The sequence below is a fragment of the Streptomyces sp. NPDC002817 genome, from assembly GCF_053592055.1.
The window spans coordinates 1-111,081 of sequence record NZ_JBSFUY010000021.1; the positions used below are offsets into that span (position 1 = coordinate 1).

106 protein-coding genes and 2 pseudogenes (1 of these 108 only partly in view) are annotated in these 111,081 nt (G+C 70.5%); 42 read left to right on the plus strand and 66 right to left on the minus strand.

The features are described from left to right. From ACWD3I_RS31565 to ACWD3I_RS31605, 9 genes and pseudogenes are all read left to right on the plus strand, one after another. A pseudogene (locus ACWD3I_RS31565) lies at positions 1 to 282 on the plus strand (sugar ABC transporter ATP-binding protein); the annotation flags it as partial. Next, complete coding sequence (locus ACWD3I_RS31570) at positions 279 to 1,136, plus strand: sugar phosphate isomerase/epimerase family protein (RefSeq protein ID WP_365414121.1); 858 nt, start codon at positions 279 to 281, stop codon at positions 1,134 to 1,136. The pseudogene ACWD3I_RS31565 and the gene ACWD3I_RS31570, both read left to right, overlap by 4 nt. A gap of 59 nt (positions 1,137 to 1,195) precedes the next feature. Further along, positions 1,196 to 2,176 (plus strand): 5-dehydro-2-deoxygluconokinase, encoded by a 981-nt coding sequence (gene iolC / locus ACWD3I_RS31575; protein ID WP_365414123.1) that lies wholly within the window; start codon positions 1,196 to 1,198, stop codon positions 2,174 to 2,176. Positions 2,177 to 2,180: 4 nt separating this feature from the next. After that, complete coding sequence (locus ACWD3I_RS31580; protein WP_365414125.1) at positions 2,181 to 3,053, plus strand: Cgl0159 family (beta/alpha)8-fold protein; 873 nt, start codon at positions 2,181 to 2,183, stop codon at positions 3,051 to 3,053. Continuing rightward, positions 3,050 to 3,922: a 5-deoxy-glucuronate isomerase gene (iolB, locus tag ACWD3I_RS31585; RefSeq protein ID WP_451084226.1), complete on the plus strand. Its 873-nt coding sequence runs from the start codon at positions 3,050 to 3,052 to the stop codon at positions 3,920 to 3,922. Before ACWD3I_RS31580 ends, iolB begins: the two co-directional genes overlap by 4 nt. Continuing rightward, the gene (gene iolD, locus ACWD3I_RS31590; protein WP_365413839.1) at positions 3,919 to 5,802 is read left to right on the plus strand and encodes a 3D-(3,5/4)-trihydroxycyclohexane-1,2-dione acylhydrolase (decyclizing); all 1,884 of its coding nucleotides are present in this window, start codon (positions 3,919 to 3,921) and stop codon (positions 5,800 to 5,802) included. The genes iolB and iolD overlap by 4 nt, the downstream gene beginning before the upstream one ends. Positions 5,803 to 5,816: 14 nt before the next feature. After that, positions 5,817 to 7,307, plus strand: coding sequence for a CoA-acylating methylmalonate-semialdehyde dehydrogenase (locus ACWD3I_RS31595; protein WP_365413837.1), 1,491 nt, complete (start codon positions 5,817 to 5,819; stop codon positions 7,305 to 7,307). A 23-nt stretch (positions 7,308 to 7,330) separates the two neighbouring features. Continuing rightward, positions 7,331 to 8,527, plus strand: a complete 1,197-nt coding sequence (locus ACWD3I_RS31600; protein ID WP_365413835.1) for a Gfo/Idh/MocA family protein — start codon at positions 7,331 to 7,333, stop codon at positions 8,525 to 8,527. A 28-nt stretch (positions 8,528 to 8,555) separates the two neighbouring features. Further along, positions 8,556 to 9,554, plus strand: coding sequence for a sugar phosphate isomerase/epimerase family protein (locus ACWD3I_RS31605; protein ID WP_365413833.1), 999 nt, complete (start codon positions 8,556 to 8,558; stop codon positions 9,552 to 9,554). A gap of 49 nt (positions 9,555 to 9,603) precedes the next feature. Here ACWD3I_RS31605 and ACWD3I_RS31610 read toward each other — a convergent pair whose 3' ends face one another. Next, complete coding sequence (locus ACWD3I_RS31610) at positions 9,604 to 10,194, minus strand: TetR/AcrR family transcriptional regulator (RefSeq protein WP_365413919.1); 591 nt, start codon at positions 10,192 to 10,194, stop codon at positions 9,604 to 9,606. 137 nt (positions 10,195 to 10,331) lie between these two features. On the opposite strand from ACWD3I_RS31610, the gene ACWD3I_RS31615 reads away from it, so the two are divergent. Together ACWD3I_RS31615 and ACWD3I_RS31620 are read left to right on the plus strand one after the other, a co-directional pair. Beyond that, positions 10,332 to 11,267: an NAD(P)-dependent oxidoreductase gene (locus ACWD3I_RS31615; RefSeq protein WP_365413917.1), complete on the plus strand. Its 936-nt coding sequence runs from the start codon at positions 10,332 to 10,334 to the stop codon at positions 11,265 to 11,267. 29 nt (positions 11,268 to 11,296) lie between these two features. Further along, complete coding sequence (locus ACWD3I_RS31620; RefSeq protein ID WP_365413915.1) at positions 11,297 to 11,551, plus strand: EF-hand domain-containing protein; 255 nt, start codon at positions 11,297 to 11,299, stop codon at positions 11,549 to 11,551. A 7-nt stretch (positions 11,552 to 11,558) separates the two neighbouring features. Here ACWD3I_RS31620 and ACWD3I_RS31625 read toward each other — a convergent pair whose 3' ends face one another. From ACWD3I_RS31625 to ACWD3I_RS31640, 4 genes are all read right to left on the minus strand, one after another. Further along, positions 11,559 to 12,236 carry a response regulator transcription factor gene (locus tag ACWD3I_RS31625; protein WP_365413913.1) on the minus strand — a complete coding sequence of 226 codons (678 nt, stop codon included), beginning with the start codon at positions 12,234 to 12,236 and terminating at the stop codon, positions 11,559 to 11,561. Next, positions 12,233 to 13,471: a sensor histidine kinase gene (locus ACWD3I_RS31630; protein ID WP_365413911.1), complete on the minus strand. Its 1,239-nt coding sequence runs from the start codon at positions 13,469 to 13,471 to the stop codon at positions 12,233 to 12,235. Before ACWD3I_RS31630 ends, ACWD3I_RS31625 begins: the two co-directional genes overlap by 4 nt. A gap of 94 nt (positions 13,472 to 13,565) precedes the next feature. Continuing rightward, positions 13,566 to 15,773, minus strand: a complete 2,208-nt coding sequence (locus ACWD3I_RS31635) for an MMPL family transporter (RefSeq protein ID WP_451084227.1) — start codon at positions 15,771 to 15,773, stop codon at positions 13,566 to 13,568. A gap of 198 nt (positions 15,774 to 15,971) precedes the next feature. Next, a complete protein-coding gene (locus ACWD3I_RS31640; protein ID WP_365413573.1) occupies positions 15,972 to 16,394 on the minus strand; it encodes a (R)-mandelonitrile lyase in 423 nt (140 codons plus the stop codon). A gap of 134 nt (positions 16,395 to 16,528) precedes the next feature. On the opposite strand from ACWD3I_RS31640, the gene ACWD3I_RS31645 reads away from it, so the two are divergent. After that, complete coding sequence (locus ACWD3I_RS31645) at positions 16,529 to 17,410, plus strand: helix-turn-helix domain-containing protein (protein WP_451084239.1); 882 nt, start codon at positions 16,529 to 16,531, stop codon at positions 17,408 to 17,410. Between the two features lie 72 nt (positions 17,411 to 17,482). On the opposite strand, the gene ACWD3I_RS31650 is transcribed toward ACWD3I_RS31645, so the two are convergent. After that, positions 17,483 to 18,073, minus strand: coding sequence for a TetR/AcrR family transcriptional regulator (locus ACWD3I_RS31650; RefSeq protein ID WP_365413577.1), 591 nt, complete (start codon positions 18,071 to 18,073; stop codon positions 17,483 to 17,485). A gap of 170 nt (positions 18,074 to 18,243) precedes the next feature. Here ACWD3I_RS31650 and ACWD3I_RS31655 point away from each other — a divergent pair, with 170 nt between their 5' ends. The 3 genes from ACWD3I_RS31655 (at position 18,244) to ACWD3I_RS31665 (ending at position 20,503) form a co-directional block, all read left to right on the plus strand. Beyond that, positions 18,244 to 18,789, plus strand: a complete 546-nt coding sequence (locus tag ACWD3I_RS31655; RefSeq protein ID WP_365413579.1) for a hypothetical protein — start codon at positions 18,244 to 18,246, stop codon at positions 18,787 to 18,789. 141 nt (positions 18,790 to 18,930) lie between these two features. Continuing rightward, the gene (locus tag ACWD3I_RS31660; protein ID WP_365413581.1) at positions 18,931 to 19,464 is read left to right on the plus strand and encodes a 2,4'-dihydroxyacetophenone dioxygenase family protein; all 534 of its coding nucleotides are present in this window, start codon (positions 18,931 to 18,933) and stop codon (positions 19,462 to 19,464) included. Between the two features lie 34 nt (positions 19,465 to 19,498). Continuing rightward, a complete protein-coding gene (locus ACWD3I_RS31665; protein WP_365413583.1) occupies positions 19,499 to 20,503 on the plus strand; it encodes a helix-turn-helix domain-containing protein in 1,005 nt (334 codons plus the stop codon). Here the strand turns inward: ACWD3I_RS31665 and ACWD3I_RS31670 are convergent. Both ACWD3I_RS31670 and ACWD3I_RS31675 read right to left on the minus strand, forming a co-directional pair. After that, positions 20,468 to 21,024, minus strand: a pseudogene (locus ACWD3I_RS31670) (alpha-L-rhamnosidase-related protein); the annotation flags it as partial. The gene ACWD3I_RS31665 and the pseudogene ACWD3I_RS31670 overlap by 36 nt on opposite strands. Beyond that, positions 20,952 to 21,203 carry an alpha-L-rhamnosidase N-terminal domain-containing protein gene (locus ACWD3I_RS31675; protein WP_365413589.1) on the minus strand — a complete coding sequence of 84 codons (252 nt, stop codon included), beginning with the start codon at positions 21,201 to 21,203 and terminating at the stop codon, positions 20,952 to 20,954. The gene ACWD3I_RS31675 and the pseudogene ACWD3I_RS31670, both read right to left, overlap by 73 nt. Before the next feature lie 204 nt (positions 21,204 to 21,407). Between ACWD3I_RS31675 and ACWD3I_RS31680 the strand changes: the two genes are divergently transcribed. Next, positions 21,408 to 22,865 (plus strand): MFS transporter, encoded by a 1,458-nt coding sequence (locus tag ACWD3I_RS31680; RefSeq protein ID WP_365413585.1) that lies wholly within the window; start codon positions 21,408 to 21,410, stop codon positions 22,863 to 22,865. A 69-nt stretch (positions 22,866 to 22,934) separates the two neighbouring features. Here ACWD3I_RS31680 and ACWD3I_RS31685 read toward each other — a convergent pair whose 3' ends face one another. From ACWD3I_RS31685 to ACWD3I_RS31710, 6 genes are all read right to left on the minus strand, one after another. Beyond that, positions 22,935 to 23,876, minus strand: coding sequence for an SDR family NAD(P)-dependent oxidoreductase (locus ACWD3I_RS31685; RefSeq protein ID WP_451084228.1), 942 nt, complete (start codon positions 23,874 to 23,876; stop codon positions 22,935 to 22,937). A 97-nt stretch (positions 23,877 to 23,973) separates the two neighbouring features. Beyond that, positions 23,974 to 25,212, minus strand: a complete 1,239-nt coding sequence (locus ACWD3I_RS31690) for a cytochrome P450 (RefSeq protein WP_365414175.1) — start codon at positions 25,210 to 25,212, stop codon at positions 23,974 to 23,976. A 48-nt stretch (positions 25,213 to 25,260) separates the two neighbouring features. After that, positions 25,261 to 25,455 carry a ferredoxin gene (locus ACWD3I_RS31695; RefSeq protein WP_365414177.1) on the minus strand — a complete coding sequence of 65 codons (195 nt, stop codon included), beginning with the start codon at positions 25,453 to 25,455 and terminating at the stop codon, positions 25,261 to 25,263. 18 nt (positions 25,456 to 25,473) lie between these two features. Then, complete coding sequence (locus ACWD3I_RS31700) at positions 25,474 to 26,676, minus strand: NAD(P)/FAD-dependent oxidoreductase (protein WP_451084229.1); 1,203 nt, start codon at positions 26,674 to 26,676, stop codon at positions 25,474 to 25,476. A gap of 63 nt (positions 26,677 to 26,739) precedes the next feature. Next, complete coding sequence (locus ACWD3I_RS31705; RefSeq protein WP_365413873.1) at positions 26,740 to 27,480, minus strand: SDR family NAD(P)-dependent oxidoreductase; 741 nt, start codon at positions 27,478 to 27,480, stop codon at positions 26,740 to 26,742. A 43-nt stretch (positions 27,481 to 27,523) separates the two neighbouring features. Beyond that, positions 27,524 to 27,916, minus strand: coding sequence for a carboxymuconolactone decarboxylase family protein (locus ACWD3I_RS31710; protein WP_365413875.1), 393 nt, complete (start codon positions 27,914 to 27,916; stop codon positions 27,524 to 27,526). A 179-nt stretch (positions 27,917 to 28,095) separates the two neighbouring features. On the opposite strand from ACWD3I_RS31710, the gene ACWD3I_RS31715 reads away from it, so the two are divergent. Beyond that, on the plus strand, positions 28,096 to 29,733 hold the full coding sequence (locus ACWD3I_RS31715; RefSeq protein ID WP_365413877.1) for a flavin-containing monooxygenase: 1,638 nt from the start codon (positions 28,096 to 28,098) through the stop codon (positions 29,731 to 29,733). A 92-nt stretch (positions 29,734 to 29,825) separates the two neighbouring features. On the opposite strand, the gene ACWD3I_RS31720 is transcribed toward ACWD3I_RS31715, so the two are convergent. Both ACWD3I_RS31720 and ACWD3I_RS31725 read right to left on the minus strand, forming a co-directional pair. After that, on the minus strand, positions 29,826 to 30,221 hold the full coding sequence (locus ACWD3I_RS31720) for a nuclear transport factor 2 family protein (protein WP_365413879.1): 396 nt from the start codon (positions 30,219 to 30,221) through the stop codon (positions 29,826 to 29,828). Between the two features lie 23 nt (positions 30,222 to 30,244). Further along, the gene (locus ACWD3I_RS31725) at positions 30,245 to 30,643 is read right to left on the minus strand and encodes a nuclear transport factor 2 family protein (protein ID WP_365413881.1); all 399 of its coding nucleotides are present in this window, start codon (positions 30,641 to 30,643) and stop codon (positions 30,245 to 30,247) included. Positions 30,644 to 30,817: 174 nt separating this feature from the next. On the opposite strand from ACWD3I_RS31725, the gene ACWD3I_RS31730 reads away from it, so the two are divergent. Further along, positions 30,818 to 31,864, plus strand: coding sequence for a cyclase family protein (locus ACWD3I_RS31730; RefSeq protein ID WP_365413883.1), 1,047 nt, complete (start codon positions 30,818 to 30,820; stop codon positions 31,862 to 31,864). A gap of 150 nt (positions 31,865 to 32,014) precedes the next feature. On the opposite strand, the gene ACWD3I_RS31735 is transcribed toward ACWD3I_RS31730, so the two are convergent. After that, positions 32,015 to 34,015, minus strand: coding sequence for an alpha-ketoacid dehydrogenase subunit alpha/beta (locus ACWD3I_RS31735; protein ID WP_451084230.1), 2,001 nt, complete (start codon positions 34,013 to 34,015; stop codon positions 32,015 to 32,017). Between the two features lie 109 nt (positions 34,016 to 34,124). On the opposite strand from ACWD3I_RS31735, the gene ACWD3I_RS31740 reads away from it, so the two are divergent. After that, entirely contained in the window at positions 34,125 to 34,832 is a 708-nt protein-coding gene (locus ACWD3I_RS31740) for a TetR family transcriptional regulator (RefSeq protein ID WP_451084231.1), read from the plus strand. 40 nt (positions 34,833 to 34,872) lie between these two features. On the opposite strand, the gene ACWD3I_RS31745 is transcribed toward ACWD3I_RS31740, so the two are convergent. From ACWD3I_RS31745 to ACWD3I_RS31755, 3 genes are all read right to left on the minus strand, one after another. After that, positions 34,873 to 36,027 (minus strand): acyl-CoA dehydrogenase family protein, encoded by a 1,155-nt coding sequence (locus ACWD3I_RS31745; RefSeq protein WP_046259806.1) that lies wholly within the window; start codon positions 36,025 to 36,027, stop codon positions 34,873 to 34,875. Between the two features lies 1 nt (position 36,028). After that, complete coding sequence (locus ACWD3I_RS31750) at positions 36,029 to 37,087, minus strand: alcohol dehydrogenase catalytic domain-containing protein (RefSeq protein ID WP_365413292.1); 1,059 nt, start codon at positions 37,085 to 37,087, stop codon at positions 36,029 to 36,031. 105 nt (positions 37,088 to 37,192) lie between these two features. Next, complete coding sequence (locus ACWD3I_RS31755; protein ID WP_365413294.1) at positions 37,193 to 37,981, minus strand: enoyl-CoA hydratase/isomerase family protein; 789 nt, start codon at positions 37,979 to 37,981, stop codon at positions 37,193 to 37,195. A gap of 171 nt (positions 37,982 to 38,152) precedes the next feature. On the opposite strand from ACWD3I_RS31755, the gene ACWD3I_RS31760 reads away from it, so the two are divergent. Together ACWD3I_RS31760 and ACWD3I_RS31765 are read left to right on the plus strand one after the other, a co-directional pair. Continuing rightward, positions 38,153 to 39,682 carry an acyl-CoA synthetase gene (locus tag ACWD3I_RS31760; RefSeq protein ID WP_365413296.1) on the plus strand — a complete coding sequence of 510 codons (1,530 nt, stop codon included), beginning with the start codon at positions 38,153 to 38,155 and terminating at the stop codon, positions 39,680 to 39,682. A gap of 3 nt (positions 39,683 to 39,685) precedes the next feature. Next, the gene (locus ACWD3I_RS31765) at positions 39,686 to 40,456 is read left to right on the plus strand and encodes an SDR family NAD(P)-dependent oxidoreductase (protein WP_365413298.1); all 771 of its coding nucleotides are present in this window, start codon (positions 39,686 to 39,688) and stop codon (positions 40,454 to 40,456) included. A gap of 64 nt (positions 40,457 to 40,520) precedes the next feature. On the opposite strand, the gene ACWD3I_RS31770 is transcribed toward ACWD3I_RS31765, so the two are convergent. From ACWD3I_RS31770 to ACWD3I_RS31785, 4 genes are all read right to left on the minus strand, one after another. Beyond that, positions 40,521 to 41,330 carry an IclR family transcriptional regulator gene (locus ACWD3I_RS31770; RefSeq protein WP_365413300.1) on the minus strand — a complete coding sequence of 270 codons (810 nt, stop codon included), beginning with the start codon at positions 41,328 to 41,330 and terminating at the stop codon, positions 40,521 to 40,523. A 191-nt stretch (positions 41,331 to 41,521) separates the two neighbouring features. Next, on the minus strand, positions 41,522 to 42,532 hold the full coding sequence (gene dmpG, locus ACWD3I_RS31775; RefSeq protein ID WP_365413302.1) for a 4-hydroxy-2-oxovalerate aldolase: 1,011 nt from the start codon (positions 42,530 to 42,532) through the stop codon (positions 41,522 to 41,524). Next, a complete protein-coding gene (locus ACWD3I_RS31780; RefSeq protein WP_365413304.1) occupies positions 42,529 to 43,494 on the minus strand; it encodes an acetaldehyde dehydrogenase (acetylating) in 966 nt (321 codons plus the stop codon). Before ACWD3I_RS31780 ends, dmpG begins: the two co-directional genes overlap by 4 nt. Continuing rightward, positions 43,491 to 44,324 (minus strand): 2-keto-4-pentenoate hydratase, encoded by an 834-nt coding sequence (locus ACWD3I_RS31785; RefSeq protein ID WP_365413306.1) that lies wholly within the window; start codon positions 44,322 to 44,324, stop codon positions 43,491 to 43,493. The genes ACWD3I_RS31780 and ACWD3I_RS31785 overlap by 4 nt, the downstream gene beginning before the upstream one ends. A 224-nt stretch (positions 44,325 to 44,548) precedes the next feature. On the opposite strand from ACWD3I_RS31785, the gene ACWD3I_RS31790 reads away from it, so the two are divergent. Then, complete coding sequence (locus ACWD3I_RS31790; RefSeq protein ID WP_451084232.1) at positions 44,549 to 46,147, plus strand: FAD-binding protein; 1,599 nt, start codon at positions 44,549 to 44,551, stop codon at positions 46,145 to 46,147. Positions 46,148 to 46,199: 52 nt separating this feature from the next. Here ACWD3I_RS31790 and ACWD3I_RS31795 read toward each other — a convergent pair whose 3' ends face one another. Next, positions 46,200 to 46,781, minus strand: a complete 582-nt coding sequence (locus ACWD3I_RS31795) for a TetR/AcrR family transcriptional regulator (protein ID WP_365410349.1) — start codon at positions 46,779 to 46,781, stop codon at positions 46,200 to 46,202. A gap of 8 nt (positions 46,782 to 46,789) precedes the next feature. Then, positions 46,790 to 47,650: an alpha/beta fold hydrolase gene (locus ACWD3I_RS31800; protein ID WP_365410347.1), complete on the minus strand. Its 861-nt coding sequence runs from the start codon at positions 47,648 to 47,650 to the stop codon at positions 46,790 to 46,792. A 162-nt stretch (positions 47,651 to 47,812) separates the two neighbouring features. Here ACWD3I_RS31800 and ACWD3I_RS31805 point away from each other — a divergent pair, with 162 nt between their 5' ends. Then, entirely contained in the window at positions 47,813 to 48,685 is an 873-nt protein-coding gene (locus ACWD3I_RS31805) for a VOC family protein (protein WP_365410344.1), read from the plus strand. Positions 48,686 to 48,859: 174 nt separating this feature from the next. Here ACWD3I_RS31805 and ACWD3I_RS31810 read toward each other — a convergent pair whose 3' ends face one another. From ACWD3I_RS31810 to ACWD3I_RS31825, 4 genes are read right to left on the minus strand one after another with little or no spacing between them, the layout of a single operon-like run. Continuing rightward, positions 48,860 to 49,048, minus strand: coding sequence for a ferredoxin (locus ACWD3I_RS31810; protein ID WP_365410341.1), 189 nt, complete (start codon positions 49,046 to 49,048; stop codon positions 48,860 to 48,862). Between the two features lie 15 nt (positions 49,049 to 49,063). Beyond that, complete coding sequence (locus tag ACWD3I_RS31815) at positions 49,064 to 49,876, minus strand: mycofactocin-coupled SDR family oxidoreductase (protein WP_365410338.1); 813 nt, start codon at positions 49,874 to 49,876, stop codon at positions 49,064 to 49,066. 7 nt (positions 49,877 to 49,883) lie between these two features. Then, the gene (locus ACWD3I_RS31820) at positions 49,884 to 50,105 is read right to left on the minus strand and encodes a hypothetical protein (protein ID WP_365410335.1); all 222 of its coding nucleotides are present in this window, start codon (positions 50,103 to 50,105) and stop codon (positions 49,884 to 49,886) included. After that, positions 50,102 to 51,247, minus strand: coding sequence for an amidohydrolase family protein (locus tag ACWD3I_RS31825; protein WP_365410332.1), 1,146 nt, complete (start codon positions 51,245 to 51,247; stop codon positions 50,102 to 50,104). The genes ACWD3I_RS31820 and ACWD3I_RS31825 overlap by 4 nt, the downstream gene beginning before the upstream one ends. A gap of 132 nt (positions 51,248 to 51,379) precedes the next feature. Here ACWD3I_RS31825 and ACWD3I_RS31830 point away from each other — a divergent pair, with 132 nt between their 5' ends. After that, positions 51,380 to 52,243, plus strand: coding sequence for a mycofactocin-coupled SDR family oxidoreductase (locus ACWD3I_RS31830; RefSeq protein ID WP_365410329.1), 864 nt, complete (start codon positions 51,380 to 51,382; stop codon positions 52,241 to 52,243). Between the two features lie 7 nt (positions 52,244 to 52,250). On the opposite strand, the gene ACWD3I_RS31835 is transcribed toward ACWD3I_RS31830, so the two are convergent. The 5 genes from ACWD3I_RS31835 to ACWD3I_RS31855 all read right to left on the minus strand — a co-directional run bounded on the left by ACWD3I_RS31835 (position 52,251) and on the right by ACWD3I_RS31855 (position 57,969). Further along, on the minus strand, positions 52,251 to 53,234 hold the full coding sequence (locus ACWD3I_RS31835; protein WP_365410326.1) for an NADPH:quinone oxidoreductase family protein: 984 nt from the start codon (positions 53,232 to 53,234) through the stop codon (positions 52,251 to 52,253). Then, positions 53,231 to 54,454, minus strand: a complete 1,224-nt coding sequence (locus tag ACWD3I_RS31840; RefSeq protein WP_365410323.1) for an acyl-CoA dehydrogenase family protein — start codon at positions 54,452 to 54,454, stop codon at positions 53,231 to 53,233. Before ACWD3I_RS31840 ends, ACWD3I_RS31835 begins: the two co-directional genes overlap by 4 nt. Further along, positions 54,451 to 55,218, minus strand: a complete 768-nt coding sequence (locus ACWD3I_RS31845) for an SDR family NAD(P)-dependent oxidoreductase (RefSeq protein ID WP_365410320.1) — start codon at positions 55,216 to 55,218, stop codon at positions 54,451 to 54,453. The genes ACWD3I_RS31840 and ACWD3I_RS31845 overlap by 4 nt, the downstream gene beginning before the upstream one ends. Positions 55,219 to 55,228: 10 nt before the next feature. Next, a complete protein-coding gene (locus ACWD3I_RS31850) occupies positions 55,229 to 56,377 on the minus strand; it encodes an acyl-CoA dehydrogenase family protein (protein ID WP_365410317.1) in 1,149 nt (382 codons plus the stop codon). A gap of 116 nt (positions 56,378 to 56,493) precedes the next feature. Next, the gene (locus ACWD3I_RS31855; RefSeq protein ID WP_365410314.1) at positions 56,494 to 57,969 is read right to left on the minus strand and encodes a FadR/GntR family transcriptional regulator; all 1,476 of its coding nucleotides are present in this window, start codon (positions 57,967 to 57,969) and stop codon (positions 56,494 to 56,496) included. Between the two features lie 138 nt (positions 57,970 to 58,107). Here ACWD3I_RS31855 and ACWD3I_RS31860 point away from each other — a divergent pair, with 138 nt between their 5' ends. The 3 genes from ACWD3I_RS31860 to ACWD3I_RS31870 all read left to right on the plus strand — a co-directional run bounded on the left by ACWD3I_RS31860 (position 58,108) and on the right by ACWD3I_RS31870 (position 61,717). Then, positions 58,108 to 59,295, plus strand: a complete 1,188-nt coding sequence (locus ACWD3I_RS31860) for an acyl-CoA dehydrogenase family protein (protein ID WP_365410311.1) — start codon at positions 58,108 to 58,110, stop codon at positions 59,293 to 59,295. A gap of 105 nt (positions 59,296 to 59,400) precedes the next feature. After that, positions 59,401 to 60,642, plus strand: coding sequence for a cytochrome P450 (locus ACWD3I_RS31865; RefSeq protein WP_365410308.1), 1,242 nt, complete (start codon positions 59,401 to 59,403; stop codon positions 60,640 to 60,642). Positions 60,643 to 60,670: 28 nt separating this feature from the next. Further along, on the plus strand, positions 60,671 to 61,717 hold the full coding sequence (locus ACWD3I_RS31870) for a zinc-dependent alcohol dehydrogenase (RefSeq protein ID WP_365410306.1): 1,047 nt from the start codon (positions 60,671 to 60,673) through the stop codon (positions 61,715 to 61,717). A 10-nt stretch (positions 61,718 to 61,727) separates the two neighbouring features. On the opposite strand, the gene ACWD3I_RS31875 is transcribed toward ACWD3I_RS31870, so the two are convergent. Genes ACWD3I_RS31875 through ACWD3I_RS31920 form a run of 10 tightly spaced genes read right to left on the minus strand, consistent with a single transcriptional unit; the run spans position 61,728 to position 73,316 of the window. Then, positions 61,728 to 63,371, minus strand: a complete 1,644-nt coding sequence (locus ACWD3I_RS31875; RefSeq protein WP_365410303.1) for a thiolase C-terminal domain-containing protein — start codon at positions 63,369 to 63,371, stop codon at positions 61,728 to 61,730. Further along, complete coding sequence (locus ACWD3I_RS31880) at positions 63,368 to 64,513, minus strand: thiolase family protein (RefSeq protein ID WP_365410301.1); 1,146 nt, start codon at positions 64,511 to 64,513, stop codon at positions 63,368 to 63,370. The genes ACWD3I_RS31875 and ACWD3I_RS31880 overlap by 4 nt, the downstream gene beginning before the upstream one ends. A gap of 31 nt (positions 64,514 to 64,544) precedes the next feature. After that, positions 64,545 to 65,696: a CaiB/BaiF CoA transferase family protein gene (locus ACWD3I_RS31885; protein WP_365410355.1), complete on the minus strand. Its 1,152-nt coding sequence runs from the start codon at positions 65,694 to 65,696 to the stop codon at positions 64,545 to 64,547. Beyond that, positions 65,693 to 66,457: a crotonase/enoyl-CoA hydratase family protein gene (locus tag ACWD3I_RS31890; protein WP_365410298.1), complete on the minus strand. Its 765-nt coding sequence runs from the start codon at positions 66,455 to 66,457 to the stop codon at positions 65,693 to 65,695. Before ACWD3I_RS31890 ends, ACWD3I_RS31885 begins: the two co-directional genes overlap by 4 nt. Positions 66,458 to 66,474: 17 nt before the next feature. Next, positions 66,475 to 67,725, minus strand: coding sequence for a MaoC family dehydratase (locus ACWD3I_RS31895; RefSeq protein ID WP_365410295.1), 1,251 nt, complete (start codon positions 67,723 to 67,725; stop codon positions 66,475 to 66,477). After that, positions 67,722 to 69,233, minus strand: a complete 1,512-nt coding sequence (locus ACWD3I_RS31900; protein ID WP_365410292.1) for a class I adenylate-forming enzyme family protein — start codon at positions 69,231 to 69,233, stop codon at positions 67,722 to 67,724. The genes ACWD3I_RS31895 and ACWD3I_RS31900 overlap by 4 nt, the downstream gene beginning before the upstream one ends. A gap of 4 nt (positions 69,234 to 69,237) precedes the next feature. Next, positions 69,238 to 70,389, minus strand: a complete 1,152-nt coding sequence (locus ACWD3I_RS31905; protein ID WP_365410290.1) for an acyl-CoA dehydrogenase family protein — start codon at positions 70,387 to 70,389, stop codon at positions 69,238 to 69,240. Next, positions 70,386 to 70,853, minus strand: a complete 468-nt coding sequence (locus ACWD3I_RS31910) for a VOC family protein (protein ID WP_365410288.1) — start codon at positions 70,851 to 70,853, stop codon at positions 70,386 to 70,388. The genes ACWD3I_RS31905 and ACWD3I_RS31910 overlap by 4 nt, the downstream gene beginning before the upstream one ends. A gap of 6 nt (positions 70,854 to 70,859) precedes the next feature. Then, positions 70,860 to 72,059: a cytochrome P450 gene (locus ACWD3I_RS31915; protein ID WP_365410285.1), complete on the minus strand. Its 1,200-nt coding sequence runs from the start codon at positions 72,057 to 72,059 to the stop codon at positions 70,860 to 70,862. A 24-nt stretch (positions 72,060 to 72,083) separates the two neighbouring features. Further along, positions 72,084 to 73,316 (minus strand): CaiB/BaiF CoA transferase family protein, encoded by a 1,233-nt coding sequence (locus ACWD3I_RS31920; protein WP_451084233.1) that lies wholly within the window; start codon positions 73,314 to 73,316, stop codon positions 72,084 to 72,086. A 104-nt stretch (positions 73,317 to 73,420) separates the two neighbouring features. Here ACWD3I_RS31920 and ACWD3I_RS31925 point away from each other — a divergent pair, with 104 nt between their 5' ends. Together ACWD3I_RS31925 and ACWD3I_RS31930 are read left to right on the plus strand one after the other, a co-directional pair. Next, positions 73,421 to 74,740 (plus strand): acyl-CoA dehydrogenase family protein, encoded by a 1,320-nt coding sequence (locus tag ACWD3I_RS31925; protein WP_365407382.1) that lies wholly within the window; start codon positions 73,421 to 73,423, stop codon positions 74,738 to 74,740. A gap of 14 nt (positions 74,741 to 74,754) precedes the next feature. Next, positions 74,755 to 75,528, plus strand: a complete 774-nt coding sequence (locus tag ACWD3I_RS31930) for an SDR family NAD(P)-dependent oxidoreductase (protein ID WP_365407485.1) — start codon at positions 74,755 to 74,757, stop codon at positions 75,526 to 75,528. A 69-nt stretch (positions 75,529 to 75,597) separates the two neighbouring features. Here ACWD3I_RS31930 and ACWD3I_RS31935 read toward each other — a convergent pair whose 3' ends face one another. From ACWD3I_RS31935 to ACWD3I_RS31945, 3 genes are read right to left on the minus strand one after another with little or no spacing between them, the layout of a single operon-like run. Further along, a complete protein-coding gene (locus ACWD3I_RS31935) occupies positions 75,598 to 76,629 on the minus strand; it encodes a phosphotransferase family protein (RefSeq protein ID WP_365407385.1) in 1,032 nt (343 codons plus the stop codon). 4 nt (positions 76,630 to 76,633) lie between these two features. After that, entirely contained in the window at positions 76,634 to 78,145 is a 1,512-nt protein-coding gene (locus ACWD3I_RS31940; protein ID WP_365407388.1) for a class I adenylate-forming enzyme family protein, read from the minus strand. A 15-nt stretch (positions 78,146 to 78,160) separates the two neighbouring features. After that, complete coding sequence (locus tag ACWD3I_RS31945; protein WP_365407391.1) at positions 78,161 to 78,466, minus strand: hypothetical protein; 306 nt, start codon at positions 78,464 to 78,466, stop codon at positions 78,161 to 78,163. A 114-nt stretch (positions 78,467 to 78,580) separates the two neighbouring features. On the opposite strand from ACWD3I_RS31945, the gene ACWD3I_RS31950 reads away from it, so the two are divergent. Both ACWD3I_RS31950 and ACWD3I_RS31955 read left to right on the plus strand, forming a co-directional pair. Next, entirely contained in the window at positions 78,581 to 79,354 is a 774-nt protein-coding gene (locus ACWD3I_RS31950; RefSeq protein ID WP_365407393.1) for an enoyl-CoA hydratase/isomerase family protein, read from the plus strand. A gap of 75 nt (positions 79,355 to 79,429) precedes the next feature. After that, complete coding sequence (locus ACWD3I_RS31955; RefSeq protein ID WP_365407396.1) at positions 79,430 to 80,446, plus strand: LLM class flavin-dependent oxidoreductase; 1,017 nt, start codon at positions 79,430 to 79,432, stop codon at positions 80,444 to 80,446. Positions 80,447 to 80,505: 59 nt separating this feature from the next. Here the strand turns inward: ACWD3I_RS31955 and ACWD3I_RS31960 are convergent, their stop codons facing one another. Further along, a complete protein-coding gene (locus ACWD3I_RS31960; protein ID WP_365407399.1) occupies positions 80,506 to 81,765 on the minus strand; it encodes an amidohydrolase family protein in 1,260 nt (419 codons plus the stop codon). A gap of 253 nt (positions 81,766 to 82,018) precedes the next feature. Between ACWD3I_RS31960 and ACWD3I_RS31965 the strand changes: the two genes are divergently transcribed. Further along, the gene (locus tag ACWD3I_RS31965; RefSeq protein WP_365407402.1) at positions 82,019 to 83,497 is read left to right on the plus strand and encodes an aldehyde dehydrogenase family protein; all 1,479 of its coding nucleotides are present in this window, start codon (positions 82,019 to 82,021) and stop codon (positions 83,495 to 83,497) included. Between the two features lie 19 nt (positions 83,498 to 83,516). Here ACWD3I_RS31965 and ACWD3I_RS31970 read toward each other — a convergent pair whose 3' ends face one another. Further along, positions 83,517 to 84,770, minus strand: coding sequence for an ABC transporter substrate-binding protein (locus tag ACWD3I_RS31970; RefSeq protein ID WP_365407405.1), 1,254 nt, complete (start codon positions 84,768 to 84,770; stop codon positions 83,517 to 83,519). Positions 84,771 to 84,970: 200 nt separating this feature from the next. Here ACWD3I_RS31970 and ACWD3I_RS31975 point away from each other — a divergent pair, with 200 nt between their 5' ends. The 3 genes from ACWD3I_RS31975 to ACWD3I_RS31985 are packed head-to-tail and all read left to right on the plus strand — an operon-like array spanning position 84,971 to position 88,436. After that, a complete protein-coding gene (locus tag ACWD3I_RS31975; RefSeq protein ID WP_365407408.1) occupies positions 84,971 to 86,905 on the plus strand; it encodes an ABC transporter permease in 1,935 nt (644 codons plus the stop codon). Then, positions 86,902 to 87,714 (plus strand): ABC transporter ATP-binding protein, encoded by an 813-nt coding sequence (locus ACWD3I_RS31980; protein ID WP_365407411.1) that lies wholly within the window; start codon positions 86,902 to 86,904, stop codon positions 87,712 to 87,714. The genes ACWD3I_RS31975 and ACWD3I_RS31980 overlap by 4 nt, the downstream gene beginning before the upstream one ends. Next, positions 87,711 to 88,436, plus strand: coding sequence for an ABC transporter ATP-binding protein (locus tag ACWD3I_RS31985; protein ID WP_365407414.1), 726 nt, complete (start codon positions 87,711 to 87,713; stop codon positions 88,434 to 88,436). Before ACWD3I_RS31980 ends, ACWD3I_RS31985 begins: the two co-directional genes overlap by 4 nt. A 2-nt stretch (positions 88,437 to 88,438) precedes the next feature. Here ACWD3I_RS31985 and ACWD3I_RS31990 read toward each other — a convergent pair whose 3' ends face one another. Beyond that, positions 88,439 to 89,188, minus strand: a complete 750-nt coding sequence (locus tag ACWD3I_RS31990) for an enoyl-CoA hydratase-related protein (protein ID WP_365407417.1) — start codon at positions 89,186 to 89,188, stop codon at positions 88,439 to 88,441. A gap of 6 nt (positions 89,189 to 89,194) precedes the next feature. Continuing rightward, a complete protein-coding gene (locus ACWD3I_RS31995; RefSeq protein ID WP_365407420.1) occupies positions 89,195 to 90,367 on the minus strand; it encodes a thiolase family protein in 1,173 nt (390 codons plus the stop codon). Positions 90,368 to 90,465: 98 nt separating this feature from the next. Between ACWD3I_RS31995 and ACWD3I_RS32000 the strand changes: the two genes are divergently transcribed. The 3 genes from ACWD3I_RS32000 to ACWD3I_RS32010 are packed head-to-tail and all read left to right on the plus strand — an operon-like array spanning position 90,466 to position 93,176. Then, the gene (locus ACWD3I_RS32000) at positions 90,466 to 91,620 is read left to right on the plus strand and encodes an acyl-CoA dehydrogenase family protein (RefSeq protein ID WP_365407424.1); all 1,155 of its coding nucleotides are present in this window, start codon (positions 90,466 to 90,468) and stop codon (positions 91,618 to 91,620) included. Positions 91,621 to 91,643: 23 nt separating this feature from the next. Further along, positions 91,644 to 92,408: an SDR family NAD(P)-dependent oxidoreductase gene (locus ACWD3I_RS32005; RefSeq protein ID WP_365407427.1), complete on the plus strand. Its 765-nt coding sequence runs from the start codon at positions 91,644 to 91,646 to the stop codon at positions 92,406 to 92,408. A gap of 21 nt (positions 92,409 to 92,429) precedes the next feature. Beyond that, positions 92,430 to 93,176, plus strand: coding sequence for an SDR family NAD(P)-dependent oxidoreductase (locus tag ACWD3I_RS32010; RefSeq protein ID WP_365407430.1), 747 nt, complete (start codon positions 92,430 to 92,432; stop codon positions 93,174 to 93,176). A gap of 67 nt (positions 93,177 to 93,243) precedes the next feature. On the opposite strand, the gene ACWD3I_RS32015 is transcribed toward ACWD3I_RS32010, so the two are convergent. From ACWD3I_RS32015 to mftA, 9 genes are all read right to left on the minus strand, one after another. Continuing rightward, positions 93,244 to 93,984, minus strand: a complete 741-nt coding sequence (locus ACWD3I_RS32015; protein ID WP_365407433.1) for a hypothetical protein — start codon at positions 93,982 to 93,984, stop codon at positions 93,244 to 93,246. A 30-nt stretch (positions 93,985 to 94,014) separates the two neighbouring features. Continuing rightward, complete coding sequence (locus ACWD3I_RS32020) at positions 94,015 to 94,539, minus strand: flavin reductase family protein (protein WP_365407436.1); 525 nt, start codon at positions 94,537 to 94,539, stop codon at positions 94,015 to 94,017. Then, on the minus strand, positions 94,536 to 95,717 hold the full coding sequence (locus ACWD3I_RS32025; protein ID WP_365407438.1) for an acyl-CoA dehydrogenase family protein: 1,182 nt from the start codon (positions 95,715 to 95,717) through the stop codon (positions 94,536 to 94,538). The genes ACWD3I_RS32020 and ACWD3I_RS32025 overlap by 4 nt, the downstream gene beginning before the upstream one ends. Positions 95,718 to 95,844: 127 nt before the next feature. Beyond that, entirely contained in the window at positions 95,845 to 97,227 is a 1,383-nt protein-coding gene (gene mftF / locus ACWD3I_RS32030) for a mycofactocin biosynthesis glycosyltransferase MftF (protein WP_365407441.1), read from the minus strand. Then, complete coding sequence (mftE, locus tag ACWD3I_RS32035; protein ID WP_365407444.1) at positions 97,224 to 97,943, minus strand: mycofactocin biosynthesis peptidyl-dipeptidase MftE; 720 nt, start codon at positions 97,941 to 97,943, stop codon at positions 97,224 to 97,226. Before mftE ends, mftF begins: the two co-directional genes overlap by 4 nt. Positions 97,944 to 97,945: 2 nt before the next feature. Then, positions 97,946 to 99,145 (minus strand): pre-mycofactocin synthase MftD, encoded by a 1,200-nt coding sequence (gene mftD / locus ACWD3I_RS32040; protein WP_365407447.1) that lies wholly within the window; start codon positions 99,143 to 99,145, stop codon positions 97,946 to 97,948. Further along, a complete protein-coding gene (gene mftC / locus ACWD3I_RS32045; RefSeq protein WP_365407450.1) occupies positions 99,138 to 100,340 on the minus strand; it encodes a mycofactocin radical SAM maturase in 1,203 nt (400 codons plus the stop codon). Before mftC ends, mftD begins: the two co-directional genes overlap by 8 nt. Beyond that, complete coding sequence (gene mftB, locus ACWD3I_RS32050) at positions 100,337 to 100,612, minus strand: mycofactocin biosynthesis chaperone MftB (RefSeq protein WP_365407453.1); 276 nt, start codon at positions 100,610 to 100,612, stop codon at positions 100,337 to 100,339. The genes mftC and mftB overlap by 4 nt, the downstream gene beginning before the upstream one ends. 10 nt (positions 100,613 to 100,622) lie before the next feature. Then, positions 100,623 to 100,763 (minus strand): mycofactocin precursor MftA, encoded by a 141-nt coding sequence (mftA, locus tag ACWD3I_RS32055; protein WP_365407456.1) that lies wholly within the window; start codon positions 100,761 to 100,763, stop codon positions 100,623 to 100,625. 172 nt (positions 100,764 to 100,935) lie between these two features. Between mftA and ACWD3I_RS32060 the strand changes: the two genes are divergently transcribed. Beyond that, positions 100,936 to 101,976 (plus strand): LLM class F420-dependent oxidoreductase, encoded by a 1,041-nt coding sequence (locus ACWD3I_RS32060; RefSeq protein WP_365407459.1) that lies wholly within the window; start codon positions 100,936 to 100,938, stop codon positions 101,974 to 101,976. A gap of 35 nt (positions 101,977 to 102,011) precedes the next feature. Here the strand turns inward: ACWD3I_RS32060 and ACWD3I_RS32065 are convergent, their stop codons facing one another. Then, positions 102,012 to 102,833: an SDR family oxidoreductase gene (locus ACWD3I_RS32065; protein ID WP_365407462.1), complete on the minus strand. Its 822-nt coding sequence runs from the start codon at positions 102,831 to 102,833 to the stop codon at positions 102,012 to 102,014. A gap of 282 nt (positions 102,834 to 103,115) precedes the next feature. Between ACWD3I_RS32065 and ACWD3I_RS32070 the strand changes: the two genes are divergently transcribed. Next, the gene (locus ACWD3I_RS32070) at positions 103,116 to 103,820 is read left to right on the plus strand and encodes a TetR/AcrR family transcriptional regulator (protein ID WP_365407465.1); all 705 of its coding nucleotides are present in this window, start codon (positions 103,116 to 103,118) and stop codon (positions 103,818 to 103,820) included. Positions 103,821 to 104,401: 581 nt separating this feature from the next. Here ACWD3I_RS32070 and ACWD3I_RS32075 read toward each other — a convergent pair. Further along, on the minus strand, positions 104,402 to 105,316 hold the full coding sequence (locus ACWD3I_RS32075; RefSeq protein ID WP_365407467.1) for a LysR family transcriptional regulator: 915 nt from the start codon (positions 105,314 to 105,316) through the stop codon (positions 104,402 to 104,404). A 156-nt stretch (positions 105,317 to 105,472) separates the two neighbouring features. Between ACWD3I_RS32075 and ACWD3I_RS32080 the strand changes: the two genes are divergently transcribed. Continuing rightward, positions 105,473 to 107,758 (plus strand): FdhF/YdeP family oxidoreductase, encoded by a 2,286-nt coding sequence (locus tag ACWD3I_RS32080; RefSeq protein ID WP_365407488.1) that lies wholly within the window; start codon positions 105,473 to 105,475, stop codon positions 107,756 to 107,758. A gap of 55 nt (positions 107,759 to 107,813) precedes the next feature. Here ACWD3I_RS32080 and ACWD3I_RS32085 read toward each other — a convergent pair whose 3' ends face one another. The 3 genes from ACWD3I_RS32085 to ACWD3I_RS32095 form a co-directional block, all read right to left on the minus strand. Then, positions 107,814 to 108,473 carry a YceI family protein gene (locus tag ACWD3I_RS32085; RefSeq protein ID WP_365407470.1) on the minus strand — a complete coding sequence of 220 codons (660 nt, stop codon included), beginning with the start codon at positions 108,471 to 108,473 and terminating at the stop codon, positions 107,814 to 107,816. A 91-nt stretch (positions 108,474 to 108,564) separates the two neighbouring features. Next, complete coding sequence (locus ACWD3I_RS32090; RefSeq protein WP_365407473.1) at positions 108,565 to 110,163, minus strand: sodium/solute symporter; 1,599 nt, start codon at positions 110,161 to 110,163, stop codon at positions 108,565 to 108,567. After that, positions 110,157 to 110,501 (minus strand): DUF485 domain-containing protein, encoded by a 345-nt coding sequence (locus tag ACWD3I_RS32095; protein WP_365407476.1) that lies wholly within the window; start codon positions 110,499 to 110,501, stop codon positions 110,157 to 110,159. Before ACWD3I_RS32095 ends, ACWD3I_RS32090 begins: the two co-directional genes overlap by 7 nt. A 522-nt stretch (positions 110,502 to 111,023) precedes the next feature. Between ACWD3I_RS32095 and ACWD3I_RS32100 the strand changes: the two genes are divergently transcribed. Further along, positions 111,024 to 111,081: the beginning of a carbonic anhydrase gene (locus ACWD3I_RS32100; protein ID WP_365407479.1), read on the plus strand. 668 nt of this gene lie beyond the right edge of the window; only the first 58 of its 726 coding nucleotides appear in the window; the start codon lies at positions 111,024 to 111,026; the stop codon falls past the right edge of the window.

The window sequence follows — 111,081 nt, forward strand, 5'->3', positions numbered from 1 at the left end:
GCCGCCGCCCGCGACCGCGGCCTCGGCGTCATCTTCATCACCCACAACCCCCACCACGCCTACATGGTCGGCGACCACTTCAGCGTCCTACGCCTCGGCACCCTCGAACTCTCCGCCGAGCGCGCCCGCATCACGCTCGAGGAACTCACCAACCACATGGCCGGCGGCTCCGAACTCGCCGCCCTCAAGCACGAGTTGTCCCAGGTCCGCGGCGTCGACACCGAGGAGCTCCCGGAAGCGGAAGACCTCACCGCCATCACCCCGGAAGGCACCCCGTCGTGAAGATCGCCCTCGACCCCTACATGATCCGCAACACCCCGCTGCTCGAACTGCCCTCCGTGGTAGCCGAGTTGGGATACGAGTGGATCGAGCTGTCCCCTCGCGAGGACTTCATCCCCTTCTTCCGCCACCCCCGCGTGGACGACGGGACGGTCCGCAAGTTCCGTAAGGCGCTGGACTCCGCGGGCGTCGGCATCTCCTCCATGCTGCCACTCTTCCGCTGGTCAGGACCGGACGAGGACGCCCGCCAGGCCGCCGTACGGTACTGGAAGCGCTCCATTCAGATCGCCGCCGACCTCGGCGTGGACAGCATGATCTCGGAGTTCAACGGCCGCCCCGAGGACTCCGACCGCAGCGAGGCGCAGTTCTGGAAGTCCCTGGACGAGCTGTTGCCGGCCTTCGAGCGCGAGGGCATCAAGCTCACCCTGGAGCCGCACCCGGACGATTTCATCGAGAACGGCTACGACGCGATCAACCTGATCCGGGGCATCAACCACCCCAACGTCACCTTCCTCTACTGCGCCCCGCACACCTTCCACATCGGCAACGACGCCCCCGGCATCATCGAGTACGCGGGCGACCTGCTCACCCACGTCCACCTGGCCGACGCCTTCGACCACACCGCCTCCTCGGGCAACCGCTACATCCTCAACCCGCCCGGCACCCCGGCCCGTATCCACCAGCACATGGACATCGGCCAGGGCGAGGTCGACTTCGACGAGCTCTTCCGCGAGCTGCGCGCCAACGGCTTCGACGGCACGCTGACCGCCTGCGTCTTCGCGTGGGAGGAACGGGCCAAGGAGTCCTCGGTGTTCATGCGCGAAAAGATCGCGGAGTACTTGGGCGCCTCGCAGTAGCCGCTCTTTCATGCCCAATTTCTAAAGCGCTTTAAAGCAGAGAAGGGATACCCAGCGTGATGCCGTTCGAAGTCCTGACCATGGGCCGCATCGGAGTGGATGTGTATCCGCTCCAGATCGGTGTGGGACTGGCGGAGGTCACCTCGTTCGGCAAGTACCTGGGTGGCAGCCCGACGAACGTGGCCGTGGCCGCCGCGCGGTACGGCCGGACCTCCGCTGTCATCACCAAGACCGGCCGCGACCCGTTCGGGGACTTCGTGCGCTCCGCTCTGGACGGGTACGGGGTGGACAGCCGGTTCGTGGGGACGTCGGGGATCGCGCCGACGCCGGTGACGTTCTGCGAGATCTTCCCGCCGGATGACTTCCCGCTGTACTTCTACCGGCTGCCGAAGGCTCCCGACCTGGACATCTCGGCGGGTGAGGTGGATCTGGCGGCGGTGCGGGACGCGCGGGTGTTCTGGATGACCGGGACGGGTCTGAGTGAGGAGCCGAGCCGTTCGGCCACGTTGGCGGCGCTGGCGCATCGGGCGAAGGCGGGGGTGACGGTCTTCGACCTGGACTGGCGGCCGATGTTCTGGGCCGATCCGTCGGCGGCCCGTCCGTACTACGCCGAGGCGCTGCGGCACACCACGGTCGCGGTCGGCAACCTCGACGAGTGCGAGGTGGCCACCGGCGAGCGTGAGCCGTACGCGGCCGCGAAGGCGCTGCTGGCGGCCGGGGTCGAGCTGGCCGTGGTGAAGCAGGGCCCCAGGGGTGTCCTGGCGATGGACCGGGACGGTTCGGTGGTCGAGGTTCCGCCGGTGCCGGTGGATGTCGTCAATGGGCTGGGCGCCGGGGACGCGTTCGGCGGGGCGCTGTGCCACGGGCTGCTGTCCGGCTGGGACACCGCTCGCACGGTGTCCTTCGCCAATGCCGCCGGCGCGATCGTCGCGGGCCGGCTGTCCTGCTCCGACGCGATGCCCACCGAGGCCGAAGTCGACTCCAAGCTCCACGAGGCATCCCTCGGCTCAGCCGATGTCTCCACCGAACGAAAGGCGTGACGCCGTGCTGTCCGACAACATCAGCCGGATCGTGGAGGCCCGGGTCAACGATCCCGGCGCCATCGCGGCAGCCGCAGCGCGCCGTGTGAAGGCCACCTCGCTGTTCGGCGAGCACGGCAGGACGATGATCATCGCGGCCGACCATCCCGCGCGGGGCGCCAACGGGGTCGGCGGTGACCCGACCGCCATGGCCGACCGTTTCGAGCTGCTGGACCGACTGTGCGTCGCACTGGAACGGCCGGGCGTGACAGGCGTGTTGGCCACCGCCGACATCCTGGAGGACCTGCTGCTGCTCGGCGTCCTCGACGGCAAGAGCGTCTTCGGGTCCATGAACCGGGCGGGGCTTGCGGGTTCGGTCTTCGAGATCGACGACCGGTTCACCGGGTACGACGCCGAGACCATCGCCGCGATGGGCTTCGACGGCGGCAAGATGCTCACCCGCATAGCCCTCGGCGACCCCGCCACCCCGGCCGCACTCACCGAGACCACGCGTGCGGTCAATGAGCTCAATGACCGGCAACTGATCGCCATGGTCGAGCCGTTCCTGTCCGTATGGACGGACGGGAAGATCCGCAACGACCTGTCCACGGACGCCGTCGTCAAGTCGGTCACCATCGCGTCCGGGCTCGGCCGCCGTACCGCCTACACATGGCTGAAGCTGCCGGTCGTCCCGGACATGGAACGGGTGCTGGCCTCCTCGACACTGCCGGCCCTGTTGCTGGGCGGCGAGGTCACCGATCCGGAAGCGGCCTTCGCGTCCTGGGGCAAGGCGCTCAAGCAGCCCACCGCGCAGGGCCTGGTCGTCGGCCGCTCCCTGCTCTACCCGTCCAACGGCGATGTGGCCGGTGCGGTCGACAAGGCGGTGAGCCTGCTGTGACCTCGTCGAGCAAATACCACCTGCCGAAGGGGACTTCGGCCGACAGCCCCTACGACCTCCTGGTCACGCCCGAGTCGGCGGGCTGGGGATACTCCGGCCTCAGGATCCTGACCCTGAAGCCGGGTGAGGCGCACGCCCTGTCCACCGGGGATTCCGAGTTCCTGGTCCTGCCGATGACGGGCTCGTGCACCGTCACCACGGACGGCAGGGCCTTCGAACTCGCCGGCCGGACAGGCGTGTTCGCCTCGGTCACCGACTTCGCGTATCTCCCCCGCGAGTCGGAGGCCCTGGTCAGCAGCGCGACCGGAGGTCGATTCGCGCTGCCGTCCGCCCGTACCGAGCGGAGAGGCCTCCTCGCTCGGTACGGGCGGGCCGAGGACGTGCCGGTGGAGTTGCGCGGGGCGGGTGCGTGTTCGCGGCAGGTCAACAACTACTGCCTACCGGGGACGTTCGAGGCGGAGCAGTTGCTGGTGTGTGAGGTGCTGACGCCGGGTGGCAACTGGTCGTCGTATCCGCCGCACAAGCACGACGAGGCACGGCCCGGCGTCGAGTCCCAGCTGGAGGAGATCTACTACTTCGAGGTCTGCGGCGAGAACGGCTTCGGCTACCAGCGGGTCTACGGCACCCCCGAGCGGCCCATCGACGTGCTCGCCGAGGTGCGCTCCGGCGACACCGTTCTCATCCCGCACGGCTGGCACGGGCCCTCCATCGCCGCGCCCGGCTACGACCTCTACTACCTCAACGTCATGGCCGGCCCGGGACAGGACCGCGCCTGGCTGATCTGCGACGACCCCAACCACGGCTGGGTGCGCTCCACCTGGGACTCCCAGGACGTCGACGACCGGCTGCCCTTCGGAGAGAACCGATGAACACCGTACGACTCACCACCGCACAGGCCCTGGTGCGCTTCCTGGCCCAGCAGTACAGCGAGCGCGATGGCCAGGAACAGCGCCTCATCCCCGGAATGTGGGGCATCTTCGGGCACGGCAACGTCGCCGGGATCGGACAGGCCCTGCTCCAGGCCGCCGTAACCCAAGAGGCCGATCTGCCCTACTACCTGGCCCGCAACGAGCAGGGCATGGTCCACGCCTCAGTCGCCTACGCCAAGATGCGGGACCGGCTGGCCACCCTCGCCTGCACCGCCTCCACCGGGCCCGGCTCGACCAACATGATCACCGGGGCGGCCCTGGCGACCACCAACCGGCTGCCGGTGCTACTCCTGCCCTCCGACATGTTCGCCACCCGCGCCGCCGACCCCGTCCTCCAGCAACTGGAGGACACCCGGGGAGGCGACGTCACCGTCAACGACACCTTCCGCGCCGTCTCCAAGTACTTCGACCGCATCCAGCGACCCGAACAGCTCATCCCCGCCGCACTCGCAGCGATGCGGGTACTGACCGACCCGGTGGAGACCGGCGCCGTCACCCTCGCCCTGCCCCAAGACGTGCAGGCAGAAGCCCACGACTGGCCGGACTCCTTCTTCCGACGGCGGGTCTGGCACATAGGCCGGCCCGTACCCGAGGCGGCTGCCGTGGAGCGGGCCGCTCGACTGCTGCGCGCCGCCCGCAAGCCGCTGATCGTGGCGGGCGGCGGGGCGGTCTACTCCGGCGCGGAGACCGCCCTGCGGGCCTTCGCCGAGGCCACCGGCATCCCGGTCGCCGACACCCACGCGGGCAAGGGTGCGGTGCCGTGGGACCACCCGTACGCGGTCGGCGGCATCGGCTCCACCGGGGCCTACGCTGCGAACGAGCTGGCTCGCGAGGCCGACGTCGTGCTCGGTATCGGCACCCGCTACTCCGACTTCACCACCGCCAGCCACACCGTCTTCGCCAACCCGGACGTCACCTTCGTCAACCTCAACGTCGCCCGCCTCGACGCCGTCAAGCACTCCGCAGAACCACTGGTCGCGGATGCGAGGCTGGGGATCGAGGCGCTGGCAGGAGCCCTCGCGGACTGGGAGGTCGGCCAGGAGTACCGGGACCGCACGCGGCAACTGATCGCACGCACCCGGGAGATCGAGGAGGAGTGCTTCGCCCCCGAGCGCAGTACCGGTGAGCTCCCCGCCCAGACCCAGATCCTCGGTGCGCTCAACGACGTCCTCGACGACCGGGCCGTGGTCATCAACGCCGCCGGCTCCATGCCCGGCGACCTGCAACAGCTGTGGCGGGCAAGGGATCCCAAGGCCTACCACGTCGAGTACGCCTACTCCTGCATGGGCTACGAAGTCGCCGCCGGCGTCGGCGCCAAAATGGCCGATCCGTCGCGCGAGGTCGTCGTCCTCGTCGGTGACGGCTCCTACCTCATGATGGCCCAGGAGATCGTCACCATGATCTCCGAAGGCCTCAAGGTCATCATCGTCCTGGTCCAGAACCACGGCTTCGCCTCCATCGGCGCCCTGTCCGAATCACTCGGCTCCCAGCGCTTCGGCACCAAATACCGCTACCGCGACGAGGATTCCGGTCAGCTCGACGGCGGCATTCTCCCGATCGACCTGGCGGCCAACGCATCGAGTCTCGGCGCGGACGTCCTGCACGCCACCTCGGTCGACGAGTTCCGCTCGGCGATGGAGAAGGCCAAGGCCTCCCGCCACACCACCGTCGTCCACGTCGAGACCGACCTCTACGGCCCCAACCCGCCCGGCCACGGCTGGTGGGACGTACCGGTCAGCCAGACCTCCGCCCTCGACACCACCCGCGCGGCATTCGAGACGTACGCCGCCCACAAGCGCGCCCAGCGGCACTACCTCTGAGAAGGAACCCTCACGTGACTACCATCCCCCACTGGATCAACGGCTCACCGGCCCTCAGCGCGGACACCGCCCCGGTCTTCAACCCCGCCACCGGCGCCGAACAAGCCCGGGTCGTCCTCGGCTCGTCCGCCGACGTGGACACCGCCGTCGCCGCGGCCGCCACGGCTTTCGAGACCTGGTCGGAGTCCTCGCTCAGCCAGCGCACCCAGGTCATGTTCGCCTTCCGCCAGCTCCTCGTGGAGCACGAGGAGGAGCTGGGCCGGATCATCTCGGCCGAGCACGGCAAGACCGTCGACGACGCCCGCGGTGAGATCACCCGGGGACGGGAGGTCGTGGAGTTCGCCTGCGGCCTCGGCGACGTGCTGAAGGGCTCCTTCTCCGACCAGGTCTCCCGCGGCATCGACGTCCACAACTTCCGCCAGCCCCTCGGCGTCGTCGCCGGCATCACGCCCTTCAACTTCCCTGCCATGGTGCCCCTTTGGATGCACCCCATCGCCATCGCCACCGGCAACACCTTCATCCTCAAGCCGAGTGAGCGGGATCCGTCGGCGGCGAACTTCGTGGCCGATCTCTACAAGAAGGCGGGTCTGCCGGACGGCGTCTTCAACGTCATCCACGGCGGCAAGGACGCGGTGGACGCGATCCTCACCCACCCCGGCATCGAGGCGGTGTCCTTCGTCGGGTCGACGCCCATCGCCAAGTACGTGCATGAGCAGGCCACCTCACACGGCAAACGCGTCCAGGCCCTCGGCGGCGCCAAGAACCACGCCGTCGTCCTCCCCGACGCCGACCTCGAATTCGCCGCCAACCACATCACCGCCGGCGCCTACGGCTCCGCCGGCGAACGCTGCATGGCCGTCTCGGTGGCCGTGGCGGTGGGTGAAGCGGCCGACGGGCTGGTCGAGGTGCTGGAGCGCAAGGCCCGCGAGGTCAAGGTCGGCCCCGGCGACGCACCGGGCGTGGAGATGGGCCCGCTGGTCACCAAGGCCGCCCAGGAACGCGTCGAGAACGCCGTCGGCACCGCCGCCGCCCAGGGCGCCACCATCGTCGTCGACGGCCGCGGTCTGAAGGTCGACGGGCACGAGGAGGGCTTCTTCACCGGGCCGTCCCTGCTCGACCACGTGACGGCGGAGATGGACGCTTACAAGGAGGAGCTGTTCGGCCCGGTCCTGGCGATCGTCCGCGCCGACTCCCTCGACGAGGCCATCTCGTTGATCAACGCCAACCCGTACGGCAACGGCACCGCCCTCTTCACCGCCTCCGGCGAAGCCGCCCGCCGATTCCAGCGCAACATCCACGTCGGCATGATCGGCATCAACGTCCCGGTCCCCGTCCCGATGTCGTACTACTCGTTCGGCGGCTGGAAGGACTCCCTCATCGGTGACTCCCCCATCCACGGCCCCGAGGGCATCCGCTTCTACACCCGCCCCAAGGTCGTGACCACGCGCTGGCCGCAGCAGGCGCAGCACGTCACCGCCGGCTTCGACTTCCCCACCTCCAGCTGATCTCTCCCCCTTAAGGACACGTCATGACCTCGTCCAGCAAGCCGATCTCCGTCGCCGTCATCGGCGCGGGTATGGCCGGTCGCAGTCACGCCGCCGGTTATCGCAATGTCAACACGGTCTTCGGGGCCGGGCTGCCGCCGGTGCGGCTGGCAGCGATAGCCGATGCCAATGGCGCGCTCGGTGAGGACGCCGCCCGGCGTTATGGCTTCGAGAAGGCGCTGCCGAGTTGGGAGGCGGTCGCCGAGGACCCGTCGATCGACGCCGTCAGCATCGTCGTGGGAAATGCTCTGCACCGTCCGATCGCGGAGGCGCTGGTCGCCGCCGGCAAGCATGTGCTGTGCGAGAAGCCGCTGGCCGGGTCACTCGAAGACGCCCGTGCGATGGCCGAGTTGGAGCGTTCCGCCGAGGTGGTGACCGCGGTCGGGTACACCTTCCGGCGTTCGCCCGGCATCGCCGCCATTCGCGGGCATGTGCAGCGGGGCGAGCTGGGCGACCTGACGCTCTTCAGCGGTCGCTACTGGTGTGACTACGCGACCGACCCCAACGGGCCGTTGAGCTGGCGGTTCAAGGGCGGTGCCGGTTCGGGTGCGCTCGGGGACGTCGGCTCGCACGTCATCGATGCCGCGGAGTATGTCGCCGGGCCCATCGTGTCGGTGTCCGGTGCCGCGCTGTCGACGCAGATCGCCAAGCGGCCGCTGCCGCTGGGCGCGGTCGTCGGGCACAACGCGGCTCCCGTGTCGGACGAGTTCGGCGAGGTCGAGAACGAGGACACCGCGACCTTCACGGCCCGTTTCGAGTCGGGGCTCGTCGGCACGTTCTCGGTGACGCGCACCGGGTTCGGGCTGCCCAACGGGCTGTTCTTCGACGTGCTGGGCGTCGGCGGCCGGGCCGCGTTCGACCAGCACCGGCCCGCCGAGTACCTCTTCGACGACGCGCAGCCCGAGGCGCGTACGCGCGGCGCCCGGCAGGTCATCGCCGGTCCGCAGATGCCGTACTTCGCGGGCGGTGTCCCGATGGAAGCGCCGGGTGTGGGCGCCAGCAACGGCGACAACTTCACCTACCAGGCGCGGGCCTTCCTCGACCAGGTGGCGGGCGTCGCCGAGCCGCTGCCGGCCTGCGCCACCTTCGCCGACGCGCTGCGGACGATGGAGATCATCCGGGCCGTCGTCGAGTCCTCCGAGAACGGTGGCGCCGCCGTCACGGTTCCGCCCGTCGCCTGACCCCCACTCATACAGAAGGACTACTCGTATGGCTCTCAAGCTCGGTGCCTACACCGCCTGTCTGCACGACCGCCCGCTGGCCGAGGCCCTCGACATCCTCAAGGAGAACGGGCTGACCTCGGTGGAGGTCAACACCGGCGGCTTCATCCCCTCCCCGCACTGCCCGGTGGATCTGCTGCTGTCCTCGGCCGCCGCGCGCGAGGAGTACCTGGCGGCCTTCGCCGACCGCGGAATGGAGCTGACCGGCCTCAACTGCAACGGCAACCCGCTGAACCCGCTTCCGGGGGTCGGCCCCAAGCACGCCGACGACCTGCGCCGGACCATCCGTCTCGCGGGCCTGCTCGGTATCAGGCACGTCGTCACCATGTCGGGTACGCCGGGCTCCGACCCGGACGCCAAGTACCCCTCCTGGGTCGTGAACCCGTGGGACGGCGTCTACATGGACGTCCTGGACTACCAGTGGGGCGTGGCCGTCGAGTTCTGGAAGGAGATCGACGCGCTGGCCCGGGAGAACGACGTCCGGGTCGCCATCGAGATGCACCCGCACAACCTCGTCTTCTCCCCGGTCACGCTGAAGCGGCTGGTCGACGCGGGAAGTCTGACGAACGTCGGCGCCGAGATGGACCCGTCCCACCTGATGTGGCAGGGCATGGACGTCATCGCCTCCGTCAAGTGGCTGGGCCCGTTGGTGTTCCACGCGGCCGCGAAGGACGCGACGCTCTGCCCGGGCGCCGACATCCGCGGTGTCCTGGACACGTCGTTCACGCGCGTGCCGGCCGACGCCGACGGCAAGGTGCCGACCGGTTACGGCTTCTGGTGCAACGCCTGGCCCGAGAACCCGGCGTGGAAGTTCGTCGCCGTCGGCCTCGGGAACGACGTCCCCTTCTGGACGGAGTTCCTGCGGGCCCTCGCCGAGATCGACCCGGACATGGCGGTGAACATCGAGCACGAGGACGCCGCCTACTCGCAGACCGAGGGGCTGGCCCTGGCGGCGAAGAACCTGCACAGCGCCGCGTCGGCCCTCTGACGACCCGTAGGAACGCATGGGCCCCGCGGGGCCCATGCGTGACCGCTCTTCAGCCGCCCTTCGTCACCGCCGCGTCGAGGAGGGGGCCCAGTTCCCGGGCCACGGTCGTCAGGGCGCGGACGTCCCGTTCGGCCCGGGCGATGAGGAGGGCCCCTTCCAGGCTGCTGATCATGAGCGTGGCGAGGGGCGCGGTCCGTTGCCCGGGTACGCCCATGTCGGCCAGCGCCTGCGCCACCGGTCCGGTCCAGGTGGCGAACGCGGCGGACGCGGCCTCCCGCGTGGACTCGGTGGACTCAGCACAGTCGATCGTGGCGGCGGCCACGGGACAGCCGCCCGCGAAGCCGTCGGCCTCGTACTCGTCGGTCCACTGCCGCACCATCTCGGCGAACAGCGCGCTGGGCGTGGGCTCGTCCAGGACGGCGAGGAAACGGGCGACGCGTCTGCCCGCGTACCGGCCCGCCCAGCCGACCGCCTCGTTGACCAGTTGTTCCTTGCCGCCCGGGAAGTAGTGCTGGAGCGAGCCGCGCGGCGCGCCGGCGTGGGCGGCGACCTCGCGCATACCGGTGGCGGCGACCCCGTCGCGCCGGATGAGCTGGGCCGCGCTGAAGACCATCCGCTCGCGCGGTCCTCGTTCGGACATCGTCGTCGGTCTCCCCTTCGTCGTGCGCTTCGACGCCCACTCTATGACCGCTGTCATAACGACAGCTACTATGACCGCTGTCATAGCAGGATCCAGGGCGGCTCGGCTTCGGTGTGGGCCGGGAAAGGCGGCGCGTCGTGTTTGTCGGTTTCGTCGGCCTCGGGCTCATGGGGCAGCCCATGGCACTCAACCTCGTCCGCGCCGGGACTCCGCTCGTCGTCTGGAACCGCACGCCCGGGCGTTGCGCACCCCTGCGCGCCGCTGGAGCCGAGGTCGCCGAGAGCGCGGCCGAGGTCTTCGACCGGGCGGAGACCGTGATCCTCATGCTGGCCGACGAGGCCGCCATCGACGCGGTCCTGGGACGCGGCACCCCGGACTTCGCCGCGCGGGTCGCCGGGCACACCGTGGTCCACATGGGCACCACCTCGGCCGAGTACTCGAGCGGCCTGGAGGACGACGTCCGGGCCGCGGGCGGCCGCTATGTCGAGGCGCCGGTGTCCGGTTCCCGTGCCCCGGCCGAGCAGGGCGAGCTGGTCGGGATGCTGGCCGGTGACGACGCCGCCGTGGCGGCCGTACGTCCCCTGCTGGGGCCCGTGTGCCGGGAGACGTTCGCGTGCGGTGCGGTACCGGGCGCGCTGCTGATGAAGTTCTCGGTGAACCTGTTCCTGATCACCCTGGTCACCGGCCTGACCGAGGCGTTTCACTTCGCCGACCGGCACGGACTCGACCAGCGTCTGCTCCGGGACGTCCTGGACGCGGGCCCGATGGCCAGCGCCGTCTCCCGCGTGAAGGCACCCAAGCTGCTGGCCCGCGACTTCGCCGCCCAGGCGGCCGCCGCGGACGTGCTGAAGAACAACCTGCTGATCGCGGAGGCGGCCCGCAAGGCCGACATCGCCTCCCCGCTCCTCGACGTCTGCCACACCCTATTCGGCGAGACGGTCGACCAGGGCCATGGCAGTGAGGACATGGTGGCCGTCCTGCACGCGCTCGAGACCCGCACCGCCCAGGGTGTCCCGTGGAACCGGAGAGCCGGGCAGAAGCGTTGTGATGAGGGAGTGGAGGGCGGGCCCTGACTCTCCGCCGGAGCGAATGAGGACGACCCATGAGTGACAAGGCCCGGATCCTGTTCGAAGCCCTCGACCTCGACCAGAACGGGACCCTGACCCGGCAGGAGGTCATCATCGCCCTGCGGTCGAAAGGTCCGACGCTCGCCGCGTCCGGGGCCCTGCCCCTCTGGGCCGTGGGGGGCGCCGACGCCTCCTCCGCGCTGTTCGACGCCGCCGACCAGAACGGCGACGCCGTGCTGACGCTGGAGGAGTTCGCGGCCGTCGTGGACCGTCGTTTCGGCTGGCGCTGACCCCGTCCTACGAAGCCGTGTGCGGCTTCACCAGGCCGCTCTGGTAGGCGATGACGACGAGTTGCGCGCGGTCGCGGGCGTTCAGTTTGGTCATGGCCCGCTGGATGTGGCTGCGTACGGTCAGCGGGCTCAGGACGAGCCGTTCGGCGATCTCGGCATTGGATCTTCCGTAGGCGGCCAGGGCCGTGACCTCGCGTTCGCGGTCGGTCAGGGCTTTGACGGCGTCGGGGAGGGCGAGGAAGCCGTCGGTGTCGGGGGTGGCCAGGAAGCGGGTGACGAGGGCCCGGGTCGCGGCGGGCGACAGAAGGGCGTCACCGGCCGCCACGGTACGGATGCTCGACAACAGCTCCTCGGGGCGCACCCCCTTGCCCAGGAATCCGCTCGCGCCGGCACGCAGGGCCTTGGCCACGTTCTCGTCGTTCTCGAACGTGGTGAGAATGAGGATGTGGGTGTCCGACAGCTCGGGCCGGGAGCAGATGGCGGCGGTGGCCGCCACCCCGTCGAGGTTCGGCATGCGGATGTCCATGACGACCACGTCGGGCCGGTGCTCGGCGGTGAGGTCGACGGCTTCCTGACCGTCGGCGGCCTCCGCGACCACGGTCAGGTCCTCGTCCGAGTCGATGAGGATGCGGAAGGTGGCCCGGAGCAGGGCCTGGTCGTCGGCGAGCAGGACTCGGATGGTCATGTGGCGGGGCTCTCGTCATGGCTGTGCGGCAGCGGGGCGTCGTGGGGGTCCGGCGGCAAGGCACCGTGGTGGTGGAGCGGCAGGGTGCAGGCGACCTCGAAGCCGCCGTGCGGACGCCGGCCGGCGTGGAAGGTGCCGCCCGCGGCCGCCGCACGCTCGCGCATACCGAGCATGCCGAAGCCGCCCCCGGCGGTGGCGGGGGCCACGGGGCGGTCCGGGGTGGTGTCGTTGGTGACGGTCAGGGTCAAGTAGTGCGGGGTGTAGGCGAGTCGGACCTGAGCGGTGCGGGTGGCGGCGTGCTTGGTGACGTTGGTGAGCGCTTCCTGGACGATCCGGTAGGCCGTCAGGTCGAGTACGGGCGGCAGCGGTCGCCGCTGTCCCTCGACGGTGACCGCCACCTCCAGGCCGACCATCGAGCAGGCATCGACCAGGTCGGGCAGTCGGTCCAGTCCCGGCGCGGGAGTCAGGTCGGAGGTGTCGCTCTCCTGGCGCAACATCCCTACGGCGGCCTTGAGTTCGCGCAGCGCGGCCGCGGTGGTCTCCGGCAGCTTCGCGACGATGTCGAGGGCCTGCTCCGGGTGCGTGCGCGTGAGGTGCGCCGCGGTGCCGGCCTGGGCGTCGGCCAGGGTCAGGTGGTGGGCGACCACGTCGTGCAACTCCCGTGCGATGCGCATGCGTTCCTGGATCACGCGGTGCCGTGCCTCCTCCTCGCGCTCGCGGACGGCATGCTCGGCGCGGGCCACCGCGTACTGACGGCGCACCCGGACATAGGCGCCGAAGGCCGCCGACAGCAGGACCATGGCCACCGGGTTGACGGTCCCGAGGATCGGTGAGTCACGGAACGACGGAACGAGCAGACCGGTGACGACCAGGCCCGCGGCAGCCGCGAGCGCGCTGTTCCAGCTGGTGCGGCGCGGTGTCCGCACGCTGGTGGAGTACTGCGCGACCAAAAGCGGGACCATCACTCCGGCGGTCAGGAGGTAGCCCACGGCACCCTGGGCCATGGTGCACAGCGTCGTCGCGGCGAGCACCACCAGAGGGCGCTCACGGCGCCAGGACAGTGCGGCGCAGGCCACGGCGGCGAACGCGATGCCGGTCCACAGGTGCGGTGTCCCGGACATCACCGCCCGGGTGACGAGGACAGCGGCGACGGTGAGGGCGAACAGCAGGACCAGTGTGGTGGCCTCGACGGCTTTGGGACGGGTCGCCGCCCGCCGCTGCCAGCTGTTGCTCATCGCGCTCCGAGAAAGGTTCGAGGACAGTCATGCTCACACACCACGGACCGCGATGCCGTCTCGCACAGGGGCGCCGCGGTCCGTCGTACGAGATTCAGATCCGGGCCGGTTCCTGCGGCACCGGCTCGCTGACCTCCTGCGTCTCAGGCGCGCCGAGTCCGGCGCCCTCCACGTCGACGTGGGGCAGCAGTCGGTCGAGCCGGCCCGGCAGCCACCACGCCTTGTCACCGAGCAGGGCGAGCACCGCGGGCACGATCGCCATGCGGACGACGAAGGCGTCGAACAGCACCGCGACGGCGAGCCCGAAGCCCATGGTCTTGATCATGGACTCCTGGGCGCCGATGAAACCGGAGAACACCGCGATCATGATGACCGCCGCGGCGGCGACCACCCGGGCACTGTGCCGGAAGCCCGTCACGATCGCCTGGGCGGGCCGGTCCCCGTGAACGTACGCCTCCCGCATCCGCGAGACGAGGAAGACCTCGTAGTCCATCGCCAGGCCGAACACGATGCCCACCAGGAAGATCGGCATCAGGCTCATGATGGGACCCGACTGCTCCACCCCGAGCAGTTCCGCGCCCCAGCCCCACTGGAAGACCGCCACGACCGCGCCGAGCGCGGCCAGCACCGACAGCAGGAACCCGAGTGCGGCCTTGACGGGCACGAGCACGGAGCGGAAGACGACCAGCAGCAGGATCAGGGCCAGCGCGATGATGACGGCCAGATAGGGCACGAGCGCGTCCTGGAGGGCCTGGGCGACGTCGATGTTCATCGCGGTGCTGCCGGTGACCTCGAACGTCGCCCCCGTCGCCCGCTCCAGGTCCGGCCGCTCGGAACGGATCGACTGGACGAGGTCCTTGGTCCTCTCGTCGTTCGGACCGGTGGCCGGCACCGCGGAGAGCAGGGCGGCGTCTCCCGCCTGGTTGAACTGCGCGGGCGAGACGGACACGACCCGGCTGGTCGCGCCGATCCTCTCGGCGATCTCGCTCACGGCCGCCTTGGGTTCGGCGACACCCCGCACGTCCACCACGATCGTCAGCGGCCCGTTGAAGCCCGCGCCGAAACCGTCCGCGAGCGCGTCGTAGGCACGCCGTTCCGTCGAGGAGACGGGTTTGGACTCGTCCCCCGGCATGCCCAGTTCCAGTTGTGCGGCGGGCAGCGCCAGAACACCCAGACCGGCGACGCACGTCACCAGCACGGCCACCGGGCGGCGCAGCACGAACCGTGCCCACCGGGATCCGCCGTTGTCCTGCGCCGACGGAGCCGCGGCGCCGTTCCTGCGGGTACGGCGGGGCAGCACGGCGTCGGGCCACATGCCCAGCAGCGCGGGGACCAGGGTGAGCGCGATCAGCACGGCGACGACCACCGCGCCGGCGGCGCACAGTCCCATCTTGGCCAGCATCGGAACGCCGATGACGGTCAGGCCGGCCAGTGCGATGACGACCGTGAGACCGGCGAACACCACGGCGGAGCCGGCCGTGCCGACGGCGAGGCCGGTCGCCTCCCGCGGGTCGTGTCCGTTGGCACGCTCCTCCCGATAGCGGGAGACCACGAAGAGGGCGTAGTCGATACCGACCGCCAGCCCGAGCATCGTGGCGAGCGTGCCGGTGGTCATGGAGAGGCCGAAGACACTGCCCAGGGCCATGATGGCGGCCATGCTGACACCCACGCCGATGATGGCGGTGAGCAGCGGAAGGCCGGCCGCCGCGAGGGATCCGAAGGTGATCAGCAGGACGACCGCGGCGAGGGCGATACCGATGGCCTCGGAGGCGCCGCCCGCCGCGGGCCGGGTGGCGAGTGCGGTGCCTCCGGCCTCGACCGTGAGGCCCGAGTCGCGGGCCTCGTCGATGGCCTTCTCCAGCGCGGCCTTGTCGGCGTCGGTGAGATCGGCGGCCTTCACCTTGTAGTCCACCGTGGCGTACGCGGTGGAGCCGTCCTTGCTCACCGCGCCCGCCGTGAACGGGTTTGTGGCGCCAGTGACCTGGGGCTCGTCGGCGGCCTCGGCGACGAGCGACTCGATGGCGGCGCGATGGCCGGCCGCCGTCACCTTCTCCCCGTCGGGTGCGGTGAACACGATCCGCGCGTCGGCCCCATTGGCGTCGCCGCCGGGGAAACGCTCCCCGATCAGGTCGAAGGCCTTCTGCGCCTCGATGCCCGGCATGAAGGACGTGCCGTCGTCGGAGGCGGCGGGCGCCTTGGCGGCGCCCAGGCCGACGGCGCCGAGGACCACGGCCCACAACAGCGCCACGAGCAGGCGCCGCCGGAAGGCGGCCCGGCCCATCCGATACAGGAAGGTAGCCACGAGAAACGGATCTCCAGGTCTGGGTTCGGGTAGATCACCAGCCTGGCCGGACAGGGGGCACCGAGACATCGTGCTGGTGCTGGCACTCCCCCTTGGTGGCGCTGCACGAGGCGGGGCGCTCGTCTCCTCCTCAAGGACGAGTCCCGCATGCTGCGTGCGCAGGACGCGGGGCCGGGGATTGCCGGACCGGAACCGCCGTCAGCGTGACCGCGACGCGGTACGCGCGAGGGCCGCGGCGTACTGCTCATCCGTGACCGGCTCCAGCCAGGAGGCGCCGTCGCCCGTGCCGTCGCCGACCACCATGGCGATGTGGGCCATGAAGGTGGTGTCGGTGGCGCCGTGCCAGTGCTCCTCGCCCGCCGGGCACGTGATGGTGTCGCCCGCGCCGATGCGCACGACGTCGCCGCCGCGGGTACCGACCAGGCCGACGCCGTCGGTGACGTGGAGGACCTGGCCGAGGGCGTGGGAGTGCCAGTTGGTGCGGGCGCCGGGGGTGAAGCGGACCAGGGCGGCGGCGAGGCGGGACGGCTCCGTCGGGTACGCGAGCATGTTGAGGTGGACGTCGCCGGTGAAGCGCTCGGCCGGGGCCTTGAGGGTGGGGGTCTCGGTGATGTGTTCCACGGGTTCGTTCCTTAGGGCTCTACGATCGGAAAACCGCTGTCGGTATCGACGAAACCGCAGCTCACGGCGGCGGGGAAGGGTCTGCCGTTACAGGTACCGACAGGACCCCCCACCTTCATGCGGTCCGGCCTAGCCTGGAAAGCGTGAGCACTCAGAGCGACATCCGCGAGTTCCTGGCCTCCCGCCGCGCCAAGATCACCCCGCAGCAGGCGGGGCTTCCCGCCTACGGCGGTAATCGGCGCGTACCGGGCCTGCGCCGCGAAGAGGTCGCCCTGCTCGCCGGCGTCAGCATCGACTACTACGTCCGCCTGGAACGCGGCCACCTCGCGGGCGCATCGGAGGAGGTCCTGCACGCCGTCGCCGACGCCCTCCAGCTCGACGACGCCGAACGCCTCCACCTGTTCGACCTGGCCCGCACCGCCGCCGGACGCCCCGTACGCCGCGGCAGGCGCACGCGCGGCCCACTCCCGGAAAGCGTTCTGCGCGTCCTGCGGTCCATGACGGACTGCCCGGCGTTCATCCGCAACGGCCGCCTGGACATCCTGGCCACCAACACCCTCGGCCGCGCCCTGTACGCGCCTCTGTTCCCCGGCGCCGCGAGCGAGACCGTCAACATCGCCCGCTCCCAGTTCCTCACTCCCGGCGGCCGCGACTTCTTCCCCGACTGGGACGAGTCCGTGAACACCACCGTCTCCCTGCTGCGCACCGAGGCCGGACGCACGCCCCACGACACCGGGCTGACCGGCCTCATCGGCGAACTGGTCACCCACAGCGAGGAGTTCCGCACCGCCTGGGCCAGGCACAACGTGCGCCTGCACCACACCGGCCGCAAGTCGTTCCGGCACCCCGCCGTCGGCGTCCTCACCCTCGACTTCGACGCCATGGAACTGCCCGCCCAGCCCGGACTGACCCTCACGGCCTACAGTGCCGCCCCCGGCACACCCGACCACGACACCCTGCGGCTCCTCACCGCCTGGGCCGCCACCGAACAGGTACAGCCCACCGGCAAGCATTAGCGGGAGTTCCTTCCCGCGCTGACAGCCGTACCGCTGACCGCACTCGTCCTCCTGAGGGCCGTCCGACCGGTCTCAGAGCACGCGTCGCACCAGGTCGTCCCAGGTGGCCTGAAGGCGGGTGACGGGAACACCGGACCCCTGCAGCAGGAAGTCCACCGTCTCGAAATACACCAGCGCGGACAGAGCGTGGGCGAGCATGTCGTGGTCGCCGTCGACTCCCGCTTCCCGCAGCAGAGTGGAGATATGGCGGTGGAAGGCGCGGGCCGTGTCGGAGGAATGGCGGCGTTCCACCAGGAGTTGCCGCCCCAGCGCGGCACCCAGATCCGCGTCGTCCGCGATGCGCTCGATCAGCGCGCGGCCGAACGCGGTCAGCCGGTCCACCGCCGGTGCGCCCGGGCCCAGTGGCGGAGGGCCTGAGGTGTACTCCTCCTCGAATTCCACCTCCGCCTCGTCGAGAAGGGCGAGCAGGAGGCCGGCGCGGTCGCCGAACCGACGGAAGAGAGTCCCCTTTCCCACGCCGGCCTCCTTGGCCACCGCCTCCATCGTCACGCACTCGATGCCGTGCTCGACGACCAGACGACGGGCCGCGTCCAGGAGACGTTCGCGGTTGCGGACGGCGTCGGACCGCTCCGTCGCGTTCGTGCCAACCGACGTTTCCCTCACTGCTCCTCCCCTATGCGTTGATCACTCCAAAATACCCGCGCGAACCCGCTCGGGAATGCGCCCCCGGTCCTGCTCCGCCTCGGTACTTGGCCCTAGTCCTAGAGTGGTGCACCCGGGCCGTGGGCCCACCACAACTCGTCCCCGCACGAGAACTGACGGAAGAACACGCCATGCTCCCGATGGACCGGATCCGTGCGCTCCTGCGGGAACACGACGACCCCGGCCATCTGGAACACCCCGCGGACTTCGACCGGGAGACCTCGCGGAACTGTTTCGCCAGGCTGCTGAGCGCCCTTGAGGAACGCTTCGGGCCGTCCTGCTCAGGCGGCCGGGGCCAGGACTCCAGTTTCTACGGTGTCATCGAAGTCCCAGCGGCCGCGACAGGCGTCGACCGGGACATGGGTGTCGCGATGAGCAACTTCGGCAACTACTTCGTCACCGCGTTCATGAGGGTCGGTGAGGGTGCCGCCGCTGGCGAGGAACGTCCCTCCGAGGAGTTCGTGACGTGGCTCGACGGCGTCTGTACGGCCATGGGGTGCACCTTCGTCCCGACCGGACTGCTTCGTGAACCGTACGACGGACCGTCGGTCCTGGCGGCGGCAGGAGACCTGGAGCTGGCGCGGGTGCTCATCGCCGCAGGCCTGGCCGAGCCCGAGGACGACGACGAAGAGCTGGGCAAGTCGGACTGGCACGAGCGGTACTTCGACTACATGTGAGGCATCCGAGGCTCCGTCGTCCGTGCGCCTCCGCCTCGGCCGTCCCGAACAGGCAAAGGGCGATGTCCGCCCCGGGGAAGACCCGCTCCCCGACGGCGGTCTTCACTGTCGGCCACCCGCCTCGACGCAAGGGAGCCGATCATGGCCGAAGCAACCGGGACCGAGTTCTGGAAGAACCTCAAGCCGATCCGCAACTCCCTCAAGCCGGACGCCCTGCCCGAGGTCTACCTCTCCCAGGTGGCCACCGACGACGACCGGTACTACGTGCCGTTCACCGAGACCGTCGGCTCACGCCCGCTGTGGATCAACGTCAAGGACAACTCCTGGGCCGACATCCTGCGGGCCAAGGAGGCGGGACTCGTCAACCGGCACTACCACCCGCACGAGGTGTTCGCCTACACGATCTCCGGCAAGTGGGGCTATCTGGAACGGCCTTGGACCGCACGCGCCGGTGACTTCGTCTACGAGGCGCCGGGTGAGGGGCACACACTGGTGGCCTACGAGAGCGACGAGCCGATGAAGGCGTTCTTCATCGTCAAGGGGCCGTTGATCTGGCTCGACGAGAACGGCGAGAGCACCGGCCACTTCGACGTCCATGACTACATCGCGCTGTGCCGCGCACACTACGATGCGGTCGGCATCGGAGCCGACTACGTGAACTCGCTCTTCCGGTGACCCGGCGGACGCCCGGGCCGGAAAGGAGACCCAGGTGTCCCTGTCCCCCATGTCCTCCGTCTCCCGTGTGTCGACGCGGTCCGTGGACCCGGCCGACCGGATCGGCTTCTGGGAGGAGTACAACCGGCGGGCGCTGGTGGGCCTGACCTGCTCCTCGTACTCCCAGGACGGCCTGCTGGCCACCCAGACGAACTTCCGGCTGGGTGGCCTGCGGCTGGCCGAGATCACCGGGAACGAGCACGTCATCGAACGCACCCCGCGGACCTGCCGGGACCTCCCGAAGGACTCGGTCTTCGTCAGTCTGCTGACCGACGGCCAGGCGGTGTTCTTCCACGAGGGCGGCTGTCTCACCGTCGGGCCCGGCGACCTGGTCCTCTACGACACCCGCCGCTCGTACCTGTTCGGTTTTCCCACGGCCATGCGCCAGTTGCTGGTGGACATCCCCCGCGAGGTCTTCGCCGAGCGCTGCGTCCCCGGCGACGTACCGGTACCCCTGCTCTTCCGGCAAGGCCTCACCCCGGCATCGGCGCTGGGGTCGGTGCTGGCCGAATGGGCCACGGGGCGCGGGGACGCCGATCCCTCGCATGCCGAGGCCGCCGTGCTGGATCTCGTGCGCACTCTGGCGGCTCCCCGGCTGGGAGACGATCACGCCCTGCCCGCCTCGTCGTCCCGGCTGGCCATGGCCCTGGACCACATCGACCGGCATCTGTCCGACCCCCGGCTGAGCGCGGAAGCGGTCGCGGCGGCGGTCGGGGTGTCCACCCGGCACCTCAGCCGCCTCTTCCGGCCGACCGGCGTCGGTCCCGCCCGTCATCTCCTCGACCGACGGCTGGCGAAGGCACACGAGCAGCTCACCGACCCGGACTCCCGTCATCTCACGGTCGCCGAAGTCGCCCACCGTTGGTGCTTCGCCAGCCAGGCCCACTTCACCCGCGTCTTCCGCGACCGCTACGGCCGGACACCCGGCGAGATCCGCCCACCCCGCACGGACCCGGCCCGCGGTTCACTGCAGTCGGCAGGTCAACCGGCAGCGCCCTGACGGCAGTCGGTACGAGGCCACCCCGTCCGCGTGGCCGAGGAACCGCACGCCCGCCACTCGCGCCAACGGGGTCCGCCCCGCACGGACCGCGTCGGCGGACGCGGCCGGCAGGCGCAGGGTCGCCTCGCTGTTGGCGGCACGACCGCGTCGTAGACCAGCGTCCGTCCCTCGTCGTCGACGCTCCACTCGCTTCTGATCTCGCCGTACGGGGACTCGTACACCGCCGACACCCGTGTGATCCGGCCCGTCGGATCGAGGTGGGGCTGGAGCAGGAAGCGCTTGAACCCGGGGCTGTCGGGGTCGCGGGCGATGCCGGCCATGTAGGCGTACATCCACTCCATGATCGCGCCGTAGGCGTAGTGGTTGAAGGAGTTCATGCCGACCGGGCCGAACCCGTCCTCCTCGGAGTAGGAGTTCCCACGCTCCCAGACGGTGGTGGCGCCGTTCTTCACCGAGAACAGCCAGGACGGCAGGGCGTCCTGGTGCAGCAGCTGGTACGCCAGGTCCGCGCGGCCTTCGTCGAGCCCGGGGGCAGCAGTTCGATCGTGGTGGCGCCGTCCTGCGGGACGGTGACCTGGCGCCCGTTGACGTAGGCCTCGTACACGCCGAGCGCCGAGACGTACAGCCGGGCCTCGCGGATGCGCTTGTTCAGGGCGGCTCGCTTGCGCAGCGCGGCGGTCCACGGCGCGGCCGGCGGAATGGGGCGTCACCCCCGCCTCAGGGTCCGCGAGACGCCGCGCACCCATCATCACATCATGTAGTTGCGTAACTCACGCAAAGCCTTCTTCGGGTCGAGGGTCCCACTCAGCGGGACGGAAAGCCCGCCTGTTCTGCGGACACGTTAATTGTACCGACCGGCAGGTCTATCTTTCCGGCACCTCCGCTCATCCCTGGAAGGCCACCGATGTCCCAGATACAGACCCCTTCCCCACAAGCGCCCGAGAGACCACGATCCAGCGCACGCAACGCGCTGGTCGTCGTCGCGCTCGTGTGGACCGTCCAACTCGTCGCGCTGATGGCCGCGTTGTCCGGCATCGCGCAGGCCGAGGTGGCGATCCACTTCCGGACCACGGAGATCGCGTGGTTCACCCTGATGACCCTGCTGACCGGCACCTTCTTCCTGCCGTTCGCGGTCAAGGCCGCGGCCCTGTTCGGCAAGAAGAAGGTGCTGCTCGTCGCCACCGGGCTCGGCTTCGTCGGCGACCTGATCGCCGCCGTCGCCACCGACTACCGCACCCTGCTGATCGGGCGCGGCATCGCGGGCGTCTACGCGGCCACGGCCCCGCTGGCCTATGCGATCACCCGCGACGTCTTCCCCCGCCGCTGGGTCGGACTCGCCAGCGGCATCCTCGCCGGCGGTGTCGGCCTCGTCGCCTTCGGCGGGCCGTTCCTGTCCGGCTGGCTCCTGGACGACTACGGCTTCCGCGGCGTGCTGTGGTTCATGGCCATCAGCACCGCCGTGAGCTTCGCCCTGGTGGCCGTCTTCGTGCCCGAGAGCCCGGTCCGTGAGCGGGGCGGCCGGATGGACTGGACCGGCGGGCTCCTCCTCGGCGGAGCGGTCACGGCGATCGTCTACGCGGTCGGCCAGGGCTCGCACTGGGGTTGGAGCAGCGGGAAGTTCGCCGCGTACGTGATCGGGGCGGCAATCGCGCTGATCGCCTTCGTGCTCGTCGAGCGGCGGGTCGCCGAGCCCCTGTTCCCGCTGACCATGACCCGGCGCCGCCAGGTGTGGACCGTGCTGCTCGCCACGTCGGTGGCGGCCGGTGCGCTCAGCGCCGTCGGCGTCGTGATCCAGATGCTGATCCTGATGCCGCAGATCCCCGATGTCTCCGAGGGTCTGGGCTGGTCCGGCACCCACAACGCCATCGTCACCAGCCCCATCAGCGCCATGATCATCGTCGCGGCCGTCGGCACCGGCTGGCTCGCCCGCCGGGTGGACTCGCGCATCCTGTTGGGCAGTGGCTCCGCCCTCACCGTCCTCGGCTACGGCATCGGCACCCAACTGCACCACAGCGCCCCCCAGATCGTGGGCATGGGCCTGATCGCCGGGCTGGGCACGGGCATGGTCATGGCCATCGTGCCCATCATGATCATCGAGGTGGTCACCCCCGAGGAACAGGCCCTGGCCAACGGTGCCCAGACCCTCGGTCAGGGCGTCGCCCAGATCGTCGTCTCCCAGCTGGCCTTCGTGGTGATGGCCCAGCACGGGGCGGTCATGCACGGCACCCAGTTCTACCTCGACACCGGTTTCACCAACGGGCTCTGGCTGGTCGTCGGTTGCTGCGCCGTGGGCACACTGCTCACTCTCCTCGTCCCCAGGAGCAGGCGCCTCGACGAGGCGGAGGTCGGCCAGGCAGCCTGACCGCACAGCTGGAACGGCTGAGGGCCGGGCGTGTTCGCCCGGCCCTCAGCCGTGTCGCGGCATCCGGTCCTACGAGGTGGCGGAACCGGCGTCCGGCCCGAACTGGTGCTTGAGGAAGGCGCCGGACCAGGCCATCAGATCGGAGGGCACGTAGTAGCCCTTCTCCTCGTTGATCGCGTCCCAGTTCGCGGCCACGTCCTCGATGCCGGCCGGACCGTCCACGTGTGCATAGCCCTCGGTCGAGGCGATGAAGAGACGGGCGAACCGGCCCGCGCCGGCCGTGTAGATCTCGCCGCTGACCGGGCAGCTCTCGTGGGCGAGGTACGCGACCATCGGCGCCACCGCGTCCGACGGCATGTACGGCTGCCCTGGCACCGCCTCGGTGGGCTCCTCCTCGGGGCCGCCGCCCATACGCGTCATGGCCGCCGGGGCGATCAGGTTGACCTTGATGCCGTGCGGCTCCCCGGCCAGCTTCGCGCTGCGGGCGAGTCCGATCGTGCCGCCCTTGGCCGCCGCGTACGACAGGTTGTCGGCCAGTCCGAACACCCCGCTGGACGTCGTGAGCACGACACGGCCGTAGTTCTGCTCCACGAAGTGCGGCCAGGCGGCGCGCAGGGTGTTGAAGGAGCCGACGAGATGCACGGCGAGATGGCGCTCCAGGTTCTCCGCGTCGACCTCCGGCAGACCGGCCCAGCGGATGATCCCGGCGTTGTTGACGAGGATGTCGATACGGCCGAACTGTTCGAGCGCGGTGCCGATGATCGCCTCGCCCCCGGCCTGCGCGGACACGTCGTTCGTGTCGGCGACGGCCGTGCCACCCGCCTCGATGATCTCCTCGACGACCCGCTGCGCGGGCCCGGTGTCCGTGCCGTCCCCCTCCATCGACCCGCCCAGGTCGTTGACGACGACCTTCGCGCCGCGCGCCGCAAGGAGGCGGGCATGGGCACGGCCGATGCCCCGGCCCGCGCCGGTGACGACCGCGACGCGTCCTTCGAAGCTGAACTCACTCATGGCTGACTCCTGTTGTACTGCGGCTCTGGATGCGGATACGGATGCGGGCCCCCGCCCGTACGGAAGGGACCCGCGGATCGATGGACGGTCGGCCCTGTTACCAGGTGACCGGCAGCTCGCCGATACCGAAGGCGAGCGCGTCGGCCGGACGGAACTCGAGCTCCTCGCGGTCGACGGCGAGACGCAGGGTCGGGATGCGCCGGTAGAGGGTGCCGTAGACGACCTGGAGCTCGATACGGGCGAGCTGCTGGCCCAGGCACTGGTGGATGCCCCAGCCGAAGGCGTGGTGGTGGGTCGCCTTGCGGGTGAGGTCGAGCTTCTCCGGGTCGGGGAACGCCTCCGGGTCCCAGTTGCCGGCCGGCAGCGGGACGATGATGCCGTCGCCTGCCTTGATCTGCGCGCCCTCGAACTCGAAGTCCTCGGCGGCGATGCGCCGCTGCCCGAACGTGGCGACGGTCAGATAGCGGAGGATCTCCTCGACCGCGCCCGCGGCGTCCCGGGTGTCCTCGGTCTCGCGCAGCCGGGCGATCTGCTCGGGGTTCTCCAGCAGCAGGGCGGTGCCGAGCGTGATCATGTTGGCGCTGGTCTCGTGACCGGCGATCAGCAGGATCATGGAGAGCAGGGTGGCCTCGGGAAGGGTGAGGTCCCCTTCATTGATCCGCGCGGCGAAGTCCGAGAGCACGTCCTCGGCGGGCTCGTCCATCTTCTTCTGCAACAGGCCGGCCAGGTAGCCGCCGAGCGCCTGGTTGGCCGCGTTCTGCTGCTCGGCGGTCTTGTCGCTGCGGGTGGCGAAGGAGGCGTGCTCCTGGAAGAAGTCGTGGTCCTCGTACGGCACTCCGAGCAGCGCGCAGATCATCAGCGAGGGCAGCGGCAGCGACAGCGCCGTCATCAGGTCGACCGGCTTGGGGCCCTCGAGCATCTTGTCGATGAGCTCGTCGGTGAACCGCTGGATGTCGGGCCGCAGCGCCTCCATCCGGGGGCGGGTGAACGGGCGGGTCATCATGCGGCGGATCCGGGTGTGGTCGGCGCCGTCGGCGTTGAAGATCGTGAGCGGGTGGAGGTGGGCGCTCTGCGCCATGGCCTCGTTGGGGAACGGGAATCCGGACCGCTTGTCGTCCGAGCTCACCCGGGGGTCGGACAGGATGGCTCGCTGCGCGGCGTGGCCCGTGACGAGCCAAGGGGTGCTGCCGTCCCAGATGCGGGCCCGGGAGACAGCGCCCTTCTCGTTGAGGGCGCGCAGCCCCGGCGGTGGGGCGAACGGGCATTTGGCGTCCCGGTCGTCCTGGTAGAAGTACGTCGCCTCGTCGGGCGCGTGCCGGGTGTCTGCCTCGGCCATGGTTCTCCTCCGGTGATGGGTGCGGGGGGAAGGGGTGAGGTTCGAGGGCTATTCCTCGATGCGGATGGCCAGGGCCGGGCACACCGCGGCGGCGTTGCGGACGTCGTCGGCCAGCTCCGGCGGCGGGTTCTCGTCGAGGACGACGACAATGCCGTCCTCCTCGCGCTGGTCGAACACGTCCATGGCGGCCGACACGCACTGACCGGCGGCGACGCACTTGTCCTCGTCGACGACAACCTTCATGGGACTTCTCCTGATCGTTCAGTTCGTGGGGGTGGCCTGCAGCCCGTCGACGATCGACCGGCGCAGCAGGCGGGCTTGTTTGGGCATGTTCCAGCCGAGGACACCGGTCACCCGGCCCTCGACCCGGTACCGGGCGACGAAGCGACGGGCCGTCAGGTCGCCCTCGACGACGTCCACTTCGGCGTCGACGGGCAGGAAGCCGTGCACCTGGAGCTTGGCGTCGTACTGGTCGGTCCAGAAGTACGGCACCGGCGTGTAGGGCCGGCTCTCGCCGAGGATCTCCCCGGCCACCGCCATGCCCTGCTCGGTGGCGTTGGTCCGGTTCTCCAGGCGGATGAGCCGGCCGAGGCCCTCGTGGTGCCAACGGGCCACGTCGCCGACGGCGTAGATGCCCTCCACCGCGCGGCAACGGGAGTCGCACACCACTCCGTTGTCGAGTTCGAGGCCGCTGTCGGTGAGCCACTGTGTCGCCGGGGTCGCGCCGATCGCCACGACCACGACGTCGGCGGGCAGCACCTCGCCGGTGGTCAACCGCACGCCGGTGACCCGGCCTTCCTCGCCGGTGAGTCCGGTGACGCCGTTGCCGAGCCGGAGCTTGACGCCGCGTTCGGTGTGCAGGTCGGCGAGGACGCCGGACACCAGCGGCCCGACCTGGAGCGCCATGGGCGCGGTCAGCGGTCCGGTGAGCGTGACGTCCAGGCTCAGGGTCCGTGCGGTGGCCGCGATCTCGGATCCGAGGACGCCCTCGCCGACGACGACCAGACGTGAGGCGGCCAGCAGGTCCTGGCGCAGGGCGAGCGAGTCGTCGAGGGTGCGCAGCACGTGCACGCCGGTCAGGTCGTCCTGCCCGGGCAGCCGCCGGACGCGCACCCCCGTGGCGATCACGATCGCGTCCGCCCGCAGCTCCCGCCCGGATTCCGTGCGCACGGTCCGTGCCGCGGCGTCGAGGCCGACCGCCGGGTCGCCCAGCACGAACTCGGCGTCGAGCGCGGCGAGTACGTCCTGTGTCCGCAGCGCGGCCCGCTCCGGCTCCCACGCACCGGAGAGCACCTGCTTGGACAGCGGCGGTCGGTCGTACGGTGCGTGCGGTTCGTCGCCGAGCACCGTGATCCGGCCCTCGTAGCCCTTGCGGCGCAGCGTCTCCACGGTGGTCAGTCCGGACGCGGAGGCGCCCACTACCAGGACGTGGGCCGGGGGCCTGATGTCGTCCTCGATGCTCATGCGTGGCTCCAGTGCAGCGTCGGTGCGGTGTGTCGGTGCGGGTCTGACGGGCGGATCAGCGGATCAGTAGACGTAGCGCCCGCCGTTGACGCCGAAGGTCTGGCCGGTGACATAGGCCGCCTCCTCCGAGGCGAGGTAGGCCACCGCGTGCGCGACGTCCTCGGGGGTGCCGGCCCGCTTCATCGGCATCATGGCCGCGACCGCCTCCACGTCGACGGGGCCCTGGCGCACCAGCGGGGTGTCGATGAAGCCCGGCGGGACGTGGTTGACGGTGATGCCCTTCTCGATGTACTCGACCGCCAGCGCCCTGGTGAGGGCGATGACCCCGCCCTTGGAGGAGGCGTAGTGGGCCATGGCCGGGGCGCCGGTCTGGGCGGAGGACGAGGAGATGTTGACGATCCGGCCCCAGCCCGCCGCGAGCATGTCGGGGACGAGCTGCTGGGTGACGAGGAACGGGCCCTTGAGGTTGATCCCGATCATGCGGTCCCAGGAGGCCTCGCTGATGCTGGTGAAGGGTTCGTAGGCGGTGGTCCCCGCGTTGTTGACGAGGATCGTGACCGGGCCGAGCTCCTCGCGGGTGCGTGCCGCGGAGCGGGCCACGGCCTCGGCGTCGGCGGCGTCCCCGCCCACCGCGACGGCCTTGCCGCCCGCCGCCCGGATCTCGGCGACGGTCTTCTCCGCGCCTTCGGTGTTCAGGTCCCAGACCGCCACTGCGGCCCCCTTGGCCGCGAGCACGGTCGCGATCCCGCGTCCGATACCGCGGGCGCCGCCGGTGACGACCGCGACCTTTCCCTGAAGTGACATGCGTGCTCCTCGTATGAGTGGTGTGGCGTACTGACCGGAGTGGTCAGCCCTCCAGCGCCTCGCGTGCGGCGGTCCGGGCGGCGACGGCCCGGGGGAAACCGGTGTAGCCGCTGGAGTGGTAGATGACCTCGGCGATCTCGTCCTGGGTCAGTCCGTTCGTCAGGGCGATACGGACGTGGGTCTTCAGCTCGGTCTCGGCCCCGAGGGCGATGAGGATGCCGAGCGTGACCAGGCTGCGATCACGCGGAGCGAGCCCCTCTCTGCCCCACAGCGCCCCCCAGACACTGGTGAGGCCTATGTCCACGAGGTCCTCCCCGAGGCGACCGTCCCGGAGGTCGAGGTCGCCGTCGGGGAACACGCCCGGCAGGGCGGCCCGCATGGCCTTCCAGCCCGCGGCCCGCAGATCGGTGGATTCCTTGACGCCTTCGTCACTCATGTCTGACTCCCGTTGCGCGGCTTCGCGTCCCTGAGCGAAAGTTAGACCAGACGGTCGGTACAATCAATCTCCAGGGCGAGATTCGCATCCATTGAATGAATCCGACCCCTCCTCTACTCTCAGCCTCATTATTCGACTGACCGGTCGAAACATCAATCCAGGCTCACGCGGGAGAGCACATGAGCGAAACCACGAAGACCGGCCCGGCGGACCAGGGCCTCGTAGATGTGCTGGTCATCGGCGGCGGCGTCACCGGCATCTACCAGCTGTACCGGGCCCAGGACTCCGGCTTCTCGACGAAGCTCCTCGAAGCGGGCAGCGGTGTGGGCGGCACCTGGTACTGGAACCGCTACCCGCAGGCGCGCTTCGACTCCGAGAGCTACACCTACGGCTACCTGTTCTCCAAGGAGCTGTGGGAGGAGTGGGAGTGGTCGGAGCACTTCGCCGGCCAGCCGGAGATCGAGCGCTACTTCAACTACGTGGTCGACCGCTTCGACCTGCGGCGCCACATCGTGTTCGGTGCGAAGGTGACCGCGGCGGTCTGGGACGAGACCTCCGGCGTCTGGACCGTGCGCACCGAGGACGGCACCGAGCACCGGGCCCGCCACGTCGTCGCCGCGACCGGCATCCTCTCCGTGCCGTTCACCCCCGGCATCCCGGGGCGCGAGGACTTCCGCGGCGAGCAGCACCACACCGGCCGCTGGCCCAGGACCCCGGTGGACTTCACCGGCAAGCGGGTGGCCCAGATCGGCACCGGCTCCAGCGGCGTCCAGATCGTGCCCGCGATCGCCGACGAGGTCGCGCAGCTGACGGTGTACCAGAAGGTGGCCGACTGGCTGACCCCGCTGAACAACCGGCCGATCACCGCCGAGGAACAGGCCGGGCTCAAGGGCGACTTCGAGTCCATCCGGGACACCCTGAACACCTCGCCCAGCGGCTTCCTCCACCAGATCACCATGCGTTCCGGCCTCGACGACACTCCGGAGCAACGCCAGGAGTTCTACGAGCAGAAGTGGAACAGCCCCGGCTTCACGAAGCTGTCGGAGCACTACTTCGACATGACCACGAACGCCACGGTCAACGAGGAGTTCTGCGCGTTCATCGCCGACAAGATCCGCTCCATCGTCAAGGACCCCGCGACGGCCGAGAAGCTGATCCCCAAGGGCCACGGCTACGGCGGCCGGCGGCCCCCGTTCGGCACCGGCTACTACGAGGCGTACAACAAGCCGACCGTGCAGCTCGTCGACATCAACGAGACGCCGATCGTCCGCATCACCGAGACCGGGATCGAGACCTCCGAGGGCCACCAGGAGTTCGACATCATCATCTGGGCGACCGGCTACGACTTCGGCACCGGCGCCCTCAACCGGCTGGGCGCGCGCGGCCGGCAGGGGCTGCCGCTGGAGGAGTACTGGGCGGACGGGCCGTCCACCTACCTGGGCGTCACCACGGCCGGCTTCCCCAACTTCTACTTCCCCGGCGGGCCGCACGGCGCGCTCGGCAACAACCCGCGCTACTCCGGCGACCAGGTCGACTACGTCATGGACCTGCTCGTCCACGCCCGTGACCACGGCCACGCCGTCGTCGAGGTGACCTCGGACGCGGAGCAGGAGTGGACGGACCTGGTCAACGACAGTGCGGGCCAGTCGTCCTTCCTCAAGAGCAGCTACTTCTACGGCGCCAACATCCCCGGCAAGCCGGTCAAGCAGCTGCTCAACCCGACCGGGCGGTGGAAGCTCCAGGAGCTGATCAAGGAGTCCGTGGAGGCCGACTTCCCGGCCTTCGCCTTCTCCAAGCCGGCCGATCCGGAGGCCTGAGTACGCAGAACGCCCGTGCCGCCTGGCAAGTGGGAACCAGGGGCACGGGCGTCCGGGCTGTGCGGACGGTCCGCCACGGCCGGGCGGGCCCGCTACGGCTGGAAGGTCGTGACCCGCTTGCGGAACTTCCATCCGCCGTCCTCGCGGACCAGCGTGTCCTCGTAGGCCCCGACGAGCAGCGGGGCCCAGCCGGCCTCGCCACGGATGAAGAAGACGAGGCTGCTGCTCGCCGTCACCTCGTCCCCGGGCGGTGAGGTCAGGACGGTGTTGCCGACGAGGTGCAGCTGCGGGGCCTGCGGCGCGAAGGCCGCGTAGCCCTTGCGGATCGCCTCCCGGCCCTCGAAGACGCCCTGGCCCGCGATCTCGGCGACGCCGTCCTCGGTGAACAGTTCGGCAAGCACCTCGGTACGGCCCGCGTCCAGGGCGTGGGTGTACGCGGCTGTCGCGTTCTGCACACCGGCCAGGGCCGCTTCGGCGGTTACGGTCATCGTTGGTCTCCCTAGGGTTCGGTTCAGGCCTGGTAGGTCGTGGCGCGTCGCTGGAGCAGCCAGGTGCCGTCGATGTGGCGGAAGGTGTCCTCGTAGCGCCCGACGACCTGGACCGCCCAGCCCGCGTCGCCGCGCTGGAAGAAGACGACGTCACTCACGGCCGTCGCCTCGCCCTCGGCCGTGGGTGTCACCACGGTGTTGCCCACCAGGTGCTGCTGCGGCTGCGTCGGCGCCCAGCCCTTGAAGGCCGCGCGGAGCGCGTCGTGCCCCTGGACGGGGTCCATGCCCGGCAGCTCCAGGACGCCGTCGGGCGTGTACAGCGCGACGACGTCGTCGGTGCGGCCGGCGTCCTGGGCCTGGGTGTGCGCACCGATCACGGCACGTACGCCCGCCGAGACCCACGCCTGTGTGGATTCGCTCATCGTCTCTCCAAGGATCGAGGTTTCGACCACTCAGTCTATTACTCGACAACAGGCAATTTGAAGGCTCATACCCAGGCAGTCCTACTTGTTGACCGATCGGTACAATCCAAATAGCATGCGAACGGCTGTCAGACGGCCGTCAACGGGGACTGTCGCCTAAGGAGGCGTTTTATCGTGACGAAGCGTTGGAAGCAGCGGCCGCCGGGCTCGACGTGGGGCGATTTCGGGGAGGACGACGAGCTGGGGCGCATCAACCTGCTGACGCCCGAGAAGGTCCTCCAGGGCGTGCGGGAGGTCGAGCACGGGGTCACCTTCAGCCTGAGCCTGCCGCTCGACTATCCGGGCGGGACCTCGCTGAACCAGCGCCGCTACCCGCCGGTCCTGCGGCCCACCGAGGACCTCCAGCACCAGCAGGACGTCTTCTACAACATCAAGGCGAGCGAGCACTTCTCGCCCGACCTGATCGACGTGTGGTCCGACGACGTGGTCACGCTCTGGCTGCAGTACTCCACCCAGTGGGACGCTCTCGCCCACCAGGGCGCCGAGTTCGACGCCGACGGCGACGGGATCGCCGAGCCGATCTACTACAACGGCTTCCGGCCGGGCGCCGACCTCGTCGGACCGCAGGAGGACGCCAAGGGCGACGGCAGCGGGAGCCTCAGCTTCGCCCGCCACCTCGGTCTGGAGCACATGGCGCAGCACGGCGTCCAGGGCCGGGGCGTGCTGATCGACATCGCCCATCACCTGGGCACCGGCTATCAGCCGGTCAACTTCCAGCAGCTCCAGGAGATCATGGCGGCCGACAACGTCGTGGTCGAGCCGGGTGACATCCTCCTGCTGCACACGGGCTTCGCCACGCAGGTCCTCTCCTGGGCGAAGAACCCCGACCCGGTCGCCATCCACCAGACCGCGGCCTACCTCGACGCGGACGACCCGAAACTGCTCGAGTGGGTCGCCGAGTCGCAGATCTCCGCGATCGCCTCGGACAACTACGCCATCGAGGGCGTGGGCGTCACCCAGGCGCAGGGCCCGCACACCCTGCTTCCACTGCACCACCTGTGCCTGTTCAAGCTGGGCGTCCCCATGGGCGAGCTGTGGTACCTCAACGACCTCGCCGCCTGGCTGCGCGAGCACGACCGCAGCCGCTTCCTCCTGACCGCTCCCCCGCTCAACCTGCCCGGCACCCAGGGCAGTCCGCTCACTCCGGTCGCGACGGTCTGACTCATCAGCGATCGGATCCGCCGTCGGTCCATGTCCGGTCCTGCCGATTTGGCCGGACCGGCGGCGGAACGCACAAGGGGCTGGCCCCGGGATTCGTCCCGGGGCCAGCCCTTTGTCATGCGGACGTGTGTGGGGCGCGCCCCACACACGTCACACCGCCGCGATGCGCCGCAAGGTGTCGGCGATGGTCTCGCGCGAGGGCAGCCACAGCCGTTCCAGCGACGGGGCGTACGGAGCGGGCATCGCCGGTGCCGCGACCCGGGTGACGGGTGCGTCCAGGGTCCAGAAGCCCTCGTCGACGGCGAGCGCGGCCAGTTCGGCGCCGACGCCGAAGTCCCGTACCGCCTCGTGGGCGATGACCAGACGGTTGGTCTTGGCGAGGGAGGCGAGCACCGTCTCCCGGTCCAGCGGGGCGATCGTGCGCAGGTCGACGACCTCCACGCTCACGCCCTCCTCGGCGAGCAACTCCGCGGCGGCCAGGGCGTCCTGGACCATCCGCGACCAGGAGACGAGCGTGATGTCGGTACCCTCGCGGACCACCTTGGCCTTGCCCAGCGGGATCATGTGGTCGGCCGGCGGCTTCGGGCCCTTGAAGCCGTACTGGAGCCGGTTCTCGACGAACACCACCGGGTTCGGGTCCTGGATGGCTGCCCGCAACAGGCCGTAGGTGTCGGCCGGGTTGGACGGCATCACCACGGTCAGCCCGGGGATGTGCGCGAGCATCGCCTCCAGGCTCTGCGAGTGCTGGCTGCCGGAGGAGCGTCCGGCGCCGAACTGGGTGCGTACCACGAGCGGCATGGAGGCCCGGCCGCCGGTCATGAAGCGCAGCTTGGCGGCCTGGTTGAGGAGCATGTCCAGGGCTACGCCGATGAAGTCCATGTACATGATCTCGACGACCGGCTTCATGCCGGCCATGGCCGCCCCCACCGCGGTGCCGATGATCGCGCTCTCACTGATCGGGGTGTCACGGACCCGGCCGGGGAACGCCTGGGCGAGCCCTCGGGTGAGGCCGAAGACGTTGCCGCCCGCGCCGACGTCGATGCCGGCGACGAACACCGTGGGATCGGCGGTCAGTTCGTGCTCCAGCGCGAGGCGAACGGCGTCCATGGAGCGGAAGGTCTCGGCGTCGGGAGCAGGGGCGGCGGGCTCCGGCAGGGCCGGGCGCGGTGCCGTGACGAAGTCGTACAGGGTCTCCGGGGCGGGCTCGGGCAGGCTCCTGGCCCACTGCACCGCCGCCTCGATCTCCTTGTCGATCTCCTCGTCGACCGCGTCGGCCTGCGCGGCCGCCACTCCGGCGTCCGCGAGGTGCCGGCGCGCCACCAGCAGCGGGTCGCGCTCCTTGGCGGCGGCGACCTCCTCGGCGCTGCGGTAGCGCTCCGGGTCGCCCTCGTAGTGGCCGTGCCACCGGTAGGTCTCCGCCTCCACCAGGACCGGACCGCCACCCGCCCGCAGCCGTGCCACCACGTCGGTCATCATCCCGGCCACCGCGAGCACGTCGTTGCCGTCGACATGCGCGTACCCGATGCCGTAACCCGCCGCGCGCGCGGACAGCGTGGCCCGGTGCTGGTCGGCGGCGGGCGAGAACTCCGAGTAGTGGTTGTTCTCGCACAGGAAGACGACCGGCAGATCCCATACGGCGGCCAGGTTCACGGCCTCGTGGAACATGCCCTGGGCGACCGCGCCGTCCCCGAAGAACGCCACCACCACGTCACCCGCGGCCCGCAGTTTGGCCGCGGTCGCCACTCCGGCGGCGATCGGCAGCCCGGCGCCGACGATGCCGTTGGCACCGTAGATGCCGAGGCCGGGGTCGGCGATGTGCATGGAACCGCCACGACCGTGGCAGGTCCCGGCCTCCTTGCCCATCAGCTCGGCCATCATCGACGCCGAGTCCAGGCCCTTGGCGAGGACATGGCCGTGGCCGCGGTGGGTGGAGGTGATGCCGTCCCGGGGGCCGAGCGGCCAGCAGGCACCCACGGCACTGGCCTCCTGACCGATCGACAGATGCAGGAATCCGGGAATCTCCGTCGCCTTGTACAGATCGGACGCCCGCTCCTCGAAACGCCGAATGCGGCGCATCCGGCGGTACATCTCCAGGAGCTGGTCCGCGTGGGCGGATCCGGTGATGGTGTGCTGCGGTGCCTCGGTCGTCATGCGCGTCCTCGCATTGCTCGCGCGGGCGGCACACAACCGCGCCGCCTGAGTCCTACTTTTAATGTACCGTCTGGTCTATCAAACTATTCGCCGGGCGGGGAGAGAAGCGATGCCCAGACCACCGGGCCACGGACCGGACTACGAGGTCCGGCGGCAGAAGATCATCGACACGGCCGCCGAGCTGTTCGCCCGGCAGGGATACGCGGCGACCTCCGTCAACGACCTGGGCCGGGCGGTCGGACTCGCCAAGGGAGCGCTGTACTACTACATCCGTTCCAAGGAGAACCTTCTCGTCGAGATCCAGGCGCGGGTGATGGGACCGCTGCTGTCCCGGGCCCGGCAGATCGCGGAGCTCGACACGGACCCGCTGGTACGCCTGCGGCTGCTGTCGGAGTCGCTGCTGACGACCATCTTCCGCAGGCTCGACCACATCTGGGTCTACGAGCACGACTACCGCAGCCTCACCGGCGAGTGCCTCCAGCCCGTCCTCGACCAGCGCGCCGAGTTCGAGCGGCTGGTCGCGGGACTGATCGCGGAGGCCGCGGAACACGGCGACTTCCGTTCCCTGCCGCCGCGGCTGGCCACCCTGCAGTTCCTCAACCTCCACAACCACACCTACCAGTGGGTCAAGCCCGACGGACGCTGGGATCCCGCCCAGCTGTCCCGCGAGTACTGCGGCACCCTCCTACGCGGTTTCGGCGCGCCGGGCGCCGCCCTCCCTGACATGGAGGCGAGGACGGAGGCGTTCAAGCGCGCCCGCCCCGATCTGCCGCTCGACCCCGAGGCCGAGTGGCGGTCCGCCCCGGTCCTGGACTGACCCAGGGGCCCGCGGCACACACCGCGGGCCCTTTCGCGTGTCACGCCTGCTTCACCAGCGCCCGGGCGATGACATCGCGCTGGATCTCGTTCGTGCCCTCGCCGATCTCGAGGATCTTGGCGTCCGCGTAGAACCGCGAGACCTCCGACTCCCGCACATAGCCGTAGCCGCCGTGGATCTGCACCGCCTGGGAGGCGGCCCGGTTGGCGACCTCGGAGGTGTAGAGCTTCGCCATGGCGGCCTCCTTGCTGTACGGCCGCCCCTGGTCGGCGAGCCAGGCGGCGCGGTAGACCATCCACCGGGCGGCCTCGAACTCCGTGCCGATGTCGGCGATCTTGTGCGCCACCGCCTGGAACGACGACAGGGGCCGGCCGAACTGGTGCCGCTCCGTGGCGTGTTTGACCGCGAGGGCCAGTGCCGCCTTGGCCAGCGAGAGACCGAGGGCGGCGACGCTGATCCGCCCCTTGTCGAGGACGGAGAGGAACTGGCGCAGCCCGCCTCCCTCGTCCCCGATGAGGTGGTCGTCGGAGATCCAGCAGTCGTCGAAGATCAGCTCCCGGGTGTCCATGGCGTGCCAGCCGAGCTTCTTCAGCTTGGCCCCGCAGGTGTAGCCGGGGGTGCCGGTCGGGACGTAGAAGGTGGCGAACCGTTTCCGCCCGTCCTCGTTCCTGCCCGTCGTGGCCAGGAGGGTGACGCCCTGGCTGATGTCGGTACCGGCGTTGGTGATGAACATCTTGGTGCCGTTGATCACCCAACCACCGTCCCGGCGCTGGGCGGTGGTGGTGATGCCGGCCGCGTCGGACCCCGCGCCGGGCTCGGTCAGACCGAAGGCTCCGATGGCCTCACCGCGGGCCAGCGGGGCCAGCCAGCGGTGCTTCTGCTCCTCGGTGCCGTAGGCCAGCAGCGGCAGCGTCGCGATGGTCGAGTGGGCGTTCCAGGAGGAGGCCACCGACTGGTCGGCGGCGCCCAGTTCCTCCATCACGGCGACATAGGAGACGGTGTCGGAGCCCGCGCCGCCGTACTCCTCGGGCACGAGCATGCCCATCAGACCGAGTTCGCCGAGCTTGGTGAAGATGTGCGTCGGGAACTCCTCGTTCTCCGACCACTCGGCCGCGTTCGGGGTGATCTCCTTGGCCGCGAACTCACGGACCATGTCCTGGAGATCCCGGGTCTCCTCCGGCAGGTCGAAATCCATGTCACAGTCCCTTCGGGGTCAGCAGCACCTTCAGGTGCTTTGCGCGGTCGGCTGCCAGGTCCGCGAAGACCCCGGCTCCTTCCGAGAGCGAGAAACGTCCGGTGATCAGCGGCGAGGCGTCCAGACGCCCGGTGCTCATCAGGTCGATCACACGGGGGATGTCGAAGTTGTAGCCGAGCGTGCCGACCACCGACCGCTCGTAGAAGACGAGTTGACCCATGTCGAACTCGACGCTGCCGTGCCCGACGCCGGCGAGCACGACCCGCCCGCCGCGCCGGACGGTGGCCACCGCCTGGCCCGCGAGCGCGGGTACGCCCGTGGCGTCGATGACGACGTCGGGGCCGATACGTCCCGTCCTCAGGAACACCTCACGGCGTACGTCGGTCTCGCGCGGGTCGAAGGCCTCGGTGACACCGATGTCGAGAAGCTTCTCCCTGCGCTCCTTCAGGGGTTCGCTGACGTAGAGTCCGGCAGCGCCCGCGAGTCGGGCCGCGAGGACGACCGCGAAGCCGATGGGGCCACCGCCGACGACCAGGACGTTGTCGCCGGGTCGCACACCGGCCCGGGCGACGGCGTGCAGACCCACGGCGAGGGGTTCGGCGGCGGCTGCCATCTCGTCGCTGACGTTGTCGGGCAGCCGGGTGAGCCCCGTGATCGGCACGGTGACGCGATCGGCGAAGGCACCCGGCGAGGCGAGACCGACCGAGCCGCTCTTGGGGCAGATGTGGTACTCGCCGCGCACGCACCAGAAGCAGACGCCGCAGCGCCAGACGGGGTCGGCGGTCACCCGGTCGCCGATCGCGATGCCGGGTACCGCTCTGCCCAACGCGACTACCGTGCCGCTCAGTTCGTGCCCGAGGGCGAGGGGTGGACTGGCGCCGGTGAGCGGGTGCGGATCGCTGCGGATCATGTGCGGTCCTTCGAGGAACTCGTGCAGATCGGTACCGCACACCCCGCACCAGGAGACCTCGACCACGGCTTCGTGCGGCTCGGGTTCCGGCGGCTCGGGGACGTCCTCCAGCCGCAGATCGCTTGCGCCGTGCCAGCGCAGTGCCTTCATCTTTGCCGCCCCTTTCAGTGCCGCGATGGTTGTTCGTTTGCTGCTGCGCCGTCGTGGCTGGTCGCGCAGTTCCCCGCGCCCATAGAGGGGCGCTCCCCTGACCGCCTAGTCGTCTCGCTCGGGCCTGCCAAAGCTCGCCTTTCCCGGGCCGTGTTCCAGGAAGGACCGGATGCCGGTGGCGGCGTCCGCCGTGCCGAACACGCCCGTGAACAGGGACCGTTCGAGCGCCAGCCCGGCGGACAGAGAGCTGTCGGCGCCGTGGTCCACCGCCTCCTTGATCGCCTCCAGAGCCGCGGCGGGACCCTCGGCCAACCGCCGGGCGTATCGCAGCGCGGCGTCGTACACCTCGCCCGCGGCCACGACCTCGTCCACGAGTCCTAGGCGCAGCGCCTCCTCCGCGCCCACCCGGCGGCCGGTCATCAGCAGGTTCTTGGCGCGCGACGGCCCGATCAGCCGGGTCAGTCGCTGGGTGCCGCCCGAACCCGGGATGATGCCGAGCCTCACCTCCGGCTGGCCGAGGATCGCGTCCTCGGCGGCCACGCGGTAGTCGGCGGCGAGGGCCAGTTCGAGGCCGCCGCCGAGCGCGTACCCGGTGATGGCCGCGATCACCGGCATGGGCAGCCGGGCGACCTCGTCGAAGGTCCGTTGCAGCGCCCGGTTCCAGCCCCGGACCTCTTCTGGCCCCATCGCGGCCAGCGCCTTGACGTCCGCTCCGGCGGCGAACAGCCGCTCACCGCCGTACAGCACCACGGCCCGCACCTCATGGCTGTCCGCCAGCTCGCGCACGACGGCGGCCAGTTCGGCGCGCTGGGCGGTGTCGAAGGCGTTCATCGGCGGGTGGTCGAGGCGGACCGTGGCGACGGGTCCGTCGGTGTCGAGGCGGATGCGAGGCAAGGAGCCCTCCTCGGTCGGGGAGTGACACGGGGCCCGTCCGGATGGTTGTCGACCAGGGGGCTCCGTCGTAAAGTGCGGCTCAACGTTTTATAGACCAAGAGGTACACTAAATCTTGGTAGCGGGCAACCGACCGGTCGGGACAATCCCGGCCGCCGAGCCGGAGAGTCGCCGTGCACAATTTTTCGAGCATCCTCGATTACCACCTGACCCAGCGGCCCGACGCTGTGGCCGTGACCCAGGAGGACCGCCGCCTGACGGTGCGCGAACTCCATGAGCGGGTGAACCGGCTGGCCGCCGGACTGACGGAGCTGGGCGTCGGGCGCGGCGACGTCGTGGCCCTGCTCCTCTACAACCGGCCCGAGTTCCTGGAACTCCTGTACGCCGTGAACCGCGTCGGGGCGGTCTTCCTCCCGTTGAACTACCGCCTGTCCGAGGAGGAATGGGCGTACATCCTGGACCACGCCGAGACGAAGGTCCTCGTCACCGAGCCGGAGTTCGTGCGCCCCGCGGACCGCATCGCCGGGAAGCTGACCGGCCTGGAGCACCGAATCCTGGTGGACGGCTCCGCCGACGGCGCCTGGACCGGCTACGAGTCCCTCCTCGACCGGCACCCCGGCGCCCGGGTGGAGCCGGTGGACGTCGGGCCGGACGATCTCCAGCGGCTGATGTACACCTCGGGCACCACCTCACGCCCCAAGGGCGTGCGCATCACGTACGGGAACGTGCAGGCGAAGAACCTCGCCCACATCGTCCACTTCGGCCTGACCGCGGCCGACACCACGCTGGTCTGCGGCCCGCTCTACCACGTGGGCGGCCTGGACATGCCGGCCCTCGGAGTCCTGTACGCGGGCGGAAGCGTGGTGCTCCAGCGCAAGTTCGACCCGGAGGGCGCCCTGCGCGCGATCCAGGAGCACCGGGTCACCAACGCGTGGCTGGCGCCCGCCATGGTCAACGCGGTCCTGGAGGTCCCGGACCGGGAGTCGTACGACACCGGCTCGATGCGCTTCATCCTCGGCGGCGGCGAGAAGACCCCCGAGCCCGTCCTGCGGCGGATCATGAACGCCTTCCCCAACGCCTGGTTCGCCGACGCCTACGGACTCACGGAAACCGTCTCCGGCGACACCTTCCTGGACCGGGAGCACGCGCTGACCAAGCTGGGCTCGGTGGGCCGTCCCGTGCCGCACACGCGCGTGCGGATCGTCGACGACACCGGCAAGGAGGTGCCGGCCGGTGAACTCGGCGAGATCACGTTGCGCGGCCCGAAGGTCTTCGCGGGCTACTGGCGCGACGAGAAGGCCACGGCCGCGGCGCTCAAGGACGGCTGGTTCCACACCGGGGACATCGGACACGTCGACGAGGACGGCTTCCTCTACATCGACGACCGCAAGAAGGACATGATCGTCTCCGGCGGCGAGAACATCGCCACCCCCGAGGTGGAGCGGGTGCTGTACGAGCACCCCGCCGTCCTGGAGGCCGCCGTGGTCGGCCTGGTCCACCCCCGCTGGGGAGAGGTCCCGCGCGCCTTCGTGGTATTCAGGCCCGGAGTCGGCGCCGGACCGGACGAGCTGCGCGAGTTCTGTCTGGAGCGGCTGGCCAAGTTCAAGGTGCCGGTGCGCTTCGATGTCGTCGACGAACTCCCCCGCACCCCCTCGGGCAAGGTCCTCAAGCGGACGCTGCGCGACATCCCCGTGGAGGGCTGAACCATGGCCGACGTCAACACCGACCTGCGCCTCGACGGCAGGACCGCCTGGGTGACCGGCGCGGGCAAGGGCCTCGGCCGGGCGGTCGCGGTCGCCCTGTCGCAGGCCGGGGCGGACGTGGCGGTCACCGCCCGTACGGCCGCGGACCTGGAGAGCCTGGAGGCCGAGCTCGCCGGGCACGGCGGCAAGGTGCTGGTGCTGCCCTCCTCCGTGGCCGACGCGGACGGGGTCCGTACGACGGTGGAGCGGATCACCGCGGCGACGGGCCGGCTCGACGCCGTCGTCAACTGCGCGGGCATCAGCCCGCACTTCACCCGCAGCGAGTACGTCACCGACGAGGACTTCCGGCGGGTGCTCGACATCAACCTCCAGGGCACCTTCCACTGCTGCCGTGAGGCCGGGAAAGTGATGCTGGCGCAGGGGTCGGGGTCGATCGTGAACGTCTCGTCGGTGCACGCGAGCGCCGGTTTCGAGCGGATCGCCGCGTACGCCGCCAGCAAGGGCGGAGTCGAGGCACTGACCAAGGCCCTCGCCGTCGAGTGGGCCGACCGCGGAGTGCGCGTCAACGCCCTCGCGCCCGGCTACTTCCGTACGGACCTCAGCTCGGGCCTGCTGGACAGCCGGTGGGGCGAGCGGATCGTCAAGGGCACGCCCCTGGGACGGGTGGGCAGCGTCGAGGAGTTGGGCGGCGCCGCGGTGTTCCTCGCCTCGGACGCCTCCCGCTTCGTGACGGGGACGACCGTCACGGTGGACGGCGGCTGGACGGCTTGGTGAGGACAGGGGCAGGCAGGCGCCCTTGAAAACACGCCGCCCCGGCTCCGGCCGGGGCGGCTTCGCGCTATCCGACGACGACGTCCGACACATCCCGGCGGTACGGCTGCGCAGCACCGGCACCCGCGCCGAAGAGGTCCTCGGAGACCGCCCGGACCGTGTTGACCACCAGCGGAGCCACGAGTTCCAGGGACGAACGGCCGTCTCCGACCACCGAGATCGCCCCGACCGGCCCCTCGGGCCCGCGCAGCGCGAGGCCCACGCAACCGAGTTCGGGAAAGCACTCGCCGCGGTCGATCGCCAGCCCGTTGCGGCCGCGCACCACCCTGAGCTCCCGGTGCAGCTGGTCGAGCCGGCCGATGCTGTACTCGGTGCGCCGCTCGATCAGCTGCGCGTACCGCGCGTCGATCTCCTCGGGGCTCAGCCAGGCCAGCATGGCCTTGCCCAGGCCGGTGCAGTGCGCGACCGCCCGGCCGCCGACCTTCGAGGGGATGTCCGCCGCCGCACGCCCGCCCACCTTGTCCAGGTAGTAGATCTCCGGACCGTCCAGTACGGCCAGGTGGACGACCATGCGGGTGCGGACGGCGAGGTCCAGCAGGTGCGGCGCCGCCGCCGCCCGCAGCGTGCTGTGACCCGTCTCCCGGCCGCCCAGACCCAGCGACCGCGACCCCAGGGCGTATCCCGCCACCGTGTGCCGAAGCCAGTCGAGGCGTACCAGTTGGTCGAGGATCCGATGGGTCGTCGAGCGGGGCAGATGTGTCCGGCGGGACACCGTTTCGAGCGTCAGGTGGGTCTGCGGACGTTCGAAGAGATCCATGATCAGCGTCACCCGCTCCATCATCGACGGGGGCGACGCCAAGCGAAGGGCAGACGTCATCGTCGGTGCCTCTCTGCTCAAACTGAAATCAATTCTAGTTCGGCGCCGGCGTCAAGGTATCAATGCCGTGGACCGTATCGATAGAGTCGTGCACCGATTTATTGGGACGGTCGGTCTATTCGAAGATGGGACGTAAAAAACGTACCGCTCCCCGGAGTCATTCCTCCGGGGAGCGGTACGTCGCTCGGGTGTCAGCCCTGGGCGGTGAGGTCGAGGGCGATGTCCACGATCATGTCCTCCTGCCCGCCGACGAGACCGCGTCTGCCGACCTCCTCCAGGATGGTGCGGGCGTCGAGTCCGTACCGCTCGGCCGCGGCCTCGGCGTGCCGCAGGAAACTGGAGTAGGCGCCGGCGTAGCCGAGGGTGAGGGTCTCCCGGTCGACGCGTACCGGCCGGTCCTGGAGCGGGCGGACCAGGTCCTCGGCGGCGTCCTGGAGCGCGTGGAGGTCGCAGTCGTGCTTCCAGCCGTGGAGGTTGGCCACGGCGACGAACGGTTCGATCGGGCAGTTGCCCGCTCCCGCGCCCTGTCCGGCGAGCGAGGCGTCGACGCGGGTCACGCCCTCCTCCACGGCCACCACGGAGTTGGCGACCGAGAGGGAGAGGTTCTCGTGGGCGTGGATGCCGATCTGGGTCTCCGGGTCGAGCACGTCGCGGTAGGCGCGGATGCGGTCACGGACGCCGTCCATGGTGAGCCGGCCGCCGGAGTCGGTGACGTAGACGCAGTGCGCGCCGTAGCTCTCCATCAGCTTGGCCTGCTCGGCGAGGTCCTGCGGGGGCGCCATGTGGGCCATCATCAGGAATCCCGAGACATCCATGCCGAGTTCGCGTGCGGTGGAGATGTGCTGGGCGGAGACGTCGGCCTCGGTGCAGTGGGTGGCGATGCGCACCGAGCGGACACCGAGGGCGTAGGCCCTTTTCAGTTCGGCGATGGTGCCGATGCCCGGCAGGAGCAGCGAGGTGAGGACCGCGCGGTCGATGGCGTCCGCGGCCGCCTCGATCCACTCCCAGTCGGTGTTGCTGCCCGGCCCGTAGTTGAGGCTGCCGCCGGCCAGACCGTCGCCGTGGGCGACCTCGATCGCGTCCACGCCCGCCCGGTCCAGGGCCGCGGAGATCTTCGAGACGAACTCGGGGGTGATCCGGTGCCGGATGGCGTGCATGCCGTCCCGCAGGGTGACGTCCTGTACATAGAGCCTGCGAGTCACTTGGTCACCTCGGGGGTCGTCCGGCCGGCGATGCGCTCGGCGACCCGCAGGGCGGCCGAGGTCATGATGTCGAGGTTGCCGGCGTAGGCGGGCAGGTAGTGGGCGGCGCCCTCCACTTCGAGGAAGACGGAGACCTTGGTGGCCGGCCGCTCGGAGACGCCGTCGGGCAGCAGCGTGTGGACCGGGTCCTCGGCGGGCACCGGAGTGAACTGCACCTGCTGCTTGAGCCGATAGCCGGGCACGTACTCGGCGACGGCGGCAACCATCTCCTCGACGGAGTCGCGGACCGCGTCGTGGTCGGCGTCAGCGCCGATCAGGCAGTACACCGTGTCGCGCATGATCAGGGGCGGTTCGGCGGGGTTCAGGACGATGATCGCCTTGCCGCGCCGGGCTCCCCCGACCTTCTCGATGGCGCCGGACGTGGTCTCGGTGAACTCGTCGATGTTGGCCCGGGTGCCGGGTCCGGCGGACCTGGAGGAGATCGAGGCGACGATCTCGGCGTAGGGCACGGGGGTGATCCGGCTGACCGCGTGGACGATCGGGATGGTCGCCTGGCCGCCGCAGGTGACCATGTTGAAGTTGTCGACGGAGCTACCGGCGTCGGCCAGGTGCTCGTCCAGGTTCACCGTCGGCACCACGTACGGGCCGAGGGCCGCCGGGGTGAGGTCGACGAGCCGCTTGCCGTACGGGGCGAGCTTCTTGGCGTTCTCGACGTGGGCCTTCGCGGAGGTGGCGTCGAAGACGATCTCGATGTCGTCGAAGCCGTCCATGCCGATGAGGCCGTCCACGCCCTCGTGGGTGGTGGGGATCTTCAGTCGTGCGGCGCGCGCCAGACCGTCGGAGTCCGGGTCGATGCCCACCATCGCGGCCATCTCCAGGGTGTCGGACAGGCGCAGGACCTTGATCATCAGGTCGGTGCCGATGTTGCCGGAGCCGATAACGGCCACCTTGGTCTTCGTCATCCTTGTCGATCCTTGGGTGAGAAGGTCGCGGTCACCGGACCCAGGCCCGAGATCTCGGCCCGTACGGTGATGCCTGGCGGGGTGGGGACGAGCGGGCCGAGGGCGCCGGAGAGCACGATCTGTCCCGCGCGCAATGGGTCGCCGAACTCTCGGGCGGTGCGCGCCAGCCACAGCAGGGCCGCCAGGGGATCGCCCAGGCAGGCGGCGCCGGTGCCCTCGGAGGCGAGCTCGCCGTCGGCGTAGAGCCGCATGGTGACGTCCCGGGGTGTGAACTCCCCCAGTCCGACGCGCTGTCGGCCGAGGACGAACAGCCCGCTGGAGGCGTTGTCGGCGACCGTGTCCGTGATCGCGATGTCCCAGTCGGCCACCCGGCTGTCGACGATCTCCAGGGCGGCCACGGCGTATCCGACCGCCGCCCTGACCCGCTCGATGTCGAGGTCGTCCTCGTCCAGGTCGGCGGCGAGCACGAACGCGATCTCCGCCTCGACCCTGGGCTGGAGCAGCCGGTCGCTGGGGACGGCCGGCAGCCCTGTGACGTCCATGTCGTCCAGCAGCACGCCGAAGTCGGGCCGGTCGACGCCGACCTGACGCTGCACCGACTCCGACGTGAGCCCGATCTTGCGCCCGACGACCCGTGCTCCCGCGCTGATCCGGTCGCCGACGACGCGTCGCTGGACGGCGTACGCGAGGCTGATGTCGGTCGCGCCGAGCAGGTCCCGTACCGGCGTACAGGGCTTGTGGTCCTGGGCCGCGCGGGTGAGTCGTACGGCCGCCTCGGTCACGGCGGATCCACGGTTCGCGACCGCTGTCGGTTCCCAAACGTCTGTCATCGCCATCCTCAACTCGTGCCGGCCTTCAGCCTGATCCGCCATGTCGGAGGGCACCGGGCGCGTTCCGCTCAGCGGGACTCGGCGGCGGGTGGGTCTCGATGAGCGAGATGGCGCGAAGACGGGCCCGCACCGTCTCGTTAGCGTCGGCCGGCGAACCGCTGGGCGCACCCTGTTCGTTCCCCCACGCCCCACCCAGCACGGTCGGCACTCATGAGGAGGTTCGGATGAGCATCAACGAGGATGCCTACGACGTGATCGTCGTCGGGTCGGGCGGAGGCCTGGTCGGGGCGTATGTGGCGGCGGCGCGCGGGCTGCGCACGCTGGTCGTCGAGAAGACCGACCGGGTCGGTGGCACCGTGGCGTACTCCGGCGCGGGGCTGTGGTTCCCGGGGTCCGCTCCGCTGAGCCGGGCCGGCTACGGGGACGACGTGGAGGACGCGCGGGCGTATCTGCGCGGTGTCGTCGACGACCCGTCCCGGGAGGCGCTCCAGGACGCCTATCTGGCGGCCGGGCCCCGGCTGATCGACGAGCTGGAGCGGAACACGTGGTTCCAGTCCTTCGTCCACGGCGCGGCTCCGGACTACTACGCGTCGGCCCCGGGGTCGTCGCCCATGGGGCACACCGTCTTCCCGCCGCCGGTCGAGGTCGCGGAGCTCGGCGAGCGCAGGGCCATGTTGCGCAACTCGCTGCCCACCGAGCGGTTCGGCTTCGACGAGGGGCCGGTGCTCTCCGGCGGCCGTGCGCTGATCGGCCGGGCACTCTCGGCGTTCCTGGAGACGGGCAACGGGGAACTGCGGCTGAACACCGCACTGGAGAGCCTGATCGTCGAGGGTGGCCGGGTCGTCGGTGCCGAGGTCGTCAGTGACGGTGAGCGGGTCCGGATCCGGGCCAGGCGGGGTGTGCTGCTCGCCGCAGGCGGTTTCGAGCGCGACCGTGAGCTGCGCGAGAAACACCAGCCACCGCTCACCGGGGAGTGGTCCGAGGGCGCCCCGGGCAACACCGGTGACGCCCTGCGGGCGGGCATCGCCGTGGGCGCGGACACCGACCTGCTCGACGAGGCATGGTTCGTGCCGGGGCTCGTCCACCCGGACGGTCTGCCGCTCTTCCACACCGGTACCCGGGGCGGCATCTGGGTCAACGGCGCGGGCGAACGCTTCGTCAACGAGACACGGCCGTACGACCAGGCCGCGCACGAGATCGTCCGGCTGCACACCACCACCGGCGTGAGCCACATCCCGGCGCACTGGGTGTTCGACCAGCGGCAGCTGGACCGGGACAGCATCGGCTTCCCGCCCGCCACTCCGGGGCCCGCACAGTGGCTGGAGTCGGGGGCGTTGAAGAAGGCCGACACCCTGGAGGAGCTGGCCGGGCTGATCGACGTCCCCTTCGACACGCTGAAGAGGACCGTCGAGGAGTTCAACGGGTACGCGCGGACCGGTGTCGACGAGCGGTTCCACCGCGGTGAGACCCCGTGGGACCAGATGTTCCACCACATCGTCCCCTTCCCGGCCGACCCTCGGCAGAACGTCCCGGCGAAGCCGGCGCCCGAGTGGCCGAACCCGCTGCTTCTGCCCATCGACGAACCGCCGTTCTACGTGGCGACGATCGTCCCGTCGGACATCGGCACCAAGGGCGGTCTGCGGATCGACACCCACGCGCGCGTCCTGCGACCGGACGGCCGGCCGATCGAGGGGCTGTACGCGACCGGGAACACCGCGGCCGCGATGTCGGGGCGGGTGTATCCGGGGGCCGGCACGCCGATCGGTTCGAGTCTCGCGTTCGGGTATCTGGCCGTGCTGGACATGGCCGGGTCGACGGACTGACGGAAAGCCGGTGCCCGGGACACGGTGGGTGTCCCGGGCACCGGCTTGTGCGCTATGGCGTCGCGATCAGGCGCGCGGCCAGCCGCAGGTCCGACTCCCCCTGCTCGGTGGAGATCTCCTCGGTCAGCACGGCGACGAACAGCCCCCACCATGTGTAAACGAGCAGGCGCACCCTGCTGCGGACGTCCGCGCGATCCCCGAGCAGACGCAGGAGCCGCTGTCCCAGGCCTCGCTCGACGATGTCGATCCGGCTCGGGACGGCGCTCGCGTACTCCGTGAACGACGACAGCGCCACCGCGGAGGCCAGCACGCGGTTGCCGAGCAGTTTGCCGCTCAGCTGGACGAGGGTGTCCGCGATCTCGGTCGCCGGATCGGCTGTGGCCCGGACGGGCGCGCCGCACTCATCGCCACCGAGGAACTGCTCGATGTGCCATTCGAGGACCGCCAGGAACAGAAAGGGCTTGGACGGGAAGTAGCGGTACAGGGTGGCGATCGCGACGCCCGCTTCCCTGGCCACGTCGTGCATCTGCACGTCGGCGAGCCCGTCGCGGGAGCCGAGGTCGGAGGCGGCGCGCAGGATCTGGACCCGGCGGGCGGCCTGGCGGGCGGACGTGGGGGCAGCGGGGGACCGCATGGGCGTCCTCAGGAGGTCTCCGGGCGGGTCAGGAAGGCCAGCACCGCGCTCTCCCAGGCCTGCTTCTGCTCGATCATCGCCCAGTGTCCGCAGTCCGGGAGCACGTGCAGTTCGGCCCTGGGGATGGTGCGCAGGGGCAGCAGGGCGTTCTCCAGCGGTGTGACCCGGTCGTCGCGGCCCCAGGTCAGCAGGGTGGGTGCGGTGACCTTGTGGAGGGCGGCCCAGATGGGCTGGTCGGACTGGGACTGGGCGGCCTGGATCGCGGCCATCGCCTGACGGCCGTAGATCCGCCGGGAGGCCTCCAGCGTCTGCGGCTCGGTGGCGCTGGCCCAGCGCTCTTCGATGAGCTCCTCGGTGAGCAGGGCGGGGTCGTGAACCATCGCGCGCAGCCACTGGACGAGGTTGTCGCGGGTGGGGTTCTCGGCGAACTCGACCAGCAGGTTGAGGCCTTCGCTGGGCGCCGGGGAGAGGATGTTGCGGCCCACGCCGCCGATGGTGACGACCCTGCGGAACAGGTCCTTGTGGGCGACCGCGAGCCCGACGGCGACGAACCCGCCCATGGAGTTGCCGATGACGTCGACGCGGTCGAGGCCGAGGCCGTCCAGGAAGCGGAGGACGGCCTTGGGGCCGGCCGCCATCGGGTTCTCCGCGGTCGGGTCGCTCACGCCGAAGCCGGGGAACTCCAGGGCCAGGCAGCGGAAGTGCTCCGCGAGCACGGGGAGGTTGTTCCGGTAGTTGCGCCAGCCGGTGACGCCCGGCCCCGACCCGTGCAACAGGAGCAGCGGGGGTCCGTCACCGGCCTCGTGGTAACGCAACGTGCCGTCGTCGGTGGGGAGTTCGCGCAGGGTGTCCTCGTAGCTGAGTGTCATGACGCTCACGCTCGCACCCGGAGGGGGCCCGTCGCCGTGCGCCTCCCGATCAGTGGGACGGTTCCGGCGGCGGGGGTGCCGGGCTGTCTAGCGTCACGGACGTACCGATACCGGGAGCCCCACGGGCCGCCCGGACCTGACCGAATCTGAGGGGAGGGCCTGATGGGTGTTCGCTCACTCGGGTACCTGCGTCTGGAGTCCAACGACCTCGACAAGTGGAAGGCCTTCGGCGCCGACTTCCTCGGCCTGATGCCCGTCGAGGGCGGCGACTCCGAGTCGCTGTCCTTCCGGATGGACGACTACCCGGCCCGCATCGTGGTCTCCCCAGGCGCCCAGCCCGGGATGACGGCGCTGGGCTTCGAGGTCCTCGACGAGCGGCAGTTGGCGCTGCTGGTCGCGGACGTCGAGAAGGCCGGGATCAAGGTGACGGCCGGCACCGAGGCCGAGGCCGCGGAGCGGAGGGTCACGGGCTTCGTCAAGTTCAACGACCCGGGCGGCAACCCGGTCGAGCTGTTCTACGGCGCCGTCCTCGACCATGTGCCGGTGCGCACCCCGCTGGTGTCGAAGTTCGTCACCGGCGACATGGGCTTCGGACACGCCATCATCTCCGCCGAGGACGCCCGCACCACGTTCGACTTCTACGTCGACGTGCTGGGCTTCATCGAGCGCAACACGATGAAGTCGCCGGGCGGCACGACCTGGTTCATGGGCTGCAACCCCCGGCACCACACGCTGGGTGTGACGCCGATGCCGGGTCCGGGGCGGCTGCTGCACTTCATGGTGGAGGGGGCGACGCTGGACGACGTCGGGCTGGCCCTCGACCGTGCCGGGAAGATGGAGGTGCCGATGATGCACTCGCTCGGCAAGCACACCAACGACCACATGGTGTCGTTCTACGTCTGGTCGCCGGAGAACTACGCCGTCGAGTTCGGCTGGAACGGACTGCAGGTGCCCGAGCCCGTGCCGGTCTACGAGATCACGGACGGCGCGTTCTGGGGCCACCGGTTCACGCCGCCTCCGCAGCCGGCCGGCTGAGCCGAGCGCTCCGCTGCAGGTGCCGCGATGTGCCGTCGTTCGTCTGCGGCGCCATCGTGGCTGGTCGCGCCCACGCGGCGGAGCCGCATATCGATACAGACCCGCGCCCCTTCAGGGCGCTGCCGAACCGCACATGACTGAGCCCCACGACCCGAGGTCGTGGGGCTCTGCCAGTCACTCAACCGTGATCGCCCGTTCCGGGCAGGCCAACTCCCCGTCACGGGACGCCTGTTCGAGGCCCTCCGGGACCTCCCCGTCGAAGGGCAGCGCATAGCCGTCGTCGTCGAGGCGGAAGAGCCCCGGTGCCGCCGCCGCGCACCGCGCGTGCCCGGAGCACGAGGACGTGTCGATCGTGACCTTCATTCAACCCACTCCGTTCTACGGCTTGTTGGTCGATCCCGCGTCGACGGTGAACTGCAGGCCCGTGACATACCGTGCCTCCTCCGAGGCGAGGAACAGGACGGCGTTCGACACGTCCCGCGGCTCGATGTAGGGAGCGAGGGGGTTCATCGCGGCGAGGGCGAACAGCGGCTCCCGTGCGGCGAGTTCCTCGACGGGGACGCCGACGGTGATGCCCGTGTCGCTGACGCCGGTGGGGTGGACGGTGTTCACCCGGATGCGGTGCGGGGCGAGTTCGTTGGAGAGCGCCTTCATCAGGCCGACCACACCGTGCTTGGCGGCCACGTAGTGCGCGTACGGCACATGGCCGCGGATGCCGGCGGCCGAGCTGGTGATGACGATCGAGCCGCCCTCCCCCGCCTCGATCATCCGGGGGATCGCGGCCCTCGCCGTGTTCCAGGCGCCCTTGAGGTTGACGTCGACGACGACGTCCCAGGCCTCCTCGGACAGTTCCCAGGCCGCACCGATGCTCATGACACCGGCGTTGGCGACGACCACGTCGAGCCGGCCGAACTCGTCGCGGGCCGCGTCGACGGCTGCCCGCGTCTCGACGATCGAGCGGACATCGGCCTGTACGGCTGTGCAGCGCCGGCCCGTCGCTCTCACCAACTCGGCGGTCTCCTCCAGCTGTTCCTTCGACGCGAGCGCGTACGGCAGCTCCTCGCTGATGTCGTGGCAGACGTCGGTGACGACGATGTCCGCCCCCTCCTCGGCCAGCCGCACCGCATGCGAGCGGCCCTGCCCGCGGGCCGCTCCCGTGATGAGCGCGACCTTGCCTTCCACACGCCCCATGGCGGCCTCAGTCCTTCTTCGGTCGGTCGTTCAGGTCCTCGGCGGCCTCACGCAGGGCACGCAGCCGGGACTGGAGGAGGTCACGCTCGGCCGCGTCGGACTCGCCGAGTGCGGCCAGTCGTACGTCCGTGTCGGCGATCTCGGCGAGCAGACGGCCGTGCGCCTCCTCCCTGGTCAGCAGGTCCAGGTCGGTCCAGTCGGACCGCTCGGACTCGGGGCGGCGGCTCATGCGGGGAGGTTGTAGAGGCGGCGGGTGTTCAACTCCACGATCTGGTGCACCTCTTCGTCGGGGACGTCGGCCAGCACCTCCGCCGCGTAGGCGCGACTCTTGGGCCAGTAGGAGTCGGAGTGCGGGTAGTCGCACTCCCAGGTGATCTTGTCGATGCCGATGTGGTGGCGTACGTCCACACCGAACCGGTCGTCGATGAAGCAGCCGTGGAAGTGCTTGTGGAACAGCTCCGAGGGCCGCACGCTCTGGTTGACGTTCTGGTAGAAGCGGTGCCGCTCCCAGGTGCCGTCGCTCCGTTCCAGCAGGTAGGGGATCCATCCGATGCCGCCCTCGGACAGGCCGATCTTCAGCTTGGGATGCTTGTGCAGCACCGGGGAGAACAGCAGGTCGGCGGTGGCGAACATCGAGTTGCAGCCGAACAGGGCGATCGTCACCGCGAACGGCGCTTCCGGGGCGGTGACCGGCGGCTTGCCCGAGGTGCCGAAGTGCAGGCACAGGGGCATGTCGGTGTCCTCTGCCGCCGAGAACACCGGGTCCCAGTGGTCGGTGTGGAACGACGGCAGCCCCAGCGGGGAGGGGTTCTCCGGGAACGAGATCGCCTTCGCGCCCTTGGCTGCCGTGCGGTGGATCTCGACCACGCTGGCCTCGACGTCCCACAGTGGCAGAATGATCAGCGGGATCAGGCGGCCGGGCGCGGTGGCGCACCACTCGTCGAGCACGTAGTCGTTCCACGCCTGGACGCACAGCCGCGCGAGTTCGCGGTCCTGTCCCTCCAGGAACACGGTGCCGGCGAAGCGCGGGAACGACGGGAAGCACAGCGCCCCCCACACCCCGTCCAGGTCCATGTCGCGAATGCGGGCCTTGGGGTCGTAGCAGCCCGGGATCATCTCGTCGTAGCGCGTCGGTTCGAGGCCGAACTCCTCGGGGCTCTTGCCCGCGACGGCGTTCAGGCCGATGTACGGGTAGACCCGGTCCTCGTAGACCCACACCTCGGCCGGGGACTGGCCCTCCCCCCTCGGCTGCTCCACGATGCGCGGGCCGATGTCCCGGAACCTTGCCGGGAGGCGGTCCGACCACAGTCGTGGGGGTTCGATCAGATGGTCGTCGGTCGACAGCAACTTCATCCATGGCTGCAACGGCATCCTGCGCTCCCTCGGTCTCGGAACTCTCTAACACCGGACGGATTGTGTGCACTGATCGCGTCCCGATGAGCGGGATCAAGGCTCCCGATCGCGTGATTAAGGCTACTCTTTTATTCGACGGAAGGAGACCCCATGGGTCGAGTGCAGGACAAGGTCGTCTTCATCACCGGGGCCGCGCGCGGCCAGGGGCGGGCCCAGGCGGTCCGGCTCGCCACGGAGGGCGCCGACATCATCGCCGTGGACCTCTGCGAGGACATCGCGACCAACGGCTATCCGCTGGCCACCGAGGCCGACTTGGAGCAGACCGCGAGGGAAGTCGAGAAGACCGGACGGCGCATCGTCGCCCGCAAGGCCGACGTACGGGATCCGGCGGCGCTCAAGGCGGCCGTGGCCGACGGAGTGGCCGAGTTGGGGCGGCTCGACGCCGTCGTGGCACAGGCCGGGATCTGCCCGCTGGGGCCCGGGCAGACCGCCCAGGCCTTCCTCGACGCCGTCACCGTCGACTTCAACGGGGTGGTCCACGCAGTCGACGCGGCCCTGCCCCATCTGCCGGACGGCGCCTCGATCGTCGCCACGGGATCGATCGCGGGGCTGATACCGGCGACCGTCGACAACCCGGCCAACGGGCCCGGCGGGCTGGGCTACTCGTTCGCCAAGCGCCAAGTGGCCGCGTTCGTCCACGATCTGGCCACGGTGCTCGCGTCCCGGCAGATCCGGGTCAACGCCCTGCACCCGACGAACGTCAACACGGACATGCTCAACAGCGACCTCATGTACCGGTCGTTCCGACCCGACCTGGAGAACCCGACCCGCGAGGACGCCCTGCCCTCCTTCCCGGCAACGACCGGGTTCGGCGTCCCCTACGTCGAGCCGGAGAACATCGCCGACATGGTGCTGTTCCTGGTGTCGGACGAGTCGAAGTACGTCACCGGTATGCAGATGCGGGTGGACGCCGGCGGTTACGTCAAGCGACGTCCACAACTGCCCGCCTTCTGAGCCGGGTTCACGCTCGGCCGGTCATGTCGATGACCACCTTGCCGGTGGTGCGCCGCTCCGCCACGTCCGTCAGGGCGGAGGCCACCTCGGCGAGGGGGTGGACGCGGGAGACGAGCGGGCGCATCCCGTCACGGACCAGTTGGGCGAGCGCCCGGTCGCCGGCGGCCACCGCGTCCGGGGCGTACTGGCGCAGCATGCGGATCTCGAAGCCCCTCACGACCGCGTCCTTGAGCAGCACCAGGTTGAGCGGGATGCGGGGGATCTTCCCGTCGGCGTAGCCCACCGTCACGAACCGGCCGCCCCGTCGCAGTGCGCGCAGGGCGGCCTCCGCGTGGTCGCCGCCGACCGGGTCGACGACGAGGTGGGCACCCTCACCGCCGGTCGCCTCGCGGATCCCTGTCTTGAGGTCCTCGTGGACGTAGTCGACTCCGGCCTCCGCGCCGAGCTTTCGGGCTACCGCGAGCCGTTCCCCGCTCGATGCCGCCGCTACGACGCGCATCCCGAGCCGGGTCGCGATGTCCACGGCCGCGGAGCCGACCCCGCCCGCCGCCCCGAGCACCGCTGCCCACTCCCCCGTCGTGCCCTGTCCGACGGTGACCAGGGAGTGGTAGGCGGTCGCGTACGTCACGTGGAACGCCGCGGCATGGACCATGTCCAGCCCTTCGGGCACCGGGCGCAGGCCCGCGACGGGCACTACGACCTGTTCGGCGAACGCGCCCGTCAGCACCGCCCCGGCCACCGGTGTGCCGACCGGCGGCCCGGTCACTCCGGGTCCCAGCGCCTCCACGACCCCGGCGAACTCGCTGCCGGGGGTGAACGGCAGGGGGACGGTGACCTGGTAGCGGTTCGACACCAGCAGGACGTCCGGGACGTTGACCGCGGCGGCGTGGACGCGGACCAGTACCTCGCCGGGGCCGGGTTCGGGATCGTCCAGGTCGGTGACGTCCAGCCCCTCCGGCGGCCCGTACTGCGTGCAGCGTGCGGCTCTCATCGCGCCCTTCCGGTGGTCGGCATCGCCGGGTCCCTGGGCAGGCCCAGGACCTGTTCGGCGATGGTGTTGCGCTGGATCTCGGCGGTGCCCGCGCCGATCGTCGAGGCACGGGTGCGCAGGAATCCCCACACCCAGCGGCCGCGCTGCACGGCGTGCGGGTCGCGGCGGCCGAGGATTCCGTACGGGCCGAGCAACTCCAGGGCGAACTCGTGCAGTTCCTGTTCGAAGACCGCGATGAACAGGCGTGATGTCGAGGAGGCCGGTCCCGGCTCGCCCTTCGCCATGATGTCGGCGATGGTTCGCATCCCGGTGAGCCGCATGACCGACACGCGGATCTCGAAGTCCGCGAGTCTGTCGCATACCAACGGGTGGGCGGTGGCCCCGAGTTCGTGGGCGAGCTCGATCAGCTCGTCGAGCACGCGCCGGTACAGGGCTGCCTGGTTCATGGCTCCGGCGGCGCGTTCGTGGCCGAGGCTCGTGCGGACCAGGGGCCAGCCGCCGTTCTCGGGGCCGATCCGGTCGGCGACCGGTACGCGGACGTCGTCGAAGAAGATCTCGCAGAAGTGGGCGTCGCCCGTCAGGTCCCGCAGCGGGCGCACGGTCACGCCGGGGGCGTGTGCGTCGATCAGGAGGTAACTGATGCCGTCCTGCCGGGAGTCGGGGGAGCCGGTGCGCACGAGCGTGAAGAGGACGTCGGCGATGTCGGCCGAACTGTTCCAGACCTTCTGCCCGTTGACGACGTACTCCGCGCCGTGATCGTCGGGCCCGCCGCCCTCGCGACGTGCCGTCGTGCGCAGCGCGGGGAGGTCCGAGCCCGCCTCCGGTTCGGAGTAGCCCTGTGCCCAGACCGTGTCACCGCGCAGCATGGGGCGCAGGAAGCGGTCCTTCTGCTCCGTCGTGCCGTACTTGATGAGGGTGGGGGCGGCGATACCGAGTCCGGTGCCCAGGGGACCGGGGACGCGGGCTCGGGCGTACTCCTCCTGGTAGATGACCTGGCGGGCGAAGGGCAGGTCCATGCCGCCGTACTCGTGCGGCCAGCTCGGGCCGGCGTACCCGGCGTCGTACAGTGCGGCCAGCCACCTCTTCTGCCAGGCGAGGCGCTCGGCGGGGTCCTTGGGGCGGCGGCCCGGGTGTTGGTCGGTAAGGAAGGCCCGCAGGCGGGTGCGGAACCGCTCGTCGGTCTCGGCCTCCGTCATCGCGGGCGTCGTCGCACGTGTCATCGCGGGGCCATGCGGATGGCGCCGTCGAGGCGGATGGTCTGGCCGTTGAGGTAGGGGTTCTCCAGCATCTCGACGGCGAGACGGGCGAAGTCGTCGGGGGCGCCGAGGCGCTTGGGGTGGGGCACGGTCGCGGCGAGGCCGTCGCGGATGTCCTCGCGCAGTCGGCCGAGCATGGGGGTGTCCATGACGCCGGGGGCGATGGTGTTCACCCGGATCTGCCGGCTCGCGAGGTCACGGGCGGCGACGAGGGTCATGCCGTGCACCCCCGCTTTGGAGGCCGTGTAGGAGGTCTGGCCGATCTGGCCGTCGAACGCGGCGACGGAGGCGGTGAGGACTACGGCCCCGCGGTCGCCGTCGACGACGTCGTTGCCGGAGAGACGGGCGGCGGCCAGGCGCAGGACGTTGTAGGTGCCGATCAGGTTGACCCGTATGACCTCGGAGAACGTGGTGAGGTCCCCGGGGATGCGGTCGCGGTCGATGATCCGCAGGCGGTCCCCGCCGCGCCCCGCGCAGTGCACGACGCAGCGCAGGGGGCCGAGGTTCTGCGCGGTGTCGAGGGCGGCGGTGACCGAGGCCTCGTCGGTGACGTCGGCGCGGACGAAACGCGCGGCCCCCCCGAGGTCGGAGACCGCCTTGGCGCCCTGTTCCTCGGAGATGTCGGCCAGGACGACCCGGCCGCCGCGGTCGATGATGCGGCGCGCGGTGGCCAGTCCCAGGCCGGAGGCGCCTCCGGTGACCAGCGCCGACGATCCGTCGATGTTCACATCGAACTCCTTACAGGCCGAGGGACTTGCTGATGATGGTCTTCAGGACCTCGCTGGTGCCGCCGTAGATGCGGGTCACTCGTGCGTCGGCGTACAGCCGGGCGATCGGGGACTCGAGGATGTAGCCGTAGCCGCCGTGCAGTTGGAGGCAGCGGTCGACCACGCGGCCCTGTGTCTCGGTGCAGAACAACTTGGTCTTCGCCGCGTCGGCCGGGCTCAGCTCACCGGCGACGAGCGCCGTGACCGCCGCGTCCAGGAGAGCCTGTGCGGCTTCCAACTCGGTGGCCATGGAGGCGAGTTCGAACTTCGTGTTCTGGAAGTGGGCCACCGGCCTGCCGAACACCGTCCGGTCGCGCACGTAGGCGATGGTCAGGTCGATCGCGGCCCGGGCCTGGGCGACGGCTCCGACCGCGATGGCCAGCCGCTCCTGGGCCAGGTTGCGGCCGAGGTGGGTGAAGGCGGCGCCATCCTCGCCGAGGAGGTTGGCGACGGGGACCCGGACCTCGTCGAAGGACAGTTCCACGGTGTCCTGGACGGTGAGGCCGATCTTCTCCAGCTTGCGTCCGACGGTGAAGCCGGGCATGCCCTTCTCCACCACGAGCAGCGACAGTCCGGCGCGCCGGTCGTCCGGGTCGGTGGCGGTGCGGGCCACGACGATCACCAGGTCGGCGTGGTGGCCGCCGGTGATGAAGGTCTTGGCGCCGGTGAGCGTGTAGTGGTCGCCGTCGCGTACCGCCCTCGTCGTGACGCCGGCCAGGTCGGACCCGGTGCCCGGTTCACTCATCGCGATGGCGGTGTAGAGCTCGCCGGAGGCCAACCCCGGGAACCAGCGGACCCGTTGCTCCGCGTTGGCGAGGCCCGTGAAGTAGGGGACGACCACGTCGAGGTGGGTGCGCAGACCGCCGAGTGTCACGCCCGCGCGGGCGCACTCCTCCTGGATGACGACGTTGAAGCGGTAGTCGTCCTGGCCGCCTCCGCCGTACTCCTCGGGGACGGCCGTGCCGATGATGCCCAGCTTGCCCAGTGCGGTGAACAGATCGCGGGGCACGAGACCGGCATGTCGCCAGTCCTCGTACACCGGGAGCACTTCGCGGGCCAGGAAGTCCCGCACCAGAAGGCGGAAGTCCTCGTGATCCTGCTCGAACAGGGTCCGGCGCATCGAATCTCCTTCGATCGGGACCCTATTGAGTATACGTAATTAGGATGAGCGGTCCAGGAAAACGGCGCGATCAGCACATGAAGCACCGTGTGCGTCGGCGCACAGTCAGTGCGTGATCAGTGCCACCACGGAATGAGTGCATCCAAATGGCGCCGCATCCGGTGCCGGGCGACTCCGGCGTCCCCCTGCACGATCGCGTCGAGGATGCGTTGGTGGACGTGCTGGACCTCGTCCGCCGCCGTGTCTCCCGGCAACGGCCGGTCATGGCCGGACGCGTGGCGGCGGAACAGCTCGGTGATGATGGCGAGGAAGAGGGACAGCACCGGGTTGTCGGCCAGGGCCGCCAGTTCGGAGTGGAAGAGGTCGGCCTTTCGGGCATCGTCGGCCGGGCCCTCGGTGGCCCAGCGGACGGCCTTCGCGAGGCGCTCGGCGACCTCGGTGTCGCCCTCGGCGTGTCGGGCGGTCACCCTGGCGATGATGCCGAGCTCGATGGCGTTGCGGACGATCCGCAGGTCGTCCGCCGTGACGCCTTGGTACTCCAGGAAGAGCGCCATGGTGTCGATGCTGGCCTGCGGCTCGGGTTCGGTGACGACGAGGCCGCCGCCCGGGCCTCGGCGCATCCGGGCGACCGCGTGGTACTCCAACAGCCGCACGGCCTCCCGCAGGACGGCCCTGCTGATCTCGTAGCGGGCCAGCAGATCCGTCTCCGAACCGAGGACCATGCCGATCTGCCAGCCCCGCGCGGCGATGTCGTCATGGATCCGGGAGGCCACCACCTCGGCGAGCTTGGCCCGTGGCCCCTCGACCAGCTCCGGCTCGACCACGCTTCCCGAGATCCGCTGCCCGCCCCGGCGCACCCGGTGCTTCTCGATCCAGGCGGCCACCGATTCGAGGTGCGCGGTGAGCTCGGTCTGCGCACGTGCCCCGTCGTCCGCGATGACCGCGTCGACAACCGCGCGGTGCTCGCGCTGCGAGACCTCCTTGGCCGCGTGCATCTCCGCCTTGGAGATACGCCGGGAGGTGTGCGCGTACCGGGCGGTGAGGCGGGTGAGCACGTCGATGAACAGGTGCAGCACCGGGTTGCCGGACAACTGGCCGAGCACGGGGTGCAGCGGGTCCTGCGAATGGACCGACGGGTCGTCGTTGTGGGCCAGTTCGGAGTCGAGGGTGGCGCGGAGCGTGACGATGCCCTCCTCGGTGATCCGGTCGGCGGCGAGGCCCGCGGCGATCGGTTCGAGGAGCTGGCGGGCCTGGAGCAGATCCGTGACGCTGGTGCCGACGTATTCGAGGTAGATGACCATGGCCCGGGTCGCCGGTCCGGCGTCGGGGGCGCAGACGATCAGGCCGCCGTTCGGGCCGCGTCGCATCCTGGCGACCTGGTGGTGCTCGACCAGACGGACGGCCTCGCGCAGCACCGCGCGGCTGACGCCCAGTTGCTCTCGCAGGTCCACTTCGGAGCCCAGCGACTCGCCGACGGGCCAGCCCTGGCGGATGACGGTCGCCTCGATGCGCCGCGCGGTCTGCGCGGCCAGCTTCCCGACGGGGATGCCGGTCTCGCCGTCGGCGGGCTCGCGGTCGACGGCAGTCGCCATGGGCCAACTCCTCTGAGGGGATATTCCGGATCCCCAGTCTATTCGGCACGGGCACCGGGTACTGGCAGGCGAGCCAACACCATGGTTAAAGTATACTCATTTCGGCCACGGCCGCATGACGACGAGGAGTCGACAGCGATGCGACTGGAGTCCACGCCCGAGCTGGAGGCCTTCCGGGGCGAAGTCCGCGCCTTCGTGGCGGAGCACTCACCCGGCATCAAGACACACTCCGGGGTGCGGGCACCCGAGCCGTCCCTGATGCCGACGATCCGCGAGTGGACCGCGAAGCTCTACGAGGCGGGGTTCCTCGGGATCGACTGGCCGGTGGAGTACGGCGGCCGCCCGGACGCCCACCCCCTCGAACCCTCCGTCGTCGCCGAGGAGATCGCGCGCGCCCGCACCTGGCCCCCGGTCGGCGCGGCCTCGCTGGCCTCGGCGGCTCTCATCGACTTCGGCACCGACGAGCAGCGGTCGCGGTTCCTGCCGCGCATCCGCAGCTGCGAGGACGTGTGGTGCCAGCTGTTCAGCGAGCCGGAAGCGGGCAGCGATCTGGCGGCACTGCGGACGCGGGCGCGTCGCGAGGGCGAGGGTGACGACGCGGTGTTCGTGGTCGACGGACAGAAGGTGTGGACGACCAACGGACAGCACGCCGACATGGGCTACCTGCTCGCGCGCACCGACGGCGACGCCCCGAAGCACCAGGGCATCACGGCGTTCGCGCTGGACATGCGCAGTTCGGGGGTCGGCGTGCGGCCGCTGCGCGAGCTCACCGGGACGACCGACTTCAACGAGGTCTTTCTCGACGGCGTCCGGATCCCGGCCGCGAACGTGATCGGCCGGGTGGACGACGGCTGGCGGGTGGCGATGAGCAGCCTCGGCCGGGAACGGTCCGGTGTGGCCGCGCGGGGTGTGGAGTTGTTCGCGGTGCTCGACGACCTGGTGCGGCTGGCGGAGAAGACACCGGCCGCGCTCGATGACTCGGGCCACCGGCAGGCGATCGGTGAACTCGCCGCGCGGGTGCAGGTGAACGCCGCGATGATCGGTCAGGCGCAGTCCCGAATGCTGCACGGCACGGAACAGCCGGCGGACGCTCTCCTCGGCAAGATCTTCTTCAGCGAGCTCAACCACGACCTGGCCGACTTCGGCCTGCGCCTTCAGGGCACGGACGGCCTGCTCACCGAGTCGGACCCGGAGGCGGTGGCCGACGGCTGGTGGCAGGACGCGCATCTGTACTCGCGGGCGTACACGATCGCGGGCGGAGCCAACGAGGTCCTGCGGACCCAGGTGGCCGAGCGGGGGTTGGGGCTGCCGCGCGAGCCTCGCTGATCCGCGTCCGGCTCTCGCGGCCCGGGCACAAGGATCGACGGAAGCATTGATTGTACCGATCGGTCGACATATCTTTCGTCGGAGCAATCGTGAAGGCGAGGAACCATGGCTGAGAACGTGTCCGCAACCGACGTCGCCGAGGAACTTCCGGAGTTCCCCTCCCCCCGGTCGAGCCAGTGCCCGTTCGCCCCACCGCCGGGGCTGCTCGAACTGCACGAGTCCGGAAAAGCGGCCCAGCGCGTGAAGACATGGGACGGCACCACCCCGTGGCTCCTCACGACCCACGCCGCGCAACGCCTGCTGATGACCGACCCGCGGCTCAGCGCCGACATCGGCGCGCCCGGATACCCGCACACCACCGAGGCCATGAAGGCTCACGCGGCCGAGATCCAACCGATGATCAACAACACCGACGGCGCCGAGCACACCCGCTGGCGCCGGATGCTCACGAACTCGTTCACCCGTCACCGTATGGAGAAGCTCCGCCCGGAGATCCAGCGGATCACGGACCAGCTCATCGACAGGATGCTGGCCGGCCCCAAGCCGGTCGACCTCAACGAGGCCCTCTCACTCCCCCTGCCCTCACTGATGATCTGCGCGCTCCTCGGAGTGCCGTACGAGGACCACGAGTTCTTCCAGGAGCACGCCGGGGTCACCAACGCGCGCTTCAAGACCGCTGAGGAGGCGGCACAGTCGACGGCCGATCTGCGCCGCTACATCGCCGGTCTCATCGAGGCCAAGACGGCCGACCCCGGCGAGGACGTCCTCTCCGACCTCGGCGCCAAGATCCAGGAGGGCGTGCTCTCCATGCCCGACGCCGCCGCACTCGGGCACATCCTGCTGGTGGCCGGTCACGACACCAGCGCCAACATGATCACGCTGGGCACCGCGCTGCTGCTGGAGAACCCCGCGCAGCTCGCGGAGCTGCGGGAGCACGACGACGACCCGAAGTACGTGCAGAAGGCCGTCGAGGAACTGTTGCGCTACCTCACCATCCCGCATCTGCTGGCCCGGCGGGCGGTGCTCGACGACATCGAGATCGAGGGGGAGACCATCCGCGCGGGCGAGGGAATCATCGCCTCGCTGCCCGCTGCCAACTGGGACCCACAGGCCTTCCCCGAGCCCGAGAAGCTCGACCTCACCCGCCCCGCGTCGCATCACCACGCGTTCGGCTGGGGACCGCACCAGTGCGTCGGACAGCAGCTGGCCCGCGTCGAACTGCATGTCGTCTTCAGCACCCTGTTCCGCCGGATACCGACCCTGCGGCTCGCGGTCGACGTCTCGGAGCTGAAGTTCAAGGAGGACTCGCAGGCGTACGGCATCTACGAGCTGCCGGTCACCTGGTAGTCCGCGAACACCAGAAGGAGTCAGCTCCATGGCCACCATGAAGTCCGTCACGACCGGCGCGAGGAACGAGATCGAGGTCGTGGAGGTCGAGCGGCCCGTGCCCGGCCCCAAGGACGCGCTCGTCCGGATCCGCGCCTGCGGCATCTGCGGTACCGACACGTTCTTCGTCCAGATGGGCGGCACGCCCTACAACAGTCCCGACGGCACGGTGGTCCCGCTGCCCCTCGGTCATGAACCCGCCGGTGAGGTCGTCGAGGTCGGAGCCGAGGTCACGGATCTGAAGGTCGGCGACCGGGTGGTCCTCGACCCGCAGGCGGCGCCGTCCGGGATCATCGGCTGCGGCGGCTCGCTGGGCGGGATGAACGAGTATCTGCTCATCGAGAACGCCGTGCCGGGCGAGAGCGTGGCGGTGTTCCCGGACGGGTTGCCCTTCGAGGTGGCCGCGTTGAACGAGCCGATGGCCGTGGCCCGGCACGCCGTCAACCGCTCCGGGGCCGGGCCCACGGACAAGGTGGTGGTGTTCGGTGCCGGACCCATCGGACTGGGTGCCACCATCTGGCTGAAGCTGCGTGGGGTGCGGCACGTGGTCGTGGCGGACGTGATCCCCGAGCGGCTGGAGACGGCGCTCGCCGTCGGCGCGGATGCCGTCATCGACTCCGGCGCGCAGAACGTGACGGACCGCCTCACCGAGCTGCACGGGCAGGCCGCCAACGCTCTGGGGCAGCCCCGGCCCGGCACCGACGTCTACATCGACGCCGCCGGCGCCCCGGCCGTGTTCCAGGCGGTGATCGACTCCGCGAAGTGGCACGCCAAGCTGGTCATGGTCGCCGTGCAGAAGAAGTCCGACGCCATCGACCTGGGCGGCATGCTCCGCAGCGAGCTCACCCTCATCGCCTCCCAGGGCTATCCCACGGAGATCTTCGAGGTCACCGCCGAACTCGCCGAGCACCAGGACCGGTTCGCCAAGCTCATCAGCCACCGCGTCCCCTTCGGCGAGGTCGACCGGGCCTTCGAGCTCGCGCTCACGCCGGGCGCCGCGGAGAAGGTCGTCGTCACCTTCGACGACCCGGCGTGAGGGACAGCGGCTACTCCGCCTTCCTCAGCAGCATCGCCCCCGACGGCACTCCCCCGCCCGCGGTGGCCACCGCCACCCGGGCGTCCCGCACCTGGCGCCCGTGCGCGTCGCCGCGCAGTTGCAGCATGGCCTCGCGGACAAAGCCGTAGCCGTGCAGACGGCCCGCCGAGAGCTGGCCGCCGTGCGGGTTCAGGGGGAGCTCGCCGTCCAGGGCGATGGTCTTGCCACCGGCGATGAAACCGGTGGCCTCGCCCGGTCCGCAGAAACCGAGGCCCTCGATCCAGGACAGGGCGTTGAAGGTGAACCCGTCGTAGAGGAGGGCCACGTCGACGTCGGAGGGAGTGAGGTCGGTCCGGGTCCACAGGTGTGCGGAGGGGCCGAGGGACTGCGGTGTGTGGGTCAGGGTGTCCTGGTCCCAGCTGAGCCGCTCCCCCACCGCCGTGCCGACGGCCTCGACCAGGACGGGCGGCCGGGGGCGGTCGTACGCCGTCTCGATCGCGGAGACGACGACGGCCACCGCTCCGTCGCAGGGGACGTCACAGTCGTAGAGGCCGAACGGGGTCGTGATCATGCGGGCGTCGAAGTAGTCGTCGAGTGTCATCGGCTCGCGGTGCAGGGCCTCGGGGTTGCGTGCCGCGCCCGCCCGGGCGGTGACGGCGATCGCGCCGAGGGCCTCGCGGCCGACGCCGTAGCGGTGCAGGTAGTGCGAGGCGTTGCAGCCGATCCACTGGCCCGCCGACATCGCGCCGAAGGGTGCTCGGAACTCGAACATGCCGGTGGCCCGGCCGCCGGACGCCGGCCATCGGCCGGAGCGGCCCAGGGCGGCATGGGAGGACTCCCACACCGTACGGAAGCACAGCACATGGCGGCACAGCCCGGCCGCGACCGCGAGCATCCCGGCGGTGATCGAGCCGATCTGGCCGGGCACCTCGGAGGCCCCGTTGACCCAGGTGGGCCGTAGTTGGAGGGCCTCGGTGAGCGCGGTGACGCCGCCCTCGCTCATGCCGTCGGGGCGGGGTCCGGGGTAGGTGGAGAGCCCGTCGATGTCGTCGAGGCCGAGTCCGGCGTCGGCGACCGCGGCGAGGCAGGCGTCGACGGTGAGGGTGAGCGGGTCGACCATGAGGCGACGGCCGACGCGGGACTGGCCCACGCCGGTCAGCGCGACCTTGTCCTCGTATTTGCGAGGGGAGGCCATGGGTCGTGCCCGGACTTCGCGCGGCTCGGGCAGGAGACTTGCCGTGGTGTCCGGGCCGGGCTCGAACAGGGGGATGTGGATGTCCTCTTCGAGTCGCTCGAACCGCACCCGGACCGGCATGCCGACCCGCACCTCGTCCGGCTCGCAGCCCACGATGTTCGTGGTCAGCCGCGCCCGGTCGTCCTCGGCGAGGGCGACCACGGCGACGACGTACGGCGGCGGGAACTTCGGCAGCCAGGCCTGGTGGTTGACGCTGAACCCGACCACGACCGCCCTGCCCGAGACAGGGGCGAGGGCCACCGAGCGGCCGCGGCAGGACGGGCACACCGGCAGCGGCGGGTGGAAGTACCGTCCGCAGTCCGCGCAGTGGGAGATCCGCAGCACACCGTCGGCGCCGGAGCTCCAGAACTCGGCGCTGGCGAGGGTGGGTTGGGGCAGGGGGCGTTCGACAGGGCTCATCGCAGCAGCTCGATGATCGTGGCGTTCGCTGTGCCGCCGCCCTCACACATGGTCTGGAGGCCGTAACGCAGGTTCTCCTGCCGCATCCTGGCGAGCATCCGCGTCATCAGGATGGCGCCGGAGCCGCCGAGCGGATGGCCGACCCCGATCGCACCGCCCAGCGGATTGAGCCGCTCCCGGTCGGCGCCGGTCTCGGCCAGCCACGCCAACGGCACCGGGGCGAAAGCCTCGTTGACCTCGTACACACCGATGTCCTCGAGGGCCACGCCGGAGCGGCGCAGCACCTTCTCGGTCGCGGGGATCGGGCCGAGCAGCATCGTGATGGGGTCCGCGCCGCTGACCGCTCCGGAGTGGTAACGGGCGATCGGGGTGAGGCCGAGTTCGCGGGCCTTCTCCGGGGTGGTGATGAGCAGGGCGGCCGCGCCGTCGGAGATCTGTGAGGAGTTCCCGGCGTGGATCACGCCGTCCTCCTTGAACGACGGCTTGAGGCCGGCGAGCTTGTCCACCGAGGTTCCGCGCCGCAGCCCCTCGTCCACGGTGAACTTGGTGCCGTCTACCTCGATCGGCACGATGTGGTCGTCGAAGACGCCCTCGTCGATCGCCGCGGCTGCTTTCGCATGCGACCCGGCGGCGAACTCGTCGAGCCGGGTGCGGGTGAACCCCCAGCGTTCGGCGATGAGTTCGGCACCGATGCCCTGGCTGAACTCGAAGCCGTCGTAGCGGGCGATCGCGGCGGGGCCGTACGGCTGTCCCGTGGTCCGGTGCGAGCCGAGCGGCACTCGGCTCATCGTCTCCACGCCACCCGCCACCACCATGTCGTACTGTCCCGACATCACGGCGTGCGCGGCCTGGTCGACCGCCTGCTGACTGGAGCCGCAGGCCCGGTTGACGGTGACGGCCGGGACGTGTTCCGGCCAGCCGGCGGCCAGCACGGCGAACCGGCCGACGTTGCTGGACTGGTCGCCGATCTGGGTGACACAGCCCCAGACCACGTCGTCCACCGTGCCCGGGTCGATGCCGGTGCGTTCGACGAGCGCCTTGAGCACCTCGGCCGACAGGTCCGCCGCGTGCACCGACGCCAGCGTTCCGTTGCGTTTGCCGATGGGGGTGCGTACGGCGTCGACGATCACGGCGTCTGGCATGACAACTCCTTGGTCGGTCGGGTCGGTCGGGTCACTCGGGGAACCGGACTCCCCAGTCACGGAACACTGATCGGGTGTCCGCGCCGAGGGCCTGGGCCACCCGGCCCGGTCGTGACGGGGTCGCCGAGAAGCGGGGCGCGGCAGCGGGTTGGACCACTCCGTCGCGGGTGAACAGGCTTCCGCGCGCGGCCAGATGGGGGTGAGCGGCCGCCTCCGTGAGGCTCAGGACGGGTGCCACGCAGGCGTCGGTGCCCTCGAAGTGCTCCGCCCATTCGTCACGGGTGCGCTCCGCGAAGCGTTTCGTCAGCAACCGCCGTAGCTCCGGCCAGGTCGACCGGTCGTGCTGCCGGTCCGGGTCGACGTCCAGGCCGAGCAGGTCGACCAGGCTCCGGTAGAACTTGCGCTCCAGCGCGCCGACCGCCACATGCCGGCCGTCCCTGGTCTCGTACACGGCGTAGAAGGGCCAGCCGCCGTCGAAGCGGTTGACACCGCGTTCGTCGGTCCATTCGTCGCGCGCGAGTTTGGCGAAGGTACTGGCGAGGAGGTGGGCGGTGCCGTCGACGATGGCCGCGTCGACGACCTGGCCGCGTCCGGTACGGGCGGCGGCGTGCAGCGCGGCCAGGACGCCGATCACGAGGTAGCAGCCGCCGCCCCCGAAGTCGCCGACGAGGTTGAGCGGGATCTGCGGCGGGCGGTCCGCGTCGCCGATGGCGCCGAGCGCGCCGGTCAGCGCGATGTAGGTGATGTCGTGTCCGGCCGCGGGGGCGAGGGGGCCGTCCTGGCCCCAGCCGGTCATCCGGCCGTAGACCAGGCGGGGGTTGCGGGCGAGACAGTCGTGCGGTCCGATGCCGAAGCGTTCGGTGACTCCGGGACGGAACCCCTCGATCAACACGTCGGCGCGCTGCACGAGTTGGAGGAGCGCGGCTGCCGATTCCCGCTGTTTGAGGTCGAGTACGACCGACCGCTTCCCCCGGTTCAGCACGTCCGCCGGTCCGCCCGCGTCCGGTTCGTCCGCCCGCCCGGGCCGGTCCACGCGGACGACCTCCGCCCCGAGGTCGGCCAGGAGCATCCCGGCGAACGGACCCGGTCCGATGCCGCCGAGTTCGACGACCCGGCAGCCGGCGAGAGGCCCTCCCGCGCTGGTCGACGCCCCGTCACCTCCGGCTTCCGCCGTCACGGTCAGCGTCCCTTCCAGACCGGCGGCCGCTTCTCGGTGAACGCCGCCGCCCCTTCCCGGGCGTCGTGCGACCGGAACACCGGCTCGGCGATGTCGAACTGCTTGCCCCACGCCTCGTCCAGGGACCAGTCGGCGGTGGAGCGGGCGATCTCCTTGGTGGCCGCGACCGCCAGAGGGCCGTTGGCCGCGATCGTCTCGGCGAGTTCCAGTGCGCCCGCGAGCGCGCCGCCTTCGTCGGTGAGGCGGTTGATCAGACCGTGGGCGGCAGCTCGTTCGGCGTCGATCGGTTGCCCGGTGAGCAGCAGTTCCAGGGCGATGGCGTACGGGATGCGGCGCGGAAGATGGAGGGCGGCGCCGGCACGGGCGACCAGCGACCGGGTCACCTCGGGCACCCCGAGCCGTGCCGTGCGGGCGGCCACCACCAGATCGCAGGCCAGCAGGAGTTCGAAGCCGCCTGCCAGGGCCCAGCCCTCGACCGCGGCGATCAGGGGCTTGCGCGGCGGGGTCATGCTGATGCCGCACAGGCCGCGGCCCTCGATGGCGGGTGTCTCGCCCCGCAGCCATGCCTTGAGGTCCATCCCCGCCGAGAACGTGCCGCCCGCGCCCGTGAGCACGCCCACCCGCAGCTCGTCCGACTCGTCGAGCTCGTCGACCGCGGCCGCGACTCCGGCGGCCACCCCGGCGTCCAACGCGTTCTTCTTCGTGGGGCGGTTGATCGTGATGACCTGGACCGCGCCGCGGCGTTCCACCAGTACTTCGTCCGACACGTATGCCTCCTGGATTGTCAGTTGACGGCGAACCGGGCCAGTTCATGGGCGACCATGCCGTCCAGGTCGTCGGCGGGCGGGGCCGGGAGTGCGACGGCGCGGTCGCGGGTCGGCAGGAGGACGACGGCCGTACCAGGGGTGGTGACCTCCCCCCGCTGGTTCTCGCAGCGCACGTCGATGTGCACCTCGGCCCGCCCGTCCACCTGCCGTTTGTCCACGACGGTGCCGCGCACCCAGGTGGTGTCGCCGAGGTAGTTGAACTTGCGGTGCTCGCAGCGGAGTTTCCACAGCCAGCCGTCGTCACCGATCCAGTCGGTGAGCAGATGGCAGAGCCAGGTCTCGCGCATGCCGCCGTAGTCGTAGGGGCCCGGGAGGCCCAACTCCCGTGCCCGTTCAGGCTCCCAGTGCAGGCGCTGCACGGTGTCGGGGACGTTCAGCGGGTTCGGCGGATACAGGCCGGGTGCCTTGCGCCGCACCCGCGCGGCGATCCCGAACGCCCCGGGCGGGGTGAGCTGCATGCCCCAGCCCAGGTGCCAGACGACCACGTCGGTGGTGGTCAGCGGGCCCTTGACCCGGGGTTGGAGCTCCTCGCCGATCTCGACGTCCTCCCAGTAGCGGGGCTCGGCGCCGCGCCGAGTCTCGGCCGCGTACGCCGCGTCGATCTCGGCTAGTTGCTCGGATCCGTAGGGCTGCTGGGCCAGTTGTTCCTTGGCCCGCTTCTTCGACGTGTGCCGTTCGGCGTTGATCCACGTGCCGCGCCTGAGGGCGTGCATCTCGCCGCGCCCGTTGGCGTAGAGGTAGTCGCGGACGACGTGGGCGGTGCGCCCGCCGAAGCGGCTGGGCTTGAGGTGGACGCCCACCTGGGTCTGCAACACCCGGCAGCGGTCGCCGAGTCGCAGGGGGCGCCACCACTCGAACTCCATCACCGCCTGGTAGGAGCCGAGCCCGGCGAAGGGGTCGCCCTTGAGCAGTGCCTTGGTCTCCGGGTCCGGTGCCGGGGCGGCGTCCTCGCCCATCGTGTACAGGAAGGTGGGCGGTGCGACGAGTGAGCCCCAGCGGGTGCCGGACGCGTGGTCCGGGTCGCAGTAGAGGGGGTTGTCGTCGCCGTAGCCGTACGCGAAGTGGCGTACGCCGTCCCAGGTCACCTCGTAGTTGTGCGGGGGGTTGCGCTGGGGCTGGGGGACGCCGAGGCGGCGGCGGGAGCGCTCGACGGCCTCGTCGGTCAGCATGCCGAAGGTGTCGGCGGTCTTGTCCTGCGTCTCCGTCATGCTCGGCTCTCCTTCACGCGGTCCTGCTGGGCGATCCGGGCGCGGACCAGGTCCAGCAGGTCCACCCGGCTCACCTTGCTCGACGGGGTCCGGGGCAGTGCGTCGAGGACGAGGATGTGTGCCGGGACCTCATACGGGGTGAGCCGGCCGCGGCACAGGGCGACGAGTTCGGCGGTGTCCGGGGCGGGCCGACCCGGTTCGGGCTCGACCGCCGCGACCGGGATCTCGCCCAGCCGCGCGTCCGGCAGCCCCGCCACTGCCGCCTCCCGCACGGCCGGGTGGGACTCCAGAACACGTCTGACCGTCTCCGGCTGCACCTTGAAGCCGCCGCGGATGATGGCGTCGTCGGCCCGTCCCTCGATCCAGACGAACCGGTCGGCGTCGATGCGGGCGAGATCGCTGGTGCGTGTCCAGGCCCGGCCGCCCCGGGTGCTCTGCTCGGTGCGGACCTCCAGGCGGCCCGTCCTGCCGACGGGCAGTTCGGCACCGTCGTCGCCGGTGACCCGCAGTTCGACCCCGTCGAAGGCGCGCCCGGCGCTGCCCGCCTTCCGCTGCCACCAGCGCTCGTGCAGCGGCAGCGTCCAGCCCACCACCGCTCCGGCGAACTCGGTGGCCCCGTAGGTCATCAGGACGGGAATGCCGTACGTCCGGAAGAACCCGTCGGCGAGTTCGGGCGGGCAGGGCGCGGTACCCGAGGTGATGACCTGGAGGCTCGCCAGCCGCTCCTTCGGCACGCCCGCGTCGAGCACGGCGCGGATGGCCGCCGGCACCAGACTCGCGGCCCGCAGCCGGTGCCGTTCCACGGTGCTCACCCAGGGTTCGACGGCGAACTTCGGCATCAGGAGCATGCGGCGTCCGGTCGCGAGACAGGCGAGCGCCCGCCATAGCCCGCCGATGTGCACCAGGGGTGCGGCGACGAGTGCCGCCGAGCGCGACAGCAGGCGGTCGGGCTTCGGGGTCTGGCCGCCGGAGACGAGTGCCTGGTCGAGCTGGCCGACCCGCAGATGGACGCGTTTGGGGGGACCGGTGGTGCCCGAGGTGAGCATCTCCACGACGACCCCCGGGTTGACCGGGGCCTCGGCCGGTGCCGTGCCGCCCGCGGGGCGCAGGGTGCCGTCCGGACCGAGCTCCAGGGCCGCTCCGTGCGCGGTCACCGCCGCCAACACGCCCTCACGGGCGAGGGGTTCGGCGCCGGAGACGACGACAGGCAGTTCACAGCTCGCGATGTCGGCCGCGAGCCGCGCGGCGGGCTGCAATGGGCTCAGCATCACCAGACAGCGTCCGGAGGCGAGCACCGCGGCGACCACGGCGACGTGCTCGGGCCGGTTCTCCAGGACGACACCGACGCGGGCGTCGGCCCGCAGGCCCGCCGCGTCCAGCCGCTCGACGACCTGCCGGGCGGTCCGCTGGACCTGCCCCCAGGTCCACCACTCGCCGTCGTGCTCGATCGCCTCGGTGTCGGCGGCCGCTTCGGCCAGCAGCCTCGACAGGCGGTCGCGAATTCCCACGTACTCAGCCTTCCGTCGCCGTGGTTGCGGAGATTCCGACCAGGTCGGCGAGCCGCCCCCGGTGTGCCGCCGGGCTGCCGAAGAGCTGCTCGGACGACTTCGCGCGTTTGAGGTAGAGGTGGGCGTCGTGCTCCCACGTGCAGCCGATGCCGCCGTGGATCTGGATGTTCTCCTTGGCGGCGTGGGTGAAGGCGTCGGCGCAGTACGCGGCGGCGATCGCGGCGGCCACGGCGAGCTCGCCGGTGCGCGTGGCCGCCGTCGACATCGCGTGGTACGCCGCCGACCGGGCACCCTCGACCTTCAGCAGCATGTCGGCGCACTTGTGCTTGACCGCCTGGAACGACCCGATGGGACGGCCGAACTGCACCCGCACCTTCGCGTACTCCACCGCCGCGTCCAGACACGCCTGCGCCCCGCCGATCTGCTCGGCGGCCAGCGCCACCGCCGCGAGGTCGGTCACCGTGCGCAGATACCCGGTGGCGTCTCCCTCCGGTCCGACCCGCAGCGCCGGAGCGCCGTCGAGGTCGATCCGGGCCAGCCGTCGTGTCGGGTCGAGCGTCTCCAGACGGGTGCGGGTCACTCCGGTCGCTCTGCTGTCGACGGCGAACAGTGCGGGGCCGGTGTCCGCGCGGGCCACGACGAGGAACAGGTCGGCGGAGTGTCCGTCGATGACGAACATCTTCGTGCCCGACACCCGCCAGTCGCTGTCGCTGTTGCCGTTGCCGCCGTCCGCCCGGGCCGCCACGTCTTCGACGCGCCACGACCCGCTCTCCTCGGCCAGCGCCAGCGTGCCCGTCAGCGAACCGTCGGCGATCGCCGGCAACCAGCGCGCCTTCGCCTCGTCGTCGCCGGACACCGCGAGGGCCTGTCCGGCGAGGGCCACGGTGGCGAAGTACGGCGAGGGCAGCAGGACCCGGCCCAGTTCCTCCAGGACGATTCCCAACTCCACGGGACCGCCGCCGAAGCCGCCGTACTCCTGCGGCAACGCCAGCCCGTGCAGGCCGAGTTGGTCCGCCATCTGCCGCCAGAGCCGCGGATCGTGTCCTTCCTCGGACTCCATCGAGCGGCGCACCGCCTCGCCCGGCGCCTTGTCCGCCAGGAGACGGCGCACGGTCGCCCGGAGTTCCTCGTGCTCCTCGGTGAACGTCAGTGTCACGTCGACGCCTTGGAGCGCAGGTAGGCGTCGAAGTCCGGGATCCGGGCGCGGTCCACGATCTCGATCCGTACGCCGGAGGGGTCCAGGTGGTAGGCGAAGACCGCCGGACCGCCGTCGACGATCGCGCACGCTTCCAGGGGGAAGCCGGCCTCCTCCAGCCGCTTGGACGTCGTCGGAACGTCGTCGCAGAAGTAGCCGAGGTGGTGGGTCGCGATGCGTTCGGCCGCCGTCCAGGGGGTTCCGGGGACCTCCTGGACCAGTTCGATGTGCGGTGCGTCGAGCGAGTAGGCGTACCGCAGTCGGAGCGCGTGTTCGCCGTCGGCCAGGCGCACTTGTACGTCGCCGGTCATGGTCTCGGTCCAGCGGTACCCCGCGACCTCGCTCATGCGGGTCTTCCAGGCATCGATGTCCGGGACGACGATCCCGGTGTGGTAGAGATCCGTCGCGCTGAGAGGAGTGGTCATGCCCGGTCACCACTCCAGACGCAGCGACTTGATGCCGTACATGTTCCCGTGCTGCCACAACTCCTGGCCGGGCGCGACCCGGTAGTCGGGAATGCGCCGGTGCCACTCCTCGACCGCCACGTTGAGTTCGAGGCGCGCCAGGTGCGACCCGAGGCAGCGGTGCGGACCCGAGCCGAAGGCGATGTGGTTGGTGGTCTTGCGGTGCAGGTCCACTTGGAGCGGGTCGTCGTACCGCCCGGGGTCGCGGTTGGTGACCGCGAGCGGCAGCATCACCATCTCGCCCGCCCTGACCGGGCAGCCGCCGATCTCGACGTCTTTTGTCGCCTTCCGGGCCGGGACGACGAACGAGTAGACGCGGAGGGTCTCCTCGACCCCGGTGGGGATCAGGGACGGGTCGGCGAGGATCTCCGCCCGTTGCCCGGGGTGCGTGGCGAAGTGGTACAGCGCCCAGCCGATGGAGATCGGGACCGTGTCGAAGCCGGCCTGGAACATGAGGACGCAGAAGGCGTGCATGTCCCGGTCGTCGATCGGTTCACCGTCGATCGTCCACGTCATGGCGTGGGAGAGCAGGTCGTCGCGGGGTGTCCTGCGGCGCAGGGCGATCTGTTCCTCGAAGTAGGCGGACACCTCGCGCATGGCGGTCATCTGCCGGGCGCCGTCCGGGTCCTCGCCGTGCGAGAGGTGCAGGAGTTCGTGCGTCCAGGCGAGGAAGGTGGCCAGGTCCTCCTCCGGCAGGCCCATCAGACGCATGAAGATCAGCGTCGGGAAGCGGCGTGCGAAGTCGTCGAGCACATCAGCGCCTTCGCGCTCCTTGAGCTCGTCGATCATCTCCCCCGCGACCTGGCGGACCTCCGGTTCCCGGGCGGCGACGGCGCTCGGGGAGAAGTAGCGGCCGAGCAGCCGCCGCCACACGTTGTGCACGGGCGGGTCCAGCATCTCGGGGATCCACAGGAACTTCGGGTCCGGTTCGAGCGCGGTCACCGACTTGTTGGAGAAGGTCCGCCAGTCCTGGAGCGCCTTCTGGACCTCCGGGCCGTCCGTGACGACCCAGTAGCCGCGGGCGATGGTGCTGCGGAACCCGGAGTGGGTGCCGGCCATCTCGTCCCACCGCTCCTGGTGGCTGAGGACGGGGCCGCCGAGCCGGTTGTCGAAGTGGTAGGCGGGCAGGCCGTCGTGGGTTCCCTCGGGTTCGAGCGTCGTACTCATCACGGCTCCTCTCTGGTACGTCCGTCAGGTCGCCGCGCCGTCGATCTTGAGCGCGATGAGCTGGTCCTCGCTCAGGCCGAGCGAGCGCAGGACCTCGTCGGTGTGTTCCGCGAACTGGGGCGCCCGGGTGAGGCCGGCCGGGGTCTCGTCGAACTGGACGGGGCTGGCGACCAGTTCGCGGTCGACGCCGTCGGCGTCCACGACGGGAGCGATGAGACCGTTGGCGCGCAGGGCGGGGTCCTGGCCGACCTCCCAGGCGTTCTGGACGGCCGCCCACTGGCCGTCGCCCCGGGAGAGGATCTCGACCCACTCCGCGTAGGGGCGGGAGACGATGAGGCCGGCGACGATGTCCGCGGCCTCGGCGGCGTTCGCCATCAACTTCTCGGTGCTGTCGAAGCGTTCGTCGGCGCCGAGTTCGTCACGGCCGGCCAGCTTGCAGAACTCCGCCCAGTAGCGGCCGGGTTGCAGCATCGAGAGTTCGATCCAGCGATTGTCCGCGGTGCGGTAGGCGCCGATGAGCGGGTTGGTGGCCGAGCCGTGCCGGGGCGGGGTGTTGACCGGGAGCGGGCCGCCGTTCATCAGGGCGAGGTTGACCGTGAACTGCGTCGCCCAGGCGCCGACCCCGACCAACGACACGTCCACGACGGACGGATCACCGGTCCGGGCGCGGGAGTAGAGGGCGGCGGCGATACCCCCGGCGATGGTCATGCCGCCCATCGAGTCGCCGTAGGCGCCGGCCGGCATCCGGGTCATCCGGTCCGCACCGGGCGGAGTGACACCGGCGGCGCTTCCGCCGCGCGCCCAGAACGCCGTGCTGTCGTAACCGCCCTTGCCCGCCTCCTCCCCACGGGCACCGAAGCCGCTGCCCCGGACGTAGATGATGTCGGGGTTGATCGCCCGGACGTCCTCCACGTCGATCCGCAGCTTCGCGCGCGCCTCGGGCAGGAAGTTCGTGAGGAACACGTCGCTGTTGCGGATCAGTTCCTCCAGCACGGGACGTGCGGAAGGCTTCTCCAGCGCGAGGCCGACGCTGCGTTTCCCGCGGTTGGGCCCCTCCATGATCGGAAAGAACGACGACCCCTTGCTGGCGGCCTCGTACCCGAGCACCCGGACCAACCCACGCTGGGCGTCGCCGCGTTCGGCGTGCTCGATCTTGATCACGTCGGCACCCCAGTCGGCGAGCACGGCACCGGCCGCCGGGACGAAGGTGAACTGGGCGACCTCGAGCACCCGCACGCCCTCCATCGGCCTCTGCATCAGACCAACTCCTCTGCGGCTCACATCGCTATTGCGCATACCCAATGCGCCGAGTCTGCCTCAGAGTATGGACCGAGGGCAACAATAAGTATACTGTTTTCGGCATGCTGGATTTCACGATCGACCCTGACTTCCAGGCCAAGCTCGACTGGGCGGCGGCCTTCGTACGCGAGGAGGTCGAGCCGCTCGATCTCCTTTTCCCGCACGGCGGCGACCCGTACGACACCCGCAACGAGAAGGCCCGCGCGATCCTGCGGCCGCTGCAGCAGCAGGTCCGCGAACAGGGCCTGTGGGCCTGCCATCTCGGCCCCGAACTGGCAGGCCCCGGCTACGGTCAGGTGAGCCTCGCCCTCCTCAACGAGATCCTCGGCCGCTCCTACTGGGCCCCGACGGTGTTCGGCACCGCCGCCCCCGACACCGGGAACGCCGAGATCCTGGCCATGTTCGGCACGGAGGAGCAGAAGGCGCGTTACCTGCAGCCGCTGCTCGACGGCGAGATCGTCTCCACCTTCTCGATGACCGAGCCGCAAGCGGGCGCCGATCCCAAGGAGTTCGTGTGCCACGCGTGGCGGGACGGGGACGAGTGGGTGATCGACGGGGAGAAGTGGTTCTCCTCCAACGCCCGTTACGCGGCCTTCCTGATCGTCATGGCCGTCACGGATCCCGACGCACCCCCGCACCAGCGCATGTCGATGTTCATCGTCCCGGCCGAGACACCCGGAATCGAGATCAAGCGCAACGTCGGCACGATGGACGAGCGCGAGAACCTCGACGAGGGCATCCACGCCTACCTCCGCTACCACCAGGTCCGCGTCCCACTGGACGCGATGCTCGGCGGCCCCGGCGAGGGCTTCAAGGTGGCACAGGCCCGCCTCGGCGGGGGCCGGGTGCACCACGCCATGCGGACGGTCGGCAAGTGCACCCGCGCCTTCGACATGATGTGCGAGCGCGCGCTGTCCCGCCGTACGCAGGGCACGCTGCTGGCCGACAAGCAGGCGGTGCAGCAGTTCATCGCGGACTCCTGGGTGGAGTTGCAGCAGTTCCGGCTGCTCGTCCTCAACACCGCCTGGATCATCGACACCCAGCCGCACGGCGCCGCCCGCACCCAGATCGCCATGTGCAAGATCCAGACGGCCAAGGTGCTGCACGACATCATCCAGCGGGCGGTCCATCTGCACGGTTCGCTCGGCACCACTGGCGAACTCCCGCTCGCCAAGTGGTGGATGGCCGCGCCGAACCTCGCCCTCGCGGACGGGCCCACCGAGGTGCACCGCACCACGATCGCCAAGCAGCTGCTGAAGAACTACCGGCCCGTGGAAGGGTTGTTCCCCAGCGAGCACATCCCGCCGAAGCTGGAGGCGGCCCGCAAGCGATACGCGCACATCATCGAGGACGACAGCCTGGCGGGACGGGTGGACGCGTGACGAACGGGCGCGAGATGAGCGGGCGCGACGACAAGTCCATCGCCCCCGCCGACCTGTTCGACCTCTCCGGCAAGGTCGCGCTGGTCACCGGCGGCAGCCGGGGCCTGGGCCTGGAGATGGTGCGGGCCTTCGCCACCGCCGGCGCCGACGTGGTGATCGCCAGCCGGAAGCTGGACGCGTGCGAGACGGTCGCGGCTGAGGTCCGCGACCTGGGCCGGCGTGCCCTGCCGGTCGCGGCGCACGTGGGCCGCTGGGACGACCTCGGCCGCCTCGCCGACACCGCCTACGAGGAGTTCGGCAAGGTCGACGTCCTCGTCAACAACGCGGGGATGTCTCCGGTGGCACCCTCGTCGGCTCAGACCAGCGAGGAGCTCTTCGACAAGGTGATCGGGGTCAACTTCAAGGGCCCCTTCCGGCTCGCCTCGCTGATCGGGCAGCGGATGGCCGAGGGGGACGGCGGCTCGATCATCAACGTGTCCTCCTCGGGAGCGCTGTTCCCGCAGCCGCGGTTCGGGCCGTACGCCGGCGCGAAGGCCGCGCTCAACGCACTCACCACGGTGTTCGCCCTGGAGTACGGGCCGACGGTGCGGGTCAACACGATCTCGGCCGGGCCGTTCCTGACCGACATCTCGAAGGCCTGGTCGGAGGAGAAGCGTCAGACGACGCGGAGTGCGGCCGGGCGGCCGGGGCGGCCGGAGGAGATCATCAGCACGGCGTTGTATCTGGCGAGTGACGCGTCCAGTTATACGACCGGCTCGCTGATCAGGGTGGACGGCGGACTGTACTGAGTGATTCGTCCGCGGCGCCGTCGTGGCTGGTCGCGCAGTTCCCCGCGCCCCTTCGGGGGCGCCGCAGGCTCAGGCCCTTCCAAGCAGTTCCGTCGCCTCCTCCAGCAGCACCGGCAGTGCGGGCAGCATCCGCCGGTGCATGTCCTTCCACTCCCCCGCCTTTCGGGCGCGTTTGATCAGGAGAGCGGTTGCGGCGGACTCCTTGTACTTCGTCAGCGCCTCGAACCACCCCAGATCCCGCAGCGGCTCCCCCCTGATCTCCTGATACGCATCGATCAGTTCGGGCTTGCCCGGCGTCCCGGTCGGCTCGTCGGAGAGCGAGGCCGGGTGCCGGGCCTCGTCGGTGAAGAAAGTGAGCCAGGTCAGGTCGACACGGGGGTCGCCCAGGGCCCAGATTTCCCAGTCGATGATCGAGGTGACGGCGTCCCCTTCGCAGAGCGTGTTGCCGAGCCGGTAGTCGCCGTGTGTGAAGACCGGCATCATCGCGTCGGGCATCGTCGCGTGCAGCCGGTCCGCGACCGCCTGGTAGCCGGTGCTCAGGTCGTCGGGGACGGTGGTGAACGCCCGGGTCCATCGGTCGATCTCGGCGCCGAGTGTCACAACGGGCTCCACCGCCAGGGGAGTTCGTTTCGGATCCGCCCGATGCAGATGGGCGAGCATCCGGGCCGCGTCGAGGGCCCGGGCCCGCACCTGCCCCGCGGGAACGGTCCCGCGGGGCACCAGCACCGGCTCCAGGCACTCCCCGGCCACCAACTCCATCGCGGCAAAGGGCTGGCGGGCGATCGGCGCCCCCTTGTCGGCGAACAGCACCTTCGGCACCCGTACGCCCGGCACACCCGCCAGCACCTGCATCAGCCGCGCCTGCCGCAGCACGTCCCGGTTGCGGACCGGTTCCAGGCCGGGCGGGGCGACCTTGAGGACGACACGCTCGTACCCAGCCGGGACACCCGCCAGCGTGGCCACGTACGTCAGGCTCGACGTGCCGCCGGTGAGCGGCTCGACCGACTCCACGGTGCCCTCGGGCGCCCAGCCCCGCAGCACGACGGCCGTGCGCTCCGTCAACTCGGCGGTCAGGTCGGCACTGTTCGTGATGACGCTCATGTCCTCATCCCTGTCGGCCGAAGGCCTGGGTGTGTTCGACGGTCAGCGCCTCGACGATGTCGCGGCGTACGAGCTTGCCGGTCGGGGTGCGGGGCAGTTCCCGCCAGCTGGTGATGCGGTCCGGCGTCTTCGAGCCGCGGAGCGTGCCGCGCACCTGTGCCCGCAGGGCGTCCACGTCGGCCGTCACCCCGTCCCGCAGCACGACCACCGCCTCGATCCGCTGCCCCCACTCCTCGTCCGGGACGCCGACGACGACCGCGTCGAGCACGTCCGGGTGGCCGAGCAGGACGTCCTCGATCTCGGCGGGCGCGATGTTCTCGGCACCGCGGATGATCGTGTCGTCGGCCCTGCCCTCGATGTGGAGATAGCCGTCGGCGTCGAGGCGCCCCTGGTCACGGGTGTGGAAGAAACCCCGTGCGTCGACCGAGGAACCCTGCCCGGCGTACTCCCCCGACACCTGCTCCCCGCGCACCCAGATCTGGCCGGTCTCGCCGACTGCGACGACATCGCCGGAGGCATCACGGACCTCCAACTCGATGCCCGGCACCGGCAGTCCGGCCGAGCCGAGCCGGCCCCGAACCGCCGGATCGCCGCTCGCCACGGCCATCCGGTGTTCCTCCGGCCCCAGGACGGTGATCGTGGACGAGGTCTCGGTGAGCCCGTAGGCGTTGACGAAGTCCACGTGCGGCCACTCGCTCAGCGCGGTCTCGAGGACCCGCACCGGCATCCTGGCCCCGCCGTAGGCGAGCGCGCGCAGCGCGGGCACGGAACGGTCCAGACCGTCGGTGTCCATGATGCGGGCCAGCATCGTCGGGACCACCATCGCGTTGGTGATGCGCTCCTGGCGTACGAGCCCGAGCCAGCCGTCCGGAGTGAACTGCTCCAGCGTCAGCGCTCTGCGCCCCGCGTACAGGTTCGTCAGCACGTTGGAGACGGCGGCGATGTGGTACGGCGGCACGCTTACCAGGGCCGCCTCGTCGGGGCCGGCTCCGGCGAACTCCACCGTGCCGAGCACATACGACACCAGGTTCTGGTGGCGCAGGACCACGCCCTTCGGTGCGGAGGTCGTGCCGCTGGTGTAGATGAGGACGGCGGGCGCGTCGGAGGGCTCCGGTTCCCCGTCGACGGGGTGCTCGGCGGCCTGCGCCAGCCAGTCGGCCGGGCTGAGTACCGGGAGTCCGGCGCGGCGCAGCGCCTCGCCGTGTTCCGCGTCGGCGATGCCCAGCGCGCGGGGGTGGTTCGCCAGCAGAGCGTCGAGTTGGGCCTCACCGAGGCGGTAGTTGACCGGGATCAGCGGTACGCCAGCGCGGGCCGCGGCGAACAGGGCGACCGGGAGGGCCGGGCCGTTCACCGCGAGGTACACGATCGCGTCGGCGTCGGCCGCCTTCACCAAGTGGGCTCCACCGACGGCCAGTTCGCGCAATCGCCCGGCGGTCAGGCCCTCGGCCGTACGCCCGATGACGACCCGGTCACCGAACCCTTCGGCGGCCATGTCCAGCAGCATCGAAATGTTCACCGGCCGCCCGTCCCCTCAGTCCGAGGCCGGGAGCGGCTTGGCGCTCTTCACGGGCAGCGGGACGCCGTTCACCGCCAGAGTTCCCGGCCCGGGTTTCGTGCACAGGAACTCGACACCGAGATCCTCGTCGGCATACCGCTTGCCCAGCAGCGCGCCGCCCATCAGGTCGGGGTCGGGCGTGCCGGTGATCCCGGACCCGCTCCCCTCGACCATGGCCGCCCCGCCACACGTGATCTCCAGGTCCTCGTCCGGGCACCGCACGACGATCACCGCCGTCGTGTCGACCGTACTGCCGAGCATCTGCCCCACGCGTGGCCTCATCGCAGTGTCCTCCGCGGCTCTCGTGGTACCGAGTCAGGGGTACCGAGTAACCAGAGAAGAGTATACTACTTATCGAGATCACGTCGAGATCAACGTCGCGAGCGGAGTTGCCGGATGGAACTCAAGACCGTCCTGTTCGAGGTGACCGACCACGTCGCCACGATCACTCTCAACCGGCCCGAGGCCATGAACGGCTTCAACCAGCAGATGCTGGAGGAGTTCGCCGCTCTCTGGCAGACCATCAAGACCGATGACGACGTGCGGGTCGTGGTGCTGCGCGGCGCGGGCGACCGGGCCTTCTGCACGGGCATGGACGTGAAGGAGGGGATCGACCGTCACCCCAACGTCTGGTCGCAGACCGATCCCGGGGAGTACCTCTCGCCCAAGCTCAACCAGGTCTGGAAACCCCTGGTGTGCGCGGTGCACGGGATGGCCGCCGGCGGCGCCTTCTACTGGCTCAACGAGGCCGACATCATGATCTGTTCGGAGGAGGCCACGTTCTTCGACCCGCACGTCAGCTACGGACTCACGGCGGCTCTCGAACCGATCGGACTCGCCCGGCGCATCCCTCTCGGCGAGGCGCTGCGCATCGCCCTGCTCGGCCTCGACGAGCGGGTGTCGGCGGCACGCGCCCTCCAGATCGGCCTGGTCAGCGAGGTGCTTCCGCGCGAGCAACTGTGGGAGCGGGCCGACGACATCGCGCGCATCATCGCCGCCAAACCGCCCGCCGCGATCCAGGGCACCGTGCGGGCGATCTGGGAGTCGCTGGACTCCACGCGCACCCAGGCACTGCGCACCGGACTGTCGTACACCCAGATCGGCAACCCCATCGGGAAGGCCGAGATCGACCGCGCGGCGGTACCCCGGGGGCAGTGGACACTGCGCTGACACTCCCCTACCCTCCCTCAAATAAGTGTCCTTTATTAAGACGCCTGGCTTCAGAGTGATCAGCGGGAGGCTCTCATGCGGTTCGGCATGCCATGGCCGGGGCGGGACGTCGGGCGCGAGGCCGAGCAGGTCGGGGTGAGCGCCTTCTGCGCCGGAGAGTTCGCCGACCACGACGCCTACCTCACCGTGGCCGACATCGTGGCGAACACCGAACACGCCCTGGCCGGCCCCGCCATCGCCTACGCCTTCGCCCGCACCCCCTACGCGCACGCGACCGCCCTGCGCCAACTGCACTCCCAAGCCCCGGGCCGGTTGTTCCTCGGTCTGGGCAGCGCGGCGTTCCGGATCAACCGGGACTGGCTGGGCGTGCCCCCCGAACGCCCCGTGGACCGGATCGCCGAGACCGTCGAGGCCGTACGAGCCTGGTTGCACGCGGAGAACGGCGAACACATCCACTACTCGGGCGAGTTCTACTCGCTCGACGCCGACGTCCGCGCCCCGGTGCTCGGCCGGCTGGACATCCCCATCCTCCTCGCCGCGTTCAACACCCGCATGGCCAAGACCGCAGGCCGGGTCGCCGACGGGGTCATCGGGCACGGCCTGTTCACCAACACGTGGTGGAACGAGGTCGTACGGCCCTCCGCCGACCGCGGCCGCGACGACGACGGGGACAGCGACAGCAGGCCACATCCGATCGAGCACGGCTGGATCATCACGGCGGTCGACGACGACGCTCCCGAACGGGCGATCGCCGACGCACGCCGGATGATCGCCTTCTACCTCACGGTCAAGACGTACGACCCCTATGTGGCCCGCCACGGCTGGGAGGAACCCGTCGCACGGCTGCGCGCGGCGTTCCGGGCGGGCGACACCGACACGATGGCGCGGGCGGTGACCGACGAGATGGTCACCGAGATCGCCGTGTGCGGGACGACCGCGGACGCCAAGGACGCCCTCGCCCGCCGCGCGGGATCCCTGCCCCGCGACGTCGGCTACTTCGCGCCCCCGAGCTTCCTGGTGAGCCCTCGCCGCCGCGCCGCCTACGCCCGGTCCAGTCTCGCGTTGCTCGGCTCCGTGCCGGACCAGGACTGAGGAGAGAAGACCGGCCCCGGAGCTCCGGGGTGAACTCCGGGGCCGGTCTCCACACCCGCTCAGGCGTCCTGCGGAAGCGGCGCCAGTTTCTTGCTCTTGTCGAAGTGCACGACGTCGGCGAGCGTGCCGCCCAGGATGGCCGCACGGTCCTCGTCAGGGACGCCCTCGAAGTTCTCGGCGATGCACTCCGCGCTGCTGCGGAAGGTGCCCTCGGCGTGCGGGTAGTCGTTGCCCCACATGACCGTCGACAGACCGGTGATGTGGCGGGCCTTGACGGCTGTCGGGTCGTCCGCGAACTGGACGTGGATCTGGCGGCGGACGTACTCGGTGGGCTTGAGCGGGTAGGGCCACTGGTCGTTGATGGCGAACAGCCGTCCCATGGAGGGCTGCTCCATCGGCCCGCGGTTGTCGTCCCAGAAGCCGAGCCACCAGTCGGGGTCCTGGCCGGTGCCGGTCTTCCAGGCCTTGTCCATGTAGCCCATGAAGGAGACCAGCCAGCCGGCCGTGTACTCGATCAGGTTGAAGTGCAGGTCCGGGAAGCGTTCACAGACACCGCCACCGACGAGGCCGGCGATGATGCCCTGCGGGCCGGCCACCGCCGAGCCGACCGCGGTGCCCATGGTCCGGCCCGCCACCATGTCGTCGGTCAGGTTGCCCTTGCCCATGTTCATGGCCGTCATCAGGCCCCGGACGGTCACCGCCGTCCCGGACACCTCCTCCCTGACCTTCACTCCACCGGTGGCGACGTGGATGAAGACCGGCAGCCCGTGCGCCTGGGCCGCCGCCCAGACCGGGTCGTACTCCCGCGCGTAGTACGGCAGGGGCGGGATCTCCGGCAGCAGGATCGCCCCGAGGCCCATCCGCGCGCAGCGCTCGATCTCGGCCACGGCCTCGGGGACGTCCGTGAGCGGGATCGCCGCCGTCGGGCGCAGCCGGTCCTTGTAGGGCAGGTAGCGCTCGACGAGGTAGTCGTTCCACACGCGGGCGTGTGCCATGGACAGCTCGTGGTCGTCGGTGAACAGGACGAACAGCGAGAGGTTGGGGAACATGACCGAGGCGTCGACGCCATCGAGGTTCATGTCACGGATGATGTGCTCCGGGTCGCCGTCCGGGGTCTCCCCGCCGATCTGGCGGTACTTGGAGATGGTCCAGCCGTCGAACCCGATGGTGTGCAGCTTCTTGAACTCGGTGTGGCCGCCCGGAACGATCGGCTCGTCCAGGGTGAACTCCTCTTCCCACAGCGCCCGCTCGCGAAGGTGCTTGGGCAACCGGGCCTTGAAGAGATCGACCGGCTCGATGATGTGCGAATCGCCGGACACGACAAATTCCTTGAACACAGGCGGTACCTCTTTCGAACCTCGTCGTTCGTGCCAGAACCCACCCCGCGGATGAGGCCGAAGTTAGCTGTACCGATCGGTCTAGTCAATGATTCAGCATACGGAATAGTGGATCAGAGCAGCTCCAAAAGCTGACCGACCGCTGACATAAAGCTGACGTCTCACCCCTCCTTCCCGAGAGGCCCTAATTCAGTACACTCAAATACACACGCTGTAGGCGATCAGGAGACGGCACATGACGACGGCGTACTCGTTCTCAGCGCAGCTCTACATCGACGGACGCCGGACGGAAGGCCGGTCGGACACCCCGGTGCTCGTGCGCAATCCGGCGACCGAGGAGACGGTGGCGGAGGTCCCCGGCTCGTCCCCCGCGGACGTACGTCAGGCGGTCGAGGCGGCCCGGCGGGCCTTCGACGAGGGTCCGTGGCCGCGGATGAGGCCCGCGGAACGGGCCGCCGTGCTGCTGCGCATGGCGGAGGAGATGGAGCGCAGGCTGCCCGAACTCGTGGCGGTCAACATGGCCGAGGCGGGCTCGGTCCGGGCGCTGGCCGAGACCCTGCAGACCCGGGTCCCGGTGACGCATCTGCGGGACATGGCCGAGCGCGTGATGCCGGCCTTCGCCTGGGAGCGCCCGATGGAGCCGACGATCGCGCCGGGCATCGGCATCTCCCAAGGAGTGCTGCGCCGCGAGGCGTTCGGGGTGTGCGCGCTGATCTCCGCCTACAACTTCCCGTTCTTCCTCAGCATGATGAAGGTGATCCCGGCCCTCGCGGCAGGCTGTTCCGCCATACTGAAACCGGCGCCGACCACCCCTCTGGAGTCGCTCCTGATCGGCGACTTCGCCGACGCCGCCGGACTACCGCCGGGCGTGCTCAACATCGTGACCGGTGACATCGAGGCCGGCCGCGAACTCACCACCCACCCCATGGTCGACCTCGTCAGCTTCACCGGCTCGGACACGGTCGGACGTACGGTCTACGCCCAGGCCGCCGCCTCCCTGAAGAAGGTCGTCCTCGAACTCGGCGGCAAGTCCGCCAACATCGTCCGCGCCGACGGCGACCTCGACGGCGCCGTCCGCTCGGCGCTCACGGGCATCACGACGCACGCCGGACAGGGCTGCTCCCTGCTCACCCGCACACTCGTGCACGAGTCCGTCCACGACGAACTCGTCGACCGGCTGAGCGCGGCCCTCGCCAAGGTGAGGGTCGGTGATCCGGCCGACCCGGCCACCACCATGGGCCCGCTGATCAGCGAGGCACAGCGGGACAAGGTCGAGCGGCTGATCCGGGTCGGCGAGAAGGAGGGCGCACGTCTCGTCACCGGGGGCAGGCGCCCGGCCGGGCTCGACCGGGGCTACTTCGTGGAGCCCACGCTCTTCGCCGACGTCGACAACGACATGGCCATCGCGCGTACGGAGTTCTTCGGACCGGTCGGCGTCGTCATCCCGTTCCGCACGGACGAGGAGGCGGTCCGGATCGCGAACGACAGCCCGTACGGTCTCGCCGGTGCCGTCTGGAGCGCCGACACCGTGGCCGCGTACGAGATGGCGTCCCGTATCCGGGCCGGGGGCGTCGCGATCAACGGCGGCAGCGCCGGGGTGAATCCGCGGGCCGCGTTCGGTGGGTACAAGCAGAGCGGACTGGGCCGGGAGTGGGGCGAGTTCGGGCTGGAGGAGTATCTCCAGACCAAGACGGTCAGCTGGGCGGCACGCTGAGGCGCATGCCGCCCGGCCGTCAGTTGACGGTGACCTTCACGCCGGATATCTGCTCACCGCAGGCCGGCGCCCCTGCCGGATCGGGCACGAACCTCTCGCCCTCGAGGACGGAGACGAAGGTGCAGTCGCCCGGGCCGCCGACCGAATAGGACCCCTTGTTCTCGAAGTCGGCGGGCTTCGGGAACAGGCCCCCCGCCGTCCAGCTCCGGTCGGCGCGCAGCGCGGTCATCAGCTCCTCCTGGCTCGCGGTGCAGCCGGCCTTCTCCAGCCCGTGCAGCAGCAGGTCCGCGCTGATCCAGCCGACCGCCTGGGAGAAGGAGGGAATGCCGGAGGCGGAAGCGGCGTACTTCTTCAGTGCCGCGGACCACGCCTGGGTCGCCTTCGTGTCCGTCTCCACCGGCGCGTACGACGTCATGAAACCCACCCCCTGCGCGACCTTCAGCGTCGGCGGCGACTTGAGCAGGTCGGCCCCGTAACCGGTGGCCAGCAGGATCGACTTCATCTCGACCCCGGCCCGGCGCAGGCCGGTGGCGAGCGCGAAGCCGGTCTCCGGGATCACCGGGGCGTACAGCACGTCGGCGCCCGACTTCTTGATCCCCAGGACGATCGCGCCGACGTCACTGCTCCCGAACGGGATGCGTTCGTTGACGTAGCCGCGCCCCAGTCCCGCGTGTTCGGCCGACAGCGCGGCACCCTCGGCGGCCTTGGCGGAGCTCGGGGTGTTGTAGGCGACGACCGCGACCTTGGTCCCGCCGAGCTTCTTCCAGTAGGTGCCGAGCGTGGTCGCGGCGCGGTTGTAGTCGGTGCCGGACATCGCCGGGAAGAGGTTGTCGTACTTCGGGTCGAACCACTGCTCGCCGCCGTCGAAGGCGCCGCCGAGGAACGGGGTGCCGCCCGCCTGTGCGCCCGCGTACTGCCCTGCGCCGTAGAAGTACGTGCTCACCGGCAGCACGGCGTACACGTGTTTCTGCTGCACCAGCCGCTGGGCCGCCGTGAGCGCCCCCTGCGGTGTGGACTGGTCGTCGCCCATGACCACGTCGAAGCCGCGCGAGGCGCACTTCCCACCCGCCGCCTTATAGGCCGCGAACCGGGCCTTCACTCCGCTCTCCGTGTCGGCGTAGTGCGCGGCGGCCGCGCCGCTCAGCGAGGTCAGCACACCGACCTTCACCGGCCCGCTCGTGTCGTCCGCGCCGGCGGATCCGCCGCTGCCGCAGGCGGCGAGCAGCAGGGCGGCGGCGCTGGTCCAGGTGGCGATGGCACCGACTCTTCTCATGTGCACTCTCCTCCGTCCTCGGCCCGTCGTCAGCGACGGTCCCGACAGGTGGTACGCGAGGCACAGTGGAGCATATTAAGTATCCTTTGTCACCGGATCCTGCGGCGAAATGCCCCCTGAGGGTTGACGCGGACTCTCAATGAGCGCACTTTAATCCGTACCTGCTGCTCTCCCGAGCACGACCTTCCAGGAGGCCGTCGTTGCTCTCCTACGTTGTCGCCGGCCTCGCTCTGGGGGCCATCTACGCCATCGCCGCGGCGTCGCTGGTCGTCACCCATGTGTCGTCCGGCGTCTTCAACTTCGCGTTCGGCGCCATGGCGTTCGCCGTGGCCCGCTTCTACTACTTCCTGTACGTCGAGCAGGGCTGGCCGCTGCCGCTCGCCGCGGTGGTCGCCATCGGACTGTTCGGTCCGGCGCTGGGCGTGCTGCTGTACGCGGTGCTCTTCCGGCATCTGCGACTGCGCTCACCGCTGGTGAAGATCGTCGCCACGATCGGTCTGTCGGTCGCGCTGCCGCCCCTGGTCAATCTCGTGTTCGGCCGGCTGGTGAACGTCACCGCGCCCGGCCTCGCGCCCCAACCCGTCGCGGTGTACCGGCCGTTCGGTGCGGTGGTCGACATGAACCAGCTGATCACGTACGCGGGTCTCGCCGTGGTCCTGGCCGTCGGCACCCTGCTGTTGCGCTGCACCGACACCGGCCTCAAGGTGCGTGCGCTGGTCGACTCCGAGGCCCTCACCGCGATGTCGGGGGTCAGCCCCGCGCGGGTGTCGGTCGGGGTGTGGGCGTTCAGTGCGCTGCTGGCAGGGCTGGCCGGAGTCCTCGTCGCGCCGACCGCCGGGTTGTCGGTGGACGGTATGACCTTCCTGATGGCGGCCGCCTTCGCGGCCGTGGTGGCGGCACGGTTGCGCAGTCTGCCGACGGCCGTCTCGGTGGCCCTCGCCATGGGCGTCGTCACCAGTGTGGTCCAGCGCTGTCTCGATCCGGAGAGTGCCCTGGCCGCACAGATCGTGCCCAGCGTCCCGTTCCTGTTCATGCTCGTCTTCCTGCTCGCCCACGCGGTGCGCGGACGGGCGGGCGACACCGCGTCGGGCGGAGTCCTGGACCGCGCCGTCCGTACGGAGCACGCCGGCGCCCCGACCGCCGCCGCGCCGTCGGGCTACCTCGCTCCACTGCTGACACTCGCCGTCGTCGCCTGTCTGCCCCTGGTACTCGACGACTTCTGGACGGGACTGACGGCGACGGGTATCGCCATGGCCGTCGCGCTGCTGTCCTGCACCCTTGTCACCGGCGAGGGCGGCATGATCTGGCTCTGCCAGATCACGTTCGCGGGACTCGGCGCCCTGCTCGCCGCCGACCTCACCACGAACTACGGCTGGCCGCCAGTCGTGGCAGTCCTGGGGAGCGCGGTGTGCGTGGTCCCGATCGGTGTGGTGCTCGGTGTGCTGACGATCCGTCTGGGCAACCTGTACGTCGCCCTGGTGACCCTGACCTTCGGGCTGCTCGCCCAGAACCTGGTCTTCATGCGGGACCGGTTCTACAACTCGGGGCAGGGCATCTACATGCCGCGCCCCGAATGGGCCCTGGACAACCGCACCTTCGCCCTGCTGGCACTCGCGGTGTTCGCCGTGCTCGGGCTGTTCGTCGTCAACCTGCGACGCTCGACGGCGGGCCTCGCCGTGACGGCGGTCCGCTGGAGCGAGACCGGCTCGCGCACACTGGGCCTGGGCATCGTGCCGGTCAAGGTACTCGTCTCCGCCGTGGCCACCTTCGTCGCCGCGATCGGCGGCGGGCTCCTCGCCCTCGCCTACCAGTCGGCGCTGCCCGACTCGTTCAACCCGTTCACCGGGCTGGTCTGGCTGGCGGTCCTGGTCACCGTGGGGGCACGGCCGGTCGTCGGCGCGCTCGTCGCCGGTGTGGCGTTCGCCGTGCTGCCGAGCGTGTTCCAGACGTATCTGCCGACGCGCTGGGCCGAGATCCCGGTGATCATGTTCGGATTCGGCGCGGTCATGCTGGCCCGCAACCCCGAGGGCATCATCGCGATGCACGCCCGGCAGGTGCGTGAGCTCGGCCGCCGACGGGAGGCCCGGCGAGCTCCCGCCGAGGAGCCTTCGACGCCTCAGGGAGAACTCGTATGAGCGGCATCTCCGGTACGACGACACCACGCATCGAGGCCAGCGGCGTCACCGTCCGCTTCGGCGGCCTCATCGCCCTGAGCGAGGTCGACCTGGCGGTGCCGCCGGCCTCGGTCGTCGGGTTGGTGGGCCCCAACGGGGCGGGCAAGAGCACGCTGTTCGCCGTACTGTCCGGGCTGCTCACGCCAAGGGCCGGATCGGTTCTCATGAACGGCGAGGACGTCACCCGGACCAGTGCGCAGGCACGGGCCCGGCGAGGACTCGCGCGTACCTTCCAGCATCCGGAGCTGTTCCCGGGGCTGACGGTCCGCGAACACGTGGTGCTGGCGTACCGGCTGCGGCACACCCGGCACCGGATCTGGACGGACCTCGTCACCGGGGGCGGCTTCCGGCGGGCGCCCGTGGACGAGGAGCGGCGTGCCGACGTACTCCTCGCCGCCCTGCGGCTGACCGGGGAGGCGCACCGGCCGGTCTCCGGGCTGCCGTTGGGCACGAGCCGGCTGCTGGAGATCGCCCGTGCACTCGCCGTCGATCCGGGTGTCCTGCTCCTGGACGAGCCGTCGTCGGGGCTGGACGCGCGCGAGACCGACGAGTTGGCGGCCACGCTCGCCCGGGTCGTGGCCGACCACGGGGTGTCGCTGCTCCTGGTCGAGCATGACGTCGAAATGGTGCTGGGGATGAGCGACGTGGTCCATGTCCTCGACTTCGGCGTCAAGATCAGCGAGGGGTCTCCCGCGGAGGTGCGGCAGGACCCGGCCGTACGCGCCGCCTATCTGGGCGCTGGGCACGGCGAGGAAAGGGCATCCGCATGACCGAGACCGCGTCTCCCCTGCTCTCCGTGCGCGACTTGACCGTCCGCTACGGCACGGCCCTGGCGCTGCGGGACGTGACCTTCGATGTCCCGAGGAACAGCGCGCTCGCCGTGCTGGGAGCCAACGGGGCCGGCAAGAGCACGCTGGCCAGGGCGCTCTCGGGGTTGGTGCCGGCCGTCGCCGGAACGTTCGGGCTCGACGGGCGGGATCTCACCGGGCGGACGCCCGACGCGATCCGCCGGGCGGGGCTCGTCCATCTCCCCGAGGGCCGTGGCGTGTTCCCCACGCTGACCGTCGTGGAGAACCTCCGGATGGCCACCGCCTGCGACCGGCGTGGCAGGGCCCCGGCCCTCGACCGGGCCTTCGAGATCTTTCCCGTGCTGCGGGAACGGCAGCGCCAGGCCGCGGGGACGCTGTCGGGCGGCGAGCAGCAGATGCTGTCCCTCGCCCGGGCCCTGATGGTCGACCCGCGCCTGGTGATCGCCGACGAGCTGTCGCTGGGCCTCGCGCCGAAGATGGTCGACGTGGTGTTCGAGAGCCTGCGGCGGGCCCGGTCCGCGGGTGTCGCCGTCGTCATGATCGAGCAGTTCGCGAGCCGGGCGCTCGACTTCGCCGACCAGTGTCTGGTTCTCCAGCGCGGCCGGATCGCGTGGGCGGGCGATGCCGACCTGGCCGGGCCGGAACTGCTGCGCCGCTACCTCGGGGAGGCCACGGCGGCCTGAGGTCACGGGGTGTCCAGGCGGGCCGCGAACCGTCGCGCCACATCGTTCACGTCGAGGCGCCGCCGCAGCTTCGCCTGTGCCTCCAGCGCGAGGGCGTGGGCGAGGCTGGTGTCCTCACCGGCCGTGAGGAGTTCGAGCGTCTCCGCGGCGGCGCCGGGGTGGGCGGCCCGGATCAGGTCGGCGATCTCGCGCGCTCGGTCGAGCAGGCAGTCGTGCGGTACGACTTCCGTCACCAGGCCTGCCGCCAGGGCCTGTTCGGCGTCGATCGGCTCGCCCGTCAGCATCATCCGGCGTGCGAGCCGGGTACCGACCGCTCGCGGCAGCAGGGCGCTCATTCCCCAGCCCGCCGTCAGGCCGATGGCGGCGTGGGTGTCGGCGAACCGGGCCCGGTCGGAGGCGATGAGGAACGAGCACGACAGCGCCAGCTCCAACGCCCCCGTGAAGCAAGGGCCGTTGATCACCCCGAGCACCGGTGTGCGGGACGCTCGCACCACCTCGGCGGGGTCCGTGCGTGCCCCACGAGGGGAGCGCAGCGCCTCCTTGAGGTCGATCCCGGCGGAGAACGCGGGATCGGCGCCGGTGAGGACGACCAGCCGGGTCTCGGCGTCGGCGTCGGCCGCCCGCACCGCCTCGATCAGCCCGCGGCGCATGGCGATGGTGAGCGCGTTGCGCGACCGCGGCCGGGCGAACGTCAGCCACAGCACGCCGTCCGTCCAGCGGCACCCCAGCCCTTCGGCTCCGGCCTCGATCACCGTCGCTCACACCGTCAGGACCAGGGCCGAACCCATGCCGCCGCCCGCGCACATGGCCGCGACAGCGATTCCGCCGCCCCTGCGGCGCAGCTCGTGCGCGAGCGTCACGACCATGCGTGTGCCGGTCGTCGCGATCGGGTGGCCGAGGCTGCACCCGCTGCCGAACGGGTTGACCCGCTCCGGGTCGAGGCCCAGCTCTCGGGTGGTGGCGACGGCCACCGCGGCGAAGGCCTCGTTGACCTCGAACAGGTCGACGTCGCCGATGCCGAGCCCGGCGCGGTCAAGTGCTCTGCGGATCGCGGCGATCGGCGCGAGCCCTGTCTCGACGGGGTCGACTCCCACGCTCGCCCAGGACCGGATGGTCGCGATGGGGGTGAGTCCGTGCGCGGCGGCCAGGTCCGAGCCGGCGACGAGGACCGCGGCCGCGCCGTCGTTGACGCCGCTGGAGTTGCCGGCGGTGATGGAGAACCCCTCGATCTCGGGGTGCAGCGGCTTGAGTGCGGCCAGCTTCTCCAGGCTGGTGTCGCGGCGGGGATGCTCGTCGGTGGCGAACACCGACGCCGTCCCGTCCCGGTCGGTGACCTTGACGGGCACGATCTCGTCGGTGAACCGTCCCTCGTCGATGGACCGTACGGCCCGCTCGTGCGACCGCAGCGCCCAGGCGTCCATCTCCTCACGGGTGAGGCCGGCCCGCAGCGCCGTGTTCCAACCGACCAGCATCGCCATGTCGTTGTTGGGTGCCTCGGGCGTCGAGACATGGGACGGCGACATCCAGGGGTCCTGCCAGTCGTCGGTACCGGGGATCCGACGCCGGGCCACCGGGGCGGTGGAGGACGACTGGGTCCCGCCCGCGATGACCGCCCGGTCCATCCCGGCCCGCACACCGGCCGCGGCGGTCGCCACGCTCGCGAGGCCGGAGGCGCAGTGCCGGTTGTGGGCCAGACCGGGGACGTGGGTGAGTCCCGCCTGGAGAGCCGCGTACCGGGCGATGTCCCCGCCTCCGGCGAGGGACTCACCGAGGATCAGGTCGTCGATCGACTCGGGTGGCAGTCCGCTGCGCCGCGCGGCCTCGCGGACGACGACCGTGGCGAGTTCGAAGGCGTCGGTGTCCCGCAGGGTTCCCCGGCGGGCGGTTCCGATCGCGGTGCGGCACGCGGAGAGAAGAACGGCATCAACCATGTAATTCAGAGTACTTAAATAGATGGACCTTCGACAGACAACCCGTCAGATCGTGCCGTCATCTCGACCAGATCAATAATAGAGGATACCTTGTTGGGGTGAACTTCGAGCTCAGCGAGGAGCAGGGCATGTTGCGCGAGGCCTCGCGCGATCTGCTGTCGGACCGGGCCCCGACGGAGCGCGTACGGGCATGGGCGGACCGCGACGAGGACGTCGATCCGGAGGTGTGGCGGCTGACGGCCGACCTCGGCTGGCCCGCTCTGGGGCTGCCCGAGGAGTACGGCGGTGCCGGCCAGGGCCTGGTGGAACTCGTGCTCGTCGCCGAGGAGATCGGGCGCGCGCTCGGGCGGGGCCCCTTCGCACCCACCACGATCGTCGGTCGCGCACTCGCCGCCACGGGATCTCCCGAACTGCGGGCCGAGGTACTGCCCGCGCTCGCGACGGGAGGCGCCTGGGCCACCTGGGCCTTCGCCGAGCCGCACGCCCCGTGGTCCCTCGACGGCATCCACGCCACCGCCCGGACCGACGGGGACGCGATCGTCCTCGACGGGGTCAAGACGGCGGTGCAGGATGCGGGCGGCGCCCGCTGGCTGCTCGTCACCGCGCGCCAGGACGACGGGGTCCCCACATCGTTCCTCGTCGACCGGGACGCACCGGGCGTCACCGTCCGTCGACAGCAAGTCCTGGATCTGACCCGCTCGTTCCACGAGGTCCGCTTCGAGGGCGTACGCGTCGCGCACGAGCGCCGCCTCGACGCCGGGCCCGCCGAGATCCAGCGGCTGCTCGACGAGGCGTCCGCGCTCCGCTGCGCGGACGCGCTCGGGGTGATGGACCGCATGCTGGAGCTCACTGTCGAACACACCAGGTCCCGGGTGCAGTTCGGGCGGCCGATCGGAACGTTCCAGGCCGTCAAACACGCGTGCGCCGACATGGCGCTGCTGGTGCACGGCGCCCGCGCCGCCACCTCCTACGCGGCGATGGCCGCCGACGCGGGTGCGGACGACGCCGCCCGCGCGGCCTGCGCGGCCGCCTCGTACGTCGCCGCCGGGGCAGGCGAAGTCGCCGGCCGGGCACTGCAGTTGCACGGCGGCACCGGCTTCACCTGGGAGCACGACCTCCACCTGTACCTGCGCCGGGCCCGGACGGACAGCGTGCTGTACGGCGACGCCGCCGTGCACCGCGACCGGCTCTGCACCCTGCTGCGGCCGTCGCCCGGGTCCGCAAAGTCCGCCCGGTCCCCCAGGTCCGCCTGAGCGAACGATCCGAAAGGTTCCCGATGGAGATCAAGGGCAAGAAGGCCGTGGTGTTCGGCGGCGCCTCCGGTATGGGCCGGGCGACCGCCGAGCTGCTCGCGGCCCGCGGCGCCGACGTCGCCGTACTGGACCGTCCGGCCTCGGCCGGAGCCGAGGTCGCCGCCGCGTTCGGCGCGAGCTTCCACCCCGTCGACGTGACCGACTTCGAGGCGACCGAGAGCGCGCTGGACGCCGCCGTCGACACCCTCGGCGGTCTGCATGTGTCGGTCACCACCGCGGGCGGCGGCAGCGTACGCCGCACACTCGGCAAGGACGGCCCGCACGACCTGGAGACCTTCCGCCGCGTCCTCGATCTGAACACCGTCGCCACCTTCAACATCAGCCGCCTCGCCGCCGCGCACATGAGCCGCAACGAGCCCGAGGAACCCGATGGCGAACGGGGCGTCATCGTCAACACCTCGTCGATCGCCGCCTTCGAGGGGCAGATCGGCCAGGTCGCCTACTCGGCCGCCAAGGCCGCCATCGCCGGCATGAGCCTCACCATGGCCCGCGACCTCGGCTCGCTCGGCATCCGTGTCGTCGCCCTCGCGCCCAGCCTGTTCGAGACGGGCGCCACCGAGAGGATCCCCGCCGAGACACGGGCCGCGCTGGTGAAGGACGCCGCGTTCCCCAGGCGGCTGGGCCGCCCCGAGGAGTACGCGAAGCTCGCCCTCGCCGTGGTCGACAACCCGATGCTGAACGGCCAGTGCCTGCGTCTCGACGCCGGCCAGCGGTTCGGCCCGAAGTGAGTCCCAAGTGAGGATGTGCTGATGGAACATCACGGCAGAGTCGCGCTGATCACCGGCGGCGGCCGCGGCTTCGGCAAGGCCTTCGGCGAGGCGCTGTCGGCCTTGGGCGCCCATGTCGTGCTCGCCGACATCGACGGCGCGGCGGCGGCCGAGGCGGCGGCGGAACTCACCACGAAGGGCCTGCGCGCGACCGGAGTCGCCTGTGACGTGGCCGACGAGGACGAGGTGGGCGCGGTCGTCAGCGGGGTCGTCGAACGCCACGGCGGGCTCGACATCCTGGTCAACAACGCGGGCCTGCACGCCGCCTACAACAAGCCGTTCACCGAGCTCGGCCTCGCCAAGGTGCGGCGGGTGCTCGACGTCAACGTCATGGGCACCGTCATCTGCTCGCTCGCGGCCCACGAGGCCATGCGGAACCGGCCGGGCGCCTCGATCGTCAACATCTCCTCGTCGGCGGCGTACGCGAACCGCAGCATCTACGGCGTCTCCAAGCTCGCCGTGCGCGGCCTGACGGTGTCCTTCGCGCGCGAGTTCGCCGCCTCCGGCATCCGCGTCAACGCGATCGCGCCGGGCCTGATCCTCACCGACACCGTGCGGGCCCAGCTGTCCCCGGCCGAGGCGGAGCGCGTGCTCGGCGAGCAGATCCTCCGGCAGGAGGGCCGGGAGCAGGACATCGTCGAGGCGCTGCTCTACCTGGTCTCGTCGAAGGCGTCCTTCGTCACCGGCGAGACCCTGCGTGTGACGGGCGGCTTCGCGCTCTCCGTGTAGAACTCCGCACAACACACGCCTGTGGCCCCGCGACGACTGTCCCGGGGCCACTGCTGTTGCGGCTGCCCTACACGGTGACCGGTTCGTTCGCCGGCTTGTCGGCGAGTTCCTTCTCCTCGTTCGTGATCGCCTTCAGCAGCACGTAGGGGGTGGCGATCTTCCACACCGCGTACGCGGCCGAGGGGATGATGTTCGCGAGGAGTCCGTTCCAGGCGAGCGGCCCGTCCTGGTTGAGGAAGACGAAGGCGCCCGGGATGAGCGTCACTCCCAGCACGATGCTGAGCCAGCCGTACCAGCGCGGGAAGAGCGGCTTCGGACGGGTGTGGTCGATGAACGCGGCGTATCCGATCGACCAGACCTGGAGGACGAAAATACAGGCGTTGCCCACGAACATCAGCCAGAAGATGTCGACCATCGCAGTGAGGACGTCGACGGAATGGGCCTCCGGTCGGTAGGCCGCGGCGGCGAGGATCGCGAGCGGGAAGAAGAACCCGATCGGGGCCACCACGCCCGTGGTGAGCTGGGTCATGGACAGCAGCCCCCAGCCGCCCTCGACCCGGCGCAGTTGCATGCTCGTCACGATGACGTACGGGTACTCGAACGGGACGAGCAGCACCATCAGGGCGACACAGGTGAGGATGCCCGTGCGGTGGTCCTTGAGGAAGGCGACGACGTCCTCGGGGCTTTCCGTCGGGCTCATCGGCGGAGTGAGGTGGCCCACGGCGAACGCGGCGAGGAATCCCACGAAGAGGATGACGCCGCACCACGCCGATATTCTTTGCAGTCTTATGTAGAGGTCCTTCTTCATTTGCGGCTCCCTATTTCTGCCGACCGGTGTCTACCGACCGATCTCGTGCCAGCCCACGAGGCTGTCGAGCAGCTGACCCGCGCTCGACAGGTAGTCGCCGTATCCGCCCCGGAAGAACAGCAGCGGGGGCCCCGGCGACTCGACGCGCAGGTCATGGACCCGCCCGACGACCAACAGGTGATCTCCGATCTCGACGACCTGCTCCACCGTGCAGTCGACCCAGGCGACGACGCCGTCCGGGACGGGATTGCCCAGGGGTGACGCCTGCCAGGTCGTGTCCGCGAACCGCTCCCGCGCCGGACCTGCCGCCATCCGTCGGGAGAGCCGCTCCTGGTTGCCCGCGAGCGCGTTGGCGCAGAAGCGGCCCGCGGCCTTGATCGTCCGCAGGGTCGTGGAGGAGCGGTCCGCCAGGAAGGAGACCAGGGGCGGGTCGAGCGACACGGAGGTGAAAGTGCCGACGATCATGCCGTGCGGCTGGTCCTCGCTGTCCGTGGTGGTGATCGCGACGACACTCGTGGGGAAGTTGCCCAGTACGTCGCGGAACCGACGGCTCATATCAGGATGCGCATCGACTCGGGCAGCTCAAGTCCCATCTGCGCAAGGGCGTTGGCGTGGTAGGCGGTGCCCGGCACATGGATCATGTGCTGGAGTCCGACGTGGGCGTCCCGCCAGTACCGCTGCATGGGGTTGTTGCGGCGGATCGCGTTGCCGCCGGACCGCGCGAAGATCTCGTCCAGCGCGGAGACGGCCCGCCAGGCGCAACGGACCTGGTTGCGCCGTACGTTGGCACGGTCCTCGACGCTGATCGACTTGCCGGCCTCGACCTGGTCGTACAACCGGCTGATGCCGTCGATGAGTTGGACCCGTGAGGCGGCGATCTCGGCCGCGGCCTCCCCGGCGGCGTAGAGGACGTACGGGTCGTCGCGCACCTGGACGCCGGTCACGGCGACGCGGTCCTTCTGCTGGGCCAGGTGGAGGGCGAGAGCGCCCTCGCACATGCCGATGACGGCCGCGGTGATACCGAGCGGGAACATCGAGCTGAACGGCAGTTTGTACAGGGTGTCGGTGAGTCCGAACGACTCGGCGGCCGTCCCCTCCTGGACCGCCTCCTGCCGGATCGTGCGGTACTCGGGGATGAACGCCTTGTCGACGACGACGTCCTTGCTGCCGGTGCCCGCCAGTCCGACGACGTCCCAGGTGCCGTCGATGATCTCGTAGTCGGAGCGGGGCAGCACGACGTGCATCACGGTGATGGGCCCGGCGGGCTTCCCCTTGCCGTCCCCGAGGAGCGCGCCGAGGAAGTCCCAGCGGCAGTGGTCGCTGCCGGAGGAGAACGGCCAGCGACCACTGAGGACGTAGCCGCCGTCCACCGGGTCGGCGACGCCGTTGGGCATGTAGGGCGAGGCGATCCAGGTGTCCGGGTCGTCGTCCCACACCTCGTGGGCGAGCCGCGGGTCCATCTGGGCCAGTTCCCACGGGTGGACCCCGACGACACCGCACACCCAGCCGGCGGCACCGTCGTGCCGGGCGACCGCCATCACCGCTTCCGCGAAGTCCCGGGGGTGAGCGCCGAATCCACCGAACTCCTTGGGTTGCAGCAGCCGTATGACCCCCGCGGACCGGAGCAGTTCGACGGTCCGGTCGCTCAGCTTGCCGAGTGACTCGTTCTCGTCGGCGAGCCCGGCCAGTTCAACACCCAACTCCTCGACACGGCCGACCACTTCATGCGTCACTCCGCACACCTCCTGGTGACTGATCCCTCGCACGGGCCGCACGTCGCCGGCGGCCGGACGGCCTCAGTGTCGGGGGGTGGGACCGACGCCCGCTGCGTGCTTTCCGCTGACCGGGACTGGGTCGGCCTCAGCGCGTGACGCGGGGGCGGAGCACGGCGGTGGAGCGGCCCTTGAGGGCGGAGAACCACACACCGGCGCCGTACGCGAGGTCGTCGAGGCGGCGGGCGACGCCGTAGCGGAGGGGGTCGAGCGTGGCTTGATCACGACGGTACTCGAGGGCGATGTCGGCCAGCGCGGCGACCGTCGTGGCGCGGCGCACCCGGCGGGAGACCGCACAGCCGGCGACCGTCAGCGGCCACCAGTGGCGGGTCAGCAGAGCGGACGTCTGGGTCAGGGTGCCCAGCGCGCCGTTGGCGGTGAGCCGTGCGGCCAGGCGGTAGGGGTGCCGGGTGCCGTCGAGCTTGCGGGCGATGCGTACGCCGACGACGCCGAGGACAGCTCCCGCGACCGGGGCCGACCAGCGCCGTTGGACGAGCAGGGCGCCGGCGAACGCGATGCTCCACGGGGCGAACACGGCGGGTGCGATGTTCTCGGGGTGCCGCTGGGCGAGGGGATGCGCGCCGCTGCCGTAGACGGCCTTGCGCCGGAACCAGTCCCCCAGGCGCACGCGATGTTCGTGGTGGGCCTGTACGGCGGGCTCGTACCGCACCCGGCGGCCCGCCGCGACCAGCCGCCAGCACAGGTCGACGTCCTCGCCGACCCGCATGCGCTCGTCGAAGCCGTCCGTCACCGCGTCCACCCGGGCCACGACGCAGGCCGAGGACGCCCAGGAGACGGGGGTGCCGGGGCGTACCGGGGCCGGATGGGCGCCGAGGTCGAGTGAGGATCTGGCGTTCTCGTACCGTTCGATCCAGGTCGTGGCGGCGGGCAGCCCGGTGATGCGGGGGACTGCCATGGCGACGCGGGGGTCGGCGAAGTGCCGGAGCAGGGTCGGGACGGTGTCGGGGGTCAGCACGATGTCGGAGTCGGCGAAGACCACGAACGGGGTGGTGACCAGGCGGAGTCCGGTGTTGCGCGCGCCGGCCGGTCCGACGTTGGCGGCCAGGGCGACGAGCCGGGCGCCGTGTTCGGCGGCGACCTCGGCCACGGCGGCCGGGCGTCGCGAGGCGTCGTCGACCACGATCACGGGGGTGTCCGCGCCGATGCTCCGCAGCAGCCGGTCCAGTTGGCGCGGGCGGTCGCGGACCGGTACGACGACCGTGCAGCGGGGGTCGGAGGGCGCCGGGAGCGAGGCGGGGACGGGATGGGCCATGCCGGTGTCGAGCAGCCGGTCGGCCAGGAGCGCGCTCGCCGCGTCGCGCACGGGGAGCGTTCTGCCGGCGAGGAGCCGTCGGGCCCTCGGGGTCAGCCTCAGCAGCCGGGTGGGGAAGCCACCGAGGAGGGCGTGGCCGCCGTCGACCACCCGGGTGTGCCGGTCGAGTTCGACGACGAAGCCGACGGGAAGCGTCATCGGCGTTCCACCGTGGCGAGGCGGCCCCGGCCGTCGACGGCCCAGGCCGTGATCCGCCGGACCGTGGCGGACACCGTCGCGTCCAGTACCCGGCGCCCCTCCTCGGCCGACGCGCCGGTGGGATCGCCGAGGACACCGGAGGGTGAGACCGCGCGCACGCCGTGGGCCATCAGCTCCGGCAGCAGGACGGCCAGCGGTCGTGTGTCGCCGGTGACCGCGGCATCGGGACGTACGCGCTCCGGCGCCAGGTGCAGCATGAGGGAGGTCTCCGTACGGCCGGCGTGGGCGTCGCCGCCGGATGTCTCGCAAGCGGTCCAGGCGACGTCGTGGCCCTCCGTGCGCAGCAGGCCCAGGGCCGTGTCGAGGGCGGCGGTGTTGCCGCCGTGTCCGTTGACGAAGACGACTCTGCCCGCCCACAGGGACAGGGAGCGTGTCAGCTCCACCAGCACCGCGCGCAGTGCCTCGTGTCCCATCGAGACGGTCCCCGGGAAGTCCGCGTGTTCGCCGCTCGCGCCGTAGGCGAGCGGGGGTGCCACCAGAGGCTGACCGGGAAGGACGTCGGCCGTCCGCCGTGCGACGGCGTGGGCGACCGTGGTGTCGGTGTCGAACGGCAGGTGCGGACCGTGTTGTTCGGTGGAGCCGACCGGGACCAGCACGAGCGCCCCGGTCGGTACGGCCGGCCAGACGCTGTCACCCAGGGTTCGACGTACGACCATGTTCAGCCGGCCGTGGCGAGGTGCTCCCCGCCGCCCAGAGTCAGCGCGAAGCCGGGAGGCATGACCAGGTCCCCGGGTCCCAACTCGTGGACCGAGGAGTGTCCGAGGCCCAGCACGGCCGAGTCCAGCCCGCCGCGCAGGATGTCCAGCACGTTCTCGACACCGGCCTGTCCGTTCGCCGCCAGACCCCAGAGGTAGGCGCGGCCGATCAGGACGGCGCGGGCGCCGAGGGCGAGTGCCTTCGCGACGTCGCCGCCGCGGCGTACCCCGCCGTCCAGCAGGACTTCGATCTGGTCGCCGACGGCTTCGGCGACGGAGGGGAGGATCCGGATGGTGGCCGGGGTGGTGTCCAGGTTGTTTCCGCCGTGGTTGGAGACGGACAGGGCCGTCACCCCGGCGTCGACCGCCCGCTTGGCGTCGTCGACCCGGGTCACGCCCTTGAGGAGGAAGGGGCCGTCCCACTCCTCACGCAGCCACTTGACGTCCTCCCAGGTGGGCGGCGGGGTCTGCATCCACTCGCCGTAGGCACCGAAGAAGGTCGGGGCGCCGCCGCCGGGAGCCGTCAGGTTCGGCACGGTGAGGTCGGGGACGCGGCCGGACCTGGCGTACCGCCACAGCCACCCGGGACGGGGCAGTACGTCGGGGGCGAACCGCAGCATGGTCCTGAGGTCGAGCTTGTCCGGGATGGCGGGGCTGCCCCAGTCGCGGCCGTGGGAGAAGGACCAGTCGAGGGTGACGATGAGCGCCTTGGCACCGGCGGCCCTGGCCCGGTCCATGCGCTGCACCATGGTGTCGCGGGTGCCGCTCCAGTAGAGCTGGAAGAAGAGGTCGGGCCGGGCGGCGGCGACCTCCTCCACGGGCTTGCTCGCGAACGAGCTGAGGCCCATGATCACACCCCGGCTCGCGGCGGCGCGGGCCACGGCCACCTCTCCGTCGGGGTCGACGGCCTGTACGCCGGTGGGTGAGATGAGCACGGGCAGCCGGGTGGGCACGCCCAGGACGGTCGTGGACAGGTCGCGTGCGGCCTGGTGGCCCACGACGCGTGGGGCGAAGCCCAGTTCGGCGAAGGCGGCCATGTTGTCGTCGATCGTGCGGCCGCGCTCCGAGCCGGCGACGAGTGCGCCGTAGACGGAGCGCGGCAGTTGCTTCTTCGCCCTGCGCTGCGCTTCGGCGACCGTCTCGAACCAGGGGTTCCTAGGCATGTGCCGCGTCCTTTCCGGTGGCTGCCGGAACCAGCCCGGCCAGCGGGTTCTCGTCGCAGTCGCTGACCGGTGGACGGCGGGTGAGGACGAGATCGACCGTCCGGCGGGAGTGGTCGCCGGACGGCTTCGGTACCCGGGTTCCGTCACGGTGCGACAGCAGTTGCTCCCCGTACCCCTGTACGCACTCGGGGTCCGGGCCGTCCAGTGGCAGCCCGGTGAAGAACTTCGCGGCCATGCAGCCGCCCTTGCAGGTGTCGTAGAACGCGCAGGAGGCGCAGGCCCCGCCGTGCTGGGGGGTGCGCAGCCGCCGGAACAGCTCGGAGTCGCGCCACACTCCGCGAAAGCCGCCCGGTTCACGGACGTTGCCGGCGAGGAACTCCTCGTGGATGGCGAACGGGCAGGCGTAGACGTCGCCAACCGGGTCGATCAGGCAGACGACGCGTCCCGCGCCGCACAGGTTGAGACCGGGCAGAGCCTGACCGTACGCGGAGAGGTGGAAGAAGGAGTCCCCGGTCAGCACGTTGTCCCCGCGGGCCAACAGCCAGTCGTACAAATCGCGTTGCTGCCCGGCCGTCGGGTGCAGCTCGTCCCAGACGTCGGCGCCGCGCCCGGAGGGGCGCAGTCTGGTCAGGCGCAGTTGGGCGCCGAAGCGGTCGGCGAGGGCCTTGAAGTCGTCGAGCTGGGGGATGTTGTGGCGGGTGCAGACCACCGAGATCTTGAAGTTCTTCATGCCGGCGGCGGCCAGGTTCTCCAGGGCCCTGAGCGCTGTGGCGTACGAACCCGTCCCGCGTACCGCGTCGTTGACGTCGGCGGTGGCGCCGTCGAGCGAGATCTGGACGTCGACGTAGTCGTTGCCGGCGAGGCGTCGGGCAGCCTCGGGGGTGATCCGGACGCCGTTGGTGGAGAACTTGACTCCCACGCGGTGGGCCGTGGCGTAGTCCAGGAGTTCCCAGAAGTCGGCGCGGACGGTGGGCTCGCCGCCGCCGATGTTGACGTAGAAGACCTGCATGGCCTCCAGTTCGTCGATGACGGCCTTGGCCTCCTCGGTGGTCAGTTCGCGGGGATCGCGTCGGCCGGAGCTGGACAGGCAGTGGGCGCAGGCCAGATTGCAGGCGTAGGTCAGCTCCCAGGTGAGGCAGATCGGCGCGTCGAGCCCGTGCTCGAACAGGTCGACCAGCCGCGGCGTGGCGGTCATGAGGTCCTTCCGACGAGCATCGAAGACTCGGCGAGCGCGCCCAGGGCCCGGCCGTAGCGGGCGAGTTCGGCTTCGTCGACGCCTGCGGCCAGACAGGCGTCCCGGGCCGTGCGCGTATGGGCGAGGTGCTCCACGACCGCGAGCAGCCGGCGGTCCTTGAGGAACGTCAGCCTGCGGGTGCCGAAGTGGTAGAGCAGCGCGCCGAAGGGTTCCGGCCGCACCGAGACCTGCGGATGCAGGTCCCAGGCGCGGTCGAGGTCCGTCGTTGTCATGGGGCGGCGCCTAGTAGACGCCGCACATGCCGTCGATGGAGATCTCCTCCAGGAGATCCTCGGCTTCGATCAGTGAAGGCGGTGCCTCGTCCTGGTCGGTCTCGGCCAGGACGGCGGTTTCGTCGGTCGGGGCGGAGCGGAGTTCGTTCATGCGACTCTCCCTGGGCATCCCGTGGCGCTGCGAGCGCGGCGTGGACCGTTCCTCTCGGATGTCCGGAGATTAATGGCACCGTGTGTCAAAAGTGAAGGGGTACGAGCGCCCTACCGGAACCAACTGCCTATAGAGTGCACTTTATTCGCGGGCGTGGGAGGGTGGGATCGGGATGCGCATCGGTATGCCCCTGAGCTACAGCGGCGGTTTCAAGGAGACCGTCGCCGGTCTTCGTGACTACGAGAAGGCCGGGCTGGACATCGTCTTCGTCCCCGAGGCCTACTCTTTCGACGCGATCAGCCAGCTCGGTTTCATCGCGGCGCGCACCGAACGTCTCGAGATCGCCTCCGGAATCCTCCAGATCTACACCCGCACGCCCACCCTGACGGCGATGACGGCCGCCGGCCTCGACCACGTCTCCGACGGACGGTTCACCCTGGGCATCGGCGCCTCCGGGCCACAGGTGATCGAGGGTTTCCACGGACAGCCGTACACCGCTCCCTTGGCGCGTACCCGCGAGATCGTGGAGATCTGCCGGTCCGTCTGGCGCCGGGAAGAGGTCGTGCACGCAGGCCGCCACTACCGGATACCGCTTCCGCCTGAGCAGGGCACGGGACTGGGCAAACCCCTCAAGCTCATCAACCGGCCGGTACGCGAACGCGTCCCGATCGTGCTCGCCGCCATCGGACCGAAGAACGTGGCCCTGGCCGCCGAGATCGCCGAGGGCTGGATGCCGATGTTCTTCCACCCCGAGCGAGCGGCCGAGGTGTGGGGCCCGGCGCTGGCCGACGGCACGGCCCGGCGGGATCCGGCCCTCGGCGCGCTCGACGTGGTGGCCTCACCACCCCTCGCCATCGGCGAGGACGTGAGAGACCTGATCGATCTCGCCCGGCCCCAACTGGCGCTGTACATCGGCGGAATGGGGGCCCGCGGCCACAACTTCTACAACGACCTCGCCCGCCGCTACGGGTACGAGTCCGAGGCCGCCACCATCCAGGACCTGTATCTGTCCGGCCGCAAGGACGAGGCCGCGGCCGCCGTGCCCGCGGAACTGCTGCGGGCGACCTCTCTGATCGGCCCCGCCTCCTACGTCGCCGAACGGCTGGAGGCCTTCCGGGACGCCGGCGTCACCACGCTCCAGGTCCGCCCCCTTGCACACTCCGTGGCGCAGCGGCTGAGCGATGTCGAGAGCCTCAGGGCGATGGCGTCATGAGCCCACCGCACGGCCGCGTGTGACGGCGTGCGGTATCACTCGTCCTGCACGGCGGCGCACAGGCCGCCGTCGACGACGACGTCGACACCGTTCACGAAGCTCGCCTCGTCGGACAGCAGGAACGCGGCGACGGCGGCGACCTCCTCGTACCGACCGGTGCGGCCCAGCGGTGTGCGCCGGATGAGCTGCTGCACCGCCTCGTGCCGAGCCGCCTCCAGCCGGGTCTGCGGGGTGTCGATCGCGCCGGGCGACACCGAGCACGCGCGTGCGCCCACCGGCCCCAGCCGCACCGCCTCGGCCCGGGCGAAGCGCTGCATTCCGTAGGTGGCCCACGGATAGGCCCACGCGGGGTCCTCGACCGCCGGGCCGATCGCCGCGCGGAGCTGGTCGAGGAATCCCTCCTGCGCCGCGTCGTCCAGGACGGCCGCGACCACCGGGTCGGGCTCGATGTGAGCGATCAGCGGGGACACCGAGGCACAGAACACGAAGGCCGTACCGGCGGTGGCCAGTGGCCGGAGCGCCTCGGTGAGCAGGACGGGTCCCATGAGGTCGACCTCGATGATCCCGCGCCAGTCGGCGTCCTCCGGCTCGACGCTCTCGGCATGCGCCACGGCGCGCAGCGTGCCGAGCTCACCGACGCGGCCGGCCAGGTCGGCGAGGCTGTCCAGGTCGGTGACATCCACCGCGAACGACTCGACGACGGCCCTCCCGTGGCCCGACAGGTCCTTCGCCACCGCGGCCGCGGCCGCGTCGTTCCGGTCCGTGAGCAACAGCACGTCCACCATGGCGGCGAGGCGCCTCGCGCATGCCTCCCCCGTCCCACGACCCGCACCGGTGGCAATACCTACCGTGGTCATGCGCCACTCCTCACTCGAAACACTCGTCACGGGGTGAGTGTCTCGCGGCTCTCGGTATTCGTCGCGGTCCCGGCGTGCCCGAGCCACCGGCTCTCCACGCGATGATCGCGTGGAGAGCCGGCCCATGTCCTGCCTGAGCTCCGTCTTTTAACGTACCGTTTGGTCCAGCAAACTGAGGGATGCCCCGGGTCCACTTCCCCCGGATGTGCGCGAAGCCGTCCGACGTGGTCCCGGGAGTCCGTTTCGATCGATACGTCGTCACGTCAAGCGGGGAGAGAACACATGCCACGACCGCCGGGCCACGGACCGGGCTTCGAGGTCAGACGCCAGAAGATCATCGACGTCGCGGCGGAACTGTTCGCCCAGCAGGGATACGCGGCCACCTCCATCAACGACCTGGGCCGGGCGGTCGGGCTCGCCAAGGGCGCCCTGTACTACTACATCGGCTCCAAGGAGAACCTTCTCGTCGAGATCCAGGCGCGGGTGATGGGACCGCTGCTGTCCCGCACCCGGCAGATCGCCGAACTCGACGTGGACCCGCTGGTACGCCTGCGGCTGCTGTCGGAGTCGCTGCTGACGATCATCTTCCGCAGGCTCGACCACATCTGGGTCTACGAGCACGATTACCGAAGTCTCAGCGGTGCCGAGTTGAAGACCCTGCTGGGCCAGCGCTCCGAGTTCGAGGAACTCATCTCGGGGCTGCTGGCGGAGGCCGTCGGCCAGGGCACCTTCCGCGCGCTGCCACCGCGGCTGGCCACCCTGCAGTTCCTCAACCTCCACAACCACACCTACCAGTGGGTCAAGCCCGACGGACAGTGGGACGCGACCTTCCTGGCCCGTGAGTACTGCGTGACCCTGTTCCGCGGATTCGGCGCCCCCGACCATGCGCTGCCGAGAGTCGAGGAGCAGGCAGAGGCGTTCAAGCGGGACCGGCCCGGCATGCCACTGGACCCCGAGGCGGCGTGGGAGACCCGCCCCGCCGACTGACCGACGACCCGGCCGTCCCCCACGCCTGCCGGTCGGCACGTGCGTGCCCATCGGACAGGGAAGCCCGTCGGCCGCCCCACCCTCGGAGATCGGCCAGGAAGTCGCACCGGTCTCGATGTCGACGACCGCGCGATGACAGGGGCGGTCGACTCCGGAACGCCCGGGCCCACGAGGAGCACCTGGTCGTCCCGGCAGGCGTGGAGGTCCGCGTCCCGGCGGGCACGGCCGGTGCGGTCGGCATCCAGGCCGGTCGGCTCGCCAGGGCCGACTGGTTCCGAGGGGACGCGGCATCGCGATCTCCCGACGGATTCCGGGGAGACACGGCATCGAGATCCCCCGACGGATTCCGGGGGGAACGCGGCATCGCGATCCGGAGCCCGTTCGTGCCGCGGTACGCGCGGGACACCCGACGCGACCGCCCTCCGCCAATCGACCGAGGCAGACCGGCTCACCCCGCCGATCGCGCAGGTCCTGCCGACCGGCGGGCCTCCGAAGCGCACCGCCTGCCGGCGGCGGGCGGTCTGCCAGGGCGCGTGGCGCTCACCTTCTGAGCCCGGCCGGTGGCCGGCCCGCCCCGCCGGCTACTCGGGCAGCCGCTCCAGCGCCGCCGAGATCCCGGACCGCTCCACCACATCCATCAGCGCCTGTCCGATCACGGAGACGGGCTCGCGGGCCGGCAGCACCAGGCCGATCTGTTCGGATCGGACGGGTCGGACCAGCGGGACGGCGTGCATGCCCGCGGGGACGCCGAAGACGTGGAGCCAGGCGTACGGGACGATGCTCGCCCATTGTCCGGCCCTGACCTGGGCGAACAGGGAGGCGATCGAGTCGGTCTCCACGCGCGGGGTCACGGAGACGCCGACGGTCGCGAACACCGCGTCGAGGATCTGACGCCCCTGCATCATCGGGTCCAGCAGGCACAGGGGGTACTGGGCCGCCTCCTCCCAGGAGATGTCCACGGGGCCGGTGTCGGGGGCGGACCGCTGGGTCAAGAGAACGTGGCGTTCCCGGTACAGCGGGACGAACTTGAGGTCGTGGTCCGCGACCGAGCTCTGGTAGGTCACGGCGGCGTCGAGTTCGTATGCGCGAAGCCGGTTCACGATGTCCTCGGCCCGCAGGTCGGCGAAGACCTGGACGGTCGCCAGCGGGTTGGCGGCGCAGAACGGCTGGGTCAGCAGCCCCACCGCCGTGGAGGCCGTGGGCACGGTCCCGATGCGCAGACGGCCGCTGAGGCCGGCCCGCAGTGCCTGGATCTCGTTCTCCATGGCGTCCCGGTCGGCGAGGATCCGCTGGGCCCACAGGACGACCCGCTCGCCCTCCGGGGTGAGCCCGTCGAACCGGCGTCCCCGCTGGACCAGGGGGATGCCGAGCTCCTCCTCCAGCTTCCGGATGCCCTCGGACAGGGCCGGCTGGGAGACGTAGCAGGCCTGCGCCGCCTTGGCGAAGTGGCGGACCCGGGCGAGGGCGACGAGGTACTCGAGTTGACGGAGCAGCACCCCTCAATGATCCACCGCTTGCGGGGATCCGGGGCCGACGGCTGCGCCGGTGTGATCGGTGCGGCCTATCACGCGATAACAACTACCGCTTTGACCTGGACCGATGCGCTGACGAAGAGTGAGGGGGCGAACAGCTGGGAGAGGGCGTGGTGCTCGATGCGGGACATCGGCGAACCGGACGAGAGCGAGCTGTCGGTGACGGCTCCCAAGACCTGGGCCGCGGGCGCTCCAGGGGTCGTGCACGCCCTGCAGTACGCGCTGGGCCAGACCTCGCCGAAGCGCACCGCGCTCACCCTGCTCACCATCAACCAGGCGAAGGGCATCGACTGCCCGGGCTGTGCCTGGCCGGAGCCCGCGCCGGGCAAGCGGCACCTCAACGAGTACTGCGAGAACGGCGCCAAGCACATCAGTGACGAGGCCACCTCCCAGCGGGTGACCGCCGAGTTCTTCCAGCGGTACTCCGTCGACGAGCTGAGCCGTAGGTCGGACTACTGGCTCAACCAGCAGGGGCGGCTGACCGAGCCGATGGTGCTGCGCGAGGGCGCGTCCCACTACGAGCCCATCGGCTGGGACGAAGCGCTGGAGCTGCTCGCCCATGAGCTGCGCGCCCTGGACCACCCGGACGAGGCGCTGTTCTACACCTCCGGGCGGCTGGCGAACGAGCCGGCGTTCCTGCTCCAGCTGTTCGCCCGGGCCTTCGGCACCAACAACCTGCCGGACTGCTCCAACATGTGCCACGAGTCCAGCGGCTCAGCGCTCAACGAGACCCTGGGCATCGGCAAGGGCAGCGTCACGCTCGACGACCTGTACAACGCCGACCTCGTCTTCGTCGTAGGCCAGAACCCCGGCACCAACCATCCGCGGATGCTGTCCGCGCTGGAGGAGACCAAGCGCCGCGGTGGCAGTGTCGTCGCCGTCAATCCGCTGCCCGAGGCCGGGCTCATGCGCTTCAAGAACCCCCAGAAGGCGCGCGGCATCGTCGGCCGGGGCACGGCCATCGCCGACCAGTTCCTGCAGATCCGGCCCGGTGGTGACCTGGCCCTCTTCCAGGCGCTGAACCTGATGCTGATCGAGGCCGAGGACAAGGAGCCGGGCACCGTCCTGGACCGGGAGTTCATCGACGCGCACACCACCGGCTACGAGGCCTTCGCCGAGCATCTGCGGGCCACGACGTCGTGGGACGAGGTCCTGGAGGCCACGGGGCTGAGCCAGGACGAGATCGAGCAGGTGCACGCACGGGTCCTGGAGAGCCGTGGCGTCATCGTCTGCTGGGCCATGGGCCTGACGCAGCACAAGCACGGTGTGCCCACCATCAGGGAGGTGGTCAACTTCCTTCTGCTGCGGGGCAACATCGGCCGCCCGGGCGCGGGGGTGTGTCCGGTCCGCGGGCACAGCAACGTGCAGGGCGACCGCACGATGGGCATCTGGGAGCGCATGCCCCAGTCGTTCCTGGACCGGCTGGGCGACGAGTTCGGCTTCACCGCGCCGACGGCGCACGGTCTGGACTCCGTCGACTCCATCCGGGCCATGCTCGACGGACGGGCCAAGGTCTTCCTCGGTGTCGCGGGCAACTTCGTGCGGGCCACGCCCGACAGCGACGTCACCGAGCGCGCCATGCGCAACTGCCGTCTGACCGCGCACATCTCGACGAAGCTCAACCGCTCCCACACGGTGTGCGGACGCACGGCGCTCATCCTGCCGACGCTCGGCCGCAGCGACCGGGACGTCCAGGCAGGCGGGGAGCAGTTCATGACGGTCGAGGACTCCATGAGCGAGGTCCACGCCACCCGCGGCCGGCTCGCCCCCGCGTCCGCGCGGCTGCTGAGCGAGGTCGCCATCATCAGCCGCCTCGCCCGCAAGGTCCTGGGCTCCGCACCCGAGATCCCCTGGGAGGACTTCGAGGCCGACTACGGCCTCGTCCGCGACCGCATCTCCCGAGTCGTCGAAGGCTTCGAGGACTTCGACGAGCGGGTCCGGCGCCCCGGCGGCTTCCGGCTGCCCAACCCGGTCAACGACAGGGTTTTCCGGACGCCCGGCGGGAAGGCCGTCTTCAGCGTCAACGACTTCACGATGCTCCGGGCCCCGAAGGGCCATCTGATCCTGCAGACCCTGCGCTCGCACGACCAGTGGAACACCGTTCCCTACGCGATGGACGACCGCTACCGGGGCATCAAGGGCGGCCGCCGCGTCGTCCTCGTGAACTCCGCCGACCTCGCCGACCTCGATCTGCCGGACGGCAGCCTCGTCGATCTGGTCAGCGTCTGGTCCGACGGATCGGAGCGCCGCGCGGACGCCTTCCGTGTCGTCGCCTACCCCACTCCCCGGGGTTCGGCCGCCGCGTACTACCCGGAGACCAATGTGCTGGTGCCGCTCGACAGCGTCGCGGACATCAGCAACACGCCGACGTCGAAGAGCGTGATCGTCCGGCTGGAACAGCGGTAGTCGCCTTCTGGCCACGGCTGTTCGACAACGTCACTGCCCGCTGAGCCGGGGCGGGTCAGCCGACGGGCGCGGTGCGGATCGCCGCGATGTCGAACTGGAGGCGGACCTTCTCGCTCACCATGGCGCCGCCCTCGGCCAGTTTGGAGTTGTAGTTCAGGCCCCATTCGGAGCGGTTGATGGTGGTGGTGCCGTCGAAACCGGCCCGCTGGTAGCCGAAGGGGTCGGTGACATAGCCTATGTAGGTGAGCTCCAGGACCACAAGGCGGCTGGCGGCCTTGATGGTGAGGTCGCCGGTCATGCGGTAGACATCGTTGCCAACCATCTCCACGGCGGTGCTCGCGAAGCGCATGCGCGGGTAGTTGCGGGCGTCGAGGAAGTCACGGCCCACGAGGTGGGCGTCGCGCTGTTCCACGCCGGTGTCGACGCTGCCGGTCGACAGCACGATCTCCGCCTGTGAGCGGGACGGATCGCGACCGTCGAAGTACAGGCGGCTCTGGTACTCCGGGAAGGCTCCGCGGACCGTGGTCACCATCGCGTGCCGTACGGAGAAGCCGATCCTGCTGTGGGCGGGGTCGATGACCCATTCGCCGGTCAGGGGCGCCAGCGCCGGGTCCGGGAGGAGCGCGGTGCCGGCAGCCGTTGACATGGTGGGGGGCTGGGGCATGACGGTGTGCTCCGTGCGGCGGAACGAAGTGTCACGGCTGAACAATTTCATGATTCACCTAGTTACTGTACGGGAGTTGTCGCCGCAAGCCCTGATCAACGATGAACAAAAACTCCACAAATTCCCCATGCCATGGTCGAGTTCACTCCTGGTCCGCTCCGACGAGGGTGCGGACCTCGAAGTCCTCATAACTTTCGGGCGATTGCGGCCTGCTCAACACCGAGCCCAGCCAACCGAGGAGGAATCCGGCCGGAATGGAGACAATGCCGGGATTCTGCAGGGGAAACAGGGCGAAATCGGCGGACGGGTAGAGCGAGGAGGGAGTCGAGGAAACCACCGGCGAGAAGACCACGAGCAGGACGGAGCTCAACAGGCCGCCGCAGAGGCTGAGCAGGGCGCCCTGAGCCGTGAACCGCCGCCAGAACAGGGTGTAGACGAGTGTCGGCAAGAGGGCGGAGGCAGCGATCGCGAAGGCGAGGAATGCCAGTGTCGCCGTGTTCGCACCCCAGGAGATCAGCGCGAGCAGCATGCCGAGGACACCGATGACGGCCGCCGCGAGACGGGCCACGGCCAGTTCCTCGGTCTCCTTCGCCCGGCCCTTGCGGATCACCTCGCCGTAGAGGTCGTGGGCGAGGGAGGAGGCCGCGGCCAGGGTGAGGCCCGCGGCGACGGCGAGGAGGGTGACGAAGGCCAGACAGGACAGCAGGGCGGTCAGGATGCCGCCGCCGAGGTCCTGGGCCAGCAGCAGTACGGCGGCGTCACCCTTGCGGTCGGTCTGCGCGATGGTGTCGCGCCCCACGACGGCGGTGGCGCCCAGGCCGAGGATGCCCGCGGCCAGACAGACGAGGCTGACCAGGCCCATGGCCCACACCACCGAGGAGCGCAGAACGCTGACCTGCTTCGGGGCGAGGAGCCGCATCATCACGTGCGGAAGCGCGGCGAGGCCGAGCACGATGGCCAACTGGAGGCTGAAGAAGTCCAGTTTGCTGGTGGTGCTGCCGCCGTAGCGCAGCCCGGGTTCGAGGAACCGCTGGCCCTGACCGCTGTTGTCCGCGGCGGCGGCCAGCAGGGCGTCGAAGTTCCAGTCGAAGCGGTGCAGCACCATCACGGCGGTCACGGTGACCCCGCAGATGAGCATCACGGCCTTGACGACCTGGATGAACGTGGCGCCGGGCATGCCGCCGATGGCGGCGTACACGATGACGATGGTGCCGATGACCACCACGCACAGGGTGCGGGTGGTGGCGCTGGGCTCGCCGGTGAACTGGGTCAACAGCGCGACACTGCCGACGAGTTGGGCGACCAGATAGAGGGTGGCGATGACGAGGGTGCAGACGGCCAGGGCAAGGCGTACCGGGCGCTGCATGCGGGGCAGGCGGTACGCCAGGGTGTCGCCCAGGGTGAACCTGCCGGCGTTGCGCAGGGGTTCGGCGATGAGCAGCAGGACCATCATCCAGGCGACGGCGGTGCCGCACAGATACAGCAGCCCGTCGTAGCCGGTCAGGGCGACCAGCCCGGTGCTGCCCAGCAGGGTCGCGGCCGACAGGTAGTCGCCGCACATGGCCAGCCCGTTGCGCAGCGGCGACATCATGCGGTTGCCGAGGTAGAACTCGCTGATCTCGTCGCCCTGCGGTGCGGTCAGCAGCGCGGTGAAGAGGGTGACCACGACCACGGACAGGAAGAGCACGAGCGTCAGTTGCAGGCTGAAGCGGTCCACGACAGCGGCACCGGTCGTCACCATCGGCGGCGGTCCCCCTCTCGGGGAGCGGCGCTCACTCGCGCTCGCCCTGCGGCCTCCTGGTGGTGGGCGAGCCTGCGCAGACCTCGGACGACGGGTGTGACGTGGGTGCGGTGGTGCACGAGGTAGCGCCACACGATGACGCCCATCAGCACGAACTGCCCGAGCCCCAGAGCCAGTCCCAGGGTGAGGTGGCCGCCGAGGGTGCGGTTCATCAGTGCGGGGACGAAGCCGGACAGCAGGACGTACACCAGGAATCCGCCGACGGCGACGGCCGTGGCCCGCACTCCGAACTGCCGGTGGGCGCGGCGGAGTGTCCGGTAGGCGGGATCGTGCGCCACCGTCGGCCGCTCCGTGGATTCTTGGGGAGTTTCGGAGTACGGCGGCGGCGCGCCGAACGGCATGGAGTGCCGTGACACAATGCACCTTCTTCGCTGCTTTGCGCGGAGGCAGGCCAGAGCCACGCTCTGTGCGGACTTCGTGGGGGATTTGTGAATCAGAAATTCGCGTGATGCGAATTGTCACAACGGGGTCGGGACGGGGATTCTCGCAGCGCCCACGTTGAACTATCAACGGGACGAACAAGGCCGATTCCCGCCCTGACTCATTCACACGCTCCGGCGTCCGCGACGCCTCCCACACAGCCTGCGGAAAGGGCTCTCCAGGGATCAGGTCTGAACCTTCTCTCGAGCCAGGTTGTCTCAAATGCAGTGCACAGCAAGGCAGTTGCCGAGGCCGCCGCACCAAGGACGGCACCAGGAAAGACCAAGATCCACCCAAGATCACGTCACGCTTTCCCCGCGCTTCACCATGGTTTGGCAACGCGACAGACCGGTGCCGGACTCGGTCATACGTTCGTCGCCGTGAACTCTCAAGACACTCCCCACAGAGCCGGGCGCCGCGCACTCCTGCGCGCCGGGC

What these genes read in the sequence shown, in the direction of transcription:
- iolC (WP_365414123.1), top strand. Translation starts at nt 1,196, where the DNA reads ATGCCGTTCGAAGTCCTGACCATGGGCCGCATCGGAGTGGATGTGTAT.
- iolD (WP_365413839.1), top strand. Translation starts at nt 3,919, where the DNA reads ATGAACACCGTACGACTCACCACCGCACAGGCCCTGGTGCGCTTCCTG.
- ACWD3I_RS31600 (WP_365413835.1), top strand. Translation starts at nt 7,331, where the DNA reads ATGACCTCGTCCAGCAAGCCGATCTCCGTCGCCGTCATCGGCGCGGGT.
- ACWD3I_RS31605 (WP_365413833.1), top strand. Translation starts at nt 8,556, where the DNA reads ATGGCTCTCAAGCTCGGTGCCTACACCGCCTGTCTGCACGACCGCCCG.
- ACWD3I_RS31610 (WP_365413919.1), bottom strand. Translation starts at nt 10,194, where the DNA reads ATGTCCGAACGAGGACCGCGCGAGCGGATGGTCTTCAGCGCGGCCCAG.
- ACWD3I_RS31620 (WP_365413915.1), top strand. Translation starts at nt 11,297, where the DNA reads ATGAGTGACAAGGCCCGGATCCTGTTCGAAGCCCTCGACCTCGACCAG.
- ACWD3I_RS31625 (WP_365413913.1), bottom strand. Translation starts at nt 12,236, where the DNA reads ATGACCATCCGAGTCCTGCTCGCCGACGACCAGGCCCTGCTCCGGGCC.
- ACWD3I_RS31630 (WP_365413911.1), bottom strand. Translation starts at nt 13,471, where the DNA reads ATGAGCAACAGCTGGCAGCGGCGGGCGGCGACCCGTCCCAAAGCCGTC.
- ACWD3I_RS31655 (WP_365413579.1), top strand. Translation starts at nt 18,244, where the DNA reads ATGCTCCCGATGGACCGGATCCGTGCGCTCCTGCGGGAACACGACGAC.
- ACWD3I_RS31660 (WP_365413581.1), top strand. Translation starts at nt 18,931, where the DNA reads ATGGCCGAAGCAACCGGGACCGAGTTCTGGAAGAACCTCAAGCCGATC.
- ACWD3I_RS31680 (WP_365413585.1), top strand. Translation starts at nt 21,408, where the DNA reads ATGTCCCAGATACAGACCCCTTCCCCACAAGCGCCCGAGAGACCACGA.
- ACWD3I_RS31685 (WP_451084228.1), bottom strand. Translation starts at nt 23,876, where the DNA reads ATGAGTGAGTTCAGCTTCGAAGGACGCGTCGCGGTCGTCACCGGCGCG.
- ACWD3I_RS31690 (WP_365414175.1), bottom strand. Translation starts at nt 25,212, where the DNA reads ATGGCCGAGGCAGACACCCGGCACGCGCCCGACGAGGCGACGTACTTC.
- ACWD3I_RS31695 (WP_365414177.1), bottom strand. Translation starts at nt 25,455, where the DNA reads ATGAAGGTTGTCGTCGACGAGGACAAGTGCGTCGCCGCCGGTCAGTGC.
- ACWD3I_RS31700 (WP_451084229.1), bottom strand. Translation starts at nt 26,676, where the DNA reads ATGAGCATCGAGGACGACATCAGGCCCCCGGCCCACGTCCTGGTAGTG.
- ACWD3I_RS31705 (WP_365413873.1), bottom strand. Translation starts at nt 27,480, where the DNA reads ATGTCACTTCAGGGAAAGGTCGCGGTCGTCACCGGCGGCGCCCGCGGT.
- ACWD3I_RS31710 (WP_365413875.1), bottom strand. Translation starts at nt 27,916, where the DNA reads ATGAGTGACGAAGGCGTCAAGGAATCCACCGATCTGCGGGCCGCGGGC.
- ACWD3I_RS31715 (WP_365413877.1), top strand. Translation starts at nt 28,096, where the DNA reads ATGAGCGAAACCACGAAGACCGGCCCGGCGGACCAGGGCCTCGTAGAT.
- ACWD3I_RS31720 (WP_365413879.1), bottom strand. Translation starts at nt 30,221, where the DNA reads ATGACCGTAACCGCCGAAGCGGCCCTGGCCGGTGTGCAGAACGCGACA.
- ACWD3I_RS31725 (WP_365413881.1), bottom strand. Translation starts at nt 30,643, where the DNA reads ATGAGCGAATCCACACAGGCGTGGGTCTCGGCGGGCGTACGTGCCGTG.
- ACWD3I_RS31735 (WP_451084230.1), bottom strand. Translation starts at nt 34,015, where the DNA reads ATGACGACCGAGGCACCGCAGCACACCATCACCGGATCCGCCCACGCG.
- ACWD3I_RS31740 (WP_451084231.1), top strand. Translation starts at nt 34,125, where the DNA reads ATGCCCAGACCACCGGGCCACGGACCGGACTACGAGGTCCGGCGGCAG.
- ACWD3I_RS31745 (WP_046259806.1), bottom strand. Translation starts at nt 36,027, where the DNA reads ATGGATTTCGACCTGCCGGAGGAGACCCGGGATCTCCAGGACATGGTC.
- ACWD3I_RS31750 (WP_365413292.1), bottom strand. Translation starts at nt 37,087, where the DNA reads ATGAAGGCACTGCGCTGGCACGGCGCAAGCGATCTGCGGCTGGAGGAC.
- ACWD3I_RS31765 (WP_365413298.1), top strand. Translation starts at nt 39,686, where the DNA reads ATGGCCGACGTCAACACCGACCTGCGCCTCGACGGCAGGACCGCCTGG.
- ACWD3I_RS31770 (WP_365413300.1), bottom strand. Translation starts at nt 41,330, where the DNA reads ATGACGTCTGCCCTTCGCTTGGCGTCGCCCCCGTCGATGATGGAGCGG.
- ACWD3I_RS31780 (WP_365413304.1), bottom strand. Translation starts at nt 43,494, where the DNA reads ATGACGAAGACCAAGGTGGCCGTTATCGGCTCCGGCAACATCGGCACC.
- ACWD3I_RS31785 (WP_365413306.1), bottom strand. Translation starts at nt 44,324, where the DNA reads ATGACAGACGTTTGGGAACCGACAGCGGTCGCGAACCGTGGATCCGCC.
- ACWD3I_RS31790 (WP_451084232.1), top strand. Translation starts at nt 44,549, where the DNA reads ATGAGCATCAACGAGGATGCCTACGACGTGATCGTCGTCGGGTCGGGC.
- ACWD3I_RS31795 (WP_365410349.1), bottom strand. Translation starts at nt 46,781, where the DNA reads ATGCGGTCCCCCGCTGCCCCCACGTCCGCCCGCCAGGCCGCCCGCCGG.
- ACWD3I_RS31800 (WP_365410347.1), bottom strand. Translation starts at nt 47,650, where the DNA reads ATGACACTCAGCTACGAGGACACCCTGCGCGAACTCCCCACCGACGAC.
- ACWD3I_RS31805 (WP_365410344.1), top strand. Translation starts at nt 47,813, where the DNA reads ATGGGTGTTCGCTCACTCGGGTACCTGCGTCTGGAGTCCAACGACCTC.
- ACWD3I_RS31810 (WP_365410341.1), bottom strand. Translation starts at nt 49,048, where the DNA reads ATGAAGGTCACGATCGACACGTCCTCGTGCTCCGGGCACGCGCGGTGC.
- ACWD3I_RS31815 (WP_365410338.1), bottom strand. Translation starts at nt 49,876, where the DNA reads ATGGGGCGTGTGGAAGGCAAGGTCGCGCTCATCACGGGAGCGGCCCGC.
- ACWD3I_RS31820 (WP_365410335.1), bottom strand. Translation starts at nt 50,105, where the DNA reads ATGAGCCGCCGCCCCGAGTCCGAGCGGTCCGACTGGACCGACCTGGAC.
- ACWD3I_RS31825 (WP_365410332.1), bottom strand. Translation starts at nt 51,247, where the DNA reads ATGCCGTTGCAGCCATGGATGAAGTTGCTGTCGACCGACGACCATCTG.
- ACWD3I_RS31830 (WP_365410329.1), top strand. Translation starts at nt 51,380, where the DNA reads ATGGGTCGAGTGCAGGACAAGGTCGTCTTCATCACCGGGGCCGCGCGC.
- ACWD3I_RS31835 (WP_365410326.1), bottom strand. Translation starts at nt 53,234, where the DNA reads ATGAGAGCCGCACGCTGCACGCAGTACGGGCCGCCGGAGGGGCTGGAC.
- ACWD3I_RS31840 (WP_365410323.1), bottom strand. Translation starts at nt 54,454, where the DNA reads ATGACACGTGCGACGACGCCCGCGATGACGGAGGCCGAGACCGACGAG.
- ACWD3I_RS31850 (WP_365410317.1), bottom strand. Translation starts at nt 56,377, where the DNA reads ATGCGCCGGACCCTGTTCGAGCAGGATCACGAGGACTTCCGCCTTCTG.
- ACWD3I_RS31855 (WP_365410314.1), bottom strand. Translation starts at nt 57,969, where the DNA reads ATGGCGACTGCCGTCGACCGCGAGCCCGCCGACGGCGAGACCGGCATC.
- ACWD3I_RS31860 (WP_365410311.1), top strand. Translation starts at nt 58,108, where the DNA reads ATGCGACTGGAGTCCACGCCCGAGCTGGAGGCCTTCCGGGGCGAAGTC.
- ACWD3I_RS31865 (WP_365410308.1), top strand. Translation starts at nt 59,401, where the DNA reads ATGGCTGAGAACGTGTCCGCAACCGACGTCGCCGAGGAACTTCCGGAG.
- ACWD3I_RS31870 (WP_365410306.1), top strand. Translation starts at nt 60,671, where the DNA reads ATGGCCACCATGAAGTCCGTCACGACCGGCGCGAGGAACGAGATCGAG.
- ACWD3I_RS31875 (WP_365410303.1), bottom strand. Translation starts at nt 63,371, where the DNA reads ATGAGCCCTGTCGAACGCCCCCTGCCCCAACCCACCCTCGCCAGCGCC.
- ACWD3I_RS31880 (WP_365410301.1), bottom strand. Translation starts at nt 64,513, where the DNA reads ATGCCAGACGCCGTGATCGTCGACGCCGTACGCACCCCCATCGGCAAA.
- ACWD3I_RS31895 (WP_365410295.1), bottom strand. Translation starts at nt 67,725, where the DNA reads ATGACGGAGACGCAGGACAAGACCGCCGACACCTTCGGCATGCTGACC.
- ACWD3I_RS31910 (WP_365410288.1), bottom strand. Translation starts at nt 70,853, where the DNA reads ATGACCACTCCTCTCAGCGCGACGGATCTCTACCACACCGGGATCGTC.
- ACWD3I_RS31915 (WP_365410285.1), bottom strand. Translation starts at nt 72,059, where the DNA reads ATGAGTACGACGCTCGAACCCGAGGGAACCCACGACGGCCTGCCCGCC.
- ACWD3I_RS31920 (WP_451084233.1), bottom strand. Translation starts at nt 73,316, where the DNA reads ATGCAGAGGCCGATGGAGGGCGTGCGGGTGCTCGAGGTCGCCCAGTTC.
- ACWD3I_RS31925 (WP_365407382.1), top strand. Translation starts at nt 73,421, where the DNA reads ATGCTGGATTTCACGATCGACCCTGACTTCCAGGCCAAGCTCGACTGG.
- ACWD3I_RS31930 (WP_365407485.1), top strand. Translation starts at nt 74,755, where the DNA reads ATGAGCGGGCGCGACGACAAGTCCATCGCCCCCGCCGACCTGTTCGAC.
- ACWD3I_RS31935 (WP_365407385.1), bottom strand. Translation starts at nt 76,629, where the DNA reads ATGAGCGTCATCACGAACAGTGCCGACCTGACCGCCGAGTTGACGGAG.
- ACWD3I_RS31945 (WP_365407391.1), bottom strand. Translation starts at nt 78,466, where the DNA reads ATGAGGCCACGCGTGGGGCAGATGCTCGGCAGTACGGTCGACACGACG.
- ACWD3I_RS31950 (WP_365407393.1), top strand. Translation starts at nt 78,581, where the DNA reads ATGGAACTCAAGACCGTCCTGTTCGAGGTGACCGACCACGTCGCCACG.
- ACWD3I_RS31955 (WP_365407396.1), top strand. Translation starts at nt 79,430, where the DNA reads ATGCGGTTCGGCATGCCATGGCCGGGGCGGGACGTCGGGCGCGAGGCC.
- ACWD3I_RS31965 (WP_365407402.1), top strand. Translation starts at nt 82,019, where the DNA reads ATGACGACGGCGTACTCGTTCTCAGCGCAGCTCTACATCGACGGACGC.
- ACWD3I_RS31970 (WP_365407405.1), bottom strand. Translation starts at nt 84,770, where the DNA reads ATGAGAAGAGTCGGTGCCATCGCCACCTGGACCAGCGCCGCCGCCCTG.
- ACWD3I_RS31980 (WP_365407411.1), top strand. Translation starts at nt 86,902, where the DNA reads ATGAGCGGCATCTCCGGTACGACGACACCACGCATCGAGGCCAGCGGC.
- ACWD3I_RS31985 (WP_365407414.1), top strand. Translation starts at nt 87,711, where the DNA reads ATGACCGAGACCGCGTCTCCCCTGCTCTCCGTGCGCGACTTGACCGTC.
- ACWD3I_RS31995 (WP_365407420.1), bottom strand. Translation starts at nt 90,367, where the DNA reads ATGGTTGATGCCGTTCTTCTCTCCGCGTGCCGCACCGCGATCGGAACC.
- ACWD3I_RS32005 (WP_365407427.1), top strand. Translation starts at nt 91,644, where the DNA reads ATGGAGATCAAGGGCAAGAAGGCCGTGGTGTTCGGCGGCGCCTCCGGT.
- ACWD3I_RS32010 (WP_365407430.1), top strand. Translation starts at nt 92,430, where the DNA reads ATGGAACATCACGGCAGAGTCGCGCTGATCACCGGCGGCGGCCGCGGC.
- ACWD3I_RS32015 (WP_365407433.1), bottom strand. Translation starts at nt 93,984, where the DNA reads ATGAAGAAGGACCTCTACATAAGACTGCAAAGAATATCGGCGTGGTGC.
- ACWD3I_RS32020 (WP_365407436.1), bottom strand. Translation starts at nt 94,539, where the DNA reads ATGAGCCGTCGGTTCCGCGACGTACTGGGCAACTTCCCCACGAGTGTC.
- mftF (WP_365407441.1), bottom strand. Translation starts at nt 97,227, where the DNA reads ATGACGCTTCCCGTCGGCTTCGTCGTCGAACTCGACCGGCACACCCGG.
- mftE (WP_365407444.1), bottom strand. Translation starts at nt 97,943, where the DNA reads ATGGTCGTACGTCGAACCCTGGGTGACAGCGTCTGGCCGGCCGTACCG.
- mftD (WP_365407447.1), bottom strand. Translation starts at nt 99,145, where the DNA reads ATGCCTAGGAACCCCTGGTTCGAGACGGTCGCCGAAGCGCAGCGCAGG.
- mftC (WP_365407450.1), bottom strand. Translation starts at nt 100,340, where the DNA reads ATGACCGCCACGCCGCGGCTGGTCGACCTGTTCGAGCACGGGCTCGAC.
- mftB (WP_365407453.1), bottom strand. Translation starts at nt 100,612, where the DNA reads ATGACAACGACGGACCTCGACCGCGCCTGGGACCTGCATCCGCAGGTC.
- mftA (WP_365407456.1), bottom strand. Translation starts at nt 100,763, where the DNA reads ATGAACGAACTCCGCTCCGCCCCGACCGACGAAACCGCCGTCCTGGCC.
- ACWD3I_RS32060 (WP_365407459.1), top strand. Translation starts at nt 100,936, where the DNA reads ATGCGCATCGGTATGCCCCTGAGCTACAGCGGCGGTTTCAAGGAGACC.
- ACWD3I_RS32065 (WP_365407462.1), bottom strand. Translation starts at nt 102,833, where the DNA reads ATGACCACGGTAGGTATTGCCACCGGTGCGGGTCGTGGGACGGGGGAG.
- ACWD3I_RS32070 (WP_365407465.1), top strand. Translation starts at nt 103,116, where the DNA reads ATGCCACGACCGCCGGGCCACGGACCGGGCTTCGAGGTCAGACGCCAG.
- ACWD3I_RS32080 (WP_365407488.1), top strand. Translation starts at nt 105,473, where the DNA reads ATGCGGGACATCGGCGAACCGGACGAGAGCGAGCTGTCGGTGACGGCT.
- ACWD3I_RS32085 (WP_365407470.1), bottom strand. Translation starts at nt 108,473, where the DNA reads ATGAAATTGTTCAGCCGTGACACTTCGTTCCGCCGCACGGAGCACACC.
- ACWD3I_RS32090 (WP_365407473.1), bottom strand. Translation starts at nt 110,163, where the DNA reads ATGGTGACGACCGGTGCCGCTGTCGTGGACCGCTTCAGCCTGCAACTG.